Origin of the sequence: Pseudomonas sp. Ps21-P2 (genome assembly GCF_039672565.1) — a bacterium.
In the GTDB taxonomy this organism is placed as follows: Bacteria; Pseudomonadota; Gammaproteobacteria; order Pseudomonadales; family Pseudomonadaceae; genus Aquipseudomonas.
This window is the reverse complement of sequence record NZ_JBDFPL010000001.1, coordinates 115,344-230,686: the sequence shown is the minus strand read 5'-3', so window position 1 is coordinate 230,686 and position 115,343 is coordinate 115,344. Positions and strand designations below refer to the sequence as shown.

At 61.8% G+C, this 115,343-nt stretch carries 99 protein-coding genes and 1 other RNA gene (2 of these 100 cut by a window edge); 54 read left to right on the top strand and 46 right to left on the bottom strand.

Going from position 1 to position 115,343, the window contains the following annotated elements; translation table 11 throughout:
- From ABEH28_RS00990 to ABEH28_RS00950, 9 genes are all read left to right on the top strand, one after another.
- Positions 1–551, top strand: partial view of an FUSC family protein gene (locus ABEH28_RS00990; RefSeq protein ID WP_346629178.1) — the final stretch only. It extends 1,540 nt beyond the left edge of the window; 551 of the gene's 2,091 nt are visible here — the last part of the coding sequence; the start codon falls outside the window, past its left edge; its stop codon occupies positions 549–551.
- Positions 548–757 carry a DUF1656 domain-containing protein gene (locus ABEH28_RS00985; RefSeq protein WP_346628816.1) on the top strand — a complete coding sequence of 70 codons (210 nt, stop codon included), beginning with the start codon at positions 548–550 and terminating at the stop codon, positions 755–757. The genes ABEH28_RS00990 and ABEH28_RS00985 overlap by 4 nt, the downstream gene beginning before the upstream one ends.
- Entirely contained in the window at positions 754–1,674 is a 921-nt protein-coding gene (locus ABEH28_RS00980) for an HlyD family secretion protein (protein WP_346628815.1), read from the top strand. Before ABEH28_RS00985 ends, ABEH28_RS00980 begins: the two co-directional genes overlap by 4 nt.
- On the top strand, positions 1,671–3,101 hold the full coding sequence (locus tag ABEH28_RS00975) for a TolC family protein (RefSeq protein ID WP_346628814.1): 1,431 nt from the start codon (positions 1,671–1,673) through the stop codon (positions 3,099–3,101). The genes ABEH28_RS00980 and ABEH28_RS00975 overlap by 4 nt, the downstream gene beginning before the upstream one ends.
- A 369-nt stretch (positions 3,102–3,470) precedes the next feature.
- Positions 3,471–4,304: an aldo/keto reductase gene (locus ABEH28_RS00970; RefSeq protein ID WP_346628813.1), complete on the top strand. Its 834-nt coding sequence runs from the start codon at positions 3,471–3,473 to the stop codon at positions 4,302–4,304.
- A gap of 107 nt (positions 4,305–4,411) precedes the next feature.
- A complete protein-coding gene (locus tag ABEH28_RS00965; protein WP_346628812.1) occupies positions 4,412–5,428 on the top strand; it encodes a transporter in 1,017 nt (338 codons plus the stop codon).
- 130 nt (positions 5,429–5,558) lie between these two features.
- Positions 5,559–7,175 carry an inorganic phosphate transporter gene (locus tag ABEH28_RS00960; protein WP_346628811.1) on the top strand — a complete coding sequence of 539 codons (1,617 nt, stop codon included), beginning with the start codon at positions 5,559–5,561 and terminating at the stop codon, positions 7,173–7,175.
- A gap of 345 nt (positions 7,176–7,520) precedes the next feature.
- Positions 7,521–8,657: an FMNH2-dependent alkanesulfonate monooxygenase gene (gene ssuD, locus ABEH28_RS00955; protein ID WP_192174231.1), complete on the top strand. Its 1,137-nt coding sequence runs from the start codon at positions 7,521–7,523 to the stop codon at positions 8,655–8,657.
- A 145-nt stretch (positions 8,658–8,802) separates the two neighbouring features.
- On the top strand, positions 8,803–9,906 hold the full coding sequence (locus ABEH28_RS00950; RefSeq protein WP_192174253.1) for a sigma-54 dependent transcriptional regulator: 1,104 nt from the start codon (positions 8,803–8,805) through the stop codon (positions 9,904–9,906).
- Positions 9,907–9,954: 48 nt separating this feature from the next.
- Here ABEH28_RS00950 and ABEH28_RS00945 read toward each other — a convergent pair whose 3' ends face one another.
- The gene (locus ABEH28_RS00945; RefSeq protein ID WP_346628810.1) at positions 9,955–10,278 is read right to left on the bottom strand and encodes an antibiotic biosynthesis monooxygenase; all 324 of its coding nucleotides are present in this window, start codon (positions 10,276–10,278) and stop codon (positions 9,955–9,957) included.
- Between the two features lie 179 nt (positions 10,279–10,457).
- Between ABEH28_RS00945 and soxR the strand changes: the two genes are divergently transcribed.
- On the top strand, positions 10,458–10,919 hold the full coding sequence (gene soxR, locus ABEH28_RS00940) for a redox-sensitive transcriptional activator SoxR (protein WP_192174229.1): 462 nt from the start codon (positions 10,458–10,460) through the stop codon (positions 10,917–10,919).
- Here the strand turns inward: soxR and ABEH28_RS00935 are convergent.
- The 3 genes from ABEH28_RS00935 to rlmM all read right to left on the bottom strand — a co-directional run bounded on the left by ABEH28_RS00935 (position 10,910) and on the right by rlmM (position 14,134).
- On the bottom strand, positions 10,910–11,398 hold the full coding sequence (locus ABEH28_RS00935) for a hypothetical protein (RefSeq protein WP_346628809.1): 489 nt from the start codon (positions 11,396–11,398) through the stop codon (positions 10,910–10,912). The two genes, soxR and ABEH28_RS00935, sit on opposite strands and share 10 nt — an antisense overlap.
- Positions 11,399–11,562: 164 nt before the next feature.
- Entirely contained in the window at positions 11,563–12,990 is a 1,428-nt protein-coding gene (locus tag ABEH28_RS00930) for an FAD/NAD(P)-binding protein (protein WP_346628808.1), read from the bottom strand.
- 76 nt (positions 12,991–13,066) lie between these two features.
- Positions 13,067–14,134 (bottom strand): 23S rRNA (cytidine(2498)-2'-O)-methyltransferase RlmM, encoded by a 1,068-nt coding sequence (gene rlmM / locus ABEH28_RS00925; RefSeq protein WP_346628807.1) that lies wholly within the window; start codon positions 14,132–14,134, stop codon positions 13,067–13,069.
- Positions 14,135–14,369: 235 nt separating this feature from the next.
- Here rlmM and acnA point away from each other — a divergent pair, with 235 nt between their 5' ends.
- The 5 genes from acnA to ABEH28_RS00900 all read left to right on the top strand — a co-directional run bounded on the left by acnA (position 14,370) and on the right by ABEH28_RS00900 (position 21,948).
- A complete protein-coding gene (gene acnA / locus ABEH28_RS00920; protein ID WP_346628806.1) occupies positions 14,370–17,111 on the top strand; it encodes an aconitate hydratase AcnA in 2,742 nt (913 codons plus the stop codon).
- A 354-nt stretch (positions 17,112–17,465) separates the two neighbouring features.
- Positions 17,466–18,257: a CPBP family intramembrane glutamic endopeptidase gene (locus ABEH28_RS00915; protein ID WP_346628805.1), complete on the top strand. Its 792-nt coding sequence runs from the start codon at positions 17,466–17,468 to the stop codon at positions 18,255–18,257.
- A 101-nt stretch (positions 18,258–18,358) separates the two neighbouring features.
- Positions 18,359–19,924, top strand: coding sequence for a PAS domain-containing methyl-accepting chemotaxis protein (locus ABEH28_RS00910; protein ID WP_346628804.1), 1,566 nt, complete (start codon positions 18,359–18,361; stop codon positions 19,922–19,924).
- Positions 19,925–20,207: 283 nt separating this feature from the next.
- Positions 20,208–20,861 (top strand): hypothetical protein, encoded by a 654-nt coding sequence (locus tag ABEH28_RS00905; RefSeq protein WP_346628803.1) that lies wholly within the window; start codon positions 20,208–20,210, stop codon positions 20,859–20,861.
- A gap of 421 nt (positions 20,862–21,282) precedes the next feature.
- Positions 21,283–21,948, top strand: coding sequence for a hypothetical protein (locus tag ABEH28_RS00900; RefSeq protein ID WP_346628802.1), 666 nt, complete (start codon positions 21,283–21,285; stop codon positions 21,946–21,948).
- A gap of 76 nt (positions 21,949–22,024) precedes the next feature.
- Here the strand turns inward: ABEH28_RS00900 and ABEH28_RS00895 are convergent, their stop codons facing one another.
- Positions 22,025–23,446, bottom strand: a complete 1,422-nt coding sequence (locus ABEH28_RS00895; protein WP_346628801.1) for an autotransporter outer membrane beta-barrel domain-containing protein — start codon at positions 23,444–23,446, stop codon at positions 22,025–22,027.
- Positions 23,447–24,504: 1,058 nt separating this feature from the next.
- On the opposite strand from ABEH28_RS00895, the gene ABEH28_RS00890 reads away from it, so the two are divergent.
- The 3 genes from ABEH28_RS00890 (at position 24,505) to ABEH28_RS00880 (ending at position 29,195) form a co-directional block, all read left to right on the top strand.
- Positions 24,505–26,562: a hypothetical protein gene (locus ABEH28_RS00890; protein ID WP_346628800.1), complete on the top strand. Its 2,058-nt coding sequence runs from the start codon at positions 24,505–24,507 to the stop codon at positions 26,560–26,562.
- 63 nt (positions 26,563–26,625) lie between these two features.
- A complete protein-coding gene (locus ABEH28_RS00885) occupies positions 26,626–28,536 on the top strand; it encodes a hypothetical protein (protein ID WP_346628799.1) in 1,911 nt (636 codons plus the stop codon).
- A gap of 161 nt (positions 28,537–28,697) precedes the next feature.
- Entirely contained in the window at positions 28,698–29,195 is a 498-nt protein-coding gene (locus tag ABEH28_RS00880) for a hypothetical protein (protein ID WP_346628798.1), read from the top strand.
- On the opposite strand, the gene ABEH28_RS00875 is transcribed toward ABEH28_RS00880, so the two are convergent.
- Entirely contained in the window at positions 29,170–29,859 is a 690-nt protein-coding gene (locus ABEH28_RS00875; protein WP_346628797.1) for an alpha/beta family hydrolase, read from the bottom strand. The genes ABEH28_RS00880 and ABEH28_RS00875 overlap by 26 nt on opposite strands.
- An 858-nt stretch (positions 29,860–30,717) precedes the next feature.
- On the opposite strand from ABEH28_RS00875, the gene ccoN reads away from it, so the two are divergent.
- From ccoN to ABEH28_RS00815, 12 genes are all read left to right on the top strand, one after another.
- Positions 30,718–32,160 carry a cytochrome-c oxidase, cbb3-type subunit I gene (gene ccoN, locus ABEH28_RS00870; RefSeq protein ID WP_282372521.1) on the top strand — a complete coding sequence of 481 codons (1,443 nt, stop codon included), beginning with the start codon at positions 30,718–30,720 and terminating at the stop codon, positions 32,158–32,160.
- A complete protein-coding gene (gene ccoO / locus ABEH28_RS00865; protein ID WP_346628796.1) occupies positions 32,160–32,771 on the top strand; it encodes a cytochrome-c oxidase, cbb3-type subunit II in 612 nt (203 codons plus the stop codon). The genes ccoN and ccoO overlap by 1 nt, the downstream gene beginning before the upstream one ends.
- Positions 32,772–32,776: 5 nt before the next feature.
- Positions 32,777–32,998, top strand: coding sequence for a cbb3-type cytochrome c oxidase subunit 3 (locus ABEH28_RS00860; protein WP_346629177.1), 222 nt, complete (start codon positions 32,777–32,779; stop codon positions 32,996–32,998).
- Complete coding sequence (gene ccoP, locus ABEH28_RS00855; protein WP_346628795.1) at positions 32,995–33,975, top strand: cytochrome-c oxidase, cbb3-type subunit III; 981 nt, start codon at positions 32,995–32,997, stop codon at positions 33,973–33,975. The genes ABEH28_RS00860 and ccoP overlap by 4 nt, the downstream gene beginning before the upstream one ends.
- A 56-nt stretch (positions 33,976–34,031) precedes the next feature.
- The gene (gene ccoG, locus ABEH28_RS00850; RefSeq protein ID WP_346628794.1) at positions 34,032–35,447 is read left to right on the top strand and encodes a cytochrome c oxidase accessory protein CcoG; all 1,416 of its coding nucleotides are present in this window, start codon (positions 34,032–34,034) and stop codon (positions 35,445–35,447) included.
- 12 nt (positions 35,448–35,459) lie between these two features.
- On the top strand, positions 35,460–35,993 hold the full coding sequence (locus ABEH28_RS00845) for a FixH family protein (RefSeq protein WP_346628793.1): 534 nt from the start codon (positions 35,460–35,462) through the stop codon (positions 35,991–35,993).
- Between the two features lie 16 nt (positions 35,994–36,009).
- A complete protein-coding gene (locus ABEH28_RS00840) occupies positions 36,010–38,466 on the top strand; it encodes a heavy metal translocating P-type ATPase (RefSeq protein WP_346629176.1) in 2,457 nt (818 codons plus the stop codon).
- A gap of 25 nt (positions 38,467–38,491) precedes the next feature.
- Complete coding sequence (gene ccoS / locus ABEH28_RS00835) at positions 38,492–38,707, top strand: cbb3-type cytochrome oxidase assembly protein CcoS (protein ID WP_346626694.1); 216 nt, start codon at positions 38,492–38,494, stop codon at positions 38,705–38,707.
- Positions 38,708–39,004: 297 nt separating this feature from the next.
- Entirely contained in the window at positions 39,005–39,763 is a 759-nt protein-coding gene (locus ABEH28_RS00830) for a sulfite exporter TauE/SafE family protein (protein WP_346628792.1), read from the top strand.
- Positions 39,764–39,852: 89 nt separating this feature from the next.
- Positions 39,853–41,235 (top strand): oxygen-independent coproporphyrinogen III oxidase, encoded by a 1,383-nt coding sequence (gene hemN, locus ABEH28_RS00825; RefSeq protein ID WP_346628791.1) that lies wholly within the window; start codon positions 39,853–39,855, stop codon positions 41,233–41,235.
- 133 nt (positions 41,236–41,368) lie between these two features.
- Complete coding sequence (gene fnr, locus ABEH28_RS00820) at positions 41,369–42,103, top strand: fumarate/nitrate reduction transcriptional regulator Fnr (RefSeq protein WP_192174209.1); 735 nt, start codon at positions 41,369–41,371, stop codon at positions 42,101–42,103.
- Between the two features lie 63 nt (positions 42,104–42,166).
- Positions 42,167–42,715, top strand: coding sequence for an adenine phosphoribosyltransferase (locus ABEH28_RS00815; protein ID WP_133775824.1), 549 nt, complete (start codon positions 42,167–42,169; stop codon positions 42,713–42,715).
- Positions 42,716–42,939: 224 nt separating this feature from the next.
- Here ABEH28_RS00815 and recR read toward each other — a convergent pair whose 3' ends face one another.
- From recR to dnaX, 4 genes are all read right to left on the bottom strand, one after another.
- Positions 42,940–43,542, bottom strand: coding sequence for a recombination mediator RecR (gene recR / locus ABEH28_RS00810; protein ID WP_065988697.1), 603 nt, complete (start codon positions 43,540–43,542; stop codon positions 42,940–42,942).
- Positions 43,543–43,611: 69 nt separating this feature from the next.
- The gene (locus ABEH28_RS00805) at positions 43,612–44,640 is read right to left on the bottom strand and encodes an NADP-dependent oxidoreductase (RefSeq protein ID WP_346628790.1); all 1,029 of its coding nucleotides are present in this window, start codon (positions 44,638–44,640) and stop codon (positions 43,612–43,614) included.
- Between the two features lie 183 nt (positions 44,641–44,823).
- Positions 44,824–45,150: a YbaB/EbfC family nucleoid-associated protein gene (locus tag ABEH28_RS00800; protein ID WP_037011416.1), complete on the bottom strand. Its 327-nt coding sequence runs from the start codon at positions 45,148–45,150 to the stop codon at positions 44,824–44,826.
- Between the two features lie 100 nt (positions 45,151–45,250).
- A complete protein-coding gene (gene dnaX / locus ABEH28_RS00795; RefSeq protein ID WP_346628789.1) occupies positions 45,251–47,404 on the bottom strand; it encodes a DNA polymerase III subunit gamma/tau in 2,154 nt (717 codons plus the stop codon).
- A gap of 210 nt (positions 47,405–47,614) precedes the next feature.
- On the opposite strand from dnaX, the gene ABEH28_RS00790 reads away from it, so the two are divergent.
- Both ABEH28_RS00790 and acpA read left to right on the top strand, forming a co-directional pair.
- Positions 47,615–48,391 (top strand): ABC transporter substrate-binding protein, encoded by a 777-nt coding sequence (locus ABEH28_RS00790; protein ID WP_282372538.1) that lies wholly within the window; start codon positions 47,615–47,617, stop codon positions 48,389–48,391.
- Positions 48,392–48,706: 315 nt separating this feature from the next.
- Entirely contained in the window at positions 48,707–50,413 is a 1,707-nt protein-coding gene (gene acpA, locus ABEH28_RS00785; RefSeq protein ID WP_346628788.1) for an acid phosphatase, read from the top strand.
- A 61-nt stretch (positions 50,414–50,474) separates the two neighbouring features.
- Here acpA and ABEH28_RS00780 read toward each other — a convergent pair whose 3' ends face one another.
- From ABEH28_RS00780 to ffs, 4 genes are all read right to left on the bottom strand, one after another.
- Positions 50,475–51,671, bottom strand: coding sequence for an MFS transporter (locus ABEH28_RS00780; RefSeq protein WP_346628787.1), 1,197 nt, complete (start codon positions 51,669–51,671; stop codon positions 50,475–50,477).
- A gap of 99 nt (positions 51,672–51,770) precedes the next feature.
- A complete protein-coding gene (locus ABEH28_RS00775; protein WP_346628786.1) occupies positions 51,771–52,139 on the bottom strand; it encodes a Rap1a/Tai family immunity protein in 369 nt (122 codons plus the stop codon).
- Complete coding sequence (gene coaA, locus ABEH28_RS00770; protein WP_074889248.1) at positions 52,139–53,065, bottom strand: type I pantothenate kinase; 927 nt, start codon at positions 53,063–53,065, stop codon at positions 52,139–52,141. Before coaA ends, ABEH28_RS00775 begins: the two co-directional genes overlap by 1 nt.
- Before the next feature lie 318 nt (positions 53,066–53,383).
- Positions 53,384–53,480: signal recognition particle sRNA small type (ffs, locus tag ABEH28_RS00765), an RNA gene on the bottom strand.
- Between the two features lie 236 nt (positions 53,481–53,716).
- Here ffs and ABEH28_RS00760 point away from each other — a divergent pair.
- A complete protein-coding gene (locus ABEH28_RS00760) occupies positions 53,717–54,211 on the top strand; it encodes a GNAT family N-acetyltransferase (protein WP_346628785.1) in 495 nt (164 codons plus the stop codon).
- A 3-nt stretch (positions 54,212–54,214) separates the two neighbouring features.
- On the opposite strand, the gene ABEH28_RS00755 is transcribed toward ABEH28_RS00760, so the two are convergent.
- From ABEH28_RS00755 to ABEH28_RS00730, 6 genes are all read right to left on the bottom strand, one after another.
- Complete coding sequence (locus tag ABEH28_RS00755) at positions 54,215–56,020, bottom strand: EAL domain-containing protein (protein ID WP_346626686.1); 1,806 nt, start codon at positions 56,018–56,020, stop codon at positions 54,215–54,217.
- Positions 56,021–56,192: 172 nt separating this feature from the next.
- On the bottom strand, positions 56,193–57,359 hold the full coding sequence (locus ABEH28_RS00750; protein WP_346628784.1) for a putative zinc-binding metallopeptidase: 1,167 nt from the start codon (positions 57,357–57,359) through the stop codon (positions 56,193–56,195).
- A gap of 1,001 nt (positions 57,360–58,360) precedes the next feature.
- The gene (ligA, locus tag ABEH28_RS00745) at positions 58,361–60,709 is read right to left on the bottom strand and encodes an NAD-dependent DNA ligase LigA (RefSeq protein ID WP_346628783.1); all 2,349 of its coding nucleotides are present in this window, start codon (positions 60,707–60,709) and stop codon (positions 58,361–58,363) included.
- 74 nt (positions 60,710–60,783) lie between these two features.
- On the bottom strand, positions 60,784–61,632 hold the full coding sequence (zipA, locus tag ABEH28_RS00740) for a cell division protein ZipA (RefSeq protein WP_192174196.1): 849 nt from the start codon (positions 61,630–61,632) through the stop codon (positions 60,784–60,786).
- Positions 61,633–61,907: 275 nt separating this feature from the next.
- Positions 61,908–65,396 carry a chromosome segregation protein SMC gene (gene smc / locus ABEH28_RS00735; protein WP_346628782.1) on the bottom strand — a complete coding sequence of 1,163 codons (3,489 nt, stop codon included), beginning with the start codon at positions 65,394–65,396 and terminating at the stop codon, positions 61,908–61,910.
- A 3-nt stretch (positions 65,397–65,399) separates the two neighbouring features.
- The gene (locus tag ABEH28_RS00730; protein WP_192174194.1) at positions 65,400–66,059 is read right to left on the bottom strand and encodes a GntR family transcriptional regulator; all 660 of its coding nucleotides are present in this window, start codon (positions 66,057–66,059) and stop codon (positions 65,400–65,402) included.
- Between the two features lie 319 nt (positions 66,060–66,378).
- Between ABEH28_RS00730 and xdhA the strand changes: the two genes are divergently transcribed.
- The 4 genes from xdhA to guaD all read left to right on the top strand — a co-directional run bounded on the left by xdhA (position 66,379) and on the right by guaD (position 72,559).
- A complete protein-coding gene (gene xdhA / locus ABEH28_RS00725; protein WP_282372152.1) occupies positions 66,379–67,848 on the top strand; it encodes a xanthine dehydrogenase small subunit in 1,470 nt (489 codons plus the stop codon).
- A complete protein-coding gene (gene xdhB, locus ABEH28_RS00720) occupies positions 67,841–70,249 on the top strand; it encodes a xanthine dehydrogenase molybdopterin binding subunit (RefSeq protein ID WP_346628781.1) in 2,409 nt (802 codons plus the stop codon). The genes xdhA and xdhB overlap by 8 nt, the downstream gene beginning before the upstream one ends.
- 129 nt (positions 70,250–70,378) lie before the next feature.
- Entirely contained in the window at positions 70,379–71,218 is an 840-nt protein-coding gene (gene xdhC / locus ABEH28_RS00715) for a xanthine dehydrogenase accessory protein XdhC (RefSeq protein ID WP_346628780.1), read from the top strand.
- Between the two features lie 24 nt (positions 71,219–71,242).
- Positions 71,243–72,559 carry a guanine deaminase gene (gene guaD / locus ABEH28_RS00710; protein ID WP_346628779.1) on the top strand — a complete coding sequence of 439 codons (1,317 nt, stop codon included), beginning with the start codon at positions 71,243–71,245 and terminating at the stop codon, positions 72,557–72,559.
- 816 nt (positions 72,560–73,375) lie between these two features.
- Here the strand turns inward: guaD and ABEH28_RS00705 are convergent.
- On the bottom strand, positions 73,376–74,140 hold the full coding sequence (locus ABEH28_RS00705; protein ID WP_192174191.1) for a GntR family transcriptional regulator: 765 nt from the start codon (positions 74,138–74,140) through the stop codon (positions 73,376–73,378).
- A 358-nt stretch (positions 74,141–74,498) separates the two neighbouring features.
- Here ABEH28_RS00705 and ABEH28_RS00700 point away from each other — a divergent pair, with 358 nt between their 5' ends.
- On the top strand, positions 74,499–75,845 hold the full coding sequence (locus ABEH28_RS00700; RefSeq protein ID WP_346628778.1) for an NCS2 family permease: 1,347 nt from the start codon (positions 74,499–74,501) through the stop codon (positions 75,843–75,845).
- Positions 75,846–75,955: 110 nt separating this feature from the next.
- Positions 75,956–76,582 (top strand): LysE family translocator, encoded by a 627-nt coding sequence (locus ABEH28_RS00695; RefSeq protein ID WP_122537313.1) that lies wholly within the window; start codon positions 75,956–75,958, stop codon positions 76,580–76,582.
- A gap of 100 nt (positions 76,583–76,682) precedes the next feature.
- On the opposite strand, the gene uraH is transcribed toward ABEH28_RS00695, so the two are convergent.
- The gene (gene uraH, locus ABEH28_RS00690) at positions 76,683–77,036 is read right to left on the bottom strand and encodes a hydroxyisourate hydrolase (protein ID WP_282372146.1); all 354 of its coding nucleotides are present in this window, start codon (positions 77,034–77,036) and stop codon (positions 76,683–76,685) included.
- Between the two features lie 398 nt (positions 77,037–77,434).
- Here uraH and puuE point away from each other — a divergent pair, with 398 nt between their 5' ends.
- The 8 genes from puuE to ABEH28_RS00650 all read left to right on the top strand — a co-directional run bounded on the left by puuE (position 77,435) and on the right by ABEH28_RS00650 (position 85,551).
- On the top strand, positions 77,435–78,361 hold the full coding sequence (gene puuE / locus ABEH28_RS00685; RefSeq protein WP_346628777.1) for an allantoinase PuuE: 927 nt from the start codon (positions 77,435–77,437) through the stop codon (positions 78,359–78,361).
- Positions 78,358–78,873 carry a 2-oxo-4-hydroxy-4-carboxy-5-ureidoimidazoline decarboxylase gene (gene uraD, locus ABEH28_RS00680; protein ID WP_346628776.1) on the top strand — a complete coding sequence of 172 codons (516 nt, stop codon included), beginning with the start codon at positions 78,358–78,360 and terminating at the stop codon, positions 78,871–78,873. Before puuE ends, uraD begins: the two co-directional genes overlap by 4 nt.
- 41 nt (positions 78,874–78,914) lie before the next feature.
- Positions 78,915–79,910 carry an allantoicase gene (alc, locus tag ABEH28_RS00675; protein WP_346628775.1) on the top strand — a complete coding sequence of 332 codons (996 nt, stop codon included), beginning with the start codon at positions 78,915–78,917 and terminating at the stop codon, positions 79,908–79,910.
- A gap of 157 nt (positions 79,911–80,067) precedes the next feature.
- Positions 80,068–80,571 carry an ureidoglycolate lyase gene (locus ABEH28_RS00670; protein WP_192174184.1) on the top strand — a complete coding sequence of 168 codons (504 nt, stop codon included), beginning with the start codon at positions 80,068–80,070 and terminating at the stop codon, positions 80,569–80,571.
- A gap of 48 nt (positions 80,572–80,619) precedes the next feature.
- The gene (locus ABEH28_RS00665; RefSeq protein ID WP_346628774.1) at positions 80,620–81,954 is read left to right on the top strand and encodes a urate hydroxylase PuuD; all 1,335 of its coding nucleotides are present in this window, start codon (positions 80,620–80,622) and stop codon (positions 81,952–81,954) included.
- A 125-nt stretch (positions 81,955–82,079) separates the two neighbouring features.
- Positions 82,080–83,435, top strand: a complete 1,356-nt coding sequence (locus ABEH28_RS00660) for a nucleobase:cation symporter-2 family protein (RefSeq protein ID WP_346628773.1) — start codon at positions 82,080–82,082, stop codon at positions 83,433–83,435.
- Positions 83,436–83,793: 358 nt separating this feature from the next.
- Positions 83,794–84,582, top strand: coding sequence for an outer membrane protein OmpK (locus ABEH28_RS00655; protein WP_192174181.1), 789 nt, complete (start codon positions 83,794–83,796; stop codon positions 84,580–84,582).
- 210 nt (positions 84,583–84,792) lie between these two features.
- On the top strand, positions 84,793–85,551 hold the full coding sequence (locus ABEH28_RS00650; protein WP_192174180.1) for a hypothetical protein: 759 nt from the start codon (positions 84,793–84,795) through the stop codon (positions 85,549–85,551).
- Positions 85,552–85,662: 111 nt separating this feature from the next.
- Here the strand turns inward: ABEH28_RS00650 and ABEH28_RS00645 are convergent, their stop codons facing one another.
- Complete coding sequence (locus tag ABEH28_RS00645) at positions 85,663–85,887, bottom strand: hypothetical protein (protein ID WP_065988731.1); 225 nt, start codon at positions 85,885–85,887, stop codon at positions 85,663–85,665.
- A gap of 239 nt (positions 85,888–86,126) precedes the next feature.
- Between ABEH28_RS00645 and ABEH28_RS00640 the strand changes: the two genes are divergently transcribed.
- Positions 86,127–86,735: a TetR/AcrR family transcriptional regulator gene (locus ABEH28_RS00640; RefSeq protein WP_192174179.1), complete on the top strand. Its 609-nt coding sequence runs from the start codon at positions 86,127–86,129 to the stop codon at positions 86,733–86,735.
- A gap of 3 nt (positions 86,736–86,738) precedes the next feature.
- Here the strand turns inward: ABEH28_RS00640 and ABEH28_RS00635 are convergent, their stop codons facing one another.
- Positions 86,739–87,116: a response regulator gene (locus tag ABEH28_RS00635; RefSeq protein ID WP_244656027.1), complete on the bottom strand. Its 378-nt coding sequence runs from the start codon at positions 87,114–87,116 to the stop codon at positions 86,739–86,741.
- 563 nt (positions 87,117–87,679) lie between these two features.
- On the opposite strand from ABEH28_RS00635, the gene ABEH28_RS00630 reads away from it, so the two are divergent.
- The 4 genes from ABEH28_RS00630 to ABEH28_RS00615 all read left to right on the top strand — a co-directional run bounded on the left by ABEH28_RS00630 (position 87,680) and on the right by ABEH28_RS00615 (position 92,653).
- Positions 87,680–89,311 carry a methyl-accepting chemotaxis protein gene (locus ABEH28_RS00630; protein ID WP_346628772.1) on the top strand — a complete coding sequence of 544 codons (1,632 nt, stop codon included), beginning with the start codon at positions 87,680–87,682 and terminating at the stop codon, positions 89,309–89,311.
- A gap of 412 nt (positions 89,312–89,723) precedes the next feature.
- A complete protein-coding gene (locus ABEH28_RS00625; RefSeq protein ID WP_346628771.1) occupies positions 89,724–90,605 on the top strand; it encodes an urea transporter in 882 nt (293 codons plus the stop codon).
- A 45-nt stretch (positions 90,606–90,650) separates the two neighbouring features.
- The gene (locus tag ABEH28_RS00620) at positions 90,651–91,517 is read left to right on the top strand and encodes an ion transporter (RefSeq protein ID WP_346628770.1); all 867 of its coding nucleotides are present in this window, start codon (positions 90,651–90,653) and stop codon (positions 91,515–91,517) included.
- Positions 91,518–91,651: 134 nt separating this feature from the next.
- Positions 91,652–92,653, top strand: a complete 1,002-nt coding sequence (locus tag ABEH28_RS00615) for a sulfate ABC transporter substrate-binding protein (RefSeq protein ID WP_346628769.1) — start codon at positions 91,652–91,654, stop codon at positions 92,651–92,653.
- 906 nt (positions 92,654–93,559) lie between these two features.
- On the opposite strand, the gene ABEH28_RS00610 is transcribed toward ABEH28_RS00615, so the two are convergent.
- The 10 genes from ABEH28_RS00610 to ccmA form a co-directional block, all read right to left on the bottom strand.
- Entirely contained in the window at positions 93,560–93,976 is a 417-nt protein-coding gene (locus ABEH28_RS00610) for a hypothetical protein (protein ID WP_282372845.1), read from the bottom strand.
- Positions 93,977–94,006: 30 nt separating this feature from the next.
- The gene (gene ccmI, locus ABEH28_RS00605; protein WP_346628768.1) at positions 94,007–95,212 is read right to left on the bottom strand and encodes a c-type cytochrome biogenesis protein CcmI; all 1,206 of its coding nucleotides are present in this window, start codon (positions 95,210–95,212) and stop codon (positions 94,007–94,009) included.
- On the bottom strand, positions 95,209–95,679 hold the full coding sequence (locus ABEH28_RS00600) for a cytochrome c-type biogenesis protein (protein ID WP_346629175.1): 471 nt from the start codon (positions 95,677–95,679) through the stop codon (positions 95,209–95,211). Before ABEH28_RS00600 ends, ccmI begins: the two co-directional genes overlap by 4 nt.
- A 173-nt stretch (positions 95,680–95,852) precedes the next feature.
- Positions 95,853–96,389 carry a DsbE family thiol:disulfide interchange protein gene (locus ABEH28_RS00595; RefSeq protein ID WP_346628767.1) on the bottom strand — a complete coding sequence of 179 codons (537 nt, stop codon included), beginning with the start codon at positions 96,387–96,389 and terminating at the stop codon, positions 95,853–95,855.
- Positions 96,386–98,359 carry a heme lyase CcmF/NrfE family subunit gene (locus ABEH28_RS00590; RefSeq protein WP_346628766.1) on the bottom strand — a complete coding sequence of 658 codons (1,974 nt, stop codon included), beginning with the start codon at positions 98,357–98,359 and terminating at the stop codon, positions 96,386–96,388. The genes ABEH28_RS00595 and ABEH28_RS00590 overlap by 4 nt, the downstream gene beginning before the upstream one ends.
- A 3-nt stretch (positions 98,360–98,362) precedes the next feature.
- Entirely contained in the window at positions 98,363–98,836 is a 474-nt protein-coding gene (gene ccmE, locus ABEH28_RS00585) for a cytochrome c maturation protein CcmE (protein WP_192174169.1), read from the bottom strand.
- Positions 98,833–99,009, bottom strand: a complete 177-nt coding sequence (ccmD, locus tag ABEH28_RS00580) for a heme exporter protein CcmD (protein ID WP_122536811.1) — start codon at positions 99,007–99,009, stop codon at positions 98,833–98,835. Before ccmD ends, ccmE begins: the two co-directional genes overlap by 4 nt.
- Positions 99,006–99,785 carry a heme ABC transporter permease gene (locus ABEH28_RS00575; protein ID WP_346629174.1) on the bottom strand — a complete coding sequence of 260 codons (780 nt, stop codon included), beginning with the start codon at positions 99,783–99,785 and terminating at the stop codon, positions 99,006–99,008. The genes ccmD and ABEH28_RS00575 overlap by 4 nt, the downstream gene beginning before the upstream one ends.
- Before the next feature lie 180 nt (positions 99,786–99,965).
- Positions 99,966–100,637, bottom strand: coding sequence for a heme exporter protein CcmB (gene ccmB, locus ABEH28_RS00570; protein WP_205482733.1), 672 nt, complete (start codon positions 100,635–100,637; stop codon positions 99,966–99,968).
- Positions 100,634–101,269, bottom strand: a complete 636-nt coding sequence (ccmA, locus tag ABEH28_RS00565; protein ID WP_346628765.1) for a cytochrome c biogenesis heme-transporting ATPase CcmA — start codon at positions 101,267–101,269, stop codon at positions 100,634–100,636. Before ccmA ends, ccmB begins: the two co-directional genes overlap by 4 nt.
- A gap of 161 nt (positions 101,270–101,430) precedes the next feature.
- Between ccmA and ABEH28_RS00560 the strand changes: the two genes are divergently transcribed.
- Together ABEH28_RS00560 and ABEH28_RS00555 are read left to right on the top strand one after the other, a co-directional pair.
- Positions 101,431–103,062, top strand: a complete 1,632-nt coding sequence (locus ABEH28_RS00560) for a flagellar hook-length control protein FliK (protein WP_346628764.1) — start codon at positions 101,431–101,433, stop codon at positions 103,060–103,062.
- Complete coding sequence (locus ABEH28_RS00555; RefSeq protein ID WP_282372855.1) at positions 103,062–103,382, top strand: EscU/YscU/HrcU family type III secretion system export apparatus switch protein; 321 nt, start codon at positions 103,062–103,064, stop codon at positions 103,380–103,382. The genes ABEH28_RS00560 and ABEH28_RS00555 overlap by 1 nt, the downstream gene beginning before the upstream one ends.
- Positions 103,383–104,603: 1,221 nt before the next feature.
- On the opposite strand, the gene ABEH28_RS00550 is transcribed toward ABEH28_RS00555, so the two are convergent.
- From ABEH28_RS00550 to fleN, 12 genes are all read right to left on the bottom strand, one after another.
- Complete coding sequence (locus ABEH28_RS00550; RefSeq protein ID WP_192174163.1) at positions 104,604–105,002, bottom strand: DUF2802 domain-containing protein; 399 nt, start codon at positions 105,000–105,002, stop codon at positions 104,604–104,606.
- Positions 105,003–105,482: a chemotaxis protein CheW gene (locus tag ABEH28_RS00545; protein ID WP_065987319.1), complete on the bottom strand. Its 480-nt coding sequence runs from the start codon at positions 105,480–105,482 to the stop codon at positions 105,003–105,005.
- Positions 105,483–105,554: 72 nt separating this feature from the next.
- Complete coding sequence (locus tag ABEH28_RS00540) at positions 105,555–106,511, bottom strand: chemotaxis protein CheW (protein ID WP_346628763.1); 957 nt, start codon at positions 106,509–106,511, stop codon at positions 105,555–105,557.
- A 112-nt stretch (positions 106,512–106,623) separates the two neighbouring features.
- Positions 106,624–107,412 carry a ParA family protein gene (locus ABEH28_RS00535; RefSeq protein ID WP_192174161.1) on the bottom strand — a complete coding sequence of 263 codons (789 nt, stop codon included), beginning with the start codon at positions 107,410–107,412 and terminating at the stop codon, positions 106,624–106,626.
- A 37-nt stretch (positions 107,413–107,449) separates the two neighbouring features.
- On the bottom strand, positions 107,450–108,331 hold the full coding sequence (gene motD / locus ABEH28_RS00530) for a flagellar motor protein MotD (protein WP_346626664.1): 882 nt from the start codon (positions 108,329–108,331) through the stop codon (positions 107,450–107,452).
- A gap of 7 nt (positions 108,332–108,338) precedes the next feature.
- On the bottom strand, positions 108,339–109,079 hold the full coding sequence (locus ABEH28_RS00525) for a flagellar motor protein (protein WP_133775877.1): 741 nt from the start codon (positions 109,077–109,079) through the stop codon (positions 108,339–108,341).
- Complete coding sequence (locus tag ABEH28_RS00520; protein WP_282372858.1) at positions 109,079–110,251, bottom strand: chemotaxis response regulator protein-glutamate methylesterase; 1,173 nt, start codon at positions 110,249–110,251, stop codon at positions 109,079–109,081. Before ABEH28_RS00520 ends, ABEH28_RS00525 begins: the two co-directional genes overlap by 1 nt.
- A 391-nt stretch (positions 110,252–110,642) precedes the next feature.
- Positions 110,643–112,967, bottom strand: coding sequence for a chemotaxis protein CheA (locus ABEH28_RS00515; RefSeq protein ID WP_346628762.1), 2,325 nt, complete (start codon positions 112,965–112,967; stop codon positions 110,643–110,645).
- A 144-nt stretch (positions 112,968–113,111) separates the two neighbouring features.
- Positions 113,112–113,900 carry a protein phosphatase CheZ gene (locus tag ABEH28_RS00510; protein ID WP_192174157.1) on the bottom strand — a complete coding sequence of 263 codons (789 nt, stop codon included), beginning with the start codon at positions 113,898–113,900 and terminating at the stop codon, positions 113,112–113,114.
- 19 nt (positions 113,901–113,919) lie between these two features.
- Positions 113,920–114,294, bottom strand: a complete 375-nt coding sequence (locus ABEH28_RS00505) for a chemotaxis response regulator CheY (protein WP_172612850.1) — start codon at positions 114,292–114,294, stop codon at positions 113,920–113,922.
- A gap of 241 nt (positions 114,295–114,535) precedes the next feature.
- A complete protein-coding gene (gene fliA, locus ABEH28_RS00500) occupies positions 114,536–115,279 on the bottom strand; it encodes an RNA polymerase sigma factor FliA (RefSeq protein ID WP_074892894.1) in 744 nt (247 codons plus the stop codon).
- Positions 115,276–115,343: the final stretch of a flagellar synthesis regulator FleN gene (gene fleN, locus ABEH28_RS00495; protein ID WP_062385964.1), read on the bottom strand. Its footprint extends 766 nt past the window's final position; the window shows 68 of its 834 coding nt (coding positions 767–834); its start codon lies beyond the right edge, outside the window — the gene reads right to left on this strand; the stop codon is at positions 115,276–115,278. Before fleN ends, fliA begins: the two co-directional genes overlap by 4 nt.

Genomic DNA, 115,343 nt, shown 5'->3' with positions numbered 1-115,343 from the left:
TCTGGACGCTGATCGTCAGGCCGTTCGGCACCGAAGTGGCGGCCACGCGCATGACCCGCTTCAGTTGGCGCGACATCGTCTCCCTCAGCGAAGAGGCCACCTTGGCCGAGCACCGGCAAATGGGCGTGCGCATGCTCGACCGGCTGATGCAGCATCTTCCGCGCCTGGCGATCACTGCGCAGGATTCCACCAGCGCGCTGCGTGAAGCACGGGTCGCCCTGAACATGCTGGATTTGCTGGCGTATATGCCGCGGGTTGACCCTGTGCCACGCCAGTTGCTGCGTCAGGTCACCATCGAAGTCGGTGCGCATTTCCGCGCCTGCCTGAAAGCCCGGGAGCGTTTGCCGGCGCCCAAAGGTCTGTTGATGACCATGGACCGCGCCCGCCGCGCGCTGACCTTCAATGGTGAGGGGGATGACGCGGCGCGGATGAATCTGCTGCACGCCCTCAGTGGCTTGCGCCTGGCGCTGCTGCCGGGGGTGGAGATCGTCGATGTGCTCGCCGAGCAGGAAGAACAACCGCCCTATGGCATCGATGGAGCGCCGTTATGATCGGTGATGTGGACATCAGCGGGATTTTCCTGCCGACCTTTCTGGTGCTGATGGGCATCGCTTACCTGATTTTTCTGGTGGTGCACGCCATGTTGACGCGCGCCCGCTTCTACCGCCTGGTCTGGCACCGGGCTTTATTCAACGTCGGTCTATACGCTCTGCTGCTCGGCGTCGTGGATACCCTAAGTCGATACCTGATGAAATGAAAAAACCTCTTCTGACGCTGGGCCGCGTGGTCCTGACCCTGCTGGTTGTCACCCTCGCCGCGATCGTCGTCTGGCGCATGGTGATGTATTACATGTACGCGCCCTGGACCCGCGACGGGCACATCCGGGCCGACGTGATCCAGATCGCGCCGGACGTTTCGGGGCTGATCGAGAAGGTCGCGGTGAGCGACAACCAACTGGTCAAGAAAGGCCAGTTGCTGTTCACCATCGACCAAGACCGCTTCCGCCTCGCCTTGCGCCAGGCCCAGGCCACGGTCGCCGAGCGCAGGGAAACCTGGGAACAGGCCCAGCGCGAGAACCGCCGTAACCGCAGCCTCGGCAATCTGGTCGCCCGCGAACAGCTGGAAGAAAGCCAGTCCAAGGAAGCCCGTGCTTTGTCGGCCCTGAATGAAGCGCAAGTGGCGGTCGACTCGGCGCAACTGAACCTGGACCGCTCGGTGATCCGCAGCCCGGTGGACGGCTACCTCAACGACCGCGCGCCCCGCGACCGCGAATTCGTCAGCGCCGGGCACCCGGTGCTGTCGGTGGTGGACAGCAACTCGTTCCACATCGACGGCTACTTTGAAGAAACCAAGCTGGACGGGATTCACATCGGCTCCGGCGTGGACATCCGCGTGATCGGCGACAACGCGCGCCTGCGTGGTCATGTGGTGAGCATTGTCGCGGCGATCGAAGACCGCGACCGCAGCAGCGGCTCGAACCTGCTGCCCAACGTCAATCCGGCCTTCAGCTGGGTGCGTCTGGCCCAGCGGATTCCGGTGCGCATCGCCTTTGATGAAGTACCGGCGGACTTCCGCATGATTGCCGGGCGGACCGCGACGGTGTCGATCATTGATGACGCCCGCGCAGATGCTCAGGGAAATGACCAACCCGTCCAGCCAGGAGCGCCGAAATGAAACACCGCGCACGCCTGCTGACGGTGGGCATGAGCATGGGCTTGCTGCTGTCGGCTTGCACCGTGGTCGGCCCGGATTACACGCTGCCCGATAAAGCCGCCGTGAACCGCCCCGACTTGCAGGGCGAGCTGGCCGGTTCGTCGACCAATGTGGTGTCGGCGCCGGTACCGGCTGACTGGTGGCGGCTGTATCACGACCCGAAACTCGATGAGCTGGTGGGTCAGGCGCTGGTGTCGAGCACTGACCTGCGCGTCGCGGCGGCAAACCTGCAACGGGCGCGCTTTCAGATGAGCGAGGCGGATGCGGCCGGTGGCTGGAGCGGCACGGCCAAAGCCGGGGCGCAGCGCTTGCAGGAAGCCGGTCAGGCCTATCTGCTGCCGGAAAAAGTACCGGTCGCGAACGTCGGCGATGTCGGGCTGACCACGTCTTATCAGTTCGACCTGTTCGGCGTGCTGCAGCGCGGTATCGAAGCGGCCCAGGCCAACGCCGACGCGACCCAGGCGGCGGCCGACACGGCACGCATCACGCTGGTGGCCGACGTGGTTCGCGCGTACACCCAAGTGTGTGCCGCCAACGAAGAACGCAACATCGCCTTGCATTCACTTGACCTGCAAAAGCAGAGCCTGAGCCTGACCCAACGCCTGCGCGACGCCGGCCGCGGCGATGAAACCCAGGTGACACGCTCGCAAACCCAGTTCCGCTCGCTGCGTGCTGACTTGCCGCGTTACGAAGCGGCGCAGAAGTCGGCGCTGTATCGCCTGTCGATGCTCCTCGCCCGTCCGCTGAATCAGCTGCCCCACGGGGTGGCTGAATGCGCCGAGCTGCCGCACATTGCCCAGGTCATGCCAGTGGGCGATGGCGCCGCGCTGCTCAAGCGTCGCCCCGATGTGCGCCAGGCTGAACGCCGGCTGGCGATGTCGACGGCGGCCATTGGTGTGGCGACGGGCGAGCTGTATCCCGACATCAGCATCGGCGCGACGGTGGGCACTGTGGGGATTCTCGATGAACTGGGCGATCCGTCGACCAATCGTTGGGGCTTTGGCGGGGTGATCAACTGGACCATCCCGTCCAATGGCGCGCGGGCGCGGATTCACATCGCCGAAGCGTCAAATCAGGCGGCGCTGGCGCATTTTGATGGCGTGGTGCTCAACGCCATCCGCGAGGCGCAAACCGGTCTGTCCCAGTACACCGCGCTGCTGCAACGTCGCGATGCGCTGGTGGAAACCGAGGAGTCGGCGCGACAGGCGGCGGACCAGACGCACCGGTTCTTCCTGGCCGGCCGCGAATCCTTCCTCGCCGACCTGCAAGCCACCCGCACCTACACCGACGTCACCGCGCAACTGGCGGCGGCGAACACCCAGGTGGCGATGGGACAGATCGACCTGTTCCTGGCGCTGGGTGGGGGTTGGGAGAACGGGCATAAGTAAGTTCTCGCGGGTGGGCGTGAACTCTTTGTGGGACCGGCTTTAGCCGGGAATGCGTCGGTGGTCACACCGCAAAATTGATGTCGTTCATACCGGCCTCTTCCCGGCTGAAGCCGGTCCCACTAATTGACCGCGTGCATCCAGTGGCACTGGCGGGAACACCAATGTGGGACCGGCTTTAGCCGGGAATGCGTCGGTCGTCACACCGCAAGATTGATGTCGTTCACACCGGCCTCTTCCCGGCTGAAGCCGGTCCTACAGTAGATACGCAGTCCCACTCACGCACCGCGCATTCGCTTGCGATTGAACCCCTGCCGGCCAGCACTGCCTGAGTTTTAATCATTCAGTCCTATCCGCCCGGAGGCACCCCCGATGCGCACGCTTGAACTGGCAGACAAAACCGTCCCCGTTATCGGTCAGGGCACCTGGCACATGGGTGAGGACCGCCATCAGTTCGAGGCGGAAGTCTCGGCGCTGCAACTGGGCATCGACCTGGGCCTGACGCTGATCGACACCGCCGAGATGTACGGCGAAGGCGGCGCTGAGGAAGTGGTCGGCGAGGCCATTGCCGGGCGCCGCGACGAGGTCATGCTGGTGAGCAAGGTCTACCCGCACAATGCCAGCCGCGCGGGCATTCCGGCGGCGTGCGAGCGCAGCCTCAAGCGCATGAAGACCGACTACATCGATCTGTATTTGCTTCACTGGGCCGGTCAGTACCCGCTGGAAGAAACCGTTGAGGCCTTCGAGCGTTTGCGCGAAGCGGGCAAGATCGGCCGCTGGGGCGTGTCCAACTTCGATGTGTCCGACCTGCTTGAACTGGACGAGCTCGGCCTCGGCGGCGGATGTGCCACCAATCAGGTGCTGTACAACCCGGAAGAACGCGGCATCGAATATGACCTGCTGCCCTGGATGCAAACCGCCCGGATGCCGCTGATGGCGTACTGCCCGATCGGTCAGGCCGGCAACTTGCTGATGAACCCTGCCATCCTTGAAGTCGCCGAACGCCACGACGCCACCACGGCGCAAATCAGCCTGGCGTGGGTGCTGCGTCAGGACGGCGTGATCGCCATTCCCAAGGCCGTCACGCCCCATCACCTGGAATTGAACGCCGCTGCGGTTGAGATCGAGCTGTCCATCGAGGATGAATTGTTGATTGATTCCTCATGGCCGGCGCCCCTGCGCAAGACGCGCCTGTCAATGGTCTGAACAAGACTACTGGCCGACACAAACCGTCACAAAACTGTCAAAACCCCTTGCGATGATGCCGCTTTCGATCTCGTGCCCTGCGGGGCACTTCCCGTCTGCGAGCCTTCATGAATCAACGCATCGCCCACCATCAGGACTCCGATCTGTTTGGCTTGCTGTACGGGTTCCGCTTCCGTCCCGAGGAACCCGGCCGCGAACTGGATTCGACGGCGGCGCTTGAATGCCTGCGCCAGCCCACCGCGCCGGACGAGTTCGTCTGGCTGCACCTGAACCTGACCCACGCCAGCTGCGAACGCTGGCTGAAAACCAACCTCGACCTGCCTGACGAGTTTCTCGAAGCCCTGCACGAAGGGTCGCGCTCCACGCGCATCGAACACGTCGACTCTGCCCTGCTCGCGGTGGTCAACGACGTCGTCTTCGACTTCAACCGCGTCTCCACCGACATCGCCACGTTGTGGGTCTGCGTGCGCAGCAACCTGATGATCTCCGCGCGCCATCAGCCGTTGCGTTCAGTGGACCGGCTGCGCTCGTCGGTGAAACAGGGCGAAACCTTCCGCTCCCCGCTGGAACTGCTTGCCCACCTGCTGCGCGACCAGAGCGACGTGCTGAGCCAGTTCATGCGCAAGACCAGCATCAGCGTCGACAAAATCGAAGACCAGCTTCTGTCCCAACGCCTGAGCAACAACCGCTCGGAACTGGGCGCCATGCGTCGGGTGCTGGTGCGCCTGCAACGGCTGCTGGCCCTTGAACCCGGCTCGCTGATGCGCCTGCTGCACCGACCGCCGCAGTGGCTGCTGGAGGAGGATTTGCAAGAACTGCGGCAATCCACCGAAGAGTCGGCGCTGGTGATCAGCGACCTCACCGCCCTCGGCGAACGGATCAAACTGCTGCAGGAAGAAATCGCCGCCAACCTTAACGAACAGAGCAGCCGTACGCTGTTCACCCTCACCGTCGTCACCGTGCTGGCGCTGCCGATCAACATCGTCGCGGGTTTCTTCGGCATGAACGTGGGCGGTATACCACTGGCGTCCGATCCCCATGGGTTCTGGGTGCTGGTCGCGCTGGTGGCGACGTTTACGTTTATTGCGGGAAGGTGGGCGTTTCGCAAGAGTCGGGATTATTAACGACAGCGTTTAAGGCGTGTCCATTGGTCCCTAACCCCAGCAAATCCGCCCAAAACGTGACCCGTGTCGCATCTCTGTCACATTTTGTAATGATCATGGTCATTATCCCTCATCAACAGGATTGTGCCCCATGGCGACCCCCACACTGGCTCAAGGCTCTCTGCAACAGGGACCCGGACTGAGTGCTCAATTCGGGCGCAAGCCTGGCATGACGACGATGGTGATTTTCTTCGTTGTGCTGGCATTGGGCCTGTTCTATACCGGCTACAGCCTCAAGCAGGACATGGACGATCTGGGTACCGTCGTGCTGACCTGGACGCCGTTCATTCTGCTTGGCGTGGCATTGGTCATCGCGCTGGGCTTTGAGTTCGTCAACGGTTTCCACGACACCGCCAACGCCGTCGCGACCGTCATCTACACCCACTCTCTGCCGCCGAACTTCGCCGTGGTCTGGTCAGGAACCTTCAACTTTCTGGGCGTGCTGTTTTCCAGCGGCGCGGTGGCGTTCGGCATCATTGCCCTGCTGCCGGTCGAACTGATCCTGCAGGTCGGTTCATCGGCGGGTTACGCGATGATCTTCGCCCTGCTCATCGCCGCGATCCTGTGGAACCTCGGCACTTGGTGGCTGGGTCTGCCGGCCTCGTCTTCCCACACGCTGATCGGTTCGATCATCGGCGTCGGCATTGCCAACGCGTTGATGCATGGCCGCGACGGCACCAGCGGCGTGGACTGGTCCCAGGCGACCAAGGTCGGTTATTCGCTGCTGCTCTCGCCGCTGGTGGGCTTCACCTGCGCCGCACTGTTGCTGATGGCGCTGCGCATGTTCGTGAAGAACCGCGCGCTGTACAAAGCGCCGGAAGGCAACAAGCCGCCGCCGATCTGGATTCGTGGTCTGTTGATCCTGACCTGCACCGGCGTTTCCTTCGCCCACGGCTCGAACGACGGCCAGAAAGGCATGGGTCTGATCATGCTGATTCTGGTGGGAACGCTGCCCATGGCTTACGCGCTGAACCGCGCCATGCCGGCCGATCAATCGGTGCAGTTCGCTGCAGTCGCCCAAGTTACCCAACAGGCCCTGACCAAAGCGGCGCCGCTGCCCGCGCCGGCCGATTCCCGCCAGACGCTGTCGACTTACATCCGTGACAAGCAGGCCACGCCTGACTTGATCCCGGCGCTGGCGGTGATGGCCGGCAAGATCGGCGATCAGGTCGCCAGCTACGGATCACTGGCCAAGGTGCCAGCTGAAGCCACGGCCAACGTACGAAACGATATGTACCTGACGTCGGAAGCCATCCGTGTGATGGACAAGAACAAGGTCGGTAACTTCGACGCCGACACCCAGGCCAAGGTCGACACGTTCAAGGAGCAAATTGATACCGCGACGCGCTTCATCCCGCTGTGGGTCAAGGTGGCCGTAGCCATCGCGCTGGGCCTGGGCACCATGGTGGGCTGGAAACGCATCGTGATCACGGTCGGGGAAAAGATCGGCAAAACCCACCTGACCTACGCCCAGGGCGCATCGGCTGAAGTCGTTGCGATGCTGACCATTGGCGCGGCGGACATGTACGGATTGCCGGTCTCGACCACCCACGTTCTGTCCTCGGGCGTGGCCGGCAGCATGGTCGCCAACGGCTCCGGCCTGCAGATGCGCACCCTGCGCAATCTGGCGATGGCATGGGTGCTGACTCTGCCTGCCGCGATCCTGTTGTCGGGCAGCCTGTACTGGCTGTTCACCCAGATTTTCTGATGTCGAAGCGTCTCCCGTACTCTCCTTCAGGCGCTTCGGCGCCCGTTTTTTTGCGCGGTGCTTTTTAGTGGGACCGGCTTCAGCCGGGAAGAGGCCAGCGTGAACACCCTCAATCCTGCGGGGTGACGCCCGACGCCTTCCCGGCTAAAGCCGGTCCCACAACGCGCGCTCCAACCGGCGCTTCGCCGCTCAAACATTCGCATTAGCCCTCTCAGATCCAAACAAACAGGGCATATCTCTAACGGTTATAAAAATATGGGATTCAGTTCTTTTACGGAATAAATCGGAGCCTTTATAACGGGTGCACTTGTCACAAGCCCACCGATTCCGCTCGAAGGATTTCTCATGGATGTTTTCTGGTTTCTACCGACACACGGCGACGGCCATTACCTGGGCACGACCAAGGGCGCGCGCCCGGTCACGCTCAATTACCTGAAGCAGGTCGCCCAGGCCGCCGATGATCTGGGTTACCACGGCGTACTGATTCCGACCGGCCGCTCCTGCGAAGACTCCTGGGTGATCGCATCGGCCCTCGTGCCGCTGACCGAGCGTTTGCGTTACCTGGTGGCGATTCGTCCGGGGATCATTTCTCCGACCGTCTCCGCGCGCATGGCCGCGACGCTGGATCGCTTGTCCGGTGGACGCCTGCTGATCAACGTCGTGACCGGTGGCGACCCTGATGAAAACCGTGGCGACGGCAGCTTCCTCGATCACAGCGAGCGCTACGAAGTCACTGACGAATTCCTGAAGATCTGGCGCCGCGTGTTGCAGGGCGAAGCCGTGGACTTCGAAGGCAAGCACCTGAAAGTGCAGAACGCCAAAGCCCTGTACCCGCCGATCCAGAAGCCCTATCCGCCGCTGTATTTTGGTGGTTCCTCCGAGGCAGCCCACGAACTGGCCGCCGAGCAGGTCGACGTCTATCTCACCTGGGGCGAGCCCCCTGCCGCCGTGGCCGAGAAACTGGCGGATGTGCGTGAGCGCGCCGCACGCAACGGTCGGACCGTCAAATTCGGCATCCGTCTGCACGTGATCGTCCGCGAGACCAGCGAAGAAGCCTGGAAAGCTGCGGACACCCTGATCGAGCACATCAGCGACGAAACCATCGCCGCCGCGCAGAAATCCTTCTCGCGGTTCGACTCCGAAGGCCAGCGCCGCATGGCCGCGCTGCACGACGGTCGTCGCGACAACCTGGAAATCGCCCCGAACCTGTGGGCCGGCGTCGGCCTGGTACGGGGCGGTGCGGGCACAGCGCTGGTGGGCAATCCCCAGGAAGTCGCCGCGCGGATCAAGGAATACGCAGACCTGGGCATCGAAAGCTTCATCTTCTCCGGCTACCCGCACCTGGAAGAAGCCTATCGCTTCGCCGAGCTGGTGTTCCCGCTGTTGCCGGAGCCCTATCGCAGCCTGGCAGGCCGAGGCATCACCAACCTCACCGGCCCGTTCGGCGAGATGATTGCCAACGACTTGCCGCCGCAGAAGTAAGTTTCACCGCACCCCTGGAAACAACCGCTTGCTGCGCGCCCGCGCAGCATGTGGGAAGCGGTTGATCTGCCAGCGCGACAACGGCCATCGCGACAAGGAGTCCTTCATGACAGCCAGCTTACCGTTCCAACCACAAGTGATCCCCATGCAGCTATTGACCCTACCGCCCTCGCCGGCCCTGGCCACCTCGATCCGCGCCACCGCGCAGGTGTTCGAGGACCCGAGGTCCCAGGCGCTGCTGGCCCACATTGAACAAGTCGCGCCCAGCGATGCCAGCGTGCTGATCATCGGCGAAACCGGCACCGGCAAAGAGCTGGTGGCGCGGCACATTCACAACCTGAGCAGCCGTCGTCACCAGCCGTTCGTGGCCGTCAACTGCGGTGCGTTTTCAGAATCGCTGGTGGAAGCCGAGCTGTTCGGCCAGGAAAAAGGCGCGTTCACCGGCGCCCTCACCGCCAAGGCCGGCTGGTTCGAAGAAGCCAACGGCGGCACGCTGTTTCTCGACGAAATCGGCGATCTGCCCCTGGCGATTCAGGTCAAGCTGCTGCGCGTCCTGCAGGAGCGCGAAGTGGTGCGGCTGGGTTCGCGCAAAAGCACGCCGATCAACGTGCGGGTTCTGGCGGCGACCAACGTGCAACTGGAACGCGCGATCAACGCCGGGCATTTTCGCGAAGACCTGTTCTACCGCCTGAATGTCGTCAATCTGGAGCTGAGCACCCTGCGCGAACGGCCGGGCGACATCATGCCGCTGAGCCGGCACTTCATCGACGTCTACAGCCAGCGTCTGGGTTGCGGACCGATTCAGATCAGCGCGGATGCCGAGCACAAGCTGCGCACCTACGGCTGGCCGGGGAATATCCGCGAGCTGGAAAACGTCATTCACCACACCCTGCTGATCTGCCGCAACGGCGTGATTCAGTCGAGCGACCTGCGCCTGTCGAACCTGCGCCTTGAACGCCAGGAAGACTCAGCCCCCGCCGTCGACGATTCCACCGACGCCCTGCTGGCCCGGGCGTTCCAGCGTCTGTTCGAGGAGCAGGCCGGCGCGCTGCACGAGAAGGTCGAAGACGCCCTGTTGCGCGCGGCCTATCGCTTCAGCCACTACAACCAGGTGCACACCGCGCAGTTGCTGGGGTTGAGTCGCAACGTCGTGCGCGCGCGGCTGATCAAGATCGGCGAACTGGCCGTCAACAAGCGCCGTCCCGGTGAACAGACCCAGGGTGAGCAGATGCTGCATTTGTCGGTGTGATCCCACAGCGATGCAACCTGTAGGACTGCGCTCACCCCTGACGCGGTCCTAGATTTCCCCCGCCACTTCGTACGCGTTGAAGATCATCGACGTGGCACGGTGGCGCCGAATCAACTCCCACATGTCCCCTTCGCCCTGCTCGGCGTTTTCGAACGCACGCTCACAGTCGGTCTTCGACAGCCATTGCACATGGCTCAACACCCGCTGACGGTCTTCACTGACCTGCACGCTGGCGCGGACAAAGCCTGGGTAGGTGCGCGTAAACTGCTCGAAACGCTCGTTGAGCGCACTGACCAGCCCGGCCTGATGCTGCGGATCGACGGCGAACTCAACGAACTGACTGAACGGAAGAGTAGCGGCTGCTGGTGTCATGAACGTTCTCCACAGATGACGGTTGTTGCTGAACAGGATGCTGCGCGAACCGGTATGGCCCCCTACGTTTCTTGCGCCGGTGCCCCACTTGCCAAGCAGGTCCGGCCAAGGGATGCTGCGCAGGATAAAACCTCCAGTTAACTGGAGGTCAAGCGTCGTTCGGCACACAGGAAGATTGCATGCTTACCCAGGACATCCCGCCCATCGCCCGCGAACTCACCGTCGGCCAGCTGTCCGCCCGCAGCGGCGTGGCCATCACCGCGCTGCGCTTTTACGAAGCCAAAGGCCTGATCAGCAGCCAGCGCAACGCCGGCAATCAGCGTCGCTACCCCAGGGACGTGCTGCGTCGGGTGGCCTTGATCAAAACCGCCCAGCGCCTGGGCATTCCGCTGGCGACGATCCAGACCGCGCTGCAGACCCTGCCTCAGGACCGACCGCCCAGCCTTGACGACTGGACCCGGTTATCCGAGCGCTGGAAAACCGATCTGGATGAACGCATCAACCGCCTCACCGCCCTGCGCGACCAACTCAATGGCTGCATCGGTTGCGGCTGCCTGTCGATGGAGGCCTGCCCGCTGCGCAACTTCGGCGACAGCCTGAGCGAGCAAGGCGCCGGGCCGCGCCTGCTGGATCAGGATTGAAGGTTCTGCGGACTGACCAGGGTGCCGGCCAACGTCTGGTCCGCCAGTGACAGATGCATCTGCTGCATCGCTTGATTGAGCTGGTTGGTGGCCTGAATGAGCGAGTTGGTCATGGCCATGATTTCCATCTGCAACTGGCGCATTTTGCCCTCCCGGGCGCGGGGCGAGAGCGACCGGTCGCTCATGAACGCGTGCATGTCCTGCATGCGTTTGGCAATGCGCTCCTGAATCGAGCGGATCAGCTTGAGCTGCTCCTTGATCCGGTCAGGCAAGTGGGTGGCGTCGATGTCGGCGTTCTTGTCACCCTTCTTCGCCACCTTCTGCGCGTCCGGGGACAGCAGCACTTCGATGCCCTGACGCACCTGCTCGGCGGCGCTGGCGGTCTGACTTGCGTCGTCGGCGGCTGTAGAAGTGGACACGACGGAGGGCGGCAGCAGCAGTGCTGCCTCCGCAGGATTTCTGAAACTCAAGCTCAACATGAACGATGGCCTCCATAGCCCTGTGCACTCGCTGACGTCGCTGTCGCCTCTTGATGAAAAGCGGGCGGCCTTACCGGGTCGATAACGGGCTTTCGGCTCGTTCGGAGCGTGCTTTAGGAGGGGCTGCGGAAAGTGTGTCGTGGTCGACACAATTTCCTGCGGCTTCACGACGGTACGGTGCTCAACGCTGCCAATCGTGCCGCCAGCGCTTTGGCCTGCAACGCCACGTCGGTCACAGCGGTGCTTTCCCACCACAGGCCGCGCAAGGGCGGGCCCATGGCGTAGAGCCGCGTTGAGGCACGCCCTTCGGCGTCCATGACCGCGCCCCCCGCATCGGCGGCAATGCCCAGCGCCAGCGGCCCCGGCTGAATCAGGCCGCGCGCCAGCAGATTGCGCGGCAGGGCACGGTCGACCCGGCGCCAGTCGTATTGAATGCCGGTCGAGTTGATCAGCGCTGCGCCGCTCTCTTTGCTGGCCGTGTCCTGGCCGCGATAGCGAACGCTGATGGAGACTTGTCCGGCCTCGGCGCCCTCAACGCTGAGCAACGAGGCGGCGTGGATGTGCAGGCGCCCTTCGTCGATCAGCCGGTCCAGCAAGTGCGCGCTGGGCGGCGGCGAGCGGTGGTGATGGCTTTCCCACCACGGACGGACATGGCGTACGAATTGGCGGCGCTGCAGGTCAGAGGCCTGACTCCACAGCCGTGGAATATGCACGCGCACGGTGTCGAGCGGCGCCTGCCAGTCGATGCCCTGCTCCGCCGCTTGCGCGCACTGCTCGCGCAAGGCCCTGACCAGTTGCCGGGTACTGCGAATGTTCGGGTCGGCGGCGAGGAAGTCCGGCCATGTCGGCGGCTGACGGCGCACATGGGGCAGCAGGCCGTGGCGGGAAAACACGTCGATGGGCCCACGGTGACCGGCTTGCTCCAGGGACACCACGGCGTCGACCATGGTCAGCCCCGAGCCGATGATCAGCACGCGGCCCTGGGGGTCGAGCTGGCCCATGGCGTTGACGTCCCACGGATCAACAGCGGCGGCATTAAGGGCATTTGAATCGCGCTGGGGCGTGCGTGCGGCGGCGAACATGCCCGTCGCCAGTACGCCGAAGCGGCCGGTCAGGTGCTCACCGTTGGCGAGGGTCAGGCGTATGCCGGCTGCGTCAGTCTGCAGGTCGGTGACTTCGCCGCGCACGTGCTCGACGGTCGAACCGCTGCGCTCGCCGATCACCCGGGCCTCGGCCAGGCGCTGCTGGACGTACAGACCGAAAATCCCGCGGGGCGGAAACAGCTCGGCCACCGGCACGTGCTGCTGATCAGACTCCGGCCAGCCGCCGGCGGCGATGTAATCGGTCAGCCAGCGGGTCAGATCGTCGATATCGTCCGGGTCAACGCTCATGCGCGCGGCGTTGCCATTCAGTGTGTGGCCCAGCTCGGTGGCGCTGTAGGCCTCGCCCCGGCCCAACTCGCTGCGTGATTCGACGATGACGATGCGCCGTTGCCCCGGCAGGCGCAGCAGCTGCACCGCCAGCATCGTGCCGCTGAGGCCACCGCCGACGATGAGGATGTCGGCGTCAGGTCCATTGTGTGCAGCGCTCATTGCATCTCCCCTTCTCTTCGCCCCGCAGGCGCGCACCGCTGATTATGGACAGCGTGGCAGCGGATTCAAACCGACGTCAGCCCTTGCGTTTCATGTCCAGCCGCCGCAGATGGCAGGTCACTTCTTCGCGGTCGTGGTACAGCTGTTTGCAACCAATCGAGACCTTGACGCCGCGCGCCTTGAAGCCGTCTTCGATGCGCTCCAGCAAACGCCGCACTTCGGCATAGCGCTGTTTCATCGGCAACTTCAGATTGACCACCGCTTCGCGGCACAAGCCCTCGCCCAGCCAGGTTTCCAGCAGCGCGGCGTTGCGTGCGGGCTTCTCGACGATGTCGCAGACCATCCAGTCCACCGGCTGACGCGGCTTGAAGGTAAAGCCGTCTGCCATCAAGTGCTGGACCAGTCCGGTGTCCATCAGGCTTTCGGCCATCGGTCCGTTATCGATGGCGGTGACCAGCATGCCGCGCCGCACCAGTTGATAGGTCCAGCCACCGGGGGCTGCACCGAGGTCGACGCCGGTCATGTCGCCCGACAGGCGCTCGTCCCACTGATCCCGGGGGATGAAATGGTGCCAGGCCTCTTCGAGCTTGAGGGTGGAGCGGCTCGGCGCTTCCCGGGGGAATTTCAGGCGCGGAATGCCCATGGGCCACATCGCCGAGTTGTTCGCGTCAGCCAGCCCGAGGAACACTTCGCGCCCGCTTTTGAACGTCAGCAGCAAACGCGGCAGGCTCGGGTTGTCGACCAGTTTGCCGGCCTTCTCCAGGGCCTTGCGCAATGGCGCTTCGAACTTGCGGCAGAAGGTCGAGAGCTCCTTGCCGTCGTTGGTGTCGACCACTTCCAGCCACAGGCTGCCGCATGGCGCAAACCCGGCCATGTGTTCGAGGATTATGCTGATGCGGTCGGTTTCGGGAAGCTGGACAAACACGCCACGGGCCCACTGCCGGGGGAAAATCAGCTCGCGGAACTTCAGGCTGTTCATCAGCCGTTCCGCGCCGTCGGCCTCGGTGCAGATGAATTCGGCACAGGCGGCGTCGGTCTTGGCCTTGGCGTAGCCGGACACCTCAAGGCGAGCGGCGTGCTCGCTGAGTTCCGAGCAGACCTCGCTTTCGAAGCCGGGGCGGCAATGCATGAAAAGGGTGTTCACGGGACGGTCTCCTCGCGCGCCACGAATCAGGTCGCGGCGCAAGCTGTACATGAGGATTAACCTCAATGACTCGAAAGCGGCGCATGATAGCCGAATCAGGAACCACTGGCTCAGCCGGCGGGTCCAGTACTACTCAACGATCATTTAAAGGCGCCGCCCAGAGCGCCGAAGCAAGACCCGTTTTACCGTCGATCGCCCGTCCGCGCGTACTGCACGGACCGTCAAGGAGTCAGTCATGCCCTCCCTCGATAGCCTGAAAAGCCTCAAAACCCTCGAAGTCAGCAACAAGACCTACCACTACTTCAGCCTCCCGGATGCCGCGCGCACGCTGGGCGATCTCGACAAACTGCCGATGTCGCTCAAGGTGCTGCTGGAAAACCTGCTGCGCTGGGAAGACAACCACACGGTGACCGGCGACGACCTCAAGGCCCTCGCCGACTGGCTGACCGAGCGCAAATCCCATCGGGAAATCCAGTACCGCCCCGCCCGCGTGCTGATGCAGGATTTCACCGGCGTGCCGGCCGTGGTTGACCTCGCCGCCATGCGCGCGGCCGTGGCCAAGGCCGGTGGCGATCCGCAGCGCATCAACCCACTGTCGCCGGTGGATCTGGTCATCGACCACTCGGTCATGGTTGACCGCTTCGGCGACGACAAGGCCTTCGGCGAGAACGTCGACATCGAGATGCAGCGCAACGGCGAGCGCTATGCGTTCCTGCGCTGGGGCCAGAATGCGTTCGATAACTTCAGCGTGGTGCCGCCGGGCACCGGGATCTGCCACCAGGTTAACCTGGAATACCTTGGCCGCACCGTGTGGACCAAGGAAGAAGACGGCCGCACCTACGCCTTCCCGGATACGCTGGTCGGTACCGACTCCCACACCACGATGATCAACGGCCTCGGCGTACTCGGCTGGGGCGTCGGCGGCATCGAAGCGGAAGCGGCCATGCTCGGCCAGCCGGTGTCGATGCTGATTCCGGAAGTCATCGGCTTCAAGCTCACCGGCAAACTGCGCGAAGGCATCACCGCCACTGACCTGGTGCTGACCGTGACGCAAATGCTGCGCAAGAAAGGCGTGGTCGGTAAGTTCGTCGAATTCTATGGCGATGGCCTGGCGGACCTGCCGCTGGCGGACCGGGCCACCATCGCCAACATGGCCCCGGAATACGGCGCGACGTGTGGGTTCTTCCCGGTCGACGACGTCACGCTGGATTACCTGCGCCTGTCGGGGCGTCCGGACGAAACGGTGCAATTGGTTGAGGCCTATTGCAAGGCCCAGGGCCTGTGGCGCCTGCCCGGTCAGGAACCGGCGTTCACCGATGCGCTGGAGCTGGACATGGGTTCCGTCGTGGCCAGCCTTGCGGGGCCAAAACGTCCGCAAGACCGCGTCGCCCTTCCCGATGTGTCCAAGGCCTTCAGCGACTTCCTGGGCCTGGCGGTCAGCCCGAGCAAACACGAAGAAGGCCGACTGGAAAGCGAAGGCGGCGGTGGTGTCGCGGTGGGCAATGCGGCACAGGTGGGCGAGGCTGAGTATGAATACAACGGCCAGACCTATCGCCTGAAAAACGGCGCGGTGGTCATCGCGGCCATCACGTCCTGCACCAACACCTCCAACCCCAGCGTGATGATGGCGGCAGGGCTGCTGGCGAAAAAAGCTGTGGAGAAAGGCCTACAGCGCAAACCGTGGGTGAAGAGTTCGCTGGCGCCGGGCTCGAAGGTCGTAACCGATTACTACAATGCCGCCGGCCTTACCCAGTACTTGGATAAGCTGGGCTTCGACCTGGTGGGTTACGGCTGCACCACCTGCATCGGCAACTCAGGGCCGCTTCCTGACCCGATCGAAAAGGCCATTCAGCAGTCGGACCTGACCGTCGCGTCGGTGCTCTCGGGCAACCGCAATTTCGAGGGCCGCGTGCACCCGCTGGTGAAAACCAACTGGCTGGCTTCACCGCCGCTGGTGGTCGCTTACGCCTTGGCCGGCACCGTGCGCACCGACCTGAGCAGCGAACCCCTAGGCGAAGGCAGCGACGGCCAGCCGGTGTACCTGCGCGATATCTGGCCAACCCAGCAGGAAATCGCCGACGCGGTCTTGAACGTCAGCACCGGCATGTTCCACAAGGAATACGCCGAGGTCTTCGCCGGTGACGCGCAGTGGCAGGCCATTCAGGTGCCCGAGGCGGCGACCTACGTCTGGCAGCCGGACTCGACCTACATTCAGCACCCGCCGTTTTTCGAGGACGTCGCCGGGCCATTGCCGGTCATCGCCGACGTGCAGCAGGCTCGCGTGCTGGCGGTGCTGGGCGACTCGGTGACCACTGACCACATTTCCCCCGCCGGCAACATTAAGCTCGACAGCCCGGCCGGGCGTTATCTGCGCAGCAAGGGCGTGGAATATAAGGATTTCAACTCCTACGGCTCGCGGCGCGGCAACCATGAAGTGATGATGCGCGGCACCTTTGCCAACATCCGCATTCGCAACGAAATGCTCGGCGGCGAAGAAGGCGGCTATACGCTGCACGTGCCCACCGACGAGAAGCTGCCGATCTATGACGCGGCCATGCGTTATCAGGACGAAGGCACGCCGCTGGTGGTCATTGCCGGTCAGGAATACGGCACGGGCTCCAGTCGCGACTGGGCGGCGAAAGGCACGAATCTGCTGGGCGTCAAGGCAGTCATCGCCGAGAGTTTCGAGCGCATTCACCGGTCCAATCTGGTCGGCATGGGTGTCCTGCCGCTGCAGTTCAAGGCAGGCGAAAGCCGCAAAACCCTGGGCCTGACCGGCAAGGAAGTGCTGAACATCACCGGGCTCACCGGCGCCACGCTGCAACCGGGCATGAGCTTGGCGGTGCAGATCACCCGGGAGGACGGGCAGCAGGAAACCATCAACGTGCTGTGCCGGATCGATACCCTGAATGAAGTGGAGTACTTCAAGGCGGGAGGGATTCTGCATTACGTGTTGCGGCAGCTGATTGCGTCCTGAGCCTCATCCCGGCTGAAGCCGGTCTCGCTGTCAGTGGGACTGGCTTTAGCCGGGAAGGCGTCAGATGCCACAACGCAATATCAATGGTGCTCAAACCGGCCTCTTCCCGGCTGAAGCCGGTCCTACGGGCACATCGCGTGCTGTTAGTGGGACCGGCTTTAGCCGGGAAGGCGTCGTCTGCCTCACCGCAAATTGCCAGCGTCTAACCCAAATCCCTTGTTATCAGAAACGCCCTACACGACCTTCGCCCTGCATCCACGAAACAATCGGACCAGCTCCCCGTTGATCCGACATACACACGCGTTTAATCAACGTTAAAATCGCCAGCCTATTCCGACGCTCAAGGACGACTTCATGTCGGTGCAACGCTGGACTTCCCTCCTTCTGCTCTCTCTCGGCTACTGCCTGGCGCTGCTTTACGGCCAGCTCAGCGTTCCCGTGGTCATCACGTTCGGACTGCTGATCATGGCCGGCATCTGCGTCAGCCATTTCCAGCACCGCGCCGTGCGCCTGTTCGGTCATGCCCTGTTCATCGCCATCGCAGCAGGGCTGGCCAGTCACTGGCTCCCCGGTTTCCTCAGCGCAAGGGCGATTGCCGGCGTGCGCCTCAGCCCCGAGGCCGCGCCGTATTCGATGTACCTGAATCTCGACAAGCCCCTTATCGGCTTCTGGATCGCCATCGCCTGCCGCTGGGTGTTTATCGCGTTCAGTCCCCGACGCTGGCTGGGCGTCACCAGCATCGCCTTGCCCGTCACCGCAGCTGCGTGTTTATCAACGGCGCTGCTGCTGGGCCTCGTCGGCTGGTCGCCCAAGTGGCCCGAGCAAACAGGCATCTGGGCGCTGAACAACCTGCTGTTGGTCGCGCTGACCGAGGAACTGCTCTTTCGCGGTTACCTGCAAGGCAGCCTGAAAAGATGGCTGCAACACTTGCCCTGCCACGACGCCCTGGCCATCGGGACAGCCTCGCTGCTGTTCGGTCTTGCGCACATCGGTGCTGGCTGGGAGTGGGCGATTCTGGCGGGCCTCGCAGGTGTGGGTTATGGCGTTGCCTATCGACTGGGCGGCCTGCCCGCCGCCGTGCTCACCCACTTCGGCCTGAACCTGCTGCATTTCAGCCTGTTCACCTATCCGATGTTCGATCGCTGAAGAACCCCGGTGACACTCCGTTTATGACGCAGTTCACAAAAGCTTAATTTTTTTCGCTTCGGGCCGATAACCCTTCACAGCCTTCCTGGATCGAATAGCTCATGCGAAATAACCAGCCCATCACTCAACGCGAACGGACCTTCCCGGCGCAGCAACGGTTGATCTCCACCACCGATGCGCGCGGCGTCATCACCTATTGCAACGACGCCTTCATTGAAATCAGCGGTTTTTCCCAAGATGAATTGATCAAATCGCCGCACAACACCGTGCGCCATCCGGACGTGCCGACGGCGGTATTCGAACACATGTGGGCCACCCTCAAGCAGGGCCAGCCGTGGATGGGGATCGTCAAGAACCGCTGCAAGAACGGCGACCATTATTGGGTCAACGCTTACGTCACGCCGGTCTTCGAGAACAAACAGGTTGTGGGCTTCGAGTCCGTGCGCATCAAGCCCACCGCTGAACAGGTGCGTCGGGCCGAAGCGCTCTATCAACGCTTGAACAGCGGCAAAAGTGCGGTGCCAAGTCGTGATAAGTGGCTGCCGATGTTGCAGGACTGGCTGCCGTTCATCCTGGTGAGCCAGGTGAGTTTTTTGATTGGCGTGTGGCTGAATTCCCATTGGGGCTTCCTGCTCGCCGCCGCAGTGTCCGTACCGCTGGGGCTGCTGGGGTTGAGCTGGCAACAGCGTGGCCTCAAGCGTCTGCTGCGCCTGGCCGAGCAAACCACCTCCGACCCGTTGATCGCGCAGATGTACACCGACAGTCGCGGCGCACAGGCGCGGCTGGAGATGTCGATCCTCAGCCAGGAAGCGCGTCTCAAGACCTGCCTCACCCGCCTGCAGGACACCGCCGAACACCTCAACGACCAGGCCCGTCAGTCCGACACCCTCGCGCAGGCCAGCTCCACCGGCTTGGAACGTCAGCGCGTCGAAACCGAACAGGTCGCCACCGCCGTCAACCAGATGGCCGCGACCACCCAGGAAGTGGCCAATCACGTGCAGCGCACCGCTGACGCCACGCAACAGGCCAACGAACTGACCCGTCGCGGCCGCGAGATCGCCAGCGACACCCGCGAAGCCATCCAGCGTCTCTCGGCTTCGGTGGGCGAAACCGGCCTGACCGTGACCCAGCTCGCGAAAGACAGCGACGAGATCGGTGGCGTTGTCGATGTCATCAAAGGGATCGCCGACCAGACCAACCTGCTGGCGTTGAACGCGGCCATCGAAGCCGCCCGCGCGGGCGAAATGGGTCGCGGCTTTGCTGTCGTCGCCGATGAAGTCCGCCAACTGGCGCAACGCACCACCGAGTCGACCGGCCAGATCCATGCCCTCATCGCCCAGCTGCAACAGACGGCTACCAACGCGGTTCAGACCATGAACACAGGCCGGCGCCAGGCCGAAGAAGGCGTCGAGCAGGTCATGGAAGCCGACAGGGCGTTGGTAGGTATCAGCGACGCAGTGGCCAACATCACCGACATGACCACGCAGATCGCCGCCGCCACCGAAGAGCAAAGCTCGGTGGCAGAAGAGGTCAGCCGCAATATCAGCACCATCGCGCACCTGGCGGACCAGACCTCTGACGAAGCCCGTCGCTCTGCCACGCTCAGTGCCGAACTGACCCAAACTGCTCACACGCAATACTCCTTAGTGGAACGCTTTAACCGCTGAGTGTCAGTGGGTTATGCGAAGGCCCCGGCAGATTGTCTGCCGGGGCCTTTTTGTTTGTGTTGGGGTTTAAGTAGGGCATTTCTGAAAATCATTTGGGGAAGCTTTTTTTGGTTTGGAGCAGGGGTTTGGCTGTTGACAGGATTTGTAGAACTCTATTAGTTGATTGTTGAAAGACGATAAATAGTTACCACCTCGGGTGGAGTATTTGTTGATCTGGACAATCAATTTAATGCGCACTCTTTCTGCGGATGAAAGTGGAGGGGTGTGCTTGATGGAGAAACTTATGAATGAGCAATTTCCTTTCAGCGCCCCGCTGGTCACCAAAGCGAGCCCTATCGACGGCCTCTTACAAATCGTGGATTTAACTCAACCCATCCCCGTTGAAATCATCATTTGGAATGGAGCGCGTCCAGGCTATATTGTTCAACTACGACTTGATGGAGATCCGATTGGAGTCCCGATGGTCGTAGGCGAACAGCAGCCTGGAGAAATGGTACAACTTGAGCTAAGTCAACATCTGCTATGTGAAAGTCGCAGTTATTCCCTCAGCTATCAGGCTACAAATAATATCAATGGCGTGACTCGCGAATCTCCTGCAGCAGCGCTAAAGGTCGACCGCACCAAACCCGGCGCCACCCTCCTCGCTCCCCTCATCTTCCCCACCGCCACCTTCGGCGATCAACTCATTGGCCTGCTCCCTGGCTACGCCGGCATGGAACCGGGCGATGTCATCCAGACATTACTCAACGGCGTCGAAGGCCCCGCCCATCAGGTCGAGACGGATGAGCTCACCCTCCGGCCCGTCGAAATCGCTTTCAGCCGCGCAGACCTGCTAACCCATGCAGCCGAAACCGTGTCCATCGAGTACGTCGTCACCGACCGGGCCGGGAATGCATCCATCACCAGCCTGCCGACCCTGGTTTCACTTAAATTGTAACCAGCTTTCCCGCTATTCAACTGAATACCAAAAGTAACCACCTCCACGCTAATGCGTGGAGGTTTTGTCAACAAAATCGCCAGCGAAAAATAATTTAAATTATTTTTTGGCATCTCGATTCCACAGAACCTACATCTCCGTAGGAAGCGTCTGATGGACTATCAAAATTTTATAGACTACGCGCGATACATAATTATTTAAATCGCTCAAAAACACCGTGAAAAGCGCCGAATTCACATATCAAAAATATATTCAACCACGAATTTTTTTCGGAGAAGCCATGCAATCCCATGCACTTCGCTTGTTTGACAGTCCTATTTTTCGAATCGATCATAGGCATGTGCAGCGCCGCAGTCCTACAAGCAAGCGCCAACACCCAATCCTGTAATCCTCGCACTAGCGATCTGATCAAGGAGTTCCAATGGAAGATGAAACGGATATCCAGCCGCCTCACTGTTCACAGCCCAATGAGTCCGATAACGATAACAAGGTAACACTGCCTAACCCGAGAACTACCCGCAGGAAGAAAGGCAAATCACCCGACAAGAGTTCCATCCCGCTCTACGAAGATCTGCAGGCAATACCGCCCGCGGGCAAGAGTGCGGCTGAACAGGCGTTGGTCTACGCCGGCCAGCTTCAGAATGCCCCGGGATTTCCCTGGCATCACGAGATGAAGCACCCGCCTCCGGCGCCGGTATTCGAAGCTCCTTTCATCACCGGTGCCGACCCCGAAGGCCCGACCGACGCACAGCTGCACGTGGGCATCTACATCAATATCCCGCGCTCGCCGAAGCTGTGGTTCGGGGATCACCTGAAGCTGCGCTGGGGCCACAACACCTTCTACACCACCATCGGCAAGGTAGAAGGCCGCAAAGGCCCTCGCCTGGTTCAGTACCTCAACAATGAAACCCTGGCGGACTACGAAAGCGGATGCGTCGAGGTGCGCTATGAAGTGGTACGGCGCGCCAAGCTCGTCGGCATTTCGGAAACGCTGACCGTCAACTTGCCGCGCCTGAGGAAGCGACGCGGCAAAGGCTCGCCTCCGGGCCGTCCACCGCGACGGCGCCGGATGCAGCCAAAACCCTAAGCCCACGTAAAAAAGCCCCGACTGCATCGCTGCAGCCGGGGCTTCAAAACCGCGTTTCAACTAGCTGACGCGCGCGTCAGAACGCCAGACGCACGCCCACGTTCGCACCCCAAGGCTGCTCGACATGCTCACCCTTCATGTAATCGAAATCAGCGTGCACCTGAAGTCGCTCGGAAAGCGACACCGAAACGCCGGCGCCCAGTTCCGCCCGGGAGCCAAACAGATCGTTGTCGAAACGCTGACCGTTCACGCTGACGTCATTACTGCGGGAGAACTCGTGGGCCCACGCCACCCGTGCGTACGGTTTGACAACGCCGCCGTCCTTCAGGGCGAAGCTGCGTCCCACGGTACTGCCGACTTTACCCAGCACCGACTGCGTCTGGGTGGTTCTGGCCTGCATGCCGTTGTCCAGCGTGTAACTGCTGCCATCGATCCAGACGCTGGACACCTGCGCAAAAGGCTCCACGAAATACTCATCGGCCAGCTTTATATGCTTACCGACTTCCAGCGACCCGCCCAACGCCTTGCCGCTGTAGTCGCCCTTGGCCTTGGTGCCATCGCTCATCGCTACTTTGGACTCGTTATGGAACTGGTTGAGTTTCAGCACGCCGTCCAGGTAATAACCGCCCTCCGACAACCACGTGCCATACGCGCCCATGTAGTAGCTGTCGACCTGGCCCGAAGTGCCTCGGCCGATGTCCAGATCCGACTTGCTGTAACCCCCCATCAAACCGAGCAACAGCTGACCGTTGCCCACCGGCACCGGCGCATCCGCACCGAAAGACAGCCCCTGCTGCTTCTGGCTGTAGTCAACGCCGGAATCCAGCGCCGCATTGAAGCGACTGCCATACGTCCGCATCCAGCCGCCGCCCTGCTCCTGGCCACGCACTTCACCCATGCGACTGCGCAACGTCGTCAACTCGCTGTTCCACACTGTCGGTGCTGTGTTGAACAACGCCAGCGCACTTTTCGTGGACGGGCTGATCTCCTTGCCGGACCGGACGATGAACCAGTCCGTCCCCTGTCGCTCAAGCTCGTAGGAATACACCCCAAGATCCGCCCGACCGCCCACCAGCCCGAACTCGGCATCCCCGCTTTCGGTGTGGACCACCCGCAGCGGGTCGAACTCGGCAGGTACTGCCTCGATGCCGGTGTTCTGAATACGCAGACGATGCCTGCCCGAGGCTTCCCCATTCACGCTGAGCAAATCACCGGTGCCGTCGTCCAGGTTGATACGCATATCGAACAGCCCAGAGCCGGACAGCTTGCCCAGCGAAAGCGAATGAAAGCCGTCTCCGGTGAAACCAACGCTGCCGCCGTCCATCGCAAGCGAGTTAACGCTGTTATCAGCCGCAAGCTGCCAGCGGCCACTGGAATCGATGGTCACTGCATTGCCATTGACGATATTCCCGTTCAACTGCCCGTGATTGCGCAGTACCACATTGAGGGTGCTTGTGTCGTCGGCGACGAAATCACCGGAGAGGGTGCTGTTGATCACTTTGACGTTCGCGGTGCTTTCTGACTGGACACTAATGAGTAATCCCGAATCTGACTCAAGGCTGGATCCATCGCGAATTATTATGTCCGCTGTCGTTTGTTGAGCCCTGCTGGAAAGCCTATCAACCACTACCGCGGCCCCAGTCCCAGCGCTTATTGAGGAATTAGTAATATCCAGACGGTTTTCCTGCGTGGTTATGTTAGATGCACCGTTAACTATGTAGATGCCGTTAACTTCACCAATGATGCTGCTGTTATCCGTAACATGTGCGACACCGCCGCTAAGACGCATACCTCCGGCCTTAGGCGCACCATCAGTACTCACGCCCTTTACTACTGAATTGGCGAGCCAAATCTCCCCGGTTGCGCCGACACCCAGTCCGTAAAAACTCCCAGTGATAGAGCTATTATTAACATGAGCTTGAGAGCGCGTGATCAGATCGGTTTCAGTAAGCAAAAGTTGTAAACCCAGCCCTTGTGCATTCTCAACCGTTGTGCCGTCTAGTTTCAGGTCTCCAGAGCTTACAGCAATCCCGTTCTTGACTAATCCAGCATGAACATTAACCTCCGAATGACTCATAGCGATGGAGTTAACGACTCCGCCTTCCAAGACATTTAATACCCCACCGTTCGTCACCAAATAACTCTGAGAGGGCGCCGAAGAACCCACGTTAACAATAGTGTCGTCGACTGGCACGAAGGATTCGTCGGATTTCTTGGGCTTTGGGAGGTCATAACTTTCGACATCCGCGAATTTGGTGAGCTCAAGCGCCTTAGGCAAATAACTAACTTGTTCAGCCCAAAGCGCTGGCGAAATCACGCCCATCGCCAACGCTAAAATATTTGGCTTAGCTCCCAATAGCAAAACTTCCCTGAGTGACGACACATCGCCTCCGATATCTGTACATGGAAAGCGACGAGTATGGGCGCGCTACCGACAACTAGGGAAATTGGCCAAAAAATATTGAGTAGGAAATATCCGAAAAGTACGAAGTCCGCGGACTACATCCCCGGCTCTGAAACGCTAGCAAAACCGAAGATTCGCGACCTGAAAAGCGCATGACTTTATTACGACATACAAATATTCATCTTACACCGGCCTGGCTTTCCTACAAAAACGAGGTTTTTGCTTGGTTGACAGGCCCGAGAAAAAGCTATTATTTAAATCAGGAATTGGCACTCCACCACTTCATAAAGATCCTGTCGGACGCACCCCAGTCCGAACAAAAAAAACGAACTCAAGGAATCAACATGTCCAACATTAAAACAGCACCGACCATCATCCACCCTCGTACCAGTCGAGAGCCGCTGCCATTAAAAGCACCCGACGTCGCAGTAGCATTTCACGACGCCGACAATCTCGGGTTGATTCCCGTGACGAACCTGAATGCGCCTGTAATTGTCGACCTCGAAGTGTGGGAGGCCGCCGAACCAGGATATACCTATCAATTAACATGGAACGGAACTCCGTCCGGACCGGAAAAGGTCATTCAGGCAAGTGAGAAACCGGGCGATCCCCTTACCCTCGAGATACCCGTCGACTTTCTCAAAGAGGGCGTCCATCGACTGACGTACCGGACCTACAGTCCTGCAGCCGACTCAGAAAATTTTTCCGACGAGTTTCCGATAGTTATCGACCGTACAGCTCCTGGCATGCCTCAGCTCGCCGCGATCCAGTTCCCTGTGGAAGTTCAGAATGGCCTGACGGCCGTTGAGTTGACCCAGTTGGGCAATAAGCTTGAGGTTCAGGTTGCTGGGTACACTGGCATGGCGAAGCATGACGTCATCCATACGTACTGGGGTGAGGTCGCCGGTCCGATAGCTGTCGTAGACCAAAATGACATGGGCCTCAACAAAGTTGTGTTCGACTTCGAGCGGGACTTTCTTGAATCAATTACATCCGGAAGCCACGATGTAATTTATCGGGTCGTAGACAGGGCGGGCAACATTTCTGAGGAGTCGCTTGCGGTAAACGTGTTGCTGTTGCTTGAGGAGATTCCGGAAAACTACCCTGCCCCTCTACTTGACCCTGGTATCGGATCATTGATCGACTACATGGAAGCCAAACCCGGAGTACAAGTTGATATTCCACATTACCCAGGGGCGGCAGCGTTTGATCAAATTACACTGCACTGGGGTGAGGATTATCCGATGCTTCCGGTCCAAATCCCCCCCGGCAACGAAAGCGAAGATATTGTGCTTTCCCTAAAGGTTCCTTACGAAACCTTAGCGGTGGCGCCGATAGGCAATGTTTCGATCAGCTACACCGTCACTCGACAAAATCAATTAAATGGTACTTCTCTGCCTACTGCCGTAGACGTGTATCTGACCTTGCCAGTACCTGAACCCTCAGAGGCGCCAATTATTCAGGGGACCAGCCTTGCAAGTCCAAACAAGGACGATAATTTCATTGATGAGGAAGATTACGAATACAACAGCAGGGCGATCATCCGCTGGACCGATTCACTCAAAGTGAATGATGACATCCATCTTTTTTGGGGAGATCAGCAGCGACTGCAATGGTACCAAATTAAAGAAGAAGATCTGATTGCGGCCTCGGATCTCGTCATCCCAGTTGCCAACTCGATTATGAAAGCGCAGGGCACCGGAGCCGAAATCCCGGTCCGCTACGCCGTAGCTCGACAGGGCAACCCTAATTTGACCCTGTCCCCAAATCAGCGGGTTACCGTCCGTTCAAAAGAAAATCTTCCAGGTGGTCCCGAAGGCATCGAAGGCCCGACATTTAAGTTGAACCCGGCTGGCTATATCTCTCAGAGCGTAGCGCCTGACGGTACTGATGGGTACGTTATGCCTTACGCTAATATCGCAGAGAATCAAAAATTGTTTTTTACCTTCAGAGGTTTTGATAGAGAAAACAATCCGATCGATTCCGCCACCTACACCGCAAGTCGTGAGCTCGATGATCAAGACATTCTAAACGGGTACAGCTTTCGAGTTCCGTACAATATCTTGAGAACCATTTGCCGCGGATTTTGTGAAGCCTATATCAGGGTTGATCCAGCCCCCGATAGTAACCAAAGCTCAGTAACATCTAAGATCACTCGCGTACCTGTCGAGATGCGCGAGTCAAACGAAGCAGTCTGTTCCATTAACTAATCGAATTGGCGGACAGGACCGGTTCAACCGGACCTGTCTGCCTATCATCAAGAGGTAATATCAATGACATCGCAGCAACTCACCCGTGCAACCGCTCCCATTCTGCTAGCGCTGCCAACTATTCCAGCAGCGCTTGCGGGAGGATTAATCCCTAACGATGCGTTGAGCGCGCCGATTATTGTCAACTTTCCGGTTTGGCAGGCAGCTGAGCCGCAATACACTTATCAGCTTGTATTTGATGGGGAGCGCGTCTTGCCAGAAAAGGAAATTCTACCGACTGACAAGCCCGGCGACTTGCTGACCGTACACATCCCTGTTTCGCTTCTCTCAGAGGGCACTCACGCCGTCTCTTACCGAGTCTATAGCCCGTTCAGCGATTCAGAAGTTTTCTCCGGCACAACCCCAATCCAAATCGACCGAACCGCCCCAGGCGCACCGCAACTCGGCCCCATCATTTTCCCCGACGTCATCCAGAACGGCCTCACCTCCTCCGAACTGGAAGGCCTCAATAACGTCCTTCCCGGCAAGATCGCGGGCTACAGCGGCATGGCCGCAGGGGACGAAATCCGCACCTATTGGGGTCCGATGGAAGGTCCGATGACCGTCGTTGATGCCAACGACATGGGCCTGAACCGGGTGATGGTGGACTTCACGCGTCCGTTCATGGAACTGTCGGACTGCCAGACTTCCGCGGTCACCTACACCGTGACCGACCGTGCGGGCAATGTGTCGATGGTCTCTGATCCGGTGATGATCCAGCTCGACCTGGGCATGCGCCGACCTCTGCCGGCACCGGTGATCCGCGAAGCCAAGGGTCAGGTTCTGGACCCAGCCGATGCGGCGAATGGCGCCACCTTGGTGATCGATGCCACGGCTGATCTGCGCGAGGGCGAAACAGTCGCTGCTCAGTGGAACGGTCCGAAGGGCAACGATCGCCAGGAGAAGATCATTTCTGCCGCCGAAGCCGGTCAGGTGCTGGCCCTGGTGTTCCCTAACAGTGTAGTCACGGTCAATGACGGGCAAAACGTCGAGGTGTCATACACCGTGACACGCGGCAGCGGCATCGTGCAGGAGTCGGCCAAACTTGCGCTGAAGATCATGAGCGCCGCGCTGGAACTGCCCGCGCCAACCGTCGACACAGTCGGCCCGGACGGCATTCTGCGTCCTTCACTGATTACCGGCTGGGAAGCGATCGTGCGTGTCAGTTATCGCGGGATGGACCCTCGGGATCTGGTGCGAGTGCGATGGGTTGGTGCACGTACGTTTGAAACCATGATGATGAATGTCGGTGGCATGACGGAACTGGTCTTTGGCGTGCCCAAAATGCTGATCGAGATGAGTATCGGCAGCACCGCGACGCTGACCTACATCGTGACGCGCAATGGCGTCGACATGGAGTCTGTGCCGCTTCAGCTGTCGGTGCGCGAGGGCATGATGTTCGACACATCGCCGGTTACCCTGGCCGGTAAAATTTACCTGCTGCCCGCCCACCCTGCGTTGCTCCCGACCTTTCCAACGGGCACCACCGTCCATCGCATCGCCAGCGGCGGTCGCCCTCCATATACCTATTCGACCAGCGATGCGAAGGTGGCCGTCGTGGCAGCTTCCGGCTGGACGTCGGTGCGCGGCAACGGCGTGGCAACCATCACGGTCACCGATTCAGCGGGCGAGCAGCAGAGTTACGACGTAACCGTCACCGGCGTCATCGAATGCCACGGCGTGGGCTCCGGCAACTACACCCAGATCTCCAACGCCGCCAACCGCATCGGCGCGCGCGTCCCGAGCATCCACGAGTTGATCGAGATCTATAACGCCTACGGCAACCGCTGGCCGATGGGCAACGCCAACTATTGGTCCTCCACCGTCGCCAAGAACGTGTTCGGCGCAAAGTGGTATTACGTGAAGAACCTCAACACCGGCAAGGACTACAAACTGCTCCACATCAACTCCAGCCTGGGCGTTGCTATTCGCTAATTCGCTAATCCGCTGATTCGCGAATCAGCCACTCACGCGCGCCAGCACGCTTCAGACATCCAAGCAGCACCCCTTTCAAAGACGTCGTCGCCACCCGACGGCGTCTTACACGCGCAGCGCCCACCCCGCCCTTAAAATCCACTCAAGGAAACCTCAGAAAAATGCCCGCAAAACCTCCTCTTCAACGCCCGCAGGCACCGGCGGCGCGCGGCACGTTCAGCGCCACGGTCAACGGCCACCCCTTCATTACCCACCGCCTAAGCGCCATGGCGTGCCTGCGCCCGGGTCGGTCGGATCCGCTCACCTGCCGCATCTGGAAGATCCTCGCCACCGGCACGGTACGCCGGCACCGCACCATGATCGGCCTGTTCATCGACCAGACAATGCAAACCGGCAGCTACAACTTGCTGCGCAACGAACAGATCACCGTTATCTATCACCTCACCCCCACGCGGATGGCGAAGATTTATCACTCCCGCGATCTGCAGCAAGGCAACCTGACGCTACTGGGCTGCGATGCCACTTCAGGACGGCTGCACGGCAACTTCGAGTTTGCGGTCCCGACCAAGGACTTTCACGTGACCGACGGCCTGTTCGACCTGGTCTGTGACCTGAACGCCGAGGAACATCCCGCTATCCGATCAGCCGGCGCGCCATAAGCCCGGCGATTTCCTGCATGCACGCCTCGACACTGAGGCCCGATGATTTCAGCGGTTTGAGGTCATGGTTGGCCGTCGGCACCCAATGCACCTCGATAGCTTTCGACAGCTCGTACGCTTCAACCGCCTCTCGGTTGCCCAACGCATCGCGTTCGCCCTGCACGATCAGCGTCGGCGTCCGCAGTCCCGCCAGGTGCGCGACCCGCGGTTTCTCGGGTTTTCCCGCCGCGTAGAACGGATAGCCCAGACAGAACAACCCATCGGCTTCCACGTCGTCAGCGATGACGCTGGCCATGCGTCCGCCCATGGATTTGCCGCCGATCGCCATTCGCCCGCTCACACCCCCACGCACGGCGGCGTACACCCCATGCCAGCACTCCAGCAACTTCGGTTGGGGATTGGGCGGTCGTCTGCGCCCGTCGATTCGGCGCTGGGCCATGTAGGGGAATTCAAAACGCAGCACGCCAACACCCAAGGCCGCCAGGCGCGTGGCGATGTCGTTCATGAAGTCGCTGTCCATCGGGGCGCCCGCGCCGTGGGCGAGAATCAGCGTCGATGGCGCGTCCGCAGCCTGGCCGGTCGGCGCATCCCAGATCCAGCCGTGTTCTTGCGCCAACTGGGCGCAGTGATCCGCCGTTCGCTTCGCCGCGTGTTGTTTGCTCATGCAGGTCTCTTTTACCAAAACATCGACCACCCGCCGACTGAGGCGAGCACCACGGCCGGCATTATGCAGCAACGTCGGCGTGCCATGACCCTGCCCGCCGTTTGCCCTGCTCCGACAGCAAGGGTTCAGCTCCCGGGCGTTAGTCTGGCCCGGCACTTCGGCAACGAGCACCGAATCCTGAGCGCCCCAACCTGCACACAACCGGGCGGTTTCATCGACGGAATATGCTTTTTGTCCGCTCCGGACGATCACCCGTGACGATCGCCGGCCTTTCTGCCAGCTCGGGCCAAATATTTTTTGGGCAGATAAAAGTGCCAATGTCAGCGGCTTTTTGTATACAACTTTGCAGTCGAAATGCTCTCTCGATGCACAGGAGCGGCAGGCAGAGAAGCGTTTCAGCTATCTCCGGAAATGGTTGATCGCCGCGTCCCGCCAAGGACGCGGCAACTTTCCGTCGAGCGCGGCCAAGTGTCGCAGGCGCTGTTCCAAAGCCTTCCCTCCGCGATCATTCGCGTCTAAGCTGTGTCCGCACAGTGGACCGGCGACAGCTAGCCACAGGCCCAGCAACAAGATTGTGCCCGGCAACGCAGCCCTCTTGCAGACAAGCAGCCTCAGCGCTGTTTTCACCCGCAGGGTTGTATCCAATCCCTCCCACTCACGCGCGCGATCCAGCTCGACCTGTCTTCCTTCCCTCAGGCCACTCAGCCAGAACCCAATTGCGCTTCGGCAAACGGGCCTCTGCGTGCACCGCGTCCCTCGCTTCCGTCGATCCCCAGCCACGCCACTGCGTGATGGGGTACGCGCGATCGAAGGTGCGGCTGTGACCACACTAATAAAATACACACCGTGGAACCTGACATGAGCACAGCACCCAGCCCGACTGCTTATAACTACAAGGTCGTCCGCCAGTTCGCCATCATGACGGTGGTCTGGGGCATCATCGGCATGGGCCTGGGCGTCTTCATCGCCGCCCAGCTCGTGTGGCCTGACCTGAATTTCGGTTTGCCGTGGACCACATTCGGTCGACTGCGCCCCCTCCATACCAACCTGGTGATTTTCGCGTTCGGCGGCTGTGCCCTTTTTGGCACCTCCTATTACGTCGTCCAGCGCACCTGTCAGGCGCGGTTGATCTCCGACGGCCTGGCGGCCTTTCATTTCTGGGGCTGGCAGGCGGTGATCATCGGCGCCATCGTCACCCTGCCGATGGGTTACACCACCACCAAGGAATACGCCGAGCTCGAATGGCCGATCGCTATCCTGCTGGCGATTGTCTGGATCGCCTACGGGGCGGTGTTCTTCGGCACCATCGTCAAGCGCAAGACCCGACACATTTATGTCGCCAACTGGTTCTACGGCGCGTTCATCGTGGTGACGGCAATGCTGCACATCGTCAACCACATCTCGCTGCCGGTGAGCCTGTTCAAGTCGTACTCGGCCTATGCCGGCGCCACCGACGCCATGATCCAGTGGTGGTACGGGCACAACGCCGTGGGCTTTTTCCTTACCACCGGCTTTCTCGGGATGATGTATTACTTCGTGCCGAAACAGGCCGAACGCCCGATCTATTCCTATCGTCTGTCCATCGTGCATTTCTGGGCGCTGATCACCCTGTACATCTGGGCCGGCCCGCACCATCTGCACTACACCGCCCTGCCCGACTGGGCGCAATCACTGGGCATGGTGATGTCGATCATCCTGCTCGTGCCAAGCTGGGGCGGCATGATCAACGGCATGATGACCCTCTCGGGCGCGTGGCATAAATTGCGCACCGATCCGATTCTGCGGTTCCTCGTGCTGTCGCTGGCGTTCTACGGGATGTCGACGTTCGAGGGGCCAATGATGGCGATCAAGACCGTCAACTCGCTCTCCCACTACACCGACTGGACCATCGGCCACGTTCACGCTGGCGCGCTGGGTTGGGTGGCGATGATCTCCATCGGCGCCGTCTACCACATGATCCCGAAACTCTACGGCCGGGCGCAGATGCACAGCGTCGCGCTGATCAACACGCACTTCTGGCTCGCCACGGTCGGCACCGTCCTCTATATCGCCGCGATGTGGGTCAACGGCATCACCCAGGGCCTGATGTGGCGCGCCATCAACGACGACGGCACCCTCACCTACTCGTTTGTCGAAGCCCTGCAGGCCAGTCATCCGGGGTATATCGTCCGCGCATTGGGCGGAGGGATTTTCGCCAGCGGCATGCTGTTCATGGCCTACAACGTGTTCCGCACCATTCGTGCAGCGAACACGGAAGAAGCGGAAGCCGCCGCACAGATTGCCGTCGTGGGGGCTCACTGATGATCAAGCACGAAGCACTGGAAAAAAACATCGGCCTGCTGTCGATCTTCATGGTCATCGCGGTCGCGGTCGGCGGGCTGACCCAGATCGTTCCGCTGTTCTTTCAGGACGTCACCACCCTGCCCGTCGAAGGCATGAAGCCGCGCCCGGCGCTGGAACTCGAAGGCCGCGACGTCTATATCGCCAACGGCTGCGTCGGTTGCCATTCGCAGATGATCCGGCCGTTCCGCGCCGAAACCGAACGCTACGGGCACTACTCGGTGGCCGGTGAAAGCGTCTGGGATCACCCATTTCTCTGGGGTTCCAAACGCACCGGGCCGGACCTGGCCCGGGTCGGCGGTCGCTACTCGGACGACTGGCACCGCGCCCATTTAAACAATCCGCGGGACCTGGTGCCGGAGTCGATCATGCCGGCCTACCCCTTCCTGGCGGACACCTGGATCGACGGCACGCTGACCGGCAAGAAGATGGAAGTGCTGCGCAGCCTGGGCGTGCCCTACACCGATGCCGACATCGCCGGCGCAGCCGACGCGGTGAAGGGCAAGACCGAAATGGATGCGCTGGTGGCCTACCTTCAGGGCCTGGGTACCCTCATCAAGAGCAAACGGTGATCGCCATGGACATGGGAACAATACGAGGCCTGGGCACCGTCGTCGTGATGGTGGCCTTCATTGGTCTGGCGCTGTGGGTGTACAGCCCGCGGCGCAAAGCGGAATTCGACGATGCGACGTTGCTGCCGTTTGCCGACGATCCGGAGGCGATTGCGCAGGTCATGCAGGCTCAAGACCAGAGCAAAGCCCACGCCCCGGCAACACCCGAAAGGAGCCAGAAACCATGAGCGCCTTCTGGAGCATTTACGTCACGGTGCTGACGCTGGGCACGATCTTCGCGATGGGCTGGCTGCTGATCGCCACGCGCAGGGGCCAGCGCGCCGACACCACCGATGAAACCGTCGGCCATGCGTTCGATGGCATCGAGGAATACGACAACCCGCTGCCCAAGTGGTGGTTCTGGTTGTTCATCGGCACTATTATTTTCGCCCTGGGCTACCTCGCGTTCTACCCTGGGCTGGGCAACTGGGCGGGGCTGCTGCCGGGTTACGACTACGCCGACAACGACAAAAAAATCCCGTTTTCCGACGGCACAACCGGCTGGACCGGCGTGCACGAATGGGAGAAGGAGATGGCGCAATCCGAGGCGCGCTTCGGGCCGATATTCGCAAAATTCGCGGCGATGCCGATCGAGGAAGTGGCCAAAGACCCACAAGCGCTGAAGATGGGCGGTCGGCTGTTCGCGTCGAACTGCTCGGTTTGCCACGGCTCCGACGCCAAAGGCGCCTATGGCTTCCCCAACCTCACCGACGCTGACTGGCGCTGGGGTGGCGATCCGCAGAGCATCAAAACCACCATCATGAACGGCCGTCATGCGGTCATGCCGGCGTGGGGTGCGGTGATTGGCGATCAAGGCGTGCGCGACGTGTCGGCTTACGTGCTGACCCAGCTGTATAGCCGCACCCTGCCCGCCGACGCGAACGCCGACCCGGCGGCGGGCCAGAAAATCTACGCCACCACCTGCGTCGCCTGCCACGGTCCGCAGGGCAAAGGCGTTGCCGCATTGGGCGCGCCAGACCTGACCCACCCCGGCGCGTTCATTTACGGCGCCAGCTTTGCCCAGTTGCAGCAGACCATCCAGTACGGTCGCCAGGGCCAGATGCCGGCACAGGCCTTGCTGCAGGGAAACGACCGGGTGCACCTGCTGGCGGCTTACGTGTATAGCCTGTCCCATGGGGACGAACCGGCGGCTAAGCCCGAGTGAAGGATATCGCCGTCGCACACGCTGATGATTCGGCCCGGAGGGCGCAGGACGCTGCCATGAGCAACCAGATTCCGCTGCACAACGTCACGCCGCCGACTGAAAAGGACGGCGACACCGTTGACCTGTATGCCTCGCGGGAGAAGATCTACACCCGCGCGTTCACCGGGGTGTTCCGCAATGTGCGCATGGGGGGCGGCGTTGTGCTGTTCCTGCTGTATTTCGGCACGGTCTGGCTTAACTGGGGCGCCCATCAGGCGGTGTGGTGGAACCTGCCGGAGCGCAAGTTCTACATCTTCGGCGCGACGTTCTGGCCCCAGGATTTCATTCTGCTGTCGGGCATCCTCATCGTCAGCGCGTTCGGGCTGTTCTTCATTACCGTGTTCGCCGGGCGCGTCTGGTGCGGTTACACCTGCCCGCAAAGCGTGTGGACGTGGGTGTTCATGTGGTGCGAAAAGGTCACCGAAGGCGACCGCCATCAGCGCATCAAACTCGACAAGGCGCCCATGAACGGCAACAAGTTCGCGCGCAAGTGTGCCAAGCACAGCCTCTGGCTGCTGATCGGCCTGGTGACCGGCCTGACCTTCGTCGGCTACTTCTCGCCCATCCGCCAACTGCTGGTGGATTTCTTCACCGGCCAGGCCGATGGCTGGTCGTATTTCTGGGTCGGCTTCTTTACCCTCGCCACCTACGCCAACGCCGGTTGGCTGCGCGAACAGGTGTGCATTTATATGTGCCCCTACGCGCGCTTTCAGAGCGTGATGTTCGACAAGGACACCCTGATCGTTTCCTACGACCCACGGCGCGGCGAGCCACGGGGTGCGCGTAAAAAGGAAACCGATTACCAGGCTGAAGGCCTGGGCGACTGCATCGATTGCACGATGTGCGTGCAGGTCTGCCCCACCGGCATCGACATCCGCGATGGCTTGCAGATTGAATGCATCGGCTGCGCGGCGTGCATCGACGCCTGCGACGGGATCATGGACAAGATGGACTACCCGCGCGGCTTGATCAGCTACACCACCGAGCACAACCTTTCCGGGCAAGTGACCCATACACTGCGGCCACGGTTGATCAGTTATGGCCTGGTGTTGCTGGCGATGATCGGCGTGCTGACCAGTGCGTTTTACATGCGCTCACTGGTGGGTTTCGACGTCAGCAAGGACCGCATGCTGTACCGGGAAAACGCCGAGGGCCGGATCGAAAACGTCTACAGCCTGAAGATCATGAACAAGGACCAGATCGACCACACGTATGTGCTCGACGCCACCGGGCTGCCGGACCTGAAGCTGCAAGGCCGCCGCGAGATCAAGGTGCCGGCTGGCGAGATCGTCAGCCTGCCGGTGGAGCTGTCGGTCGCGCCTGAGCAACTGCCGTCGGGCACCAACGAGGTCAGTTTCGTTCTCAGGGACATCGAGCAGGGCGACACCGAAGTCCACGCCAAGAGCCGTTTCATCGGCCCGTCCATTCGCTGAAAGAGGCCGGAAATGACCGCAGTCACCGCAGCAACACCTTGGCACCGGCATTTATGGCCGTGGATCATCATCGGCATCCTGACCTGCTCGGTGGCATTGACCCTGGCCATGGTCACCATCGCCGTCACCCACCCGGACAACCTCGTCACCGACAATTATTACGAGGCCGGGAAAGGCATCAACCGCTCCCTGGATCGCGAGTTGCTGGGTCAGTCCCTCAACCTGCAAGCCCGCGTGGGCTTGGATGAGCTGACCGGCGAAGTGGATGTGCAATTGAGCGGCGCCAGTCAGCCGGAAACCCTGGTGCTGAACCTGATCTCCCCGACCCAGCCGGACAAGGACCGCAAAATCGTGCTGGCGCGGAATCCTTCGCAGCCGGGGCGTTATGTCGGGCAGTTGAGCGACAGGGTCGAAGGCCGGCGTTTCGTCGAATTGCTGGGGGTGGAAAACGGCCAGACCTGGCGCCTGTTCGAGGAAGAACGGATCGTCCCCGGCCAGCCACTGACCCTGGGCGACGAGCCGATTCAGGGCGCGGGCAGGCATTGATGTGAAAGCCACCGACATACAAACCCTGCGGTCTTGCTACCACTGCACGTTGCCGGTCCCGCCGGGCGGGCGCTTCATCACGTCGGTGCTGGGCGAGGCGCGGGAGTTCTGCTGCCCCGGTTGTCAGGCCGTGGCCCACGCCATCGTCGCCGGCGGCCTGGAAAGCTATTACCTGCACCGCAGCGAAGCGTCGATCAATCCTCAGGTATTACCGACGCCTCTGGCCGACGAACAAGCCCTCCTTGATCGTCCCGACGTGCAGGCGCCCTTTGTCCGCCATGAGTCCCCCGCCGGGGAGGTGGCTGAAACGACGCTGATGATCGAGGGCATCACCTGCGCGGCCTGCGGCTGGCTGATCGAACGTCATCTGCGCGCGTTGCCCGCCGTGGGCGAAGCGCGGCTGAACCTGTCCAGTCATCGCCTGCACCTGCGATGGCATGACGTGGGGTTGCCCTTGAGCGAGGTGCTGGCCGAGCTGCGCAGCATCGGTTACGCCGGCCACCCTTATCAGGCGGACAAGGCGACCGAGCAGTTGGCCCGGGAAAACCGCCGCAGCCTCCGTCAACTGGGCGTCGCCGGGCTGCTGTGGTTTCAGGCGATGATGGCGACCATGGCGACCTGGCCCGAATTCAACATCGACCTCAGCCCGGAGATGCATACGATCCTGCGCTGGGTGGCGATGTTTCTGACGACGCCCATCGTGTTTTACAGCTGTGCGCCGTTCTTTAAAGGGGCGCTGCGCGACCTGCGCGCGTGCCATCTGACCATGGACGTTTCGGTGTCGCTGGCGATTGGCGCGGCGTACCTCGCGGGCCTCTGGACGGCGGTCACCGGCGTGGGCGAATTGTATTTCGACGCGGTCGGCATGTTCGCGCTGTTCCTGCTCACCGGCCGCTACCTGGAACGCCGCGCCCGGGAACGCACCAGCGCGGCGACCGCGCAACTGGTCAATCTGCTGCCGGCTTCCTGCCTGCGGTTGAACGCGGACGGCCAGACCGAGCGCGTCTTGACCCATCAGTTGCGTTTGCACGATCAGGTGGTGGTCCACCCCGGCGCGCTGTTGCCGGCGGACGGCCGAATCATCGCGGGCCGCTCGAGCATCGACGAATCGCTGCTCACCGGCGAGTACCTGCCGCAGCCCCGTCAGGTGGGAGACGCCGTCACCGCTGGCACCGCCAATGTGGAAAGCGTGCTGACGGTGGAAGTCCTTGCCCTCGGCGCCGACACGCGACTCTCTGCCGTCGTCCGATTGCTGGAGCGCGCCCAATCGGAGAAGCCGCCCCTCGCGCAGATGGCCGACCGCGCAGCGCAGTGGTTTCTGCTGATTTCGCTGGTGCTGGCGGCGTGTGTCGGCGTGGTCTGGTGGCAGCTCGACGCAAGCCGCGCGTTCTGGATCGTGCTGGCGATGCTGGTCGCCACCTGCCCGTGCGCCTTGTCGCTGGCGACGCCCACCGCCCTGACGGCCGCCACCGGCACGCTGCATAAACTCGGGCTGCTGCTCACCCGCGGCCATGTGCTGGAAGGGCTGAACCGGATCGACACGGTGATCTTCGACAAGACCGGCACGCTGACCGAAGGACGCCTGACGTTAAGGGCCATTCGCAGCCTCGGCGCGCTGAGCAGTGACGACTGTTTGAGCCTGGCGGCGGCACTGGAAAGTCGGTCTGAACACCCGATTGCCCGGGCGTTCGGCAAGACGCCGCTGACCGCTGAAGGGGTCGTCGCCACGCCAGGGCTGGGGCTCGAAGGCGAAGTCAACGGGCGGCTCTTGCGCATCGGTCAGCCCGGGTTTGTCTGCGCCTTGAGTGGCGTCGCCGTACCATTGATGCCCGACGAGCCCGGTCAGTGGTTGTTGCTGGGGGATGACACGCAGGCACTCGCCTGGCTGGTACTGGATGATCGGCTCCGGGACGACGCGGCGGCGCTGGTCGGGGCGTGCAAACAGCGCGGCTGGAAGACGTTGTTATTGTCCGGCGACAGCTCGCCCATGGTCTCCAGCGTCGCGACTCAGTTGCAGATCGATGACGTCCGAGGCAGCCTGCGGCCGGATGACAAGCTGGCCATTCTGCAACGGCTGCGCGCGGAGGGCCGGACCATTCTGGTGATCGGCGACGGGGTTAATGATGTGCCGATGCTGGCGGCGGCCGACATCAGCATCGCCATGGGTTCGGCCACCGACCTGGCCAAGACCAGCGCGGACGCGGTGTTGTTGTCGAACCGTCTGCACGTGTTGGTGGAGGCTTTTGGCCTCGCTCGGCGCACACGGCGGATCATTGTGGAAAATCTGGCGTGGGCCGGGCTGTACAACGGGCTGGTGCTGCCCTTCGCGGCGCTGGGCTGGGTCACGCCGTTGTGGGCGGCGGCGGGGATGTCGGTGAGTTCGCTGGTGGTGGTCTTGAATGCCTTGCGGCTGACACGGATGAAGCCGCTTTCTGCAGAATCCACAGCTGCCCCCCAAACGGTGCCCGCATGAATGCACGACCCACCCCGGAGGCCCGATGCCTGCGCTCTACATCATGATTCCGGTGGCGCTGCTGATTGTGGCGGTGGCGATTTATGTTTTTTTCTGGGCAGTGGACAGCGGTCAGTACGACGACCTCGACGGCCCGGCCCACAGCATTTTGTTCGACGATCAGGATCCCGGGCACAAGGCCGGAGTGGATGAGATGTCGGGGAAAGAGAAATCGGGCGATAAGCAGGATTCGGCCAAGTGAACCCGGTCCCTGTGGGAGATCTCCCGTCGTCTAGACGACGCGCTGTCTCGCAGCAAACACAACCCCTGTGGGAGTGAGCTTGCTCACGAAGACGGCGTTCCAGCCGCTAGAGATGCAGCGGCTATCTCGACCCCTTCGCGAGCAAGCTCGCTCCCACAATTTTTATGTCCGCAGGTAGATCTGCGGTGTTGTCATGTTTGATGAGAGTGAGCTTGCTCACGATGGCTGACTATCGACCGCGGGATATCTGTCGCGATGGCGTAATAACACTCACCGGAACGCTTTCGGATAATGCCCATGCCTGACCTCCTCCCCCAACTCCTCTCCGCCCTTGTGCTGGGTCTGCTCGGCGGCGGCCATTGCCTGGGCATGTGTGGCGGGCTGATGGGCGCGCTCACCTTTGCCATTCCCAAGGAGCAACGCGGACGACGCTTGCGCCTGCTGATGGCCTACAACGCCGGACGTGTTTTCAGCTACGCCTGCGCCGGATTGCTGACGGGCATGCTGGGTTGGGCGGTCGCCAACAGTCCGGGAGCGATGCTGTTGCGGGTGATCGCCGGGCTGCTGATGATCACCATGGGCCTGTACCTGGCCGGATGGTGGAGCGGCCTGACCCGCATCGAAGGAATGGGCCGCTGGGTCTGGCGTCACCTGCAACCGCTGGCCAGCCGCCTGATGCCGGTGTCGACGATGCCTCGGGCTTTACTGCTTGGCGCGGTGTGGGGCTGGCTGCCCTGCGGACTGGTTTACAGCACCCTGCTGTGGTCGGCGAGCCAGGGCAATGCGCTGCACAGCGGGGTATTGATGCTCGCGTTCGGCGTCGGCACCTGGCCGGTGCTGCTCGCCACAGGGCTGGCCGCCGAGCGCATCACCGCCCTGCTCCGTCGGCGCAGCGTGCGCGTGGCCGGCGGGCTGCTAGTGATTCTGTTCGGCCTGTGGACACTCCCCGGCCCCCATCAACAGTGGCTGATGGGGCACACGCCTCACACGATGAATCACGGGATGGATCACACGATGACTCCTCACATGAACCATGCAGACATGGCCCACGAGTAATCGCTGCCCCGTCCATTGACCCAGATCAACGCCTTGATCTGCGCGCGCCTTACACTTCCCGCACCGCCAGCCTTCACGGGAACGCCCCCATGCTCGACGACCTTCGTTGGGATTCTGAACTCATCCGCCGCTACGATTTGGCAGGGCCGCGTTACACGTCCTACCCCACCGCCGTGCAATTTCATACGCAGGTTGGCGCCTTCGATCTGCTGCAGGCACTGCGCGACAGCCGCATGGCGTCGCGGCCATTGTCGCTTTACGTGCACATCCCGTTCTGCGCCAACATTTGCTACTACTGCGCCTGCAACAAAGTCATCACCAAGGACCGCGGTCGCGCCCAGCTCTATCTGCAGCGCCTCGAACGCGAGATCAGCCTGATCGCCGCCCATGTCGATGATCGTCAGGTGGTCGAGCAGTTGCACTTCGGCGGTGGCACGCCGACCTTCCTCAGTCACGTCGAACTGCGTCAGCTCATGGCCCATTTGCGCCAGCACTTCACCCTGCTGGATGACCACTCCGGCGACTACGGCATCGAGATCGACCCGCGCGAGGCCGACTGGTCGACCATGGGCCTGTTGCGCGAACTGGGTTTTAACCGTGTCAGCCTCGGCGTGCAGGACCTCGATCCGCTGGTGCAGCGAGCGATCAACCGTTTGCAGAGCCTGGACGAAACCCGCGCCATCGTTGAAGCCGCGCGCACCTTGCAGTTTCGTTCGGTGAACATTGACCTCATTTACGGCCTGCCGCTGCAAACCCCGGAGGGTTTTGCCCGTACCGTCGAGCAAGTCATCGCCCTGCAGCCCGACCGTCTTTCGGTGTTCAACTACGCCCACCTGCCCGAGCGATTCATGCCCCAGCGGCGCATCGACACGGCGCAGTTGCCCAGTCCGGAACAGAAGCTGGAGATGCTCCAGCGCACCATCGAGCAACTGACCGGCGCCGGCTATCGCTACATCGGCATGGACCACTTCGCCCTGCCCGATGACGAACTGGCCATCGCTCAGGAAGAAGGCACGCTGCAGCGCAATTTTCAGGGCTACACCACCCACGGTCACTGCGACCTGATCGGCCTCGGCGTCTCGGCCATCAGCCAGATCGGTGGGCTTTATGCGCAGAACACCGCCGATCTCACAGAGTACCAGACCCTGCTGGCCAGCGACCAACTGGCGACCAAGCGCGGTCTGCGTTGCAACGAGGACGATCAGCTGCGGCGCACCATCATCAGCCAACTGATCTGCCATTTCCGCGTCGATTTCGCGCCCGTCGAGGATGAATTTTCCATCCACTTTAGGGAATATTTCTGCGAGCAGTGGCCGCAGTTGCTGACCATGGCCACGGATGGGCTGATTCACCTGGATTCGAAAGGCATCACCGTCACCCCGGCGGGACGTCTGCTGGTGCGCTCGATCTGCATGGTGTTCGACGGGTATCTGGGCGCGCAAAACCGTCAGCGCTATTCCCGGGTGATATAGGCCCGCGTGATCCAGGCATTTTCCGCCTGGAGCGGAGGAATCATTTCTGGCCATGGAGGCGCGTGGTAGTCGCAGGGTTAACCGCTGAGTTACCCTTACGACTTATGTGTGTTTCTGCAAAAGGAATTACCCGATGTCTGAGCCAGTCAAACTGCGCGCTCCCACCCAGGCTCACTGCAAGGACTGCAGCCTGGCCCCGTTGTGCCTTCCGCTTTCATTGAACCTGGAAGACATGGATGCACTGGACGAGATCGTCAAACGCGGCCGGCCATTGAAGAAAGGCGATTTTCTGTTTCGTCAGGGCGACACCTTCGCTTCCGTCTACGCCGTCCGTTCCGGCGCGCTGAAAACCTTCAGCCTCAGCGACAGCGGCGAAGAACAACTCACCGGCTTTCACCTGCCCAGCGAACTGGTCGGGCTGTCCGGGATGGACGCCGAGGCGTATCCCGTCACGGCGCAGGCCCTTGAGACCACATCGGTGTGCGAAATCCCCTTCGAACGGCTGGACGAACTGTCGGTGCAACTGCCGCAATTGCGTCGCCAGTTGATGCGGGTGATGAGCCGGGAAATTCGCGATGACCAACAGATGATGCTGCTGCTCTCGAAGAAAACCGCCGACGAGCGCATCGCCACGTTTCTGGTCAACCTCTCCGCCCGCTTCCGCGCCCGGGGCTTCTCCGCCAACCAGTTCCGCCTGAGCATGTCGCGCAACGAGATCGGCAACTACCTGGGCCTGGCAGTGGAAACCGTGTCCCGGGTGTTCACCCGCTTTCAGCAGAACGAGTTGATCGCCGCCGAGGGCAAGGAAATCCGCATCCTCGATCCGATTCAGCTCTGCGCGCTGGCCGGGGGATCGCTGGAAAGCTGATGCATGATGGTCCGGGCGGGCTTAGACTGGCGTCTTTTGAGTCATGTCCTGCCCGAGATCCATATGATTTTCGACGAATTCAGCATCAAATCCCTCATCCGCCCTGTGGTGGATTTCCCCAAGCCCGGCGTGATTTTTCGTGACATCACCCCGCTGTTCCAGTCACCCAAGGCCCTGCGCCTGGTCATCGACAGCTTTATCCAGCGTTATATCGATGCCGAGTTCACCCACGTCGGCGCCATGGACGCGCGCGGGTTTCTCATCGGCTCGATCGTTGCGTATGAGCTGAACAAACCGCTGGTGCTGTTTCGCAAGCAGGGGAAACTGCCGGCGGACGTGTTGGCCGAAGCCTACCAGACCGAATACGGCGAAGCGCTGCTGGAAGTCCACGCCGACAGCTTGTGCGACGGGGATTCGGTTGTGATGTTCGATGACCTGATCGCCACCGGCGGCACGCTGGTCGCCGCCGCCAACCTGATCCGCCGCATGGGCGCGAAGGTTCACGAAGCCGCTGCGATTATCGATCTGCCTGAACTGGGCGGCTCACAACGCCTGCGTGACATGGAAATCCCGACGTTCTGTTTGACCGAGTTTGCGTTGACGGATAAGTAGGAAGCCACCAATGGAAGACGTCTGATCACAGCACCAGACGTCAGGCCAGCTGACACTGCTGCTCCTGAGCGAACACGATATTGTGGGAGTGAGCTTGCTCACGAAGAGGCCGGTACCGCCGCCAGATATCTAGCGGTAGGAAGGCCACCTTCGCGAGCAAGCTCGCTCCCACAGGTCCTCATTCGCTGCAAGACAGCGGCGCGTATTGAAGACAGGGAACTCATCTACAACTGAATCGGCTTGCGCCCTGCGAACGAGTGGGCGAGCGTGCCGCCGTCGACCAGTTCCAGCTCGCCACCCAGCGGCACGCCGTGGGCAATGCGCGAGGTGACCAGACCTTTGTTGGTCAGCAGTTGGGCGATGTAGTGCGCCGTCGCTTCGCCTTCCACCGTCGGGTTGGTGGCGAGGATGACTTCGGTGAACGAGCCCTGCTCCTCGATCCGCGCGACCAGCTGCGGGATGCCAATGGCTTCAGGCCCCAGACCGTCCAGTGGCGACAAGTGGCCCTTGAGCACGAAGTAGCGCCCGCGGTAACCGGTCTGCTCCACCGCATACACATCCATCGGGCCCTCGACCACGCACAGCAGCGTGTCGTCGCGACGGACGTCCGAGCATTGCGGGCAAAGTTCTTCTTCGGTGAGGGTGCGGCATTGTTTGCAGTGACCAACGCCTTCCATCGCCTGACTCAGTGCCTGGGACAGACGCGAGCCACCGCTGCGATCACGCTCCAGCAACTGCAACGCCATGCGCTGGGCGGTTTTCTGACCGACGCCGGGCAGGATGCGCAGGGAGTCGATCAACTGGCGAATCAGGGGGCTGAAGCTCATTGGAGAAACGTCCGACAAAAACACGAGACGCGGTTTATACCCGCGCCTCCGATTACCGTCAAATCAGGGTCACGAGACCTTGACCACCAGCTTGCCGAAGTTCTTGCCGTCGAGCAGGCCAATGAACGCGTCCGGCGCGTGCTCCAGACCTTCCACTACGTCTTCGCGGAATTTCACCTTGCCGTCCTTTACCAGCGGAATCATGGCCTGCATGAATTCTTCCAGACGGTGGTAATACTCTTCGTAGACGATGAAGCCCTGAATCTTCGCGCGCTTGGTCAGCAGCGTGCGCATCAACAGTGGCAGTTGATTCGGCCCTTCCGGCTGGCTTTGCGCGTTGTAATGGGCGATCAGTCCGCACAACGGCACCCGCGCACGCTCATTGAGCAGCGGGATGACCGCTTCAAGCACCTTGCCGCCGACCAGTTCGAAATAGATGTCGATGCCGTTCGGGACGGCTGCTTTCAGCTGCTCGGCGAAATCATCACTGCGGTGATCGATGCAGGCATCGAAGCCCAGCTCGTCGACCACATAATGGCATTTGTCTTCACCACCGGCAACACCCACCACGCGCAGGCCATTGAGCTTGGCCACCTGACCCACCACCGAACCGACCGCCCCGGAAGCCGCAGCGACGACCAAGGTCTCGCCCGCTTTCGGTTTGCCGATGTCCATCAAACCCATGTAACCAGTGATGCCCGGCATGCCGAGCACGCCCACCGCCATCGAGGGGCTGGGCAGGTCTTTCGGCGCCATCAACAGGTTGCTGCCGTCGGAAATGCTGTGGGTCTGCCAGCCGGTCTGACCCACCACCAGATCGCCTTCCTTGAATTTCGGGTTGCGCGACTGCTCGACCACGCTGACCGCGCCGCCTTCCATCACCGCATCGATTTCCACCGGTGCCGCGTAGGACGGGGCGTCACTCATGCGACCGCGCATGTAGGGATCAAGGGACAGGTAGAGCGTGCGCAATTGCACCTGGCCGTCTTGCAGGTCAGGCAACGCCTCGCGCTCAAGTCGGAAGTTTTCCGGGGTCGGTGCGCCCTGTGGACGGGATGCCAGGACCACACGCTGGTTGAGGATCAATTCTTGCGTCATCTGAATGGGCTCCATGATGAAGGGTTGCGAGGGTATAGAAAGCAGACCGTGGGCAGCCGGACGGGTTCGGTCGGATGTGGGGCTCCATATGACGCGCGTAATCCGGGACGGCCCTGGCGCCGTCCCCACACAAAAATGCCAGGCACGAGGGCCTGGCATTCGGATGTCACAACAGCCGCCCGATCAGAACGGCAGTTTCATGCCCGGGGGCAGCTGCATGCCGGCGGTCATGCTGGCGGTCTTCTCCTGGCTGGCCGCTTCGATCTTGCGCACGGCGTCGTTGACGGCTGCAGCGATCAGGTCTTCGAGAATTTCCTTCTCTTCCTGCATCAGGCTGTCGTCCAGGCTGACGCGCTTGACGTCATGACGCCCGGTCATGACCACGCTGACCAGACCGGCGCCGGATTGGCCCGTCACTTCAGCGTTGGCCAGCTCTTCCTGCATCTTGGCCATTTTTTCCTGCATCTGCTGAGCCTGCTTCATCAGGCCTGCCATGCCACCTTTCATCATGGGAGTTACTCCTCGGAAGTCATTGGATAGAAAGTCGTTGAACAATCGGGGCGCCCCATCAGCTTAGCGCCCCCGGAAATCATTGGTCCTGAATCAGCATCTAGACCGGCGCCTGCGCCGGCGCATCCACCGGCACAATCGTGTCCTCGCGAATGGACGCACCGAACTGCTGCATCATCTGCTGAATGAACGGATCGCCGTGAATCGCCGCCTCGGCCTGCTTCTGCCGATCGGCACGCCGACGCGCCGCTGCCTGAGCCGGGGTTTCCTGCTCGGGCTTGATCAGTTCGATACTCAGGTTGAGGGTGCGTTCATGGTATTGGTTCAGCGCGTCGTTCAGACGGCGCTGCTGCGTCGAGTTGAACAGCGCGCTGTGGGCCGGATCCAGGTGCAGCAGCCAGTTGTCGCCCTCCACCGAAATCAGCGTGCAGTTGGCGGCGATGCTGCCGGTCATGCCGGAAATCGGCAGTTTCGGGAACAGCTCAAGCCAGTCGGCTGCCAGCCCGGTGGCGGGCTTGGCGGCCGGCAACAGCTCGGGCTCCTTCTCCACCGCTTCGACCGCTTCGTGGGCCAGGTCGTCAAGATAAGCGAACGACGCCGGGTCGATGTCGATGTCCGGCTCGTTGTAGTCGTCATCGGGCGGCGGCTCGTCGTCGCGGTCCATGGGCGCCGGCACGTAAGGCGTCGCGTCGGGCACGTGCTCGATCATCTGCAATGTCACGGCGTCGGCGGCGGCTTGCCGTTGTTCTGACGACTCGACTTCGGGCGCTTCCGGCACAGGGCTCGCGGGGACCGGCACCGGCATTGGCGTCAAGCCAGGCTGCTCGGCGACAATGTCGAGGACGGGCTCGGGAATCTCGGCGACGGATTCGGAAGCGGGCTGCGCAGACGGCTCTGGTTCAGGCTCTGCCTCGGGCTCGGCAGCAGGGGCTGGCGGCGCGACCTTCGGCTCGTTCCAGGGCAGGTCGATCTCTTCCTCAGCCTTTGCCTTCGCAGGTTGAGCGTCGGGCACGGCCACCGGAGCAGGCTTGTCGATAACAGGCGCTGGCGACCGGGCGGTGATGGGGTTGGGTGCTGCGGATGCTGAACTCGCCACCGCTGTCCGGGAATCAACCGTGGCCGGGTTGATCCCCACTGACTTTAACGGCTGCGTCGGCGCGTTGTCGGCGTCTGCGGGCCGGAACGCCAGCATGCGCAGCAGCACCATCTCGAACCCGCCACGGGGGTCCGGCGCCAGCGGCAAATCGCGGCGACCGATCAGGCCCATCTGGTAATAGAACTGCACGTCTTCGGCGGGCAATGACTGGGCCAGAGCCAGTACGCGATCACGATCGCCATGGCCATTGTCCACCCCTTCAGGCAGCGCCTGGGCGATGGCGACCCGGTGCAACACGTTGAGAATCTCCGAGAGCACGCCGCTCCAGTCAGGGCCCTGTTCGGCCAGATGGCGCACGGCTTCAAGCAGCGAGCGGGCATCGCCCTCGATCAACGCAGCCAGCACGTCGAACACCTGGCCGTGATCCAGCGTACCGAGCATGGCGCGCACATCGGCCGCCAGCACTTTGCCTTCCCCAAAGGCAATCGCCTGATCGGTGAGGCTCATGGCGTCACGCATCGAGCCATCGGCGGCGCGGCCCAGCAGCCACAGCGCGTCGTCTTCGAACGGAACGTTTTCCACGCCAAGGACGTGGGTCAAATGCTCGACCACACGCTCGGGCGTCATGTTTTTCAGGGAGAACTGCAGGCAGCGGGACAGAATGGTCGCCGGCAGCTTCTGCGGATCGGTGGTGGCAAGGATGAACTTGACGTAGGGCGGCGGCTCTTCCAGCGTTTTGAGCAACGCATTGAACGAGTGGCTGGAGAGCATGTGCACTTCGTCGATCAGGTAGACCTTGAAGCGGCCGCGACTGGGTGCGTATTGCACGTTGTCGAGCAGCTCGCGGGTGTCCTCGACCTTGGTGCGGCTGGCGGCGTCGATCTCGATCAGGTCGACAAAGCGGCCTTCATCGATCTCGCGGCACACCGAGCATTCGCCACAGGGCGTTGAAGTGATACCGGTTTCACAGTTCAGGCACTTGGCGATGATCCGCGCGATGGTGGTCTTGCCGACCCCCCTTGTGCCCGTGAATAAATAGGCGTGGTGCAGGCGCTGGCTGTCCAGCGCGTTGATCAGGGCCTTGAGCACATGGGTCTGGCCGACCATTTCGCGGAACGAGCGCGGACGCCATTTACGTGCAAGAACCTGATAACTCATTGAAAACCGTCGCGACTGGGTTGCGGAAGACCGCCAATGCTAGCGGAGCAGGGGCAAAATTGCATCTGGTGTCCGACGCTTATCGCTTTATTATGGCTGGCCTGGCTCCGCAAGACGGCTCCGCGAGATGGTTCCCCCATAAGGTTCCGCACCTGGATTCCGAAGACACAGCAGGCTTGAAGCGTCGCACTGTTACTTCGAGGGATCCGGATGCGAGTGTGGGTGAGTGGCTTGGGACTTTTGGGCGCCGTGGAGTTACTGAGCGCACCTGCTGCGGCGCAAGGCCCGCCCCTGCGTTTCGCCGTGGCCGACAGTTGGTCGATGCCGCTGATGCAAGTGGGTCCCGACGGACCTGAGACCGGCATTCTTTTCGACATCATGGAAAGCCTGGCCCGGCAGATCGGCCAGACTGCCGAATATCGCGTGTATCCACGGCTTCGGGTGCAGGCGGCGACCGAGCGCGGTGACGTCGATGTGCGCTGTTACGCCGCGCAGTCCTGGTTGCCGGACATGTCGGGCGACTACACCTGGAGCCTGCCACTGCTGACCCAGCGCAACGTGCTGGTGGGCAGCGCCTACGACACCGCACCCTTTCAGTTGAGCGCTATTCTCGGCGATCACATCGGCACCGTGCTGGGCTATGCCTACCCGGTGCTGGACCCACTGTTCGCCACGCGCGATTTGATCCGCGAAGACGCCAGACTCCAGGAGCAGGTCCTGCAAAAGCTCTCGGCCCATCGCTACCGATACGCCGTGGACACCCAGTGGTCGCTGGACTGGTACAACCGCGACCAGAAAGCCGACGAGAAACTCAGGGCCGTGTGGATCATCGATGAACAGCCGGTGGGTTGCGTCGCCCGCAACGACCCGAGCGTACCCGCGCAACGCATCATGCGCACGCTGCTGAGGATGAAGATGTCCGGGGAGATCGAGCGGATTGTCGAGCGGTATCAGGTGCATTCGGGCAACCCCGACGACCCGTATTGAGGCTGCGCCGCTTTTCGATTGTGGAACGGCTGCAACCTTCGATTGTGGGGCTGGCGCCGATTGTAGGACCGGCTTTAGCCGGGAAAGCGTCATGTGACACACCGCAAAACTGATGGCGTACACACTGGCCTCTTCCCGGCTAAAGCCGGTCCCACTAAAAGATCGCGCGCACTCAGTGGGACCGGCTTTAGCCGGGAAGGCATTAGATGGCACGCCACAAATTTGATGTCGCCTATCGCTGTAGCAATCCCGTCATATTCCCTCGCTAGGCTCCGGCGACACATGTTGTAACAACTCGACCTGCGAGCGCCCGCCATGACCAAGAAACCGGAAGATCCCGCACAGGCTTCGGCCCCCCAGACACCGGTGGATGGCAGCCGTCGACGCTTCCTCAGCGGCGTCGCGGTACTGGGCGCCGGCGCGACCCTCAGCGGTGTGGTGGGCGCGGCCGAAGCAGCCCCTGAAGGCAAGCCTGCGACGGACACCCTGTTGACCGGCCCGGCGCTGGACAAAGCGCTGCAGGACAACATCAAAACCATCGTGGTGATCTACGGCGAGAACCGCAGCTTTAATAACCTGTTCGCCAATTTCCCGGGCGTTGAGCACCCGCTTTCAGCCGTGAAACCCGAGCAATACCGCCAGCGCGACCGTGACGGCAAGGTCCTCGACAGCCTGCCCCAGTGCTGGGGGGGCGTCTGCCAGATCGGCCCGCAAAGCGTCGACGGCGTCACCTACGCGACGGGCGTGCAGTATCAGGAAAACCTGCCCAACGCGCCCTTCCCCCTCAAAGGCCCGAGCGGCGAAGACCTGCCCCTGAGCGTCGTTACCCGCGACCTGTGGCACGTGTTCTACCAGAACCAGATGCAGATCAACGGCGGCAAGAACGACGCTTTCGTTGCCTGGGCGGATTCCGGCGGCCTGACCATGGGCTACTACGCCCAGACCCAATATTCCCTGCGCCTGTGGGACGTCGCCAAAGAGTTCGTGCTCTGTGACAACTTTTTCCAGGGCGCTTTCGGCGGCTCGTTTCTCAACCACCAGTACCTGATCTCGGCCCGGGCGCCCTTCTACCCGGACGCGGCGAACTCCCCCGCCAAGTCACAGATCGCGGAGCTGGAAAGCAGCGATCCGCTGGACTACCGGCTCAAACCGCTGGAGAAATCACCCGCCAGCGCCATGAACGGCCCGCCGCAATTCGGCCCGAGCGCGTTGACGCCGGACGGTTACGGCGTCAACACCATGGCCCCGCCCTACTGGCCGACCTGGCTGCGGGACAAGGAGAAACCGGATTATTCGCAGCCGGGGCTGGCCAACGTGCTGGTGCCGCAAACCCATGACCACATCGGCGACAAGCTGTCGAAGAAGAACGTCGACTGGGCCTGGTACGCCGGCGCCTGGCAGGTGACGCTGGACGAGTACAAGGATTCGACCGGCATTCCGAAGATTCCGAATTTCCAGTACCACCACCAGCCGTTCAACTACTTCAAACAGCAAGGGCCGGACAATCCGGCAGAGCGCAAGAAGCGACTGCGCGACGGTGGCCTGGGGGATGAATCCAGCACCAATAAATTCCTCGCCGACGCCGAGGCCGGCAAGCTGCCCGCGGTGACCTTCTACAAACCCCAGGGCAACCTCAACATGCACGCCGGTTACGCCGACGTGGCTGCAGGTGATCGACATATCGATCGCGCCATCAAAGTGCTGCGCAACAGCCCGCAGTGGAAAAACATGGTGATCGTCATCACCGTCGATGAAAACGGCGGCTGGTGGGACCACGTCGCGCCGCCGAAGGGCGATCGCTGGGGACCGGGCACGCGGGTGCCGGCGATTGTCATCTCACCGTTCGCGCGCAAGGGCACGGTCGACCACACGGTGTACGACACTGCCTCGATCCTGCGTCTGATTACGCGGGTGCATGGTCTGGAGAAACTGGAAGGATTGACCGAGCGCGACAACGCCATGGCGGCACGGGGTCAAACGCCGATGGGTGATCTGAGCAACGCGCTGCAGTTTCCGGTGTAGCTCGTTCCAGTGTAGCCGCGCGCGCAACCATCGCTGGCAGGTGGGCTGATCTTATATGTAATCAAGCCGCCTGCCGACCGCCGGGCTCGTTCGGCAAGCAAACCGTTAGCACCGCCAGCACCACCGCGACCCCCGCAATCACCCCATACACCGCAACGAACGAACCGCTGACGCTCGCCAATAGCCCGGCGCAGTAATTTCCGAGCATGCCGCCGACGCCTTGCATGATGTTGGCGATGCCGAAGATGGTCACGGCCAGCGCCGCACGGGACGCCATCTTCGACACGTACGCCGGGATCAGTCCGAAGATCGGGTAGAAGGCCACGGCGAACACGACGCCTGCCACGAGCGGCCAGTAGCCGGTCGGCGCGATGACCAGAATCAACGCCGCCGTCGCCACGCAGACGTACACCAGCAACATCGCCGCCCGCAGGCCGATGCGGTCCGACAACGCGCCGAGCGCCAGGCCGCTGAACATGCCGACGAAACCGATGCTGGCCCAGATCTGCGCGGTGTACTCGACGCCGAAATGCAGCTCTGTGCGCAAGTAGGACGACAGATAGTTCTGAAACGGAAAGGTCGAGAAGCCGATCAGAAAATTCATCGACCAGACTGCGTACACCCAGCCCTGCAGCGCCTCACGCAGAACGCCTCCACGTGGCGCGCCATCACTGGCACTTTCATCGTTGCGAATAAAGAGCAGCGCACGTTTGAAGACCAGAAACACGCCGACGGCCAGCACGACCGTGATCAGCCCAACGATCCACCACACCGTGCGCCACTCGCCCTGGGGCGCATAAAACGGCACCAGCAGGCTGTTGATGAACACGCCGTAACTGGTGCCGCTCGACACCAGCCCCATGGCCATGCCGCGGTATTTGTAGGGCACGGCGCGCGCGATCACGTCGACCATCGGCACGAATACCGTCGCCGCCGTGCCGGCCAGAATCGTCAGCAACAGACCGATCAGCACCACGTTCTGTGCCAGGGGCATAAGCAGCAAGGCCAGCGCACACACGGCGCCCGATCCGGAAATCACCCAACCGCCGCCAACACGAGGCGTCAGCCATGCCGCCAGCAACGCACTGGCGAGAAACCCGGCCTGCCCCGCTGCGGTGATGGTGCCCACGTAAGCGATGTCGAAGCCCAGGCTGGCGCGCATGTCCGGCACCAGTTGGGCAAAGAGGTAGATCCCGAAACCGTATGTCGCGGCCACGAGACCGGTAAGCAGTAACACAATCAGTGCGTTGATCCGCATCGTCGGCATCCTTGCTGAAGGCCGTCGCAGACGCGGCGGCACAGGTCGACCCGGAGCATCTCGTCTGGATCAAGCAAAGGCTAGCGCAAAACGTGAGGGTTACTGGCAGGGAAACGCGTTTTTCAACGCCGCGACAACCAGCACGGACTCATTCAGATGCAGACTCTCGGGATGCGCCTGCAAGGACTGCACAATGATGCGCATCGACTGAATCATCGGAATACCGCCTTCGGGCACGCACACCAGTCGGGGCAATCCGCCCGCTTCGTGGAACAGGTCCAGGGTGTCCATCGTCGCTTGCAGCACCCCGACGCAATGGCCGACACCCACGCCGTTCTGCGCCACGGCGCCGCTCATGCTGTTGACCCCGTCCTGGCATTCAAGCAGCAACTTGTTGCCGTCCGCCAGAGCGCCAGCGCTGACGCACAACGCGAATAACGCCGACGCGGCCGCGATGGACTTCCTCATCAGCGTAGCCACAGTTCCTTCACCGAATGATCCGACGCCTTACGCACCACAAGGCTGGCGCGCTCGCGGGTCGGCAGGATGTTTTCCAGCAGATTGGGACGGTTGATGTCGTGCCAGATTTTGCGCGCCGCATCAGGGGATTTCTCCGGCGGCAGGTCGGCCAGCTCGCGGAAGTAGGCGCCTCGCGCGCGAAACGCGGTGCGTTGCAGCATCAGAAAGCGCTCAACGTACCAGCGCTCGATGTCACCTTCTTCGGCGTCCAGATAGATCGAGAAATCGAAGAAGTCCGAGACGATGCTGCCCGGCTTCTGCCCGTCATTGCCCTCGGTCTGCAACACATTCAGCCCTTCAAAAATCAGGATGTCGGGCTGGCTGACCTTGAAGAACTGGTCCGGGACGATGTCGTAGCTGATGTGGGAATAGACCGGGGCGGTGATTTCCGGCGTGCCGGCCTTCAGGTCCGAGAGAAACTTGACCATGCGCTTGCGATCGTAGCTTTCCGGAAAACCCTTGCGGTGCATGATGCCGTCGGCGACGAGCCGGGCGTTGGGGTGCAGAAAGCCATCGGTGGTGATCAGGTCCACCCGGGGATGATCCGGCCAGCGCGCCATCAGCGCCTGCAGCACCCGGGCGAACGTACTTTTGCCCACCGCGACGCTGCCCGCCACCGCCACCACATAGGTCTGACGTTTGGCGGGGCGTCCGAGAAAGGTGTCCTTGATGCTGTCGAGGTTGCGTGCAGCGCTGACGTGCAGATTGATCAGGCGCGACAACGGCAGGTAGATGTTGGCGACATCCTCCAGCGAGATGTCCTCATTCACGCCTCGCAATGCGGCGAGGTCTTCTTCGGACAACGTCAATGGCGTACTGGCACGCAGCCCCGCCCACTCCGCGCTGCTCATTACCAGATAGTCATCAGGGGCCATCAATCGCGTTCCAGTCAGGTGTCCGTATCGACAATGGTGCGAAGACTATCGTATTGATCCAAATGGAGGGCAGATTTATTTGGGTCTGTCGGGGCGATTGGCTTATGGCTTTGACGTCATTGCGCCAGATCTGCAGCAAGGGTTTCCACCGTAGACCGCGATATCAGGTCAGGCACGCGATAAGAAAATGACAACGTTAAGCCACGCAGCATTTTGCGAGCAAGACGGTGACAGGTTTGAGAAAGTTGAAAGGATCGAGCCAGGAGGGATGCTGATGATCACACTCGTCATTGCGACAAGAGTTCGTTATGGAGGCAACCCCACCAGCCACACCCCGGCACACAATGTTCCCGCTGTGGCTGCTGCCTTCCGGCTCTGACCAGGTTCACGGGTAATCGTTGCGGGGGGACCGATGGGGTCACCATAACGACGCTCGCCAGTGGCGAGCCGCGCCATTGTACCGGTCTCGCGCGAAGTTACAACCTCTTGTTTCAGATTAAGATTTTGAGCGTCGTCAGCCCCTCGCCGCCTGCGCGATGCAGCGGCGGAGGGGCTGAATGCGGCACAATGGCGCCTGCATTTTCACCTCCCTCCAGCAAGTGGCTCGCCCCCTGCCCGGCCCCGCCGGGGCGCAAGACACAGGAATCATCGATGCACTTCGCGCTCACCCCATACGAATCCCTCTCCCCCACGCAACAGCGCCAGTTGCTGGAGATCGAGCTGCTGCCCGAGCAGATCCGTCACGTCGGCGACATTCATGGCGGTCTGCACACGCTCACTGCACGTCCCGTCGTCGACCGGCAAGGCTTCGTGCTGCTGATCGACGACATCCCCCGGGGCTTTTTCGTCCTCAAGCGCAGGTCACTGCTGCCGGACTGGGCACGTGACCGCCCGCGCATCACCACCACATTGCACGCGCTGATGATTGATGAAGGGTTTCAGGGGTTAGGACTGGGCAAGCGGTGCCTGCGCGCGCTGCCGGGGTTGGCGCGAGCGTTATGGCCAGACACGGAGCAATTGATGCTGGCCGTGGAGGCCGGCAATCACCCGGCGCGCCAGCTGTACCTGGCGCTGGGTTGGCAGGATTTGCCCGAAAGCGATGCGGCTTACGACAGCTTTGAGCGGCTGATGCTGCTCACGCTGTAACGCTCAATGGGCCAGTGATCGCAGCTGCCGAACCTTGCGGCGGCGCTCGACGTTCATCCAGTGCTCGAGGGCGGTGACGGTCATGGGCCGCGCGACGAGGAAGCCTTGCACTTCGTGGCAGCCCAGTTCGCAGAGAATTTCGTAGACGCCTTCGGTTTCCGCGCCTTCCGCGACGACGCGATAACCAAGGCGCTTTGCCAGGTCGACGATGGCTTCTACCAGGCCGCGGTCCTTGTCATTGCTGTCAATGTTTTCCACCAGCGACTTGTCGAGCTTGACCGTGGTGGCCGGCAGTTGCCGCAGGTAGGTCCAGTTGCTGTAACCGGTGCCGAAGTCATCGATGGCGATGTCGATGTTCAATCCACGCAGGCGCTCCAGCTGCAGGCGGGTCACTTCAGGGTTGTCGCACAAGGCGCTTTCGGTGAATTCAAGCTCGAAGCCGCTCGGGTCAAGACCGCTGACTGACAAGTGCTCGAACAGCGCGTCGCTGAACGATGAGTTCGCGAGGTCGATCGCCGATACGTTCATCGCCACTTTGAAGGCATAGCCCTGGGCCTGCCAGATCGCCGCTTGCGCAACGGCCTTTTTCAGCACCCACAGGCTGAGGGAGCGAATCAGCGCGGTCTTTTCCGCCAGGGGAATGAATTCCATTGGGCTGATCGGGCCCAGCATGGGATGTTGCCAACGCAGCAGCGCTTCGACGGTCACAATACGGCCGGTCGCCACTTCCAGCCTCGGCTGATACACCAGCGACAGTTGATCCGGGCTGCGCACCGCCTCGGCCAGCGCGGCCAATAGTAGAAAGGCTCGTTGCTGAGCGAAGTCCAGATGGGGCTCGTACCAACGCCAGCCCGTCGATTTGCCCCGGGCTTCGTCCGCCGCGCTGACCACCAGCCGAATCCAGTCGCGCTCATCGCAGCGGTCCAGGCCCAATGGCAGCACACCGATGCCGACGTCCATCTGAATGGGAATATTGCGGCAGATCAGCGGCTGACGAAAATGCTCGAGCAACTGCCGAAACACCCTCTCGGCCTGCTCGGGGCGGGCATGACGGGTGATCAGCGCGATGCGCGTGGGGCTGACTTTGTACAGCGCGGTGTCGGCAGGCAACTGGCTGCGGCAGTTATCGATCATGCAGCGCACCAGCTCCTGGGCAAAGCTGTAGCCCAGCGCCTTGACGATGCTGTCGAGGAACGCCGGTGCGACCATGTCCAGCGCGACCAGCGCGTATTTGCGGCGATCGTGCAACGCCTCCAGATCCTCCTCAAGACGCAGGCGATTGAACAAACCCGTGGGCTGATCGACGAAGCTGGCACTGCGCAGGTTATTAAGGCGCTTCATCACCAACTCGCCGTACATTTCCAGCATGGCCTGGTCGCGCGGATCAAGTTGCGGCCGGGGCGTGGTGTCAATGATGCACAGCGTGCCGAGGGCAAGACCATCGGCGGTCACCAAGGGCACGCCGGCATAAAAGCGGATGTGGGGCTCCCCGGTCACTAGCGGGTTATCGCTGAAGCGCGCGTCAAGCATCGCGTCAGGAACCTGAAACGCCTCATGGCTGAGGATGGTGTAGGCACAGAAAGCGATATCGCGCGGCGTCTCGCGCTCTTCAAGGCCTGCCCGTGCCCGAAACCACTGGCGGTGCTCACTGACGATGGAAACGAGGGCGATGGGGACCTGGAAATAATGGGTCACCATCGAGACGATGTGGTCGAGCACATCGTCAGCCGTCGCATCGATGAGCCCCATGTGGGTGATGCGTGAAAGCCGGGAACGCTCGTTTTTGGGCAGTGGAGCACTGGTGGCCATAACTGAAATCCCTTCTAGACCGCTTCGCCAACCGCTTCGCCAGTAGTATCAAAACGATATGTATAGGGAAAATAGCACCGCTTTTTGCGGTGTGCAGGGGTCGCGGACAAGCGGTGAATCCCTTTCACCGCTTCGTACGGATCGCTTTTTTTCACGCACTCACATGAGTGTGCTACTGCACTTGCAGGACCTCATCGGCCTTGCCGCCCGCGCCTTGTATGACCAAATGGATGAAATGCAGCTTGGTGATGACGGCTGGCGGCAACACGAACGGATAAAAATCCGCCTGCCCCATGGCACGGGACAACTCGTTGAGCATGCCGGCCAGTTCGATCCACGCATTGACAAACGCCAGGAACGCCGGCCCGCCCGGATGCTGAGGGTCGTACAAGGTTTCCAGGGGGAACGGCTGGTAGTCGAGGTCCATGTCCCGAGCGCTCATGCCCAGGCTGAGTGCGGTGTCGACGGCGTCCATCATGTGCAGGTAATGCGCCCAGGTTTCGGCCCAGTCTTCCCACGGGTGCATGGTCGCGTAGGCGCTGACGAAACTCTGCTGCCAGTCGGCCGGCGCGCCGTTCTGGTAGTGATGATCAAGGGCGTCGGCGTAGCTGGCACGGTCATCGCCGAACAGGTTACGGAATCCGTCCTGCCAGTAAGTGTCGGCGATCAGACGATCCCAGTAGTAATGCCCCACTTCATGACGAAAGTGTCCAAGCAGCGTGCGGTAGGGTTCGTGCATCTGCACGCGAACCTTCTCACGAATGGCGTCGTCCGCTTCTTCCACGTTGAGGGTGATCAAGCCACTGGCGTGGCCGGTGGTTGGCAGGTTGCCTTCCAGGTCGACGCCGAGGAATTCGAAGGCCAGCCCGCGTTCTTCATCCACGCTTTTCGGGATGAGCTGAAGGCCTAGGGTGATCAACTGCGCCACCAGCCGACGCTTGGCGGTCTCGATCTTGCCCCAGCGCTCGGGGTTTTCCGGCACCGACAGGTCAGGGATGGTCTTGTTGAGGCTACAGGCGATGCAGAAGTCGCCGGCGTTCAGCGCCGGGAATATCCAGTTGCAGGCCGCCGCGGTGTTCAGATTGGCGCAACGACGGTAGAGCCCGGCCTGGGGCTCGTCGCTGAGACGCCAGGTTTGCGCTTCGGGGCCCGGTTCCAGCGCGGCGATTTTGCTCTGCTCGGGCAGATAACCCAGGGCCGCCGAACACGCCAGGCACTGGCTGTTGCGGAAAAACACCGACTGCCCGCAATGGCACTGCCAGACCTTGCTGTTGCGCTTGCTTTCGCCGGCGAATGGCGCCGCGATCCGTGTGCTGAGTTGCTCGAAGAACTGGAACATGGCGATATCCTGATGGGGCTGCAAGCACTAGATCGTCAAGGATGACGGGGGTTCCGTGGGATTTTCTTACGCTTGGGTCCCGCTTATCGGCGGGACTACTTCACTCAGGTCCAGATCCGGGGACCCGCCTAACGGCGGGCATTTCGCCTTCGGCGAGTTACTTGGAAAAGCACCCCAAGTAACCAAGGGTGCTTGCTCTCGGTTGGGCCCGACTTCGTCGGGTTCCCTCACTCCGACGACGCTCCGTGGGCCCGCGCCGAACGGACATCCATGTCCTAGCGGCGCTCTCGCGGCATCCATGCCGCTCGGCCCACTCCGCGTCGTCTGCGTTCGGCCTGCACCCAAGTCGCGTTTGGCGGTGTCTGGGATTTTTGTGCATGAAGATCAAAAGCAGATCAGAAGCAGATCAAGCGCGGATTGAGGGAAGATCAAACGCTGAGGACTTGTGGGAGTGAGCTTGCTCACGAAGGGGCCGGTACATCCATCGGATATCTGGCGTGTTGGATAAAGCATTCGCGAGCAAGCTCGCTCCCACAGGGAGGGCGGTGCTATCAGCAAAAATGTCGGTGCCTGAACTGGCCTCTTCCCGGCTGAAGCCGGTCCTACAAGGCACCGTGTGCCGTCAGTGGGACCAGCTCCGACTGTGGGACCGGCTTTAGCCGGGAAGCTGTTGATCTGCTTTGAAGCGCTTTTGATATTCATACGCAAATGGCTCAAACACCGCAAATCGCGACTTGGGTGCAGGCTGAACGCAGGTCTCGCGGAGTGGCCCGAGCCGCATGGATGCGGCGAGAGCGCCGTCAGGACATGGATGTCCGTTCGGCGCGGGCCCACGGAGCGAGGCCGGAGTGAAGGAACCCTGACGAAGGAAGGGCCCAACCAGGAGCAGGGCCTTTTTGGTTACTTTTTCGGCTCTTGGAAAAAGTGACCCGCCGTAAGGGCGGAACCATAATTCCAGCACACACTAATAATGGATATGGCCCCAATCCCAAGCGCAATCCTCAGCCCACTTCAACGCCATGTTGCTTCAGGAACCCCACAAACGCCTCTTCGTCGAGCACCTTCAGCCCCAGCTCATTGGCCTTGGTCAACTTCGAGCCCGCCCCCGGCCCGGCCACCACCGTGTGGGTCTTCGCCGAGACCGAACCGGACACCTTCGCGCCCAGCCCCTCCAGCTTCTCCTTCGCCACGTCCCGGCTCATCAACTCCAGCGAACCGGTCAGGACCCACGTCTGCCCGGCCAGCGGCAAGCCCTCCACCACCTTCTTCTCGCTCTGCCAGTGCATGCCGAAATCCTTCAGCTGCTGCTCGATCGCCAACGCACGCTGCGCATGCTCCGGGACATCGAAAAACGCCCTCACCGCCTGCGCCTGCTTCTCCGGCAGCGTCTGCCGCATATCCAGCCAGTCCGCCTTGACGACCGCCTCAAGGGTGCCGAACTTGTCCGCCAGCTTCTGCGCCGCACCCGGCCCCACCGACGGAATATTCAACTTGTCCAGCATGCCGCCCAGGGTCGCGCTCGCCGCGAACTCCGCGCCCAGATCGCCCGTGTCCTGCAGCTCCATCTGGCATTCGCCGAGCAACGCGCCGATCACGTTCTGGTTGTGCTCGTCCTCGAAGAAACTGTGAATCTCATGGGCGACTTCCAGACCCACGTCCGGCAGATACGTCAGCACCTCCGGCAGCGCCACAACCACCCGATCCAGCGAGCCCAACGACCGCGCCAACACCTTGGCCGTCTCCTCGCCCACGTCTGGAATGCCCAGCGCGTAAATGAAACGCGCCAGCGTCGGTTTCTTGCTGTCATCAATGGCTTTGAGCAGCTTCTTGCTGGAGATCTCGGCAAAACCCTCCAGATCGATAATCTGCTCGTACGTCAGCTTGTACAGATCGGCGGGCGAGCCGATGAGTTTCTCGTCCACCAGTTGCTCGATGGTCTTGTCGCCCAGGCCCTCGATGTCCATCGCCCGGCGCGAGACGTAATGGATGATCGCTTGTTTGAGTTGCGCGCCACAGGCCAGACGGCCGACGCAGCGATACACGGCGCCTTCGCTGATGGTTTCCTTGCCCTTGCTGCGCTTGATCAGTTGCGTGCGCTCGACCTGGGAGCCGCACACCGGGCAAGTCTGCGGGATCTCGACGGTACGCGCGTCTTTCGGGCGGCGCTCCTGCACCACCTGCACCACTTGCGGGATCACGTCGCCCGCGCGGCGGATGATCACCGTGTCGCCGATCATCAGGCCCAGACGCGCCACTTCGTCCATGTTGTGCAGCGTCGCGTTGGCGACGGTCACACCGGCGACTTTTACCGGCTTCAAACGGGCGACCGGCGTGACCGCGCCGGTGCGGCCGACCTGGAATTCCACGTCCAGCAGCTCGGTGAGTTCCTCCATGGCCGGGAATTTGTGGGCAATGGCCCAGCGCGGTTCGCGGGCGCGGAAACCCAGCTCGCGCTGGGCGGCAATGCTGTTCACCTTGAACACCACGCCGTCGATTTCGTACGGCAAAGACAGACGTTTCTCGCCGATGTCGTGGTAGTACTTCAGGCAGTCTTCGATGCCGTGGGCGATTTTCATCTCGCGGCTGATCGGCATGCCCCACTCTTTCAGCTGCTGGAGGTTGCCGGTGTGGGTGTCGGCGATGTCATGGGACACCTGGCCGATGCCATAGCAGCAGAATTCCAGCGGGCGGTTGGCGGTGATTTTCGAATCCAGCTGGCGCAGGCTGCCGGCGGCCGCGTTGCGCGGGTTGGCGAAGGTCTTGCCACCCACTTCAAGCTGGCTGGCGTTCAGACGCTCGAAGCCGGCCTTGGACATGAACACTTCGCCGCGCACTTCGAGGGTGTCCGGCCAGCCTTTGCCGTGCAGCTTCAGCGGGATATTGCGCACCGTACGCACGTTGACGCTGATGTCTTCGCCGGTGGTGCCATCGCCTCGGGTTGCGCCGCGAACCAGCGCGCCGTTCTGATAGAGCAGGCTCACCGCCAGGCCGTCGAGTTTCGGCTCGCAGCTGTATTCCACCTTCTTCGAGGCGGCCGGCAGGTCCAGGCCTTCGTTGACCCGACGATCGAACTCGAGCATGTCGGTTTCTTCGAAGGCGTTGCCCAGGCTCAGCATGGGGATTTCGTGGCGCACCTGGGTGAACGCCGACAGCGCCGCACTGCCCACCCGCTGGGTCGGCGAGTCCGGTGTCACCAGATGCGGGTTCTCCGCCTCCAACGCTTTGAGCTCGTGGAACAGCCGATCGTACTCGACGTCCGGGATGCTCGGCTCGTCGAGGACGTGATAGCGGTAGTTGTGCTGATCCAGCTCAGCGCGCAGTTCAAGGATGCGGGTTTCGGCGACTTTCATAGGTGTGTTCTCGAAATGCAAAAGAGCAGCCGAAGCTGCTCATTTGGTGATGCTTGAATCTGTGGGAGCGCCAATCAGCGACGCTGGGTCAGGGCGCGACGTTCGAACTCGACGATGCGCTGACGGTAGTGCTCGATGGTCTGCGCGGTCATGACGCTGCGCTGATCGTCTTTCAATTCACCATTCAGCTCATGGGCCAGTTTGCGAGCGGCGGCGACCATGACATCAAACGCCTGCTTCGGATGACGCGGCCCTGGCAGACCCAGGAAGAAGCTCACCGCACGGGTGCTGAAGTGGTCGATATCGTCCAGATCGAACACGCCCGGCTTGACCGCATTGGCCATCGAGAACAGCACTTCGCCGTTGCCGGCCATGCTCTCGTGACGGTGGAAAATGTCCATTTCGCCAAAGCGCAGACCGCTTTCCAGAATGTTCTGCAACAGCGCCGGACCTTTGAAGCCGCTTTCGTCCCGGGAGATCACACTGATCACCAGCACTTCTTCAACCGGCGGCAGGTCCTTGTCTTCGGTGATGCGCTGGTTCGGCTTGTCGTCCGGGAAATCGTCGTCGCGGGCACTGAACAGGTCAGGGCCGGCGCTCAGGTTCAGGTCGCCCTGGTGCGGCTCGTCCTTGCGCTTGCCGCGTCGCGGTTCACGATCGGCGCGCTCGCGGGGCGCTGCACTCATCGTCGGCAGATCGTGCTCGTCGAGTTTCGGTTCTTTATGGGTGTCCAGAACGCGCGCAGGGCCCAACACTTCGGCGGACGTCGGTTCGTCGTCGTCCGGCAGGTTGGATAAGCTGCGGTCCAGTCTGAATTTCAATTTGCCCTTGCCGCCGCGCATACGGCGCCAGCCGTCAAACAGAATACCGGCAATGACAATAATGCCGATGACGATCAGCCACTCTCGCAGACCGATTTCCATGTAGTCCCGTGCCTCTAATAAAATTCTGAAAATTAAGGGCGTCAAACCCCTTTAAAACGTGGAGCCAACTCTATGTTCTGAATGGCCTTTTACCCACGCGAAATGGAAAAGTGGACATTAAGCTAGCACGACCAAAGGCAACTTTACACCGTCTGTTACATCTGGCAGGTCACAAGCATCTGTCACGCTGCGGCGGTGGTTCCTGTACTGGACGCCCGTGCGCCACTTTTCCCTGCAAATCTGCATGATCGCCACGCGATCAACTGCGCATCCCGCTATGACTCCACCAGCGCCATTGCCTCCTCTACGTCCACCGCCACCAGCCTCGAACAGCCCGGTTCGTGCATGGTGACGCCCATCAACTGGTCAGCCATTTCCATGGCGATCTTGTTGTGGGTGATGTAGATGAACTGCACGGTCTGGGACATCTCTTTGACCAACCGGGCGTAGCGCCCCACGTTGGCGTCGTCCAGCGGCGCATCGACTTCATCGAGCATGCAGAACGGCGCAGGGTTGAGTTTGAAGATGGCAAAAACCAGCGCCAGCGCGGTCAGGGCTTTCTCACCCCCGGACAGCAAATGGATCGTGCTGTTTTTCTTGCCGGGAGGACGCGCCATGATCGTCACCCCTGTATCGAGTAAATCTTCGCCCGTCAGTTCCAAATAAGCGCTGCCGCCACCGAAAACTTTTGGAAAAAGTGCCTGAATTCCGCTGTTTATCTGATCAAAGGTCTCTTTGAAGCGGTTACGGGTTTCCTTGTCGATTTTGCGGATGACGCTCTCTAGCGTGTCCAGCGCTTCGACCAGATCGGCGTCCTGGGCGTCCAGATAGCGTTTGCGTTCGGACTGCTGCTGATACTCGTCGATCGCCGCGAGGTTGATGGCGCCCAGACGCTGAATCCGCGCGGCGATGCGTTCCAGTTCTTCTTCGGCGTCTTTCTCGTTGGCTTCGGCGGTCAGGGTCGCCAGCACGCCATCCAGGTCGTAGCCGTCTTCGTGCAATTGCTCCTGAAGCGCCTTGCGTCTTACGGTCAAGGTCTGCCATTCCAGGCGCTGCTGTTCCAGTTGCCCACGCAACAGCGCCGATTGCTGCTCGGCCTGGTTGCGACGCTTCTCGGCCTCGCGCAGTTCGCGGTCGGCGTCTTCCAGGGCGTTCTTGGCGGTGCGCATCTCTTCGTCGACGACCATGCGCTTTTCCAGCAGCTCTTCGAGCTTCATGCGCAGTTCTTCAAGCGGCGCGGCGCCCTCCTCCAGGTTCAGGCTCAGCTGCTCGCGCTTCTCGGTCAGGCGCTCGGATTGCATCTCCAGCCGCTCCAGGGCCCGGCGCGTGGAATCATGCTGCGCACGCAGCGAACCCAGGCGCACGGCCAACTGATTGGCGTGATCCTTATGCTGGCGTGCTTCCTGACGCACCCGGTCCAGGCGCTCGCGCAGGCTGTCGCGCTGGGCCAGCAGCAACTCGCGCTGTTCAGTGTCCAGCGCCATGCTGTCGAGGGCGTCCTGCAATTGCAGGCGGGACTCGCCGAGGGTTTCCTGCTCCATGGCCCGCTGTTCGGCGAGCTCGGTCAATTCTTCGTCGAGCCGGGTGCGGCGCAGGGTCAACTGCTCGACCTTGGCTTTGGCGGCGGACAACTGCGCCTTGAGCTCGCTCTGCTGACGGGCTTCGTCCTGCAAGCGGCGGCGCAATTGCTCGCGATTGTCTTCCTGGGTGCGTTGCTGTTCGCGCTGGGTCGACAGTTGCTCATCCAGCGCGGCGAGGGTCGCCTCCCGCTCTTCGCGCTCGGCTTCCAGACGCTGCAATTCTTGACCCCGCGCCAGCACGCCGCTTTCGGCCTCGCTGGCGCGGCGCACACGGAGAAAATCCCGACCGACCCAGTAGCCGTCGCGGCTGATCAGGCTCTCACCGGCGCCCAGTTGGCCGCGCAGCGACAGTGCGTCGTCGAGGGTTTCAACGGGTTTGACCTGACCCAGCCAGTGGGTCAGATCGATCTGCGTGTCGACCTTGTCCAGCAGGCTGCCGGGGATGCGCGTGACGTCCGCGCCAGCCTTTACCAGACGCAAGTCGCCCTGACTGAATCCGGCCAGATCGAGCCCGGCGAAATCGTCCACCAGCACCGCATTAAGGTCGGCGCCCAGCACGGTTTCCACGGCCATTTCCCAGCCGGCCTCGACCCGCAGCCCTTCGGCCAGACGCGGACGCTCGCTCAGTTGATGGTCGCGCAGCCACTCGGCGGTGCCGGTGCCGGGATCGAGTGCCGCCTGTTGCAGGGCTTCCAGCGACGCAAGCCGGCCGTTCAACCGCTGCAGATCGCCTTGGGCCTGTTGTTGCGATTGGGTGGCCTGTTGCAGATCGACGCGCAGTTGCTCAAGGCGCTCGATCAGGTGTTCTTCTTCGGCGGTCAGTTCTTCAAAGGCCATTTCCCGCGCGGCGAGGTCTTCGCTGAGCTCGAGAATTGTGGCGTCTTCGGGGTCCGCCGCGAGTAATTGACGCTCTTCGCCCAAACGCCGCTGACGCTCGGCCAGTCGTTCCAGGCTGGTTTCCAGCTGCTGGATGCGCGACTGCTGCACTTCCGCCTGCCGCCGGGGTTCGGCGGACGTGAGGTTGAAGGCGTCCCACTGTTCCTGCCAGCCATGCATGGCGGTTTCGGCGTCTTCCAGCGCGGCGGCAGATTCTTCGGCGGCGGCGAGGGTGATCTCCTGCTCCGGCTCGAGCATTTCCAGCTCTTCGCCGAGGGTCGCCAGCAGCGTGCGGTCGTGACCCAGGTGGGATTCGGTTTCCAGGCGCGCACGCTCGGCTTCGCGCAGGTCGTCCTGCAACTGCCGCAAGCGTTGCTGACCGTGCTGAATGCTCTGCTCGACCCGGGCGATGTCGCCGCCCACGGAGTAGAAACGCCCCTGCACCAGGTTGAATCGCTCGGACAGGTCGTGATGACCGTCGCGCAGGCGCTCAATGGCGGCGTCGGCGCTGCGCTGGTCGGCGACCAATGACTCGAAGCCGACCTCCTGATTGCCGATCACCGATTCGCGCTGCGCGACCTGCTCGTTCAGCGCCTGCCAGCGCAACGCCGACAGCTGCGCCTTGAGCTGACGCTCTTCGGCTTTATATTCCTGATACTTCTCGGCGGCCTGGGCCTGACGCTGCAGACGCTCCAGCTGCCGACCCAGTTCTTCGCGCAAATCGGTCAGGCGCGCCAGGTTCTCGTGGGTGCGGCGGATGCGGTTTTCGGTGTCGCGACGGCGCTCCTTGTACTTGGAGATGCCGGCGGCTTCTTCGATGAAATTGCGCAGGTCTTCGGGCTTGGCTTCGATCAGCTTGGAGATCATGCCCTGCTCGATGATCGAGTAGCTGCGTGGGCCCAGGCCGGTGCCGAGAAAGATGTCGGTGATGTCGCGGCGACGGCATTTGGTGCCGTTGAGGTAATAGCTGTTCTGGCTGTCGCGGGTCACTTTGCGGCGGATGGAAATTTCCGCGTAGCTGGCGTATTCGCCGACCAGGGTGCCGTCGGAGTTATCGAAAACCAGCTCGATGCTCGCCTGGCTCACCGGTTTGCGGCTGGTGGAGCCATTAAAGATGACGTCGGTCATCGACTCGCCGCGCAGGTTCTTGGCCGAGCTTTCGCCCATGACCCAGCGCACCGCGTCGATGATGTTGGATTTGCCGCATCCATTGGGGCCGACCACGGCCGCCATGTTGCTGGGGAAGTTCACCGTCGTCGGGTCGACGAACGATTTGAACCCGGCCAGCCTGATGCATTTGAGGCGCATGAATCAGCTGGCCGCCAGGGCAGACAACACCGATTGGCAGCTGCGCTCGGCGTAGCAGGTCAGCACGTCGCGGATCCGCGCCAGATCCCGCGCCACCACCGCTTCGAGCAACTGGCCGAAGAGGGTCAGGTACTCGCTCATTTCCGCCTGGCGTTGATCCAGGGCGAGGAAATAGAAGCGGCTCATGGACGGCTGCAGGTTCTCGACGGTCTCTTCCAGGTACGGGTTGTTGGCGAACGGATAGGCCGCGCGCATGACATTGAAGCTCTCTTCAACGAAGCCCTTCACGTCCTGGCGCTCGCAACTGGCGATGAGCCGCTGCTGAATCTGCTGGAACGCCGCGAGGTCTACCGGCTCTTTCCAGCTTCGCGCCACGGCCAGACCGAGGAGGATGTACATCTCGCTCATCAGGGCGCAAAGGCTGGTGATGTTGTGTGGGGTCAGGACCGAGACCTGCGCGCCGCGACGGGGCAGGATCACGATCAGATGGCGGCGCTCGAGAATCAGCAACGCCTCGCGCACCGAGCCACGGCTCACGTTCAGCGCGGCCGTGACCTTCTGCTCCTGAATCCGCTCCCCTGGCTTGAGCTCGCCGCGGATGATGCGCTCGGCAAGGTGGTGAGCGATCTGCTCGGCGAGGCTGTCAGGTGCCTTGAACGTCATTTCTTACCTTCAACTTCTTTGGTCGCAAACAAGCGGCGGAGTGTATCGCACTGCAGGTCTGTGGCGCAGGGCCATACTGTGGAAACTGGCACGAATTAAGCAGAAACACGGACATGTTTCTGATCACAGGCACTCAGTCGTTAGACGTTATCGTCAGGTGGGTTATCGGCCATTTCTCGAAATAATGAATTTCTTGACCTTTGAGTCAGAAATTAATTGACCCAATAGTCAGAGCTGATAGATTCATCGACATGTTCGATGACCCATCCGCCGGCAGCTGTGACCAGTGCTTATTAACGACAAGAACGAGGCGCGACCCGTGATCCAGTTTCTCCTGAACCAAGAGCTGAAAACCGAACAGGCTCTGGACCCCAATGTGACGGTGCTCAACTACCTGCGCGAGCACCTGCATAAGTCCGGCACTAAAGAGGGCTGCGCCAGCGGCGATTGCGGCGCGTGTACCGTGGTCGTCGGCGAGCTGACCACTGACGCGGCGGGCCGGGAGCAGCTGAGTTATCGCAGCCTAAATTCGTGCCTGACCTTCGTGGCCTCGCTGCACGGCAAGCAATTGATCAGCGTCGAAGACCTCAAGCATCAGGGCCGCTTGCACAGCGTTCAGCAGGCGATGGTCGACTGCCACGGTTCCCAGTGCGGTTTCTGTACGCCGGGTTTTGTGATGTCGCTGTTCGCGCTGCAAAAGAACAGTGCCGAGTCCGCGTCCGCTGAAACAAAACATGCTCAGGCCCACGAAGCCCTGGCTGGCAATCTGTGCCGCTGTACCGGTTATCGACCGATCCTCGCGGCGGCCGAGCAAAGCTGCAGTCAACCGCCAGCGGACCAGTTCGATGCCTTGAAGGCTCAGACCATCGCGCGCTTAAAGGCCATCGCGCCGACGCAAACCGGCGAGCTGAACAGCGGCGACAAGCGTTGCCTGGTACCGCTGACCGTCGCCGATCTGGCGGATCTCTACGATGCCTATCCCCAAGCCCGGCTGCTGGCCGGCGGCACCGACCTGGCGCTTGAAGTGACGCAATTCCATCGCCCGCTGCCGGTGATGATCTACGTCGGCAACGTCGCGGCGATGAAGAAGATCGAGCACTTCGAAGACCGCATCGAGATCGGCGCGGCGACCGCCCTCACCGATTGCTACGAAGCTTTGAGCCGCGAGTACCCGGATTTCGGTGAATTGCTGCACCGTTTTGCATCGCTGCAGATCCGCAATCAGGGCACCCTCGGCGGCAACATCGGCAACGCCTCTCCGATTGGCGACTCCCCGCCCCTTCTCATCGCACTGGGCGCGAAGATCGTGCTGCGCAAGGGCGAACAAACCCGCACCTTGGCGTTGGAGGATTACTTCATCGATTACCGCGTGACCGTGCGTCAGGAAAGCGAATTCATCGAGCGCATCATCGTGCCCCGCGCCAACCCCCGGCAGACGTTTCGCGCGTACAAAGTGTCCAAACGGCTGGACGACGACATCTCGGCGGTCTGCGCCGCGTTCCGCGTGCACATCGAAAACGGCGCCATCGTTGACGCCCGCGCGGCGTTCGGCGGCATGGCGGCGATCCCCAAACGTGCGGCCCATTGCGAGCAGGCGCTGATCGGCCAGCCGTGGACATCGGCCACCATCGAGCGCGCCTGCGCCGCACTGGCCGAGGATTTCACCCCGCTGACGGACTTCCGCGCGAGCAAGGAATACCGCCTGCTCAGCGCGCAGAACCTGCTGCGCAAATACTTCATTGAAGTGCAAACGCCTCACATCCAGACGCGGGTGACAGCTTATGTCTAATCATCATTCAGCCAGGTCCCAGGAAGAAATGGTCGCCCTGTTTCAACAGGACCTGACCACCGGCGTGGGCCGCAGCGTGAAACACGACAGTGCTGACAAGCACGTTTCCGGCGAAGCGATCTACATCGACGACCGCCTCGAATTCCCCAACCAACTGCACGTGTATGCGCGGCTGTCCGACCGTGCCCACGCGCGCATCGTCCGCGTCGACGTGTCGCCCTGCTACGCCTTCGACGGCGTGCGCATCGCAATCACCCACGAAGACATTCCGGGCCTCAAGGACATCGGCCCGCTGCTACCCGGCGATCCGTTGCTGGCCATCGACACGGTCGAGTTCGTCGGTCAGCCGGTGATTGCCGTGGCCGCGCGGGATCTGGAAACCGCACGCAAGGCGGCGATGGCCGCGATCATCGAATACGAAGACCTGGAACCCGTGCTCGATGTGGTTCAGGCCTACCGCAACAAGCACTTCGTGCTCGACAGCCACACGCACCAGCGCGGTGATTCGGCGGCGGCGCTGGCCTCCGCTCCCCACCGGATTCAGGGCACGCTGCACATCGGCGGTCAGGAACACTTCTACCTGGAAACGCAGATTTCGTCGGTCATGCCCACGGAAGACGGCGGCATGATCGTTTACTGCTCGACGCAGAACCCGACCGAGGTGCAGAAGCTCGTCGCCGAAGTGCTGGACGTGTCGATGAACAAGATCGTCGTCGACATGCGCCGCATGGGCGGCGGTTTTGGCGGCAAGGAAACCCAGGCCGCGAGTCCCGCTTGCCTGTGTGCGGTGGTTGCGCGCCTGACCGGCCAGCCGACCAAGATGCGCCTGCCGCGCATGGAAGACATGATCATGACCGGCAAGCGGCACCCGTTTTACGTCGAGTACGACGTGGGCTTTGACAACGACGGGCGCCTGCACGGCATTCAGCTGGAGCTGGCGGGCAACTGTGGTTATTCGCCGGACCTGTCGGCGTCCATCGTCGACCGGGCGATGTTTCACGCCGACAATTCGTATTACCTGGGCGACGCCACGATCAACGGCCATCGCTGCAAGACCAACACCGCGTCGAACACGGCCTACCGGGGCTTCGGCGGCCCACAGGGGATGGTCGCCATCGAAGAGGTGATGGACGCCATCGCCCGGCACTTGGGCAAGGACCCGCTGGCGGTGCGCAAGGCCAACTATTACGGCAAGACCGAGCGCAACGTCACCCACTACTACCAGACGGTCGAGCACAACATGCTCGAAGAAATGACCGCCGAGCTGGAGGAAAGCAGTGACTACGCCGAGCGGCGCAAAGCGATCAAGGCCTACAACGCCAACAGCCCGATTCTGAAGAAAGGCCTGGCGCTGACCCCGGTGAAATTCGGCATTTCCTTCACCGCCAGCTTCCTCAATCAGGCCGGCGCGCTGATTCACATCTACACCGACGGCAGCATCCATCTCAATCACGGCGGCACCGAGATGGGCCAGGGCCTGAACGTCAAAGTGGCGCAGGTGGTGGCCGAGGTGTTTCAGGTCGACATCGACCGCGTGCAGATCACCGCGACCAACACCGACAAGGTGCCGAACACGTCGCCAACCGCAGCCTCAAGCGGCGCCGACCTGAACGGCAAGGCGGCGCAGAACGCAGCAGAAATCCTCAAGCAGCGGCTGGTGGAATTCGCGGCCAAGCATTACCAGTGCGATGAATCGCGGGTCGAGTTTCGCAACGGCCATGTGCGCGTCGGCGAGCAGGTCATCAGCTTCGACACCCTGGCGCAGCAGGCATGGATGGGCCAGGTGTCGCTGTCGAGCACCGGCTATTACAAGACGCCGAAGATTTTCTACGACCGCAGCCAGGCGCGGGGTCGGCCGTTCTATTACTTTGCCTTCGGCGCGGCCTGTACCGAAGTGCTGGTCGACACCCTGACCGGCGAGTACAAAATGCTGCGTACGGACATCCTTCACGACGTCGGCGCCTCGCTGAATCCAGCCATCGACATCGGTCAGGTCGAGGGCGGCTACATTCAAGGGATGGGCTGGCTGACCACCGAGGAACTGGTCTGGAACGACAAAGGCAAGCTGATGACCAACGGCCCGGCGGGCTACAAGATTCCGGCCGTGGCCGACATGCCGGCGGACCTGCGGGTGAAGCTGGTGGAGAACCGCAAGAACCCCGAAGACACGGTGTTTCATTCCAAAGCCGTGGGTGAGCCGCCATTCATGCTGGGCATCGCCGCGTGGTGCGCAATCAAGGACGCGGTGGCGAGTCTGGGCGATTACCGGCACCAGCCGAAGATCGACGCGCCGGCGACACCGGAACGGGTGTTGTGGGGGTGTGAGCAGATGCGGACGTTGCGGGTCGCGACGCAGGCATCAGAAGGTGTTGCCCATGAGCTGGTGGGTTCGCCGGTGTAGATCGTCCCCACGCTCCGCGTGGGAATGCAGCCCGAGACGCTCCGCGTCGATTAAGCGACGCGGAGCGTCAGAGGGTCCGTGGCCACGCAGAGCGTGGGAACGATCGACGTTTTGGTCAGGAGAAATCACATGAATAACTGGATCAGCGCCCTCGCCGACTTGCAGCATCAGGGCGAAGCCTGCGTGCTGGTGACCATCATCGAGGAGCGTGGCTCGACGCCGCGCAACGCCGGCTCGAAAATGGTCGTCAGCGCCGGGCGAATCTTCGACACCATCGGCGGCGGGCATCTGGAATACAAGGCCATGGAAATCGCCCGGGAGATGCTCGCCAGCGGCAGCCAGCAAACCCGCCTGGAGCGCTTCAGCCTCGGCGCCAGCCTGGGTCAGTGCTGCGGCGGCGTGAATGTGTTGCTGTTCGAACCCATGGGCCAGCCCCAGGCGCACATTGCCGTGTTCGGCGCCGGCCACGTCGGTCGGGCGCTGGTGCCGCTGCTCGCCAGCCTGCCCTGCCGCGTGCGCTGGATTGATTCCCGCGAAGCCGAATTTCCCGCGCACATGCCAGAAGGCGTGACGCAGATCCTCAGCGAGGACGTCATCGAAGAAGTGGATAACCTCCCCGCTGGCAGCTATTGCATCGTCATGACCCACAATCATCAGCTGGACCTGGAACTCGCCGCCGCCATTCTCAAGCGCGGCGACTTCAGCTATTTCGGCCTGATCGGCTCGAAAACCAAGCGCGTGAAGTTCGAGCATCGCCTGCGTGATCGTGGCTTCGACGCCGCTGTGGTGCAGCGCATGCGTTGCCCCATGGGCCTGACCGAGGTCAAAGGCAAACTGCCCATGGAAATCGCCGTGTCCATCGCCGGCGAAGTGATCGCCACCTACAACGCTCATTTCGGCGAGCAGAGCACCACCGCCGAACCTGTCGCCAAGCTGCTGCCGGTGTCCCGCCGCAGCCAGTCCCAATGAATCCCGGAAGAACGATCAACTGACATGACCACAGAAATCAGCACTGCCAAAAAAGCCTACCGCGCCGCCATCATTCACAGCATCGCCGACCCTGCCGACGTGGCAGTGGAGGCGTCGTATGAGTATTTCGAAGACGGCCTGATGCTGGTGGAAAACGGCAAGATCCTCGCCCTCGGCACTGCCGAAGACCTGCTCGGCACGCTCACTGACGACGTCGAAATCGTCACTTATCAGGACGCCCTGATCACCGCCGGTTTCATCGACACCCACATCCATTTGCCACAGACCGGCATGGTCGGGTCCTACGGCGAGCAGTTGCTCGACTGGCTGAATACCTACGTGTTTCCCTGCGAGAAGCAGTTCGAAGACCCCGAGCATTCGGCGCAGGTGGCTGACATTTTTCTCAAGGAATTACTGCGCAACGGCACCACCACCGCGCTGGTGTTCGGCAGTCGTCACAAGGAGTCGGTGGAGGCGCTGTTCAGTGCCGCCGAGAAGCTCAATCTGCGCCTGATCGCCGGCAAGGTGATGATGGACCGCAACGCCCCGGATTATCTGGTGGACACCGCCGAATCCAGCTACGTCGACAGCAAGGCGCTGATCGAGCGCTGGCACGGCAAGGGCCGCCTGCATTACGCCGTCACCCCACGTTTCGCGCCGACCAGCACGCCCGAACAATTGACCCTCGCCGGCCAGTTGCTGACTGAATACCCCGACCTGTACATGCAGACCCACATCAGTGAAAACCTGAAGGAGGTCGAGTGGGTGAAGGCGCTGTTCCCGGAGCGCAAGAATTACCTGGACGTGTACGATCATTTCAACCTGCTCGGCGAGCGCTCCGTGTTTGCCCACGGCGTGCACCTGTGCGACCAGGAGTGTGAGCGGCTGGCGGAAACCGGGTCAGCCATCGCCTTCTGCCCGACGTCCAACTTCTTTCTCGGCAGTGGGCTGTTCAACTTGCCGATGGCCGAAAAGCACAAGGTCAATGTAGGACTCGGAACAGACGTCGGCGCTGGCACCACTTTCTCGCTGCTGCACACGTTGAACGAGGCGTACAAGGTGATGCAGTTGCAAGGCGCCAAGTTGAGCCCGTTCAAATCGCTGTATCTCGCGACGCTGGGCGGCGCACGGGCGCTGCGGCTGGAAGACAAGATCGGCAACCTGCAGCCGGGCAGCGAGGCGGACTTCGTGGTACTGGATTTCAACGCCACCCCGCTGCTGTCCTACCGCATGAGTCAGGCGACGAGCATTGAAGAGCAGCTGTTTGTGTTGATGACCCTGGGGGATGACCGCACCGTCAGCGAAACGTATTCGGCGGGGGTGTTGGTGCATAAGCGTTAAGGCTATGCCGCAAACGGTAGGAGCGCTTGCCCGCAATGCAGTGGGTCAGCCGACGTTGATGTCACAGGCCCGCCGCTTCGCGACCGTCGTAACCTCCGATTGCTCCTACAGGAGATCTGCGCTCGACGCGGATTTTCGATGACAGCTGGAAACTGTAGGAGCGACCGGGGTGGCGCTCCACCTTGCTCGCGAAGACTGAGGTACATCCAACCCAAATCTGTCAGCTGTGCCGCAGCATTCGTGAGCAAGCTCAGTCCCACAGATCCCCGGTCCGGCCAGAGTTACCGGCGTCAGCACAGAATTTGTGGGAGCGAGCTTGCTCGCGAAAGCATTCTGTCAGTCGCCCTGGATGAGGCCGACGCACCGCATTCGTGAGCAAGCTCACTCCCACAGGTCCCCGGTTCGACCAGAGTTATCGGCGTCAGCACAGAATTTGTGGGAGCGAGCTTGCTCGCGAAGGCGTTCTGTCAGTCAGCCTGGGTGTGGCTGACCCACCCCATTCGTGAGCAAGCTCACTCCCACAGGTCCCCGGTCCTACCAGAGCTGCCGGAGTCAGCACAGAATTTGTGGGAGCGAGCTTGCTCGCGAAGGCGTTCTGTCAGTCAGCCTGGATGTGGCTGACCCACCGCATTCGTGAGCAAGCTCACTCCCACAGGTCCCCGGTCCGGCCAGAGTTACCGGAGTCAGCACAGAATTTGTGGGAGCGACCGGGGTGGCGCTCCACCTTGCTCGCGAAGGCGTTCTGTCAGTCAGTGGCCGACACACCCCATTCGTGAGCATCTCACCCCCCACCCGTGCCAAGGCGTACGGGCGGGATCAGACCGCGGTGCTGCGCCCTGCTTTTTTCTTTGGCAGCATCAGGTGCGAGAACACGGCATGGAGGTCGTCGGAGGCGCTGTCTTCGTCGAGGTTGAGCTTGCTGTCGATGTGATCCATGTGATGCATCATCAGGTTCACCGCCAGGGTCGCGTCCCGGGCTTCGATGGCGTCGATCAGCTGGGTGTGTTCATCGTACGAGCAGTGCGAGCGGTTGCCACTTTCGTACTGGGCGATGATCAGCGAGGTCTGCGAGACCAGGCTGCGCTGAAAGCTGATCAGCGGGGCGTTCTTCGCCGCTTCCGCCAGTTTCAGATGGAATTCCCCCGACAGACGAATCCCCGCCCCTCGATCCCCTTTCGAAAAGCTGTCGCGCTCGTCGCTGACCATCTGGCGCAGCTCACTGAGCTGTTCCGCCGTGGCGTGCTCGACCGCCAGTTCCGTGATCGCCTTCTCCACCAGACGCCGGGCGAAGAACACCTGTCGTGCCTCTTCGACGCTCGGGCTGGCCACCACCGCGCCGCGATTCGGACGCAGCAACACCACGCCTTCGTGGGCCAGTCGCGAGAGTGCGCGACGAATGATGGTGCGGCTGACGCCGAAGATTTCACCGAGGGCTTCTTCGCTCAGCTTGGTGCCGGGCGCCAAACGCTGTTCGAGGATCGCCTCGAAAATGTGGGCGTAGACGATATCGTCCTGGGTGCCGCTGCGGCCGGACTTGGCCGTGCGTGAATGTTTCTTGAGGGGTTGCAACTGATCGTTCATGGGCACTCGTGGTAACAGAATCCGGCGCGGGGCCTTGCCGTGATCAGGGCGGGTACGACCACTGTTGGAGCAACCAATAGCAGATATCCCGGCAAAGTCACAGTAAAAGTAATGGCGCATTGTACACAGCCGGCAAAGTCTGCACAGGCCCTGAAATGACGGGGCGTTATGCACACAATCCGCTAAATATTCCCCACAGGATCGAAAACATTATTTGCATTATTTGTATACAAAAGCATAATCCCTTCGTGCACGTTTCTGACCTTTCAGTCAACAAATCAGCCTGACAGGTCCATACGCCTCCCGGAGCCCGCAACCGGCTTTGTCATAACAACAAAAACGTCCCGAGGATTTCACTGTGGAAAGTCGCAAAACCGAAGCCACGCCGCTGGATCTCACGGTGCCGCGCAAAGGCCTGCTCGAACGCCTGTTCAAGCTGAGCCTGCACGGCACGACCGTCCGAACCGAGCTGCTGGCAGGGCTCACGACCTTCATCACCATGGCCTACATCATTTTCGTCAACCCCAACATCATGGCCGACGCCGGCATTGATCACGGCGCGGCGTTTGTCGCCACCTGCATCGCCGCTGCGCTGGGTTGTCTGCTGATGGGGCTGTACGCCAACTGGCCGGTGGGCCTGGCGCCGGGGATGGGCCTGAACGCGTTCTTCACCTACACCGTGGTCGGCACCATGGGCTACAGCTGGGAAACGGCGCTGGGCGCGGTGTTCGTCTCGGGCGTGATCTTCATGTTCCTGACCCTCTCACGCATCCGCGAATGGCTGCTCAACAGCATCCCGGTCAGCCTGCGTTACGCCATGGGGGCGGGGGTCGGTCTGTTTCTCGGGCTGATCGGCCTGAAGACCGCCGGCATCGTGGTCGACAGCCCGGCGACGCTGATCAAGCTCGGCTCGTTGCGCGAGCCCGGTCCGCTGCTCGCCGCCATCTGCTTTCTGATGATTGCCGTGCTCAGCTATCACCGGGTCTTCGGCGCGATCCTCATCAGCATCATCACGGTAACGCTGGCCGGCTGGGGCCTGGGGCTGGTGCACTACAACGGCATTTTCTCCACGCCGCCGAGTCTGGCGCCGACCTGGATGGCGATGGACCTGGCCGGCGTGTTCAACGTCAGCATGATCAGCGTAGTGCTGGCGTTTCTGTTCGTGCACATGTTCGACACGGCCGGCACGCTCATGGGTGTGGCACAGCGCGCCGGTTTGGTGCGTGAAGACGGCCGCATCGAGAACCTCTCGCGGGCCTTGAAGGCAGACAGCGCATCCAGCGTGTTCGGTGCGATGGTCGGTGTGCCGCCGGTCACCAGCTACGTGGAAAGCGCTTCGGGCGTGGCGGCCGGGGGTCGGACTGGTCTGACCGCCGTGACCGTGGGCGTGCTGTTCGTGGCGGCGATGTTCTTCGCCCCGCTGGCTGGCATGATTCCCGCTTACGCGACCGCAGGTGCATTGATTTACGTGGCGATGCTGATGATGGGCGGCATGGCGCACATCGACTGGGACGAAGCCACCGACAGCATTCCGGCGATCGTCACCGCGATCATGATGCCGCTGACCTTTTCGGTCGCAGACGGGATCGCGCTGGGGTTCATCACATACGTGGTGCTGAAAGCCGGCACCGGCCGCCATCGGGAAATCTCCATCAGCCTGTGGGTGCTGTGCGCGATCTTCATCGCCAAGTTCGTGTTTTTGTAACGCTTTCCGGCCGCTGCACTGCTGATGGATGGCAGTCGTCACCGTACATGACATGAAGCGCCGCGCAGCCCGCGGCGTTTCTGCTTTCAGATAAACAAGGAGCACACCCCATGACACTGGAAACCTGGCTGCTGTTCAGCGGCGCGGCATTGGTGGTCATTCTAATTCCGGGGCCGCTGTCGCTGCTGATGATCGGCAACAGCCTGAATTACGGCCTGCTGCGCTCCTACCCCGCCTTCCTCGGCGGCGTCTGCGCATCAATCTGCCTGCTCAGCGCTTCGGCCCTGGGACTGGGCGCCTTGTTGTTGGCGTCCGAGCAGTTGTTCAGCGCCTTGAAAATCGTCGGCGGTCTGTACCTGTTTTACCTGGCCTGGCAAAGCTGGAAACAGTCGCGCCGGCCCGCCGTTGCCGCCGAAGTGCCCGAGGCCGCCAGCAAACCCGCCTTCGGCTCACTGTTCTGGCGCGCCTTTGTGCTGGGCGGCAGCAACCCGAAAGACATCCTGTTTTTCGCCGCCTTTCTGCCGCAGTTTCTCAAGGCCGATGAGCCGTTTTTCGGCCAGTTGATCACCATGATCATCACCTGGACCGTCCTCGACCTGAGCTGCAAATTGTTCTACGGCCTCAGCGCCCAGGGCGCGGCCCGCTATCTGCGCACCGGCAAGGGCCAGACCTGGTTCAACCGCATCAGCGCCGGTCTGTTCGGCACTGCGGGCACCGTTGCGCTGATCAGCCGCTGACGTCTTAACAGCCGACCACTCGGGGCAAACACCAAGGGCAAAAAAAAGCCCGCAGTATGGGCGGGCAAGAGGAACGCGGGGAGCAACAAGCGGCAGCGATCTAGCTGCCGCGATACGTCGAGTAGCTGTAGGGCGAAATCAGCAGTGGCACGTGGTAGTGGTCTTGCCCGGCGTCGATGCCGAAGCGCAGCACCACCTCATCGAGAAACCCGTGCTCGCCGGATTGCACGCCTTTGCCGCGAAAGTATTCGCCGGCCTGAAACTGCAATTGATAGACGCCAGACTGGTAGTCATCGCCCTGCAAAAGCGGGGCGTCGCAGCGGCCGTCGCTGTTGGTCACTGCTTCGGCGACTTTCTCCAGCCGGTCGCCATCGACCCGATAAAGCGCAACGCGGATGGAGCTGCCGGGGCAGCCATGTGCAGCGTCCAGCACGTGAGTGGTGAGTCGTCCCATGGCGTGTCGTTGCCTCATTCAGTGAGAGATTAAGAGATGGCCTGCACCCGAAAGGGGCATCAGCGGTAAGACATGAGCAGGATTAAGACAGTTTAAGCGCAGATTGTACACAATTAAAATCACCTAAATTTTCACTGGTCACCCGCCGCGGCCCCATGCCCCGGATAGCGGCGCAAGGCAGATGAATACGCGATTACAAGCGCCATATCTGACCACTCAGGCAGGTTTCTTGCACAGTGATCCCATGAGGCCGAGAGTGGCGGGACGTGAAAAAACAGGGTTACACGTTGTAAATAAAGTTGTATACAATCTCACCATCGCAGCGACCGTCACGGCACCTTGATGCATCGCCCTGACGACCACCGCCACAGAACACAGGCTAGATAAGGAAGATTGCAGTGAGCGCCGACTACCCACGCGACCTGATCGGTTACGGCAGTAACCCGCCCCACCCCCGCTGGCCAGGCAATGCCCGTATCGCGCTGTCATTCGTGCTCAATTACGAGGAAGGCGGCGAGCGCAATATTCTGCACGGCGACAAGGAGTCCGAAGCGTTCCTCTCCGAAATGGTAGCCGCGCAACCGCTGCAGGGTCAGCGCAACATGAGCATGGAATCGCTCTACGAATACGGCAGCCGTGCCGGCGTGTGGCGCGTGCTCAAGCTGTTCAAGCAATTCGACATTCCGCTGACGGTCTTCGCGGTGGCCATGGCCGCCCAGCGTCACCCGGACGTGATCCGCGCCATGGTCGACGCGGGCCATGAGATCTGCAGCCACGGCTATCGCTGGATCGACTACCAGAACATGGACGAGGCCCAGGAACGCGAGCACATGCTCGAAGCGATCCGCATCCTCACCGAACTCACCGGCGAACGTCCGCTGGGCTGGTACACCGGGCGCACCGGCCCCAACACCCGGCGGCTGGTGATGGAAGAAGGCGGTTTTCTCTACGACTGCGACACCTACGACGACGACCTGCCGTACTGGGAGCCCAACAACTCCACCGGCAAGCCGCATCTGGTGATCCCCTACACCCTGGATACCAACGACATGCGCTTCACCCAGGTGCAGGGTTTCAACAAGGGCGAGGACTTTTTCGATTACCTGAAAGACGCCTTCGACGTGCTCTATGCCGAAGGGGCCGAGGCGCCGAAAATGCTTTCGATCGGTTTGCACTGCCGCCTGATCGGTCGCCCTGCCCGGCTGGCCGCGCTGCAGCGTTTCCTTGAGTACGTCAAAGGCCACGAGCAGGTCTGGTTTGCGCGCCGGGTGGAGATCGCGCGGCACTGGCATCAGGTACACCCCTTCAATGGAGCCGCCGAATGAGCCGCTTTCAGACCCTGACGCCCTCTTCCCTCAGCCGCGACGAATTCGTCCAGGCGTTCGCCGACATCTACGAACACTCGCCCTGGGTCGCCGAACAGGCTTATGACCTGGGCCAGCAGCACGAGCTCGATGATATCGAGACGCTGCATGCACGCATGAGCGACATCCTGTTGAGTGCCGATCACGCCGCGCAACTGGCGCTGATCAACGCTCACCCGGACCTTGCCGGCAAAGCCGCCGTGCAAGGCCAACTGACCGAAGCCAGTACCTCTGAACAGGCTGGCGCCGGTATCCACCAATGCACGGCCGAAGAGTTCCAGCGCTTCACCGAGCTGAACGACGCCTATAAAGCGAAGTTCGCGTTCCCCTTCATCATGGCGGTGAAAGGCAGCAACCGGCATCAGATCCTCGCGGCCTTCGAGACGCGCATTCACAACACGGCCGACGCCGAGTTCGCCTGCGCCCTCGCCGAGATCAACAAGATCGCGATGTTCCGCCTGCAAGCCCTCTGACCGACCTTTCCCACGCCCACTATCAAAGGCAGACAAAAAGAATGAAAGCTTACGCCGCACCCTTCGAGAAGTTCGTCAACCTGGCCGATGCGCGTCTGGGGACGAAGATCCTTTCCGTCACCGATGACTGGTTCGCCGATGCCAACCGCCTGTTCCAGCCGACCCCTGCGGTCTGGAAAGAAGGCGTGTTCGACGACAACGGCAAGTGGATGGACGGCTGGGAGTCGCGCCGCAAGCGCTTCGAAGGTTACGACAGTGCAGTGGTTCGCCTGGGCGTTGCCGGTTCGATCAAGGGCGTGGACATCGACACCTCGTTCTTCACCGGCAACTACCCGCCATCGGCCTCGCTGGAAGCGTGCTTCCTGGCGTCGGGCGAGCCGGACGAAAGCACCGTGTGGACGGAAGTGTTGCCGGCGGTGGAGCTCAAGGGCGACAGCCACCATTACCACGAGATCGGTGACGCCAAGGCTTACAGCCATTTGCGTTTCAACATCTACCCGGACGGCGGCGTGGCGCGTCTGCGGGTGTACGGCGTGCCCCATCGGGACTGGTCGGCAGTGGGTGACAACGAGCAGATCGATCTCGCCGCCGCGCTGAATGGCGGTCGTGCGCTGGCCTGCTCCGACGAGCATTTCGGGCGCATGAGCAACATCCTCAACCCGGGCCGTGGCGTGAACATGGGCGACGGCTGGGAAACTGCACGTCGCCGCACCCCTGGCAATGACTGGGTGATCGTGGCCCTGGGGCATGCGGGCGAGGTCGAGCAGATCGTCGTCGACACCCTGCACTTCAAGGGCAACTACCCGGACAGCTGCTCGATTCAGGCAGCCTTCGTCAAAGGCGGCACCGACAGCCAGATCGAAACCCAGAGCCTGTTCTGGCGCGAACTGCTGCCGAGCCAGAAGCTAGAAATGCACGCCGAACACACCTTCGTCGAGCAGATCAAGGCACTGGGGCCGATCACCCATATCCGCCTGAACGTGTTCCCGGATGGCGGCGTGAGCCGGCTGCGGGTGCTGGGCAAGGTTGCGAAATAAACGCTTGGCCTCTGATGACTGATGGTTCCCACGCTCCGCGTGGTAACCCCTTTGCGGACGCTCCGCGTCCAGGGTGACGCAGAGCGTCAGGGGATGCATTCCCACGCGGAGCGTGGGAACGATCACCAATCCACCAAACATGAACAGAAGACCCCGCATGCGCACACTGATCATCGAGCCGTTGACCAAGGCAGCCTTCGCCCCTTTCGGCGAGGTCATCGAAACCGACGGCAGCGATCATTTCATGATCAATAACGGCTCGACCATGCGCTTTCACCGTCTGGCCGAGGTTGAAACGGCCACGCCGGACGACAAGGCGATCATCAGCATCTTCCGCGCCGAGGCGCTGGAGATGCCGTTGACCATCAGCATGCTGGAGCGCCATCCGCTGGGCAGCCAGGCCTTCATTCCGCTGCTCGGCCATCCTTTTCTGGTCGTGGTCGCGCCACTTGGCGATGCACCTGAACCCGAGTTGACCCGCGCCTTCATCACCAATGGCAGGCAGGGTGTTAATTACCATCGCGGCGTCTGGCACCACCCGGTGCTGACGATCGAAAAGCGGGATGACTTCCTGGTGGTTGATCGCAGTGGCAGTGGCAATAACTGCGATGAGCATTTCTTCGAAGAGAGTCAGAAGATGGTTCTCGATCCCCAACTATAAGAAGGGTCTGACCACCCGTTAAGCGGTGGAAGGCAAAGGGTAAAGACTGTGGCTGCACATCTGATGGAATGGCTGAATCTGGGCGTGCGCTGGATTCACATGATCGTCGGGATCGCCTGGATCGGCGCGTCCTTTTATTTCGTCTGGCTGGAGAACAACCTCAACCGCGCCAACCCCCGTGACGGTCTGTCGGGCGACCTCTGGGCGATTCACGGCGGCGGTATCTACCACCTGGAAAAGTACAAACTGGCCCCGCCGACCATGCCGGACGACCTGCACTGGTTCAAATGGGAAGCCTACTGGACCTGGATGTCGGGCATCGCGCTGCTGTGCATCGTGTTCTATTCCAACCCCACCCTTTACCTGCTGGCACCCGGCAGCACGCTGAGCGGCGGCGCAGGCATCGCCATCGGCGTGGGCTCATTGGTCGCCAGCTGGACGATCTACGACATCCTCTGCGATTCGCCCCTGGGCAAGCGCCCTGCCTTGCTGGGCCTGGTGCTGTTCGTGCTGATCATCGCGGCCTGCTTCGGCTTCAGCCAGGTGTTCAGCGGACGGGCGGCTTACCTGCACACGGGTGCAATCATCGGCACGATCATGGTCGGCAACGTGTTGCGCATCATCATGCCGGCCCAGCGCGCGCTGGTCGCCGCCATCGCCGAAAATCGCACGCCGGACCCGTCGCTGCCGGCCAAAGGCCTGCTGCGTTCACGGCACAACAACTACTTCACCCTGCCGGTGCTGTTCATCATGATCAGCAACCACTTCCCGAGCACCTATGGCAGTCAGTACAACTGGCTGATTCTGGCGGGGATCGCGGTGTGTGCGGTGCTCGTCCGTCATTTCTTCAACACCCGTCACAACAGCCACAAATACGCCTGGGCCTTGCCGGTCGGGGCACTGGGAATGATGTGCCTGGCCTACGTCACCGGCCCCGCGCAAATGTCTCGCGGCCCGGACGTGGCGGAGAAAATCCAGTATCAGCCACTGCCGGGCACGGCCATCGGTGGCCATCGCGCCGACGAGGCGAAGCCTGACGTCGCACCAGCGCCAGCCCCTGCAGCCGCCCCGGCACCTGGCGCAGAGGCCGCAGCCCAACCGGCGCAAGCCAGCAGCGGCGGCGTGGATTTCGAGAAGGTCCACAGCGTGATTCAGGAACGCTGCACCGTCTGCCACTCTGCCAAACCCACCAGCCCGCTGTTCAGCAGTGCGCCGGCCGGGATCATGTTCGATACGCCGCAACAGATCCAGCAACTGGCCCCGCGCATTCAGGCCCAGGCGGTGACCGCGCAGATCATGCCGCTGGGCAACATCACCCAGATGACCCAACAGGAACGTGACCTGCTGGGGCAATGGATCGATAAAGGGGCGCAGACGAACTGAAGTCAGCTGCAAGCTTCAAGCGGCAAGCCACAAGTTAGAAGCAGTACGCGATCGGCTTTGGCTTGAGGCTTGCCGCTAACCGCTCCATCCGCTCCAACCAAAAAATAAAAACAATGAGGTGTTGCATGTCCGAGTCAACTCACGCGCGCATTCCTGCCGCGCCGCCACGACAGCCCCTGCCACTGCTGCAACTGATTCTGGTGGGCCTGCAACACGTCCTGTTGATGTACGGCGGTGCCGTTGCGGTGCCGCTGATCATCGGCCAGGCCGCCGGGCTTTCCCGGGAAGAAATCGCCTTTCTGATCAACGCCGACCTGCTGGTCGCCGGTATCGCCACGGTCGTGCAGTCCCTGGGCATCGGTCCGCTGGGCATTCGCATGCCAATCATGATGGGCGCCAGTTTCGCCGCCGTCGGCAGCATGGTGGCGATGGCCGGAATGAGCGGCGTCGGCCTGCCGGGCATCTTCGGCGCGACCATCGCAGCAGGCTTCTTCGGCATGCTGATCGCGCCGTTCATGTCGAAAATCGTGCGCTTCTTCCCGCCGCTGGTGACCGGCACCGTGATCACCTCCATCGGCCTGTCGCTGTTCCCGGTGGCGGTCAACTGGGCCGGCGGCGGCAGCAAGGCGGTGAGCTTCGGCGACCCGGTCTACCTCGGCGTCGCCGCGCTGGTGTTGCTGACCATCCTGCTGATCAACCGCTTCATGCGCGGGTTCTGGGTCAACATCTCCGTGCTGATCGGCATGGGCCTGGGCTACATCCTCTCCGGCTTCATCGGCATGGTCGACCTCAGTGGTCTGGGTCAGGCCGAATGGCTGAAGGTGGTCACGCCCCTGCACTTCGGCCTGCCGCAATTCAGCCTCGCGCCGATCCTGTCGATGTGCCTGGTGGTGGTGATCATTTTTGTCGAATCGACGGGGATGTTCCTCGCGCTGGGCAAGATCACCGACCGCGAAGTCACGCCGGGCATGTTGCGCCGGGGGTTGCTGTGCGACGCGGCCGCCTCGTTTCTCGCGGGCTTTCTCAACACCTTCACCCATTCCTCGTTTGCGCAGAACATCGGCCTGGTGCAGATGACCGGCGTGCGCTGCCGCTCGGTGACCATCGTCGCGGGCGGGTTCCTCATCGTCCTCAGCCTGTTGCCGAAAGCGGCGTATCTGGTGGCCTCGATCCCGCCTGCCGTACTGGGCGGCGCGGCCATCGCGATGTTCGGCATGGTCGCCGCCACCGGGATCAAGATCCTCCAGGAAGCGGACATCTCCGACCGGCGCAACCAGCTGCTGGTCGCGGTGAGCATCGGCATGGGCCTGATACCCGTGGTGCGACCGGAGTTCTTCAGCCAGTTACCGCAATGGATGGGGCCGATCACCCACAGCGGCATCGCCATGGCGACACTGAGCGCGGTGTTGCTGAACCTGCTGTTCAATGTCCTCGGCGGTGCCGAGCGCGCGGCGATGGCCGGACCGCTGCATTCACACTGAGGGGTTGCCCTGTTTTCGACGGGAGTGCTCTGTGACAGAGCACTTGAGCACGGCTGCGCGAGTCAGTATCCTCCGCCGCCGCTCGAATTCAGTCCAATAACAACACTGCAACTAACCTGACTGACCGGACAACTCTCCGATCAGCCCGTGCATCTTCCAAACGGCATCGATAAATCGACCAATCGACTGTTATTTAAACAGCCGGCGGGGCTTTTTCGTCTTTTTTCAAGGTGTTGGCTCAGCTCTTGCTATCAACTCGAAGCTGACCAAACAGACAACTTAATCAATTAAAACCAAGGCGCCATAACAGAGCGTCCGTTCGCAAAAAACCACGACGTCAATCCAAGGGAGTATTTAAATGAACCGCACGCTTTCCAGCCTGATGGCCGCAAGTAGCCTGCTTGCCGCCGCGCCGGCCATGTCGGGTGATCTGCTGCAGTGGCAGAGCAACAGCCTGACTTACCTCTACGGCAAGAACTTCGCCGTGAACCCTGAAAACCAGCAGACGTTCACCTACGAACATGCCGATGGCTGGAAATACGGCGATAACTTCGTCTTCCTCGATTACATCAACTACAACGGCAAGAAAGACGGCAGCCTGGGTAACGCCTCGACGTACGGGGAGATTTCCCCGCGCCTGTCGATGGGCAAGATCTTCGATCAGAAATTTGAGTTCGGCCCTGTCACCGACGTGTTGCTGGCAACCACTTACGAGTTTGGCGAAGGCGATGTCGAGTCGTATCTCATCGGCCCGGGTTTTGATTTGAAGATCCCCGGCTTCGATTACTTCCAGCTGAACTTCTACAAGCGTTACAACGACGGCCACCGCGCCGGTTACGGCGCCTGGCAGATCACCCCGGTCTGGTCCTACACCATTCCAGTGGGCAAGTCGGACATTCTTATCGACGGTTTCATGGACTGGGTCGTGGACAACAAACAGTCCAACAGCAAAGGCGATTACCACTCCAACCTGCACTTCAACCCGCAAATCAAATACGACCTGGGCAAGGCGCTTAATCTTCCGGACCGGCAGTTGTACGTAGGCGTCGAGTACGACTACTGGAGCAACAAGTACGGGATCAACGACACGCGCTCTTTCGACACCGACCAGAACACCGCGAGTTTGCTGGTGAAAGTGTTCTTCTGATCGCCCCGGGACGATGCTGGCAAGCGCCTTCTCAGGCCGTTGCCAGCAGGCGTCCACAGCAGAATGCCCGGGGCCTTGCGCTCCGGGCAATGAATGCGCTTTTCATTTTCATGTGACCGATTTTTAACTTCCGCTCCGGGAAGATAGGCACCGTCGGCCACTGTCGGGCAGACACTCGAACCTCCCTGTCTGAACCACCCGGTAATCACAATGAACAAACTTCCGCAGATTACGCTCGCGTTCTGGGTCATGAAGATCTGTGCCACCACGTTAGGCGAAACAGCAGGTGACTTGCTGTCGATGACCCTCGACGTTGGCTATCTGATCAGCTCCCTTATCTTGATCAGCGTGTTTGTCGTCACGCTCATCACGCAACTGGCCTCCAAACGCTATAACCCGGCGCTGTACTGGTTGGTGATTCTTTCCACCAGCACCGCGGGCACCACCATGTCCGACTTCATGGACCGTACGCTGGGGCTTGGTTATGCGGCGGGTTCGGCCATTCTGGTGGCGATCCTGCTGGCTATCTTCTCGGCCTGGTACTGGAGCGAACGGTCGTTGTCGGTCAGCCGCGTCACCACGCTTAAAGCCGAGCTGTTCTACTGGTTCGCGATCCTGTTCTCGAACACCCTGGGCACGGCGCTGGGCGACTTCCTGGCGGATGACTCGGGATTGGGTTTCATGGGCGGGGCGTTGCTGATCGGCTCGGCGATTGCCGTGGTCGTGGTGCTTCACTACACCACCCGGTTGTCTTCGGTGGCGTTGTTCTGGATCGCCTTCGTGCTGACTCGCCCGTTCGGGGCGACGTTGGGCGACGTGTTGACCAAACCCCATGAAAAAGGCGGCCTGGACTTCGGGACGGTGGGTTCGTCGATGGTACTGCTGGGCATTCTGGTGCTGCTGGTGGGCGCCGCCATGTATTACAACCGCAAGCCCGCGCCGGCCTATGCGGTAATCAGCGACAAGTAAGGACACGCTCCATCGAAGTAAGGCGCGCTTGCCTGAGACCGAAGCACTTCAACCCTCGCTACACAGGCTGAGGTTCAACGGGCACAGGCAAACGCGGCCAGGGTCACCCCCTCAGGAATGCCCTTCCCACGGCAGCGGCTTGCCCGCTCGCACCCTCGCGTTCAGCGAGCGCAGCAGGTCGAGGGGATCACGGTCTTTCATCGCATGACTCTGCTCGTCGACCCAGGTCATGACCTGCTGCCGGTCGAGCGTCGGCCGGCGGTGCAGGATTTCCACCAGCTGACGCTCGCAATGCTGGGCATACGCAACGACGCTGGAAAACAATGGGCTGTTCATGCTGCCGACACCTCGCCACCGAATATGCGTTCAGCCTTGATAAGGCGCCAGTTTTGTTGCTGCCATTCCGCTACTGCTCCCGGTACAACCCGCCACACAATAGCATTGGCGCGCGGTCGCGCCAGTGACAAAGCCGGTGGACAAAGGGGATGTTGTTGCGCAGCCGAGGCAATGTTGAGCCTGCTGCGAGGCCGGTGCTAACATTCGCCACCGCCGAGCAGGCAAGGACATACCGGTTTATGAGCAGCATCCGCGAGCGCAACAAAGAACTGATCCTGCGCGCAGCCAGCGAAGAATTTGCCGATAAGGGATTCGCCGCCAGCAAGACCAGCGACATCGCCGCCAAGGCGGGTGTGCCCAAGCCCAACGTTTATTACTACTTCAAGTCCAAGGACAATCTGTATCGCGAGGTGCTCGAAAGCATCATCGAGCCAATCATGCAGGCGTCGACGCCGTTCAATCGCGAGGGTGTGCCGGCTGAAGTGCTGACGAGCTACATCCGCTCCAAGATCCGCATCTCCCGCGAGCTGCCCTTCGCTTCAAAGGTGTTCGCCAGCGAGATCATGCACGGCGCGCCGCATTTGACGCCCGAGCAGGTTGAGCAACTGAATGGACAGGCCCGGCATAACATCGAATGTATTCAGGGCTGGATCGATGACGGTCTGATCGCGCCGATCGACCCCCATCATCTGATGTTCAGCATCTGGGCCGCGACCCAGACCTACGCCGACTTCGACTGGCAGATTTCCACGGTGACGGGTAAAGCGACCCTGGACGACGCTGATTACGAAGCGGCCGCCCAGACCATCATCCGCCTGGTGCTCAAAGGGTGTGAGCCGGACCGCTGAAGGTCACTGGCTTTCTTCCTTGTCGTAGCCCAAGGCCCTGTTCACACCTTGCAAGAGCTGGCCGAAGCTCCAGGGCTTGCGGATGAACACGACTGGATGTACGACACCCGAGCTCTCGGGTGTCTCGTGACCTGACATGATCAGGATCGGGATCTGCGGATACTTGTTGCTCGACAGGTTCGCAAGGTCCGCACCGTTCAAGGTGCCCGGCATGAGGATATCGGTCAGGAGGAGCGCCACGTCGCCCGAGTTGCTTTCGAGGTACTTCGCCGCCTCGTCTGCAGTCTCCAGCGCATGGGTGGTAAAGCCTTCATCCTCGAGGATTTCGCAAACGAACTCGCGAATGATCTCCTCGTCCTCAACCACCAGAATGAGTCCCATGTTTGGTACGTCTGCTGCCATTTGCGCCACATCCACAATAATTATTTCCCATGCCTGCCCGGCCGGCCCTGTCCTGGACTCGGGTGTAGTCCGTACTGTGAGCGGCGCGAGCGCCGGAAATTCCATTGGGAAGCAACATTTGGTCGAAACGATGTGCAGATTCTGGAAATGAAACCGTACAAACGGGACTTTACGGAATCGCAGGCAATAAAAAACCCGCCGAAGCGGGTTTGTGCAACACCGTCCAACTTCCTGTTGGCCGCCAATGCCTGGCAACGGTCGATCGTCCTTGATCCTGCAGCGGTCCGTTGCTGCAGTTGATGGATCCAATGTACCGCGAGGATGTGTTTCAACCTAGAGCCAAGTTCCTCAGGTTGTGTAAGCCTTTGGCTATACCTGTGTCGGTTACGTGCGCCCACACTCAGGTTTATACAGGTGAGGCCGAGATGCTTAATGACACCATGGCTTCCCTCCGCTGAGGGATGCGGGTCAATGGGCTGTCGTGCAAGCGGTTATAGAGCGGCCTGGCCGAACAAGAAGAATAAAGAAGCGGAGTGACGATCATGAATATGCGCAATCTTTCGATCAGCCGGCGCTTGTGGCTGATTCTCATCGTCGCCGTGGTGATGCTGTTCACGCTGGCGGCGGCGATGCTCAAACAGATCCACGACGATCTGTACGAAGCCAAAACCGTCAAGACCATGCACGTGGTGCAGACCGCCAGCGGCCTGCTCGATTACTACCATGGCCTCGAAACCGCCGGTACCCTGCCCCGCGAGCAGGCCCAACAGCAGGCGATGGATGCCATTCGCGGGCTGCGCTACAACCAGACCGACTATTTCTGGATCAACGACCTGCGCCCGGTGATGATCATGCACCCGGCCAATCCCAAGCTGGTAGGCCAGGACCTGTCCGGCATCAAAGACCCGGACGGCTTTCAGGTCTTCAACGAGATGGTCACCCTGGCCAAGGCCAAAGGCGGAGGCATGGTCAACTACCGCTGGCCAAAGCCCGGCGCCACTGATGCGGTCGGCAAGACCTCGTACATCTCGCTGTTCGCGCCGTGGGGCTGGATCATCGGCTCGGGCGTTTACATCGATGACGTGCAGGCCGAGTTCTACAAGCAGGTGGTCAAGGCGCTGTCGATCAGTGCCGGCATCATTCTGGTCATGGCGCTGCTGTTGATTCTGATCGCACGCAGCATCGCCGGCCCGCTCAAGGCCACCGTCGAGGCGATGGCCAATATCGCCAGCGGCGAAAGCGACCTGACCCGCACCCTGGAAACCCAGGGCAACGACGAAGTCACGCAACTGGCCCGGCACTTCAATGCGTTCACCGCCAAGCTGCGGCGGGTGGTCAGTGAGCTGCAGTCGTCTGCGGTCGGCCTGGGTCAGGCGTCGAGTGAGCTGGGCAGCAACGCCATTCAGGCCCAGGAACGCAGCCAGCAGCAGTCGCTGCAGATGGAGCAGGTGGCCACGGCGGTCAATGAGGTCACTTATGGCGTGCAGGACGTGGCGAAGAACGCCGAGCACGCCGCCAGCGAGATGCGCAACGCCGAATCCCAGGCGCAGCAGGGTCAGGCCAACATCGACAGCAGCCTGAAGCAGATCGGGCACCTGTCCGGCACCATCGATCAGGCCGTGGAAGTGATTCGCACGCTGGCCAGCGAAAGCACGCAGATCGGCGGTGTGCTGGAGGTGATCAGTTCGATCGCCGAGCAGACCAATCTGCTGGCGCTCAACGCCGCCATCGAAGCCGCCCGCGCGGGTGATCAGGGCCGTGGCTTCGCCGTCGTCGCAGACGAGGTCCGCCTGCTGGCCCAGCGCACGCAGAAATCCACGGCGGAAATCCAGGCGATGATCGAGCGCCTGCAGGCGCATTCGGATGCCGCAGTAAAAGTGATCGCCGACAGCAGTCGTTCTTCGCAGCTGACTATCGAGCAGGCCAACCTGGCCGGCCAGAGCCTGACGTCGATCAGCCAGGCGCTGCGCAACCTCAACGGCCTCAACGCCTCCATCGCCAGTGCGACCCTTGAGCAATCCCACGTGGTGGAAGACATCAACCAGAACGTCACCCAGGCGGCGCAGTTGTCCCAGAGCACGGCGGTGGCGGCCGAACAGTCCAGCGCGGCGAGCAATCAGCTCAAGGGGTTGAGTGAACAGCTGAATGGGTTGTTGCGGCAGTTTCGGGTGTGAAAACCCGATTTCGCTCCATAAAATTTTCGGTGTGGCGCCTGACGCTTTCCCGGCTAAAGCCGGTCCCGCAGGGGTACGCGGTGTTTCCGTAGGACTGGCTTTAGCCGGGAAGGGGCCGGCCTGGGCACCCTCAATTTTGCGCTGTGACGCCTGGCGCTTTCCCGGCTAAAGCCGGTCCCACAGGGGTACGCGGTGTTTCCGTAGGACTGGCTTTAGCCGGGAAGGGGCCGGCCTGGGCACCCTCAATTTTGCGGTGTGACGCCTGAGGCTTTCCCGGCTGAAGCCGGTCCTACAGAAATACACGGTGTGTCAGCTGGAGTGGCGATGAGAGAATGTAGCTCGCTTACAGCCTTGCTGAACTACGTACCTCAAGCCATTATGTATACAATAAATACAATTATTGAATACAGACATGCCGACCCTCCTCGCCCCACCTCCCCACCATTGCCCCGACTGGGCCGAAGCCCTGCTCAACGGTTTCAGTCAGGTGCTCCTGCAACGCAGCCCCCTCTGCGGGGTTTTCTGTCTGGTGGCGATTCTGATCAGCGCGCCCTCCTCCCTGGGCGACGCGCTGCTGGGTGCCGTCGACGGTTTGCTCACGGCGCAACGGCGCGGGTACCCGAAAGTCAGGCGCCAGGCTGGGCTCTATAGCTACAACGGGGTTTTGCTGGGCCTGCTGATCGGCTACCGATTCGAATGGTCGCCACTGGTGCCGCTGCTCACCATTGCCTGCGGCGGACTCAGCGCAATGCTCATGCACGCCTGGCTGGAACGCACGCCGCGCGCTACGTGCCTCAACGTCTACACCGCGCCCTTCGTGCTGTTTGGCTGGTTGTTATTGATGTTTGTCGGGCCGACTTCAGTCGCTGTCGCAGACGTGAGTCCGATCCACGCGCTGCCGCTGGGTTTTGGTCAGGTCTTTCTGCTCGATCATCCGCTGGCCGGGGTGATGATCGGTGTCGGGCTGCTGATCGCCAATCGGCGCGCCGCGCTCTGGGCCTTTGTCGGTTGCCTCAGCGGCGTCACCTTCGTGCTGTGGCAGTCGCAGCCTGACTTGCCACTGCCCACTCTGTGCGGCTACAACCCGGCGCTGGCCGGGCTGGCCTTCAGTCAGGCGCGGCACAAACCCTGGTTACCGGCGAGCGCCATTGCGCTGTCGATTCTGTTGCAGCCGGGGTTTGCAGCCATGGGGCTGGCGACGCTCACCGCCCCGTTCATTCTGGCCTGCTGGCTGGTGCAGGCCAGCGCCCGGCTGCTGCGTCAGGCTATCGGTGATGACAGGTTGCGCTCCTGAGCGCTTTGTCCCACGCTCTGCCGACCTTGCACGCGGAACGACCCCATGGACAGCAACATCAGCTGGCGCGAACAGCTACGCATCATCATTTTTCAAAGTGACACCAAACCCGGCCGACGCTTCGACAAGATCCTGCTGGTGCTCATTCTCTGCAGCCTGCTCGTGGCGATCATCGACAGCATCGAGGCCGTTCACCGCAACTACGCTGCGCCCCTGGCCTGGATCGAGTGGACCTTCACCTTCATCTTCGCGGTCGAGTACCTGCTGCGCCTGTACTGCTCGCCCAAACCCCTCAAGTACGCCTTCAGCTTCTACGGCCTGATCGATTTGCTGGCGATCGTGCCGGGCATCCTGGCGATCTATTACAGCGACGCGCAATACCTGCTGATCGTGCGCGTGGTGCGCATGCTGCGGATCTTCCGCGTGCTCAAGCTCAGCCCTTATCTGAAACAGGCCAACTACCTGCTCGCCGCCCTGCGTGGCAGCAAGCAGAAGATCATCGTGTTTCTCGCCACCGTGTCGACGCTGGTGACGGTGTTCGGCACGCTGATGTACGTCGTCGAAGGGCCGGAGCACGGCTTCACCAGCATTCCCAAGGGCATCTATTGGGCGATCGTCACCCTGACCACGGTGGGCTTTGGCGACATCGTGCCGAAGACGCCGATCGGGCAAATCCTGTCGTCGCTGGTGATGATCACCGGTTACTCGATCATCGCCGTGCCCACCGGGATTTTCACCGCCGAACTGGCCAACGCCATGCGCGGGGATCAGCTGCAGCACGACTGCCCGGTGTGCGCCAAGAACGCCCATGAACCCAACGCGGCGTTCTGTTCGCGCTGCGGCAATGCGCTGTTTCCCAAGCTCGGCGCGATGGCCACACCGGCGGACGCGCAACGGGACATAAGCACATGAGTTTTTGATCTATTGAGCCGCTGGGGACTTTGGTTATAGTCGCCAGCCATTGGCCATCTTGCCTGGTTATAACAACGGCTCTTCCAAGAGCGAATCACTAAACGCCCCCTGCTCAACGCCACAAGGAATCCACAGTGAAAAAGATCTTCGCCGCTTCCCTGCTCGCCGCAGGACTGGCTCTGGGCAGCGCTGCACAGGCCGCCGCGCCGTCGCTGCTGAACGTGTCGTATGACGTGATGCGCGACTTCTACAAGGACTACAACGCTGCGTTCCAGAAGCACTGGGAAGCTGAGCACAAAGAAAACGCGACGATTCAGATGTCCTTCGGCGGGTCGAGCAAGCAGGCGCGGTCGGTGATCGATGGCTTGCCTGCCGATGTCATCACCATGAACATGGCCACTGACATCAATGCGCTGGCCGACAACGGCGAGCTGGTGACGAAGGACTGGGTCACCCGCCTGCCGAACAACAGCGCGCCGTTCACCTCGGCCACGGTGTTCATCGTGCGCAAGGGCAACCCGAAGGCGCTGAAGGACTGGCCGGACCTGGTCAAGGATGGCGTTGAAGTCGTGGTGCCGAACCCGAAAACCTCGGGCAACGGCCGCTACACCTACCTCTCGGCCTGGGGCTACACGCTGAAAAACGGCGGCGATGAAGCAGCGGCGAAGAAATTCGTCGGCGAGCTGTTCAGCCACGTACCCGTGCTCGACACCGGCGGCCGTGGCGCGACCACCACGTTCATGACCAACCACATCGGCGACGTGCTAGTGACTTTCGAAAACGAGGCGGAAATGATCGCCCGCGAGTTTGGTCGTGATCAGTTCGAAGTGGTCTACCCGAGCGTCTCCGCCGAAGCCGAACCGCCGGTGAGCGTCGTGGACAAAGTGGTCGACAAGAAAGGCACCCGCGCCGTGGCCGAGGAATACCTGAAGTACCTGTGGTCGCCAGAAGGCCAGGAAATCGCGGCCGCCAACTACCTGCGTCCGCGGGACCCCGCAGTGCTGGCCAAATACACCGACCGCTTCCCGAAAGTGGACTTCCTGTCAGTGGAAAAAACCTTCGGCGACTGGCGCACCGTGCAAAAGACCCACTTCAATGACGGTGGGGTGTTTGATCAGATCTATCCGGCCAAATAAAACGCGGTTTTAGACCTACGGCGTGGCTTAGAAAGATCAAGGGCGTCGGCCTAACGGCCTCGGGTTTCGCCTTCGGCGAGTTACTTGGAAAAGTCGAAAGTCGCACCATCCCCAGGTAACCAAGGGTGCCTGCTCTCGGTTGGGCCCTTCCTTCGTCAGGGTTCCTTCACTCCGGTCTTGCTCCGTGGGCCCGCGCCGAACGGACATCCATGTCCTGACGGCGCTCTCGCCGAACGGACATCCATGTCCTGACGGCGCTCTCGCCGCATCCATGCGGCTCGGCCCACTGCGCAAAACCTGCGTTCAGCCTGCACCCAAGTCGCGATGGGTGTCGTCTGGGCGTTATGTGTTTGAAGATCAAGATCAACAGCTTCCCGGCTGAAGCCGGTCCTACAAGTGTGCGCGGTCACTACGACTGTTGATCGTTCCCCCGCTCCGCGTGGGAATGCATCCCGTGACGCTCCGCGTCACTCCCCCGGACTCAAGGCGCATCGTCTGCGGGACGCAGAGCATCCGAGGCGGCGTTACCACGCGGAGCGTGGGAACAATCAGAAAAAGTGGCGGCGACCGCGACTGTAGGACCGGCTTCAGCCGGGAAGCCTTTGATCTGCTTTTGATCTTCATACGCAAAAAGCCCAAACACCACAAATCGCGACTTGGGTGCAGGCTGAACGGAGGTCTCGCGGAGTGGGCCGAGCCGCATGGATGCGGCGAGAGCGCCGTCAGGGCATGGATGCCCGTTCGGCGCGGGCCCACGCAGCGGGAACGGAGTGAAGGAACCCTGAGGAACGAAGGGCCCAACCAGGAGCAGGCACCCTTGGTTACTTGGGGTGCTTTTCCAAGTAACTCGCCGAAGGCGAAATGTCTGCCGTTAGGCAGACGCCCTTGATCTTGATCTTGACGGACTCAATTCCCGAACTGCTTGCTCAACCCCGGCGGCACGCCACTGGCATCGGTCTCCTGCCAAGGCCCGCTTGGCGAAGTCGACCACGTCCAGCCATTGTTCCAGCGGTAATACGTACGCTGGCGATAAAACGTATTCGGCACGTTATCCAGCACATGCACACCCAGGCGCGCATCCCAGTGGCTGTTGCCACCCGGCGGCGGGGCGAAGTGCGAAGAGGTTTTCGGGCCCGGCGCCGGGATCGGCGTGGACGGCGGCGTCTCTGGCGCAGTCCGCGGGGTGCCGGGCTGCGGCGTCGGCGACGGGCCGGGGATGGTCGGGATCGGCTCGGAGCTCTGTGGCCCCGGATGCTGCACCGCACAGGCTGCGGTCAATCCCACCACCAGACTCAACAAGGCAAAACGGGCGACGCGATACATAAGGGCTCTCTACTCGCTGCGTTAACGGGATTACTGATCGGGGCTGTCGATGGTCAGGGCCTGCGGCGCCGTCACGTTGCTCGGCAACGGCTGGCTGCGACCGATCCATTCCCCCGCCGTGGGCTGACCGGCGCGGGACACCCGGGCCACCAGTTGGACTTCGGCGAAGTTCGACAGTTTCAGCTGCGGCATCATCGCGTCGGCGTCGGTCAGCTCGACCTCCACCGGCAAGTCGGCCACGGTCACGCGCTTGACCGCCAGCGGCGCCGGCGGGCCTGACACCGCGCGGGCAAACACAAACACCGTGTCGCCCGGCTGAACCTTGGCTTTCAACGCTTCCGACAGCGTGACGCGCACCTTCAGACGTGCGCCCTGAACCGCCACCGGCTGGGTGTTTTCCAGCGTGCCCCCGCTTTGCACGACCTTGTCGCTGGCCCGTTTGATCCCGCCTTCCAGCGCCCCACGGGACGGATCGTCCGGCGGCAAAACCGCCAGCAAGCGCGTCCAGTAACTCACCGCCTGATCGAACTGCTGGCTCTCGAAGGCGTTGATGCCCATCAGGCCCAGGCTGGTGACTTCCCTGGGGTCGAGCTTCAACGCTTCTTCGGCGATCCCTTGAATCTGCGGCGTCCAGGTTTTGTTGCCAGCGAAATACAGCGCCTGGGCCCACTGACCCAGCAGCTGCGGCTGACGCCCCGCCAGCTTGGCCGCGCGCTCGAACATCCGGGCGGCATCGGCCGGGCGATCCTGGGCCATGTAGGTGCGCGCCAGAAAGTACGCGCTCTCGGCGGAATCCGGTTGTGCCTTGACCGCACGCTCCAGACGCTCGGTCATCTGCGCCAGCGAACCCGGTGGCTGTGAGAACTCCCGGGTCAGCTCGACCTTGTCCGACGCGCCGAAATGCAGATACAGCCCCAACGCCAAGACCGGGACCAGAATCGCCGCCAGCAACGGCAGCGGCTTGCCCAGCCGCGACACGCGTTCAGCACCCACGCCTTCGGTGTCAGCGAGCAATTCACGCGCCGCCTCGGCACGGCCGCCGTCCATCTGCGCGGCCGAAAGCACGCCCTCCTCCTGCTGCGCTTGCAGCTCGGCGATGCGCTCCTGATACAGGGCGACGTTGAGGGCGGTGCGATCTTCCTCAGTCTGTGCGCGACGGCCGCGCACCACGGGGATCAGCAGGAAACTCAAGGCCACCAGCAACAACAGGCCGGCGGCCATCCAGAAATCGATCATTCGCGGTTCTTATCCAGCAAGTGGGCGAGGCGCTGACGCTCCTCCTCGGAAAGCACGTCGGCGTCTTCGCGGCCTGAGCGGCGCCGGCGCACGACAATCACACCAATCAACACCGCGCCGCCCAACAGCAGCCCGGCCGGACCGAACCAGAGCAGCCAGGTGTGGGCATTGAGCTCGGGTTTGTAGCGCACGAACTCGCCGTAACGATCGACCATGAAATCGATGATCTGCTGATTGCTCTGGCCTTCGCCGAGCATGCGGTAGATCTCTTTGCGCAGGTCGGCGGCGATGGGCGCGTTGGAATCAGCGATGTCCTGATTCTGGCATTTCGGGCAGCGCAGCTCGCGAGTCAGTTCGGAATAGCGCGCACGCTCGGCGTCGTCCTTGAAGGTGTAGGCATCAATCGCTGCCTGGGCCACACCTGCAAAGCCCAATGCCAATACCGCAGCAGCCGCCAGCCGCCGCACTCCCTTCAGCAGCAAGCCAGCAGACACACCCCCAATCCCCTGTGGGAGCGAGCTTGCTCGCGAAGAGGTCCTAACATTCGACACATCTCCATGGGCTGAACTTAAGCCTTCGCGAGCAAGCTCGACTCCCACGGAAGCTCCATCACCATCAGCCGCCACATCATGCCGGGGGATCATTGCTTGCCCTCATCCACCAGCGCCTGATACTGGCCCGCCAGCTTCTCGCGCCACACGGTCTCGTCAATCACGCCCACATGCTTGTAGCGAATGACGCCCTTGGCATCGATCAAAAAAGTCTCCGGCGCGCCATACACACCCAGGTTCAAACCCAGGCTGCCCGCCTCATCATTGATGTTCAGCTGATACGGATCGTGAAACGCCTTGAGCCACTTCTGCGCATCGGCATTCACATCCTTGTAATTGACCCCATAAATCACCACGCCCTGCTGCGCGAGTTTTGTCAGCACCGGATGCTCGTCGCGGCAAGCCACGCACCAGGTGCCCCAGACATTGACCAGCGCCGGTTTGCCCAGCAGGTCGGCGCGGGTCAGCGGCTTGCCATCCTGCACCGCAGGCAAGCTGAATTCTGGGAATGGCTTGCCGATCAGCGCCGACGGCAATTCCGACGGATCCAGGTACAAGCCTCGGTACAGCAACCCCGCCATGCCGAGAAACAGCACCAGCGGGATCAGCAACATCCAGCGCTTCATACCGCCGCTCCCGTCATGCCCAGCGCGTCACGCACTTTCGCGCGGACTTTGACGCGATAACGTTTGTCCAGCGCCGCCAGCAGGCCGCCCAGTGCGGTGATCAGTCCACCAAACCAGATCCAGCGCACGAACGGCTTGACGTGCACGCGCACCGCCCACGCGCCGTTTTCCAGCGGTTCGCCCAGCGCCACGTACAGATCGCGGGTGAAACCGGCGTCGATACCGGCCTCGGTCATCATCGAACGCTGCACGGTGTACAAGCGTTTTTCCGGGTGCAGCACGGTAATTTCCTGACCGTCTTCCAGCACGCGAAGGGTGCCGCGATCAGAGGTGAAGTTCGGGCCCTGATAATGCTGAGCGCCCTCGAACACGAACATATAGCCGCCCAACTCCACCGATTCTCCGGGTGCCATGCGCAGGTCACGTTCGGCGCTGTTCTGGCTGGACAGCACAACGCCCAGCGCCAGCACCGCGATGCCGAGGTGCGCCACTTGCATGCCCCAGTAACTGCGGGTCAGCGAGCGCATCCCTTTGAGCAGGCCTTTGTGCCGCGTCTTGTCGAACAGGTCGCGCACCCCGGCCAGCAACACCCAGGCCGCGAGCAGGCAGGTGGCAAGCACCGCCCAGTGGAAGTCGGCCATGGCAAAACCGGCGATCACTGCCAGCACCGCGCTGCCGACCAATACCGGCGCGAGCATGCTCAACAGCCACTTGACCGGCGTGTCCTTCCAGCGCACCAGCACGCCCACGGCCATGACTGCCATGAGCAAGCCCATCAGCGGCACGAACAACGCATTGAAATACGGAGGGCCGACGGACATCTTCGCCCCGCTCAGGGCATCCAGCACCAGCGGGTACAGCGTGCCGAGCAGAATCATCGACGCCGCCACCACCAGCACCAGGTTATTGCCCAGCAGCAAGGTTTCCCGCGACCACAGGCCGAAGCCGACATGGCTTTTCACCACCGGCGCGCGGATGGCGAACAGGGTCAGTGAGCCACCGACCACCATCAACAGGAAGATCAGGATGAACACGCCACGGGCCGGATCGGAGGCAAAAGCGTGCACGGACGTCAGCACGCCCGAGCGCACGAGGAAGGTGCCGAGCAGGCTCAGTGAAAACGCCGCGATGGCCAGCAGCACGGTCCAGCTCTTGAACACGCCGCGCTTTTCGGTGACCGCCAGCGAGTGAATCAGCGCCGTGCCCACCAGCCACGGCATGAACGAGGCGTTTTCCACCGGGTCCCAGAACCACCAGCCGCCCCAGCCGAGCTCGTAATAGGCCCACCACGAACCGAGGGTGATGCCGATGCCGAGGAAGGCCCAGGCGACGATGGTCCAGGGCCGCGACCAGCGCGCCCACGCCGCATCAAGACGACCGCCGAGCAAGGCGGCGATGGCAAAGGCGAATGCCACGGAAAAACCGACGTAACCCATGTACAGCATCGGCGGATGGACGATCAGGCCGATGTCTTGCAGCAGCGGGTTGAGGTCGCGCCCGTCCTGAGGAATCTGCGGCAGGATGCGGCTGAACGGGTTGGAGGTGAGGATCAGAAACAACAGAAAGCCGACGCTGATCATCCCCATCACCGCCAACACGCGGGCGAGCATGACCTGGGGCAACTGTCGGGAAAAGATCGACACGGCGAAGGTCCAGCCGCCGAGGATCAGCGCCCAGAGCAGCAACGACCCTTCGTGTGCGCCCCACACGGCGCTGAATTTGTAGTACCAGGGCAGCGCGCTGTTGGAGTTTTCGGCGACGTAGGCCACGGAAAAGTCGTCGACCATGAACGAATGGGTCAGGCAGCCGAAGGCAAACACCAGAAACGCAAACTGCCCCCAGGCGGCGGGCTGGGCGAGGCTCATCCACAGACGGTCGCCGCGCCAGGCGCCCAGCAGCGGCACGATGGCCTGCACAAGGGCGAAGCACAGGGCCAAAATCATGGCCAGATGGCCGAGTTCGGGAATCATCGTTTACCCCTGTTTGTCCGGGAGAGCGGCGGGCGTGGCGGCGGGCGCGGGCTGGCCGCTGTCTTTCAGCGCTTTCGCGACTTCCGGCGGCATGTATTTTTCGTCGTGTTTGGCCAGCACTTCATCGGCAACGACCACACCGTCAGCATTGAGTTTGCCGAGGGCGACGATGCCCTGCCCTTCACGGAACAGGTCCGGCAGGATGCCGCGATAGGTGATGGGCACCGACTTGTTGAAATCGGTGACGGCAAAGGTGACATCCAGCGAATCCGACGAGCGCTGCAACGAGCCCTGAACCACCATGCCACCGGCGCGAATCCGCGTGTCACGGGGCGCTTCGCCGTCGGCGATCTGGGTCGGGGTGTAGAACAGGTTGATGTTTTCCTTCAGCGCGCTGAGTGCAAGGCTGACCGCGATGCCGACCCCGGCGAGGATCGCCACGATGATCAACAGGCGCTTTTTTCGCAGCGGATTCACGTAATGCTCTCCCGACGCAGACGGCGCGCCTCTTGTTGCAGGTAACGCCGACGCGCGACAACCGGTGCCAGGACGTTGATCGCCAGCACGGTGAAACAGATGCCATAGGCCGACCAGACATACAGCCCGTGCTTGCCCATGGCGAGAAAATCGCTGAAAGACTCGAAGCTCATCGTTCGGCTCCGTTGCTCGGAGGCGCTGGGTGGCCAAGGTGCTTCATCAATACCTCCTTGACCCAACCGGCCCGGGCCTCGCGCTTGAGCACTTCCAGGCGCATACGCATCAGCAGCACCGCGCCGAAAAAGCAGTAAAACCCGAGCACGGTGAACAGCAGCGGCAGCCACATTTCAGCGGGCATGGCGGGCTTTTCCGTCAGGCTGAAGGTCGCGCCCTGGTGCAGGGTGCTCCACCATTCCACCGAATACTTGATGATCGGGATGTTGATCACGCCGACGATGGCCAGCACGGCGCAGGCCCTGGCGGCGCTGTCGCGGTTGGTGATGGCGTTGCCCAGCGCGATCAGGCCGAAATACAGAAACAGCAAAATAAGCATCGACGTCAGCCGCGCATCCCAGACCCACCACGAACCCCACGTCGGCTTGCCCCAGATCGCGCCGGTGACCAGCGCCAGGGCGGTCATCCACGCACCGATGGGCGCTGCGCATTGCAGGGCGACATCGGCCATCTTCATCTTCCAGACCAGCCCGACCACGCCGCACACGGCCATCATCACGTAGCAGGACTGGGCCAGCATCGCCGCCGGCACGTGGATATAAATGATGCGAAAGCTGTTGCCTTGCTGGTAGTCGGGCGGCGCGAACGCCAGGCCCCAGACCACGCCGATGCCGATCAACAGGGCCGCAGCGATGCTCAGCCACGGCAGCAGACGGCCGCTGATGCCGTAAAACCACTTGGGCGAACCGAGTTTGTGGAACCAGGCCCATCTCATGCCGCCTTTAGCCTTGGCGCTTGTGTTCATCTCGCTGCCTTTTCATCACGGTGCTTTTCATCACGGTGCTTGTCATCACAGTGCGTCTCAGCCAGAGGCGCTGTCAGGGCAAGGCGCTTCTTATGGCTGAAGCGTCCGGGACCTGCCGACGGAAAAACTGTCCGCTCGGTCAGGGTGCGATTATTCGCCAACGCTGATCTTCAAACCAGCGGCAATTGCAAAGGGCGTCAGGGTTACCGCCAGTGCGGTCAGGCTGCCAAGCCAAAGCAGATAACCGGTCGCGGGCATGCCCTCAAGTGCAGCCTGCAACGCGCCGCTGCCGAGAATCAGCACCGGTATGTACAGCGGCAGAATCAACAACGCCAGCAGCAAACCGCCGCGCTTGAGCCCCACGGTCAAGGCCGCGCCCACCGCGCCGAGCAGGCTCAACACCGGCGTGCCCAGCAGCAGCGACAGCAGCAGCACCGGCAAACACGCAGTGGGCAGGCCCAGCATCAGCGCCAGCAGCGGAGACAGCAACACCAGCGCCAGCCCGGAAAACGCCCAGTGCGCCAGCACTTTGGCCAGCACCAGCAGCGCCAGCGGCTGCGACGACAGCACCCACTGTTCGAGGGAGCCGTCTTCGAAATCGCTGCGGAACAGGCCGTCCAGCGACAGCAGCACGGACAACAGCGCGGCCACCCACACCAACCCTGGCGACAGGCGCTGCAGCAGTTGCGTGTCAGGGCCGACGGCCAGGGGAAACAGCGCGATGACGATGGCGAAGAACACCAGCGGGTTAAGCAGTTCGGCCGGGCGCCGAAACAGCAGGCGCGCTTCCCGGGCGATCAGCAGGGTAAACACCTGACTCATGCCGCCCACTGCCCCAGGTCCAGATCGCGATAACCCGCGGGTGTGCGGCTCAGCGTGTGGTGGGTGGTCAGCACCACGACGCCGCCTTTTTCACAGTGAGCCGCCAGGTGCGCTTCGAGTTGCGCGACGCCCTGTTTGTCCAGTGCGGTGAATGGCTCGTCGAGCATCCACAGCCCGGGGCCGGGCAGGTACAGACGGGCCAGCGCGACGCGGCGACGCTGGCCCGCCGACAAGGTGTGGCACGGCACGTCTTCAAAGCCGCGCAGGCCGACCGCTTCGAGGGCGCGCCAGATCTCGGCGGAGTCTACGGGTGTGTGCAGCGCGCAGAGCCAGGCGAGGTTTTCCAGGGGGGTGAGCAAGTCTTTGATGCCGGCGGCGTGGCCGATCCACAGCAGATGGCGCGTCAATTCACTGCGCTGGCTGGCGAGGGGTTTGCCGTCCAGCAGCACGCTGCCGGCGGTGGGCTGCATCAGCCCGCACAACAGGCGCAGCAGGCTGGTCTTGCCGCTGCCGTTGGGGCCGCTGATCTGCACCATATCACCCGCGCTCAACCGCAATTCGAGGTTCTCGAACAGCAGGCGCCAGTCACGCTCGCAAGTCAGCGCCACGGCTTCAAGAACGGGGATCGGCATGGGGACCTTCTTTTCGGTGGCAGCGGCACGGCGGTTCAAGTCGGGATCATGACGGCCGTTATACTGATGCAGCTTAACGGTGGACCGCCGACGCAGTCGGTGCCGGATTATACATACCCGGCCCCGCCACTCAGAGCGCAAATTTACCGAGTCGGGATCTGATGACAGGCGATATACCCAATCTTTCTCCAGTAGCAGCGGCCACGGCCTTGCTGCGCGCAGGCGTACCGGCGGGCGAAGTGCTCAAGCTGATGGAGCCGCGCGAAGGGCTGTTGACCTCGGGTCAGGTGGCCAGCGCTGAAGTGGTGAGCCTCAAGCAACTGGGGCAGGACTTTCAGCTGTTGCTCAAACTGACCATGGACAACGGCCGGCAAACCACCCTCCCCGTCAGCAGTTCGCTGCCGCTGACGCCCGGCACCAGCGTCAACGTCGCCCAAGGATCTGCCGACACCCTGACCATCAGCGTGCTGGACCTGCAGAAAGCCGTCACCAACAGCCTGACCAGCATCGACACGCGGCAACTGCCCGCTGGCACGCTGCTGCAAGGCAAAGTGCTGACCACGCAAGTCGCGGCGCAGAATGTCGTGCAGTTGGCGGGGCAATCCCTCGGGCAATCCTCAGCCAGCGCGCAGCCAGCCAATTACCGTTCCATCGTCATCCTGCTCAACACGGCCCTGGCCGGCACCAGCCTGACCGTCGACAGCCCGCAGCCGTTGCGGGTCGGCAGTCTGCTCAGCGCCCAGGTGCAGAACAGTCAGGCGCTGAATTTCGTTGCCCTGCCCAATCGTCTGGACGAACTGGCCCTGGCGCAGCAGCTGTCGACCCAGCAAAGCCGTCAGGGCTCGCTGCAGGGCCTGATCACGGCGCTGCAAAACATGCCGCCGCCGGCCGCCGATGGCGACGATCTTTCGCCATCGCTGCGGGCCAGCATCGAGCAACTACTCGCCGATCTGCCGGATATTCCGCAGATGACCACAGCCAAGGGCGTCGCCCAGGCGCTGAATGCCAGCGGGCTGTTCATGGAGTCACGCTTGCTCGCCGGGCAGAACCCGACGCTGGTGCCGGACATGAAAGCCAATCTGCTGCGGCTGGTCACACAACTCCTGCCGGGGCTGCCGGGCAACGTCAGTTATGACGCCGCTGCCGCCGGCAACACCTTGGCGCGGGCCATGCCTAGCGTGTTGCGCAGCGCTTTCGGCACCCTGGGGCTGGTGGCGCCGCCGAGCGATACGATCAACTTCCCATTACCACCGCGCACCCTCGGCCATCCGGACAGCAAGGACGATCTGGAGATGCTGTTGAAGCTGGCGGCAGGGGCGATTTCGCGCCTGCAGAGCCATCAACTGGGCGGCCTGGAGCAGACCCGCACCAATGCCGACGGCACCCAGGTGACCACGTGGCAGCTGGAGATTCCGATGCGCAACGCCCACGACATCGTGCCGTTGCAAGTCAAGGTTCAGCGCGAGGAAACGCCTGAGCGCGACGAGCATTCCGACACGCCAGTGCAGGAAGCCAAGGAGCGAGAAAAGCTGTGGCGGGTGGAGCTGGCGTTTGATCTGGAGCCCCTCGGCCCGTTGCAGGTGCAGGCGCAACTGATTGCCGGCAGCATCGCCAGCCAGTTATGGGCCGAACGCGAAGGCAGCGCCGAGTTGATTTCCAGCGAGCTGGATAATCTGCGTGCGCGGTTGGTGGCGTGCGGTCTGAACGTCAAGGAACTGGAGTGCAACCGTGGCGTGCCGCCCCAAGGGCCACGGACCGTGCTCGAACAACGCTGGATCGACGAGAACGCCTGATGAGCAAACCCGAGCAGACACCGCGTCAGGCCATTGCCCTGAGTTACGACGGCCACCAGGCCCCGACGCTGACGGCCAAGGGCGATGACAGCCTGGCGGAAGCCATTCTGGCGATCGCCCGGGAGTACAAGGTGCCGATCTACGAAAACGCCGAACTGGTGAAAATGCTCGCCCGCCTGGAACTGGGCGACAGCATCCCCCAGGAGCTGTACCTGACCATCGCCGAAATCATCGCGTTTGCCTGGCACCTGAAAGGCAAGTTTCCGGTGGGCTTCGACCCGAATGCCGGGCCGGTGGAGCGGGATATCACGCCGCGTTGAGTGGAGGCCCGCCCGCGGCTGACGCCACGCGGTCGCTCGGCCAACACTGCCCCTGTGGGAGTGAGCTTGCTCACGAAGAGGCCGGTACATCCGCTAAAAACGCAGCGGTTGAAAAGTCCAATTCGCGAGCAAGCTCGCTCCCACATGACGGTGGGCTGACTCAAAATCGCCGGTTGTTGCAGGACCTGTGGGAGTGAGCTTGCTCACGAAGAGGCCGGTACATTCAGCCACTTTCTCTGGGGCTGAAAGTAAGTCTTCGCGAGCAAGCTCGACTCCCACGGGAGGGTGATTCGGCTCGGGATTCCCGGTTGGCGCAAGACCTGTGGAAGTGAGCTTGCTCACGAAGAGGCCGGTACATCCAGCCACTTTCTCGGGGACTGAAAGTAAGCCTTCGCGAGCAAGCTCGACTCCCACGGGAGGGTGATTCAGCTCGGGATTTCCGGTTGTTGCAGGACCTGTGGGAGTGAGCTTGCTCACGAAGAGGCCGGGGCATTCAGCCACTTTCGCTGCGGCTGGAAGTAAGTCTTCGCGAGCAAGCTCGCTCCCACATGACGGTGGGCTGACTCAAAATCGCCGGTTGTTGCAAAACCTGTGGGAGTGAGCTTGCTAACGAAGAGGCCGGTACATTCAGCCACTTTCGCTGGGGCTGAAAGTAAGTCTTCGCGAGCAAGCTCGACTCCCACGGGAGGGTGATTCGGCTCGGGATTTCCGGTTGTTGCAGGACCTGTGGGAGTGACCGGGGTGGCGCTCCACCTTGCTCACGAAGAGGCCGGGGCATTCAGCCACTTTCTCTGGCGCTGAAAGTAAGTCTTCGCGAGCAAGCTGGACCCCCACGGGAGGGTGATTCGGCTCGGGATTCCCGGTTGGCGCAAGACCTGTGGGAGTGACCGGGGTGGCGCTCCACCTTGCTCACGAAGAGGCCGGGACATTCAGCCACTTTCTCTGGGGCTAAAAGCAAGTCTTCGCGAGCAAGCTCGCTCCCACATGACGGTGGGCTGACTCAAAATCGCCGGTTGTTGCAGGACCTGTGGGAGTGACCGGGGTGGCGCTCCACCTTGCTCACGAAGAGGCCGGTACATCCGCTAAAAATGCAGCGGTTGAAAGACCCTGTTCGCGAGCAAGCTCACTCCTACCGTTCATGTATCGGCAGATAATTCCGCGGTGTCGTCATGGTGGGTGAGACTGAGCGTGCACGCGAAGCAGCGACGACAGCCCCCTCACCTACCGATTATGACCATGCACCTTGGTCATCAACTGCGCTTCGGCCTGGGTCAGGCCGCAGGACTGGGTGAGTTCGTCGATGCTGGCGCCCATGCCGACCAGGCGGGCGGCCTGGGCGAAGGACAGGGTCGAGGGATCGCGCTGCTCGAGAGCAGTGATCTTGTCCGGCAACAGCGCGATGATGGAACGCAACTCGTGCAGTTCCTCGCCCATTCTCACCGTTCCGCTCTGGTAATTTTCCAGGCGCCGGGCCAGCTCGCGGATGCGCTGGTCACGCAGCGAATCCGCCTCCAGCTGCTGCGTGGCCAGGGTGCGCAGGCGCTTGGTGTGGGCCATGAACATCACGACGCTCACGACCCACAACACCGCCAGAAAAATAACCGCCACATCGAGAATCAATCAGATGTTCTCCAGCTCGGACCACTCTTCCTCGGACATCATTTTGTCCAGTTCCACAAGGATCAGCAGTTCGCCGTTCTTGTTGCAGACGCCCTGGATGAACTTGGCGGATTCGTCGTTGCCCACGTTCGGCGCGGTTTCGACTTCCGACTGACGCAGGTAAACCACTTCAGCCACGCTATCAACCAGGATCCCGACCACTTGCTTGTCGGCCTCGATGATCACGATACGCGTGTTGTCGCTGACTTCAACCGGCGGCAGACCAAAGCGCTGACGGGTGTCGATGACAGTGACGACGTTACCGCGCAGGTTGATGATCCCCAGCACGTAGCTTGGCGCGCCCGGGACCGGAGCGATCTCGGTGTAGCGCAGCACTTCCTGAACCTGCATCACGTTGATGCCATACGACTCGTTGTCCAGGCGGAAGGTGACCCATTGCAGAATCGGATCTTCGGAACCCTGTGCTGACGACTTCTTCATACCCCTAACCCCTTGCGTGTTGTGCCGTGCGGTCGACGTTTCGTACGCCGGCCTGTGTTGATCTGATGATGTTTATTGATGCGTCTTCATCTGCTTGACCGCGCCACTGGCAATCAGCTCGGCCAGCTCGGAAACGTCCAGCAGCGCACACATGTGCTCGATCACCGTCCCGGCAAGCCAGGGTCGCTGACCACGATGGGTGCGCCATTTGATTTCATTGGGGTCCAGGCGCAACGAGCGGCTGACCTGATGCACCGCCAGCCCCCATTCATAGCCCTGAACCGAAATAACGTATTGCAGGCCCTGACGGAAATCGTCGCGGTACCGGTCCGGCATGATCCAGCGCGCCGTGTCGAGCACCTTCAGGTTGCCCGCCTGGCTCGGCAGGATCCCGAGGAACCAGTCCGGCTGGCCGAACAGCGGCGTCAAGTCATGGCCGGCCAACGGGTAAATCGAACCCAGGCACACCAGTGGCACCGCGAGGGTCAGACCGGCGACGTCGAACAACAGGCATTCGAACGGCTCGGCCGCCCAGGCCGGGCGTTCATCGCCAGTGGGCGGAGGCGTCGGTGTGCGCTGGGCCGACAGATGCACGTCGACCACCGGCTCGATCAGCGCCGCTGGCGGTTCTTCCACCACCAGAGCCTCAACCACAGGCGCTTCAACGACCGGCTCGATCACCGGCACGATGGCGGGCGGCAGAATCACCGGTGGCATAACGACCGGACGTTCCATCACCCGGGCAACGGCCGGTTCAGGCTGAGCCGTATAGGCGAGCGAGACCGGCGCAGGCCGGCTCACGGGAGCAGGCTGCGACGCCGGCAACGCAGGGGGCAGCGCAGCAGCCACCGCTGCCGCGACGGCAGAACGCATGCGTGCGTCATGGGCCTGCTCTTCGAGCACGGCCGCTTGAAATTCATCGACGGACTCGACGACCTCCAGCTCCTCGGTCGCGTCATACAGCAACGCGTCCAGGTAGTTCTGCAGCGCCAGTTGTGGTCGTGAAGCGATGTCCAGGGGGCGGTTCATACGGGAGCCCGAAAAGTAGTGATGCGATTGCCGCCTGATACAGCTATCGGCTGCATAGCCGATGGACTTGAGCGTGCAGGCGCGCCGCTCGGCAAATAATGATCAGCGGACACTAGGCGACCTGCCCGACAAGCTGTTCGGTGAGCATGTGCTTGAGCAACGCGCGGTAAGCCAGCACGCCACGGCTCTTGTTGTCGAACTGCGAGGGGGTCACACCGGCGCGGCTGGCGTCCCGCAACCGGGTGTCCACCGGAATGAACGCATTCCAGACGTGCTCCGGGTAACTGTCGCGCAGCAGCTTGAGGGTGCTCATCGACGCCTGGGTGCGACGGTCGAACAGCGTCGGCACGATGGTGTACGGCAGCGGCACCTTGCGCGAGCGGTTGATCATCGCCAGCGTGTTGACCATGCGCTCCAGGCCCTTCACCGCGAGGAATTCGGTCTGCACCGGGATCGCCAGTTGCTGGCTGGCCGCCAGCGCGTTGACCATCAACACGCCGAGCAACGGCGGGCTGTCGATGATCGCGTAATCAAAGTCCTGCCACAGCTGCGCCAGACTTCTGGCAATCACCAGGCCCAGCCCGCTCTGCCCCGGCGACTGGCGCTCAAGGGTGGCCAGCGCGGTGCTCGACGGCAGCAGGGAAATGCGTTTATCACTGGTGGGCAGCAGCAGTTGGCCAGGCAAACCGTCCGGCACCACACCCTTGTTGAGGAACAGGTCGAAGCTGCTGTGCTCCAGCGTATCGGGATCTTGCCCGAAGTAGCTGGTCATCGAGCCATGGGGATCGAGGTCCACAACGACCACGCGCTTGCCCGCCTCTGCCAGCAAGCCGGCTAAAGCGATGGAGGTGGTGGTCTTGCCGACCCCGCCTTTCTGATTGGCTACTGCCCAGACTCTCATGTACTCGTTTTCCCCCCGACCAAAGCGACGACCGGGTTTAAGGGGCAGATGACGAAGATTTGACGCCTTGCGGCGGCTTGGCCGGGACCGGTGCAGTTTGTGTGCCAGCACGACGCAGCGCCGCATCGGGTTTTGCGTTGGCCGTGGTGCCCGAGCCCGTGAGGCTGCGGCGCACGTCCAGGTTGCGCGAGATCACCAGCACCACGCGGCGGTTGCGCGCGCGGCCATCGGCGGTGGCATTCGAGGTCAGCGGCTGGAACTCGCCGTAGCCGACCGAGGCCAGCCGCGCCGGGTTGATCCCGTCCATGGCCAGCATGCGCACGATGCTCGACGAGCGCGCCGACGACAGCTCCCAGTTGGTCGGGAACTGCCCGGTGTTGATCGGCTGGTTATCGGTGAAGCCTTCGACGTGCACCGGGTTATCGAACGGCTTGATGATCTTCGCGACTTTGTCGATCAGGTCGAACGCCTGATTGCTCGGCATCGCGTCGCCGCTGCCGAACAGCAGGCTGGAATTGAGTTCGATCTCGATCCACAGCTCGTTGCCGCGCACGGTCATCTGCTTGGAAGCGATCAGGTCGCCGAACGCCGCGTTGACGTCATCGGCAATGGATTTGAGCGGGTCGTCTGCAGCCTGGCCCAGCGCGGCGTCGGTCTGCTCGCTGTCCTGAACCAGCGGATCGGCGGGTCTCACGGTCTGCGGCTTCTGCTCGCCGATGGGGATCGGTTTGACGCTGCGCTCGGGCTCGTTGAACACCCCGACCAGCGCCTCGGACAGCACTTTGTATTTGCCTTCGTTCAGCGACGAGATGGAATACATGACCACGAAGAAAGCGAACAGCAAGGTGATGAAGTCCGCGTAGGACACCAGCCAGCGTTCGTGGTTTTCGTGCTCTTCCTGGTGACGTCGGCGGGCCATCAGTCCATCACTCCATGAAGCCTTGCAGCTTCAGTTCGATCGAGCGCGGGTTCTCGCCTTCGGCAATCGACAGCAGGCCTTCGAGGAGCATCTCCCGGTAGCGCGACTGACGGATCGCCACGGCCTTGAGCTTGTTCGCCACCGGCAGAAGAATCAGGTTGGCGGAGGCAACGCCATAAATGGTCGCGACGAACGCCACGGCGATGCCGCTGCCCAGTTGGTTGGGATCGGCCAGGTTGCCCATCACATGGATCAGGCCCATGACGGCACCGATGATGCCGACCGTTGGCGCGTAACCGCCCATGCTTTCGTAGACCTTCGCGGCCTGAATGTCGCGGCTTTCCTGGGTGATGAAATCCACTTCCAGAATGCCGCGAATGGCCGCCGGTTCAGCGCCGTCGACCAGCAGCTGCAGGCCTTTGCGCGAATAGGCATCGGGCTCCGAATCCGCCACGGCTTCGAGGCCGAGCAAGCCCTCTTTGCGCGCGGTGAGGCTCCACGACACGACGCGATCAATGCCGCCGGCCAGATCAATGCGTGGTGGAAACAGAATCCAGATGAAGATCTGCATCGCCCGCTTGAACGCGCTCATGGGCGTCTGCAGCAGGCAGGCCGCCAGCGTACCGCCGAGCACGATCAGCGCGGCCGGACCGTTGAGCAAGGCGCCCAGGTGCCCGCCTTCGAGGAAGTTGCCGCCGATGATCGCGACGAACGCCAGAATGATCCCTATGAGCGTCAAGACATCCATCAGCTGCAGGCCTCCACCAGGTGGCGCCCGATGTCGTCGAGGCTGTAAATGGCGTCGGCCAGTTCGGCTTTGACGATCGCCATGGGCATGCCGTAGATCACACAGCTGGCTTCGTCCTGGGCCCAGATCTGGCTGCCGCTCTGCTTGAGCAGACGCGCGCCTTCACGGCCGTCGGCGCCCATCCCGGTGAGGACGACCGCGAGGACTTTGTCGCTGTAGGATTTTGCCGCCGAGCCAAAGGTGATGTCGACGCAGGGCTTGTAGTTCAGGCGCTCGTCCCCCGGCAGGATTTTCACCGCGCCGCGACCATCGACCATCATCTGTTTGCCGCCAGGGGCCAGCAGTGCAAGACCGGGGCGCAGGATGTCACCGTCCTCGGCTTCCTTGACGCTGATGCGGCACAGCTTGTCGAGGCGCTCGGCGAAGGCTTTGGTGAAGGCGGCCGGCATGTGCTGGATCAGCACGATGGGCGCCGGGAAGTTGGCCGGCAGTTGGGTCAGCACGCGCTGCAAGGCCACTGGACCGCCGGTAGACGTGCCGATCGCCACCAGTTTGTAGGCTTTGCGCTTGGGCGCAGCCGACGTCGGCGCGTGGTGATGGGACGCCGCTGCAGGCTGCTGCGACGCCGGCGCGGCTGAACGCGCAGGCGCAGGGGCTGGCGCCGGACGCGATGGTCGCGCTTCGGCAGCCGTGCTGCGCGGTGCAGCGGGCGCAGCAGACTGCGCGGGCGCCGAGGTGGCAGAAGGCGTGCTGCCGTAACCACTGAAACGACGATTACTGCGGGAGATGCTGTGCACTTTTTCGCACAGCATCTGTTTGACCTTCTCGGGGTTGCGCGAGATGTCTTCGAAATTCTTGGGCAGGAAATCCACCGCCCCGGCGTCCAGCGCATCGAGTGTGACTCGGGCGCCTTCGTGGGTCAGGGAGGAGAACATCAACACCGGGGTCGGGCAACGCTGCATGATGTGACGGACCGCGGTAATGCCATCCATCATCGGCATTTCGTAGTCCATGGTGATCACGTCGGGCTTGAGGGCCAGGGCTTGGTCAATGGCTTCCTTGCCATTGGTGGCGGTACCGACCACCTGGATCGTGGGATCCGAAGAAAGAATTTCCGAGACACGACGTCGGAAAAAACCCGAATCGTCCACGACGAGAACCTTGACTGCCATAAACACTCCAAAGAGCGCGCGCCACCCTGAGGGGCCGCACGCCCTGAATCACGTAGCTTGGGTCACATTGGCGAAACGAGACAGGCCAGTGGGACCGGTTTTCGCGCTTAAAACGAGACCGGGTCTATTTGTAGGACCAGCGTTAGCCGGGAAGGCGTCGGGTATCACACCGAAAGATCAAGGGTGTTCACCCTGCCCTCTTCCCGGCTGAAGTCGGTCCCACTGAAAAACCTCGCAAGGCGCCCTCCGCATGCCGTTAGTGGGACCGGCTTTAGCCGGGAAGGCGTCGGGTGTCACACCGAAAATCCACAGTGTTTTCGCCGCCCTATTCCCGGCTGAAGCCGGTCCCACTGAAAAACCTCGCAAGGCGCCCTCCCGAAGCCGATGCTGCTTAACCAATCCGTCGGGCCGCGTAGCGCTTGAGCATGCTCGGGACATCGAGAATCAGTGCGATACGGCCGTCACCGGTGATGGTCGCGCCCGACATGCCTGGCGTGCCTTGCAGCATTTTGCCCAGCGGCTTGATCACCACTTCTTCCTGGCCGACCAACTGATCCACCACGAAGCCGATGCGTTGCGTGCCTACCGAAAGAATCACCACGTGGCCTTCGCGCTGCTCCTCGTGAGCCGCCGAGCTGATCAGCCAGCGCTTGAGGTAGAACAACGGCAGCGCCTTGTCGCGCACGATCACCACTTCTTGACCGTCAACGACGTTGGTGGTCGACAGGTCCAGGTGGAAGATCTCGTTGACGTTGACCAGCGGGAACGCGAAGGCCTGGTTGCCCAGCATGACCATCAGCGTCGGCATGATCGCCAGGGTCAGCGGCACCTTGATGATGATCTTCGAGCCCAGGCCTTTGGTGGAATTGATGCTGATAGAGCCGTTGAGCTGGGCAATCTTGGTTTTCACCACGTCCATGCCCACGCCACGCCCGGACACATCGGAAATCTCGGTTTTGGTCGAGAAGCCCGGCGCAAAGATCAGGTTGTAGCAGTCGGTGTCGCTGAGGCGATCCGCTGCATCCTTGTCCATCACACCACGCTTGACCGCGATGGCACGCAAGACCGCAGGGTCCATGCCTTTGCCGTCATCGGAAATCGACAGCAGGATGTGATCGCCTTCCTGTTCGGCGGCCAGAATCACACGACCGTTCCGGGACTTGCCCGACGCCTCGCGCTCTTCCGGCGACTCGATACCGTGATCGACCGCGTTACGCACCAAGTGGACGAGCGGGTCGGCCAGGGCCTCGACGAGGTTCTTGTCCAGGTCGGTTTCTTCACCCACCAGTTCAAGGCTGATTTCTTTCTTCAACTGACGCGCCAGATCGCGAACCAGTCGCGGGAAGCGACCGAACACTTTCTTGATCGGCTGCATGCGGGTCTTCATGACCGCGGTCTGCAGGTCAGCGGTGACCACGTCCAGGTTGGACACGGCCTTGGACATGGCTTCATCGGCGCTGTTGGCACCCAGGCGGACCAGGCGGTTACGCACCAGCACCAGTTCGCCGACCATGTTCATGATTTCATCCAGCCGCGCGGTGTCGACGCGCACGGTGGTTTCCGCTTCAGACGGCGGTTTTTCGCTGGGCGCCGGCGCCGCAGCGCGAGCCGGTGCGGGAGCAGCAGCCGGTGCAGCTTTGGCCGGCGCTGCAGCAGCAGGCGTCGCTTTGGCCGGTTCGGCTTTGGCGGGCTCGGGCTTCTTGGTCGGTGCCGCTGCGGCCGGCGCTGCAGGTGCGCCGGCAGCCACGGCAGGTTCGAACTTGCCTTTGCCGTGCAACTGATCCAGCAGGTCTTCGAATTCGTTGTCGGTGATCTCGTCCGACGCAGCGGCTTTCGACGCAGCGGCGGGCGCAACCGGCGCGGCAGGTGCAGCGGCAGCAGGTGCCGCAGCGCCAGGAGCCGCAGCGCCGACGGCGTCCGGCGAGAACGAGCCTTTGCCGTGCAACTGATCCAGCAGCGACTCGAATTCGTCGTCAGTGATTTCGTCACTGGCCGGTGCGGCAGACGGCGTCACAGCCGCTGGCGGTTGCACCGCATCAACGGCGAACTGGCCTTTGCCATGCAGCTGATCGAGGAGTGATTCGAATTCGGCGTCAGTGATTTCATCGCTGGCCGCCGTGCCAGCCGCTGCTGCCGGCGCAGCTGCAACGGGTGCCGCGGCAACAGGCGCAGACGGAGCCGGTGCAGGCGCACCTGCCGCTTGCGCCTTGACGGCGTTCAGCGAATCCAGCAGCTGTTCGAATTCCAGATCGGTGATGTCTTCGGACGGCGCTTCAGCGACCGGCTCTTCAACCACCACCGGTGCCGCAGCGATTTCTTCTGCCGAGGCTGGCTCGGCCAGGCGAGCCAGCGCGGCCAGCAATTCAGGCGTGGCCGGGGTGACGGCAGAACGCTCGCGCACCTGACCGAACATGCTGTTGACGGTGTCGAGCGCTTCGAGCACCACGTCCATGAGCTCCGAGTCGACGCGACGCTCACCCTTGCGCAGGATGTCGAACACGTTCTCGGCGATGTGACAGCATTCAACCAGCTCGTTGAGCTGGAGGAAGCCGGCGCCCCCTTTTACAGTGTGAAAACCGCGAAAAATTGCATTGAGCAGGTCCGCATCGTCAGGCCGGCTTTCCAGCTCGACCAACTGCTCTGACAACAGCTCGAGAATCTCGCCGGCCTCTACCAGAAAATCCTGAAGGATTTCTTCATCGGCGCCGAAGCTCATTGGGGGGTGCTCCTAAAATTAACCGTCAAACCGATCCGGAGGCTGCACTGACGGCCTGCGCGCATTGCTTTCGTCGAAGCATTGGCGCGCGGGTCCAGCAGCCACTTTCACAGAAAACCTGAAGTCCGAGACAGAATGACCGAATCAGAATCCGAGGCTGGATAGCAGATCGTCAACATCATCCTGTCCGGATACAACGTCTTCACGTTTATCGGCATGAATCTGCGGACCTTCACCCTTGGAGTGAAGTTTTTCTTGTTCTTTTTGCTGACGGAACATTTCCTGGTCGTGCTCGATGCCCGCGAAGCGGTCCACCTGGCTCGCCATGAGCACCAGCTTGAGCAGATTGCGCTCGACTTCCGTGACCAGCGTGGTCACGCGCTTGATCACCTGACCGGTGAGGTCCTGGTAATCCTGAGCCAGCAGAATGTCGTTCAAGTGCGCAGAGACCTCGGTGGTCTCCTTCTCGCTGCGGGTCAGGAACACATCGACGCGGCGGGCCAGATCACGAAACTCTTCGGCGCTGATCTCGCGGCGCATGAAGCGTCCCCAATCGGCGCTCAACGACTTGGCGTCTTCAGTGAGCCCGTGCATCAACGGCGTGCTCAGCTCTACCAGATCCATGGTCCGGTTCGCCGCGTTTTCAGTCAGCCTGACGACGTACGACAGCCGCTCGGTGGCGTCGGTGATCTGGGAGACCTCCTCGGCCTGCGGCATGTTCGGGTCGATCTGGAAGTTGACGATCGCGCTGTGCAGCTCGCGCGTCAGTTTGCCGACTTCCTGATACAGGCCGCGGTCGCGGGTCTGGTTAAGCTCATGGATCAGTTGCACGGCATCGCCGAACTTGCCTTTTTCAAGGCTCGCGACCAGCTCTTGTGCGTGTTTCTTCAGGGTTGACTCAAAGTCACCCATTGTCGAATCTTTGGAATCCATAGCGCCCTCGCAGCGGACATCAGCTATTGACGCGCTCGAATATCTTTTCGATTTTTTCTTTGAGCACTTGCGCGGTGAACGGCTTCACCACGTAGCCGTTCACACCGGCCTGAGCGGCTTCGATGATCTGCTCGCGCTTGGCTTCGGCAGTGACCATCAGCACCGGCAGGCTGCGCAGACGCTCGTCGGCACGCACCTGACGCAACAGGTCGATGCCGGACATGCCCGGCATGTTCCAGTCAGTGACGAGGAAGTCAAAAGCGCCGCTTTGCAGCATCGGCAATGCGGTGAGTCCGTCATCTGCTTCGGCCGTGTTGGTGAACCCAAGGTCACGCAACAGGTTTTTTATGATCCGCCGCATCGTTGAGAAGTCATCAACGATGAGGATTTTCATGTTCTTGTCCAATTCGACCTCCAAGCAGTCTTTAACGCGTTCAGCACCTGAACGCGCGTTCAATCAATACCGGCTGTGCCGAACATCAAGAGGGGGTGGAATCGACCGGAACAAGCGCAGCGAAACCGGATCATCTACGACCCGGTTCGACCGACTCCTGCCGTGTCTCATTTGCTTCCCGCTCACGTCTTGCACAGCCGGTCTTACACGCAACACGCAGGCCTCGCGGCCTGCGCCTGATTCACGAACGTGCGCGCCACTCGCCAAGACGACCGCGCAACCGCGCCGCGCATTGACTGTGCAGCTGGCTGACCCGCGACTCGCTGACACCCAGGACCTCACCGATTTCCTTGAGGTTCAGCTCTTCGTCGTAGTACAGCGACAACACCAGGCGTTCACGTTCGGGCAAGTTGGCAATGGCCTCGGCCAGCGCAGCCTGGAAGCGCTCGTCTTCCAGATCCCGCGACGGTTCGAGGGACTGGCTCGCGCCGTCCTCGTGCAGCCCTTCGTGTTCGCCGTCCTGCAACAGGTCGTCGAAACTGAACAGGCGGCTGCCCAGGGTATCGTTCAAAATCCCGTAGTAATCGTCGAGACTCATTTCAAGTTCGGCAGCAACCTCGTGATCTTTAGCGTCACGGCCGGTTTTTGCTTCGATTGCACGAATCGCGTCACTGACCATACGCGTGTTGCGGTGGACCGAGCGCGGCGCCCAGTCCCCCTTGCGCACTTCGTCGAGCATCGCACCACGGATACGAATACCCGCGTACGTCTCGAAGCTGGCCCCTTTCGTGGAGTCGTATTTGGTCGAGACTTCGAGCAAGCCAATCATGCCCGCCTGGATCAAATCCTCGACCTGCACGCTGGCCGGCAGACGCGCCAGCAAGTGGTAGGCGATTCGTTTGACCAGCGGGGCATAACGCTCGATCAGCTCATACTGGGAGTCTTTGGACGATTTGCTGTACATGCGATAGCCACTTGCTGTCATGAGACGGGCCCTGCGCTGGTTTGATGCACGAGGCGTTCTACGAAAAATTCCAGGTGGCCGCGCG

Coding starts and splice junctions, on each gene's coding strand:
- ABEH28_RS00985 (WP_346628816.1), top strand. CDS start 548: ATGATCGGTGATGTGGACATCAGCGGGATTTTCCTGCCGACCTTTCTG.
- ABEH28_RS00980 (WP_346628815.1), top strand. CDS start 754: ATGAAAAAACCTCTTCTGACGCTGGGCCGCGTGGTCCTGACCCTGCTG.
- ABEH28_RS00975 (WP_346628814.1), top strand. CDS start 1,671: ATGAAACACCGCGCACGCCTGCTGACGGTGGGCATGAGCATGGGCTTG.
- ABEH28_RS00970 (WP_346628813.1), top strand. CDS start 3,471: ATGCGCACGCTTGAACTGGCAGACAAAACCGTCCCCGTTATCGGTCAG.
- ABEH28_RS00965 (WP_346628812.1), top strand. CDS start 4,412: ATGAATCAACGCATCGCCCACCATCAGGACTCCGATCTGTTTGGCTTG.
- ABEH28_RS00960 (WP_346628811.1), top strand. CDS start 5,559: ATGGCGACCCCCACACTGGCTCAAGGCTCTCTGCAACAGGGACCCGGA.
- ssuD (WP_192174231.1), top strand. CDS start 7,521: ATGGATGTTTTCTGGTTTCTACCGACACACGGCGACGGCCATTACCTG.
- ABEH28_RS00950 (WP_192174253.1), top strand. CDS start 8,803: ATGCAGCTATTGACCCTACCGCCCTCGCCGGCCCTGGCCACCTCGATC.
- ABEH28_RS00945 (WP_346628810.1), bottom strand. CDS start 10,278: ATGACACCAGCAGCCGCTACTCTTCCGTTCAGTCAGTTCGTTGAGTTC.
- soxR (WP_192174229.1), top strand. CDS start 10,458: ATGCTTACCCAGGACATCCCGCCCATCGCCCGCGAACTCACCGTCGGC.
- ABEH28_RS00935 (WP_346628809.1), bottom strand. CDS start 11,398: ATGTTGAGCTTGAGTTTCAGAAATCCTGCGGAGGCAGCACTGCTGCTG.
- ABEH28_RS00930 (WP_346628808.1), bottom strand. CDS start 12,990: ATGAGCGCTGCACACAATGGACCTGACGCCGACATCCTCATCGTCGGC.
- acnA (WP_346628806.1), top strand. CDS start 14,370: ATGCCCTCCCTCGATAGCCTGAAAAGCCTCAAAACCCTCGAAGTCAGC.
- ABEH28_RS00915 (WP_346628805.1), top strand. CDS start 17,466: ATGTCGGTGCAACGCTGGACTTCCCTCCTTCTGCTCTCTCTCGGCTAC.
- ABEH28_RS00910 (WP_346628804.1), top strand. CDS start 18,359: ATGCGAAATAACCAGCCCATCACTCAACGCGAACGGACCTTCCCGGCG.
- ABEH28_RS00905 (WP_346628803.1), top strand. CDS start 20,208: ATGAATGAGCAATTTCCTTTCAGCGCCCCGCTGGTCACCAAAGCGAGC.
- ABEH28_RS00900 (WP_346628802.1), top strand. CDS start 21,283: ATGGAAGATGAAACGGATATCCAGCCGCCTCACTGTTCACAGCCCAAT.
- ABEH28_RS00890 (WP_346628800.1), top strand. CDS start 24,505: ATGACTTTATTACGACATACAAATATTCATCTTACACCGGCCTGGCTT.
- ABEH28_RS00885 (WP_346628799.1), top strand. CDS start 26,626: ATGACATCGCAGCAACTCACCCGTGCAACCGCTCCCATTCTGCTAGCG.
- ABEH28_RS00880 (WP_346628798.1), top strand. CDS start 28,698: ATGCCCGCAAAACCTCCTCTTCAACGCCCGCAGGCACCGGCGGCGCGC.
- ABEH28_RS00875 (WP_346628797.1), bottom strand. CDS start 29,859: ATGAGCAAACAACACGCGGCGAAGCGAACGGCGGATCACTGCGCCCAG.
- ccoN (WP_282372521.1), top strand. CDS start 30,718: ATGAGCACAGCACCCAGCCCGACTGCTTATAACTACAAGGTCGTCCGC.
- ccoO (WP_346628796.1), top strand. CDS start 32,160: ATGATCAAGCACGAAGCACTGGAAAAAAACATCGGCCTGCTGTCGATC.
- ABEH28_RS00860 (WP_346629177.1), top strand. CDS start 32,777: ATGGACATGGGAACAATACGAGGCCTGGGCACCGTCGTCGTGATGGTG.
- ccoP (WP_346628795.1), top strand. CDS start 32,995: ATGAGCGCCTTCTGGAGCATTTACGTCACGGTGCTGACGCTGGGCACG.
- ccoG (WP_346628794.1), top strand. CDS start 34,032: ATGAGCAACCAGATTCCGCTGCACAACGTCACGCCGCCGACTGAAAAG.
- ABEH28_RS00845 (WP_346628793.1), top strand. CDS start 35,460: ATGACCGCAGTCACCGCAGCAACACCTTGGCACCGGCATTTATGGCCG.
- ccoS (WP_346626694.1), top strand. CDS start 38,492: ATGCCTGCGCTCTACATCATGATTCCGGTGGCGCTGCTGATTGTGGCG.
- ABEH28_RS00830 (WP_346628792.1), top strand. CDS start 39,005: ATGCCTGACCTCCTCCCCCAACTCCTCTCCGCCCTTGTGCTGGGTCTG.
- hemN (WP_346628791.1), top strand. CDS start 39,853: ATGCTCGACGACCTTCGTTGGGATTCTGAACTCATCCGCCGCTACGAT.
- fnr (WP_192174209.1), top strand. CDS start 41,369: ATGTCTGAGCCAGTCAAACTGCGCGCTCCCACCCAGGCTCACTGCAAG.
- ABEH28_RS00815 (WP_133775824.1), top strand. CDS start 42,167: ATGATTTTCGACGAATTCAGCATCAAATCCCTCATCCGCCCTGTGGTG.
- recR (WP_065988697.1), bottom strand. CDS start 43,542: ATGAGCTTCAGCCCCCTGATTCGCCAGTTGATCGACTCCCTGCGCATC.
- ABEH28_RS00805 (WP_346628790.1), bottom strand. CDS start 44,640: ATGACGCAAGAATTGATCCTCAACCAGCGTGTGGTCCTGGCATCCCGT.
- ABEH28_RS00800 (WP_037011416.1), bottom strand. CDS start 45,150: ATGATGAAAGGTGGCATGGCAGGCCTGATGAAGCAGGCTCAGCAGATG.
- dnaX (WP_346628789.1), bottom strand. CDS start 47,404: ATGAGTTATCAGGTTCTTGCACGTAAATGGCGTCCGCGCTCGTTCCGC.
- ABEH28_RS00790 (WP_282372538.1), top strand. CDS start 47,615: ATGCGAGTGTGGGTGAGTGGCTTGGGACTTTTGGGCGCCGTGGAGTTA.
- acpA (WP_346628788.1), top strand. CDS start 48,707: ATGACCAAGAAACCGGAAGATCCCGCACAGGCTTCGGCCCCCCAGACA.
- ABEH28_RS00780 (WP_346628787.1), bottom strand. CDS start 51,671: ATGCGGATCAACGCACTGATTGTGTTACTGCTTACCGGTCTCGTGGCC.
- ABEH28_RS00775 (WP_346628786.1), bottom strand. CDS start 52,139: ATGAGGAAGTCCATCGCGGCCGCGTCGGCGTTATTCGCGTTGTGCGTC.
- coaA (WP_074889248.1), bottom strand. CDS start 53,065: ATGGCCCCTGATGACTATCTGGTAATGAGCAGCGCGGAGTGGGCGGGG.
- ABEH28_RS00760 (WP_346628785.1), top strand. CDS start 53,717: ATGCACTTCGCGCTCACCCCATACGAATCCCTCTCCCCCACGCAACAG.
- ABEH28_RS00755 (WP_346626686.1), bottom strand. CDS start 56,020: ATGGCCACCAGTGCTCCACTGCCCAAAAACGAGCGTTCCCGGCTTTCA.
- ABEH28_RS00750 (WP_346628784.1), bottom strand. CDS start 57,359: ATGTTCCAGTTCTTCGAGCAACTCAGCACACGGATCGCGGCGCCATTC.
- ligA (WP_346628783.1), bottom strand. CDS start 60,709: ATGAAAGTCGCCGAAACCCGCATCCTTGAACTGCGCGCTGAGCTGGAT.
- zipA (WP_192174196.1), bottom strand. CDS start 61,632: ATGGAAATCGGTCTGCGAGAGTGGCTGATCGTCATCGGCATTATTGTC.
- smc (WP_346628782.1), bottom strand. CDS start 65,396: ATGCGCCTCAAATGCATCAGGCTGGCCGGGTTCAAATCGTTCGTCGAC.
- ABEH28_RS00730 (WP_192174194.1), bottom strand. CDS start 66,059: ATGACGTTCAAGGCACCTGACAGCCTCGCCGAGCAGATCGCTCACCAC.
- xdhB (WP_346628781.1), top strand. CDS start 67,841: ATGTCTAATCATCATTCAGCCAGGTCCCAGGAAGAAATGGTCGCCCTG.
- xdhC (WP_346628780.1), top strand. CDS start 70,379: ATGAATAACTGGATCAGCGCCCTCGCCGACTTGCAGCATCAGGGCGAA.
- guaD (WP_346628779.1), top strand. CDS start 71,243: ATGACCACAGAAATCAGCACTGCCAAAAAAGCCTACCGCGCCGCCATC.
- ABEH28_RS00705 (WP_192174191.1), bottom strand. CDS start 74,140: ATGAACGATCAGTTGCAACCCCTCAAGAAACATTCACGCACGGCCAAG.
- ABEH28_RS00695 (WP_122537313.1), top strand. CDS start 75,956: ATGACACTGGAAACCTGGCTGCTGTTCAGCGGCGCGGCATTGGTGGTC.
- uraH (WP_282372146.1), bottom strand. CDS start 77,036: ATGGGACGACTCACCACTCACGTGCTGGACGCTGCACATGGCTGCCCC.
- uraD (WP_346628776.1), top strand. CDS start 78,358: ATGAGCCGCTTTCAGACCCTGACGCCCTCTTCCCTCAGCCGCGACGAA.
- alc (WP_346628775.1), top strand. CDS start 78,915: ATGAAAGCTTACGCCGCACCCTTCGAGAAGTTCGTCAACCTGGCCGAT.
- ABEH28_RS00670 (WP_192174184.1), top strand. CDS start 80,068: ATGCGCACACTGATCATCGAGCCGTTGACCAAGGCAGCCTTCGCCCCT.
- ABEH28_RS00660 (WP_346628773.1), top strand. CDS start 82,080: ATGTCCGAGTCAACTCACGCGCGCATTCCTGCCGCGCCGCCACGACAG.
- ABEH28_RS00655 (WP_192174181.1), top strand. CDS start 83,794: ATGAACCGCACGCTTTCCAGCCTGATGGCCGCAAGTAGCCTGCTTGCC.
- ABEH28_RS00650 (WP_192174180.1), top strand. CDS start 84,793: ATGAACAAACTTCCGCAGATTACGCTCGCGTTCTGGGTCATGAAGATC.
- ABEH28_RS00645 (WP_065988731.1), bottom strand. CDS start 85,887: ATGAACAGCCCATTGTTTTCCAGCGTCGTTGCGTATGCCCAGCATTGC.
- ABEH28_RS00640 (WP_192174179.1), top strand. CDS start 86,127: ATGAGCAGCATCCGCGAGCGCAACAAAGAACTGATCCTGCGCGCAGCC.
- ABEH28_RS00635 (WP_244656027.1), bottom strand. CDS start 87,116: ATGGGACTCATTCTGGTGGTTGAGGACGAGGAGATCATTCGCGAGTTC.
- ABEH28_RS00630 (WP_346628772.1), top strand. CDS start 87,680: ATGAATATGCGCAATCTTTCGATCAGCCGGCGCTTGTGGCTGATTCTC.
- ABEH28_RS00625 (WP_346628771.1), top strand. CDS start 89,724: ATGCCGACCCTCCTCGCCCCACCTCCCCACCATTGCCCCGACTGGGCC.
- ABEH28_RS00620 (WP_346628770.1), top strand. CDS start 90,651: ATGGACAGCAACATCAGCTGGCGCGAACAGCTACGCATCATCATTTTT.
- ABEH28_RS00610 (WP_282372845.1), bottom strand. CDS start 93,976: ATGTATCGCGTCGCCCGTTTTGCCTTGTTGAGTCTGGTGGTGGGATTG.
- ccmI (WP_346628768.1), bottom strand. CDS start 95,212: ATGATCGATTTCTGGATGGCCGCCGGCCTGTTGTTGCTGGTGGCCTTG.
- ABEH28_RS00595 (WP_346628767.1), bottom strand. CDS start 96,389: ATGAAGCGCTGGATGTTGCTGATCCCGCTGGTGCTGTTTCTCGGCATG.
- ABEH28_RS00590 (WP_346628766.1), bottom strand. CDS start 98,359: ATGATTCCCGAACTCGGCCATCTGGCCATGATTTTGGCCCTGTGCTTC.
- ccmD (WP_122536811.1), bottom strand. CDS start 99,009: ATGAGCTTCGAGTCTTTCAGCGATTTTCTCGCCATGGGCAAGCACGGG.
- ABEH28_RS00575 (WP_346629174.1), bottom strand. CDS start 99,785: ATGAGATGGGCCTGGTTCCACAAACTCGGTTCGCCCAAGTGGTTTTAC.
- ccmB (WP_205482733.1), bottom strand. CDS start 100,637: ATGAGTCAGGTGTTTACCCTGCTGATCGCCCGGGAAGCGCGCCTGCTG.
- ccmA (WP_346628765.1), bottom strand. CDS start 101,269: ATGCCGATCCCCGTTCTTGAAGCCGTGGCGCTGACTTGCGAGCGTGAC.
- ABEH28_RS00560 (WP_346628764.1), top strand. CDS start 101,431: ATGACAGGCGATATACCCAATCTTTCTCCAGTAGCAGCGGCCACGGCC.
- ABEH28_RS00555 (WP_282372855.1), top strand. CDS start 103,062: ATGAGCAAACCCGAGCAGACACCGCGTCAGGCCATTGCCCTGAGTTAC.
- ABEH28_RS00545 (WP_065987319.1), bottom strand. CDS start 105,482: ATGAAGAAGTCGTCAGCACAGGGTTCCGAAGATCCGATTCTGCAATGG.
- ABEH28_RS00540 (WP_346628763.1), bottom strand. CDS start 106,511: ATGAACCGCCCCCTGGACATCGCTTCACGACCACAACTGGCGCTGCAG.
- ABEH28_RS00535 (WP_192174161.1), bottom strand. CDS start 107,412: ATGAGAGTCTGGGCAGTAGCCAATCAGAAAGGCGGGGTCGGCAAGACC.
- motD (WP_346626664.1), bottom strand. CDS start 108,331: ATGGCCCGCCGACGTCACCAGGAAGAGCACGAAAACCACGAACGCTGG.
- ABEH28_RS00525 (WP_133775877.1), bottom strand. CDS start 109,079: ATGGATGTCTTGACGCTCATAGGGATCATTCTGGCGTTCGTCGCGATC.
- ABEH28_RS00520 (WP_282372858.1), bottom strand. CDS start 110,251: ATGGCAGTCAAGGTTCTCGTCGTGGACGATTCGGGTTTTTTCCGACGT.
- ABEH28_RS00515 (WP_346628762.1), bottom strand. CDS start 112,967: ATGAGCTTCGGCGCCGATGAAGAAATCCTTCAGGATTTTCTGGTAGAG.
- ABEH28_RS00510 (WP_192174157.1), bottom strand. CDS start 113,900: ATGGATTCCAAAGATTCGACAATGGGTGACTTTGAGTCAACCCTGAAG.
- ABEH28_RS00505 (WP_172612850.1), bottom strand. CDS start 114,294: ATGAAAATCCTCATCGTTGATGACTTCTCAACGATGCGGCGGATCATA.
- fliA (WP_074892894.1), bottom strand. CDS start 115,279: ATGACAGCAAGTGGCTATCGCATGTACAGCAAATCGTCCAAAGACTCC.